The 111,267-nt window shown below is 73.0% G+C and carries 105 protein-coding genes and 2 pseudogenes (1 of these 107 only partly in view); 56 read left to right on the top strand and 51 right to left on the bottom strand.

The window, feature by feature from the left end; genetic code table 11:
• From ABZ948_RS00535 to ABZ948_RS00505, 7 genes are all read right to left on the bottom strand, one after another.
• Positions 1 to 1,085: the 5' portion of a cytochrome P450 gene (locus tag ABZ948_RS00535; protein WP_359755937.1), read on the bottom strand. 319 nt of this gene lie to the left of the window's left edge; the window shows 1,085 of its 1,404 coding nt (coding positions 1-1,085); its start codon is at positions 1,083 to 1,085; the stop codon falls past the left edge of the window.
• A gap of 131 nt (positions 1,086 to 1,216) precedes the next feature.
• Positions 1,217 to 2,323: an NAD(P)/FAD-dependent oxidoreductase gene (locus tag ABZ948_RS00530; protein ID WP_359755936.1), complete on the bottom strand. Its 1,107-nt coding sequence runs from the start codon at positions 2,321 to 2,323 to the stop codon at positions 1,217 to 1,219.
• Between the two features lie 167 nt (positions 2,324 to 2,490).
• Entirely contained in the window at positions 2,491 to 3,654 is a 1,164-nt protein-coding gene (locus tag ABZ948_RS00525; protein WP_359755934.1) for a substrate-binding domain-containing protein, read from the bottom strand.
• Between the two features lie 45 nt (positions 3,655 to 3,699).
• Positions 3,700 to 4,791, bottom strand: coding sequence for an ABC transporter permease (locus tag ABZ948_RS00520; RefSeq protein WP_359755933.1), 1,092 nt, complete (start codon positions 4,789 to 4,791; stop codon positions 3,700 to 3,702).
• Positions 4,788 to 6,338, bottom strand: coding sequence for a sugar ABC transporter ATP-binding protein (locus ABZ948_RS00515; RefSeq protein WP_359755931.1), 1,551 nt, complete (start codon positions 6,336 to 6,338; stop codon positions 4,788 to 4,790). Before ABZ948_RS00515 ends, ABZ948_RS00520 begins: the two co-directional genes overlap by 4 nt.
• A 66-nt stretch (positions 6,339 to 6,404) precedes the next feature.
• The gene (locus ABZ948_RS00510) at positions 6,405 to 9,662 is read right to left on the bottom strand and encodes a SpoIIE family protein phosphatase (RefSeq protein WP_435857434.1); all 3,258 of its coding nucleotides are present in this window, start codon (positions 9,660 to 9,662) and stop codon (positions 6,405 to 6,407) included.
• A 165-nt stretch (positions 9,663 to 9,827) separates the two neighbouring features.
• Positions 9,828 to 10,250, bottom strand: coding sequence for a secondary thiamine-phosphate synthase enzyme YjbQ (locus tag ABZ948_RS00505; RefSeq protein ID WP_037761876.1), 423 nt, complete (start codon positions 10,248 to 10,250; stop codon positions 9,828 to 9,830).
• A 122-nt stretch (positions 10,251 to 10,372) separates the two neighbouring features.
• On the opposite strand from ABZ948_RS00505, the gene ABZ948_RS00500 reads away from it, so the two are divergent.
• The 5 genes from ABZ948_RS00500 (at position 10,373) to ABZ948_RS00480 (ending at position 14,387) form a co-directional block, all read left to right on the top strand.
• Complete coding sequence (locus tag ABZ948_RS00500) at positions 10,373 to 10,456, top strand: putative leader peptide (RefSeq protein ID WP_313884353.1); 84 nt, start codon at positions 10,373 to 10,375, stop codon at positions 10,454 to 10,456.
• Positions 10,457 to 10,609: 153 nt separating this feature from the next.
• Complete coding sequence (locus ABZ948_RS00495; RefSeq protein WP_359755926.1) at positions 10,610 to 11,479, top strand: ABC transporter permease; 870 nt, start codon at positions 10,610 to 10,612, stop codon at positions 11,477 to 11,479.
• A complete protein-coding gene (locus ABZ948_RS00490; protein ID WP_359755924.1) occupies positions 11,452 to 12,192 on the top strand; it encodes an ABC transporter ATP-binding protein in 741 nt (246 codons plus the stop codon). Before ABZ948_RS00495 ends, ABZ948_RS00490 begins: the two co-directional genes overlap by 28 nt.
• Before the next feature lie 50 nt (positions 12,193 to 12,242).
• Positions 12,243 to 13,271, top strand: coding sequence for an ABC transporter substrate-binding protein (locus tag ABZ948_RS00485; protein ID WP_359755923.1), 1,029 nt, complete (start codon positions 12,243 to 12,245; stop codon positions 13,269 to 13,271).
• A 39-nt stretch (positions 13,272 to 13,310) separates the two neighbouring features.
• A complete protein-coding gene (locus ABZ948_RS00480) occupies positions 13,311 to 14,387 on the top strand; it encodes an NAD(P)-binding domain-containing protein (protein WP_359755921.1) in 1,077 nt (358 codons plus the stop codon).
• A gap of 17 nt (positions 14,388 to 14,404) precedes the next feature.
• Here the strand turns inward: ABZ948_RS00480 and mltG are convergent, their stop codons facing one another.
• Both mltG and ABZ948_RS00470 read right to left on the bottom strand, forming a co-directional pair.
• Positions 14,405 to 15,244, bottom strand: coding sequence for an endolytic transglycosylase MltG (gene mltG, locus ABZ948_RS00475; protein WP_359755919.1), 840 nt, complete (start codon positions 15,242 to 15,244; stop codon positions 14,405 to 14,407).
• A gap of 43 nt (positions 15,245 to 15,287) precedes the next feature.
• Entirely contained in the window at positions 15,288 to 17,090 is a 1,803-nt protein-coding gene (locus ABZ948_RS00470; RefSeq protein WP_359755917.1) for an ABC transporter ATP-binding protein, read from the bottom strand.
• A gap of 87 nt (positions 17,091 to 17,177) precedes the next feature.
• Between ABZ948_RS00470 and ABZ948_RS00465 the strand changes: the two genes are divergently transcribed.
• Complete coding sequence (locus ABZ948_RS00465; RefSeq protein WP_359755916.1) at positions 17,178 to 17,627, top strand: MarR family winged helix-turn-helix transcriptional regulator; 450 nt, start codon at positions 17,178 to 17,180, stop codon at positions 17,625 to 17,627.
• A gap of 76 nt (positions 17,628 to 17,703) precedes the next feature.
• Here ABZ948_RS00465 and ABZ948_RS00460 read toward each other — a convergent pair whose 3' ends face one another.
• Both ABZ948_RS00460 and ABZ948_RS00455 read right to left on the bottom strand, forming a co-directional pair.
• On the bottom strand, positions 17,704 to 19,116 hold the full coding sequence (locus ABZ948_RS00460) for a cation:dicarboxylate symporter family transporter (protein WP_359755915.1): 1,413 nt from the start codon (positions 19,114 to 19,116) through the stop codon (positions 17,704 to 17,706).
• 175 nt (positions 19,117 to 19,291) lie between these two features.
• The gene (locus ABZ948_RS00455; protein ID WP_359755913.1) at positions 19,292 to 20,875 is read right to left on the bottom strand and encodes a peptide-N4-asparagine amidase; all 1,584 of its coding nucleotides are present in this window, start codon (positions 20,873 to 20,875) and stop codon (positions 19,292 to 19,294) included.
• Between the two features lie 199 nt (positions 20,876 to 21,074).
• Between ABZ948_RS00455 and ABZ948_RS00450 the strand changes: the two genes are divergently transcribed.
• The 4 genes from ABZ948_RS00450 to ABZ948_RS00435 all read left to right on the top strand — a co-directional run bounded on the left by ABZ948_RS00450 (position 21,075) and on the right by ABZ948_RS00435 (position 25,752).
• Positions 21,075 to 22,880, top strand: a complete 1,806-nt coding sequence (locus ABZ948_RS00450) for an ABC transporter transmembrane domain-containing protein (RefSeq protein WP_359755912.1) — start codon at positions 21,075 to 21,077, stop codon at positions 22,878 to 22,880.
• Positions 22,877 to 24,658: an ABC transporter ATP-binding protein gene (locus ABZ948_RS00445; RefSeq protein WP_359755910.1), complete on the top strand. Its 1,782-nt coding sequence runs from the start codon at positions 22,877 to 22,879 to the stop codon at positions 24,656 to 24,658. The genes ABZ948_RS00450 and ABZ948_RS00445 overlap by 4 nt, the downstream gene beginning before the upstream one ends.
• Before the next feature lie 329 nt (positions 24,659 to 24,987).
• Entirely contained in the window at positions 24,988 to 25,458 is a 471-nt protein-coding gene (locus ABZ948_RS00440) for a DUF5709 domain-containing protein (protein WP_359755908.1), read from the top strand.
• Between the two features lie 48 nt (positions 25,459 to 25,506).
• Positions 25,507 to 25,752, top strand: coding sequence for a type B 50S ribosomal protein L31 (locus ABZ948_RS00435; protein ID WP_031114907.1), 246 nt, complete (start codon positions 25,507 to 25,509; stop codon positions 25,750 to 25,752).
• Positions 25,753 to 25,780: 28 nt separating this feature from the next.
• On the opposite strand, the gene ABZ948_RS00430 is transcribed toward ABZ948_RS00435, so the two are convergent.
• Positions 25,781 to 26,575 (bottom strand): metal-dependent hydrolase, encoded by a 795-nt coding sequence (locus ABZ948_RS00430; RefSeq protein ID WP_359755907.1) that lies wholly within the window; start codon positions 26,573 to 26,575, stop codon positions 25,781 to 25,783.
• 145 nt (positions 26,576 to 26,720) lie between these two features.
• Here ABZ948_RS00430 and ABZ948_RS00425 point away from each other — a divergent pair, with 145 nt between their 5' ends.
• On the top strand, positions 26,721 to 29,234 hold the full coding sequence (locus tag ABZ948_RS00425; RefSeq protein ID WP_359755906.1) for a DEAD/DEAH box helicase: 2,514 nt from the start codon (positions 26,721 to 26,723) through the stop codon (positions 29,232 to 29,234).
• 37 nt (positions 29,235 to 29,271) lie between these two features.
• Positions 29,272 to 30,144 (top strand): acyl-CoA thioesterase, encoded by an 873-nt coding sequence (locus ABZ948_RS00420; RefSeq protein ID WP_359755904.1) that lies wholly within the window; start codon positions 29,272 to 29,274, stop codon positions 30,142 to 30,144.
• Positions 30,145 to 30,213: 69 nt separating this feature from the next.
• On the opposite strand, the gene ABZ948_RS00415 is transcribed toward ABZ948_RS00420, so the two are convergent.
• Positions 30,214 to 30,846, bottom strand: coding sequence for a TetR/AcrR family transcriptional regulator (locus ABZ948_RS00415; protein WP_359755903.1), 633 nt, complete (start codon positions 30,844 to 30,846; stop codon positions 30,214 to 30,216).
• A gap of 144 nt (positions 30,847 to 30,990) precedes the next feature.
• On the opposite strand from ABZ948_RS00415, the gene ABZ948_RS00410 reads away from it, so the two are divergent.
• The 5 genes from ABZ948_RS00410 to ABZ948_RS00390 all read left to right on the top strand — a co-directional run bounded on the left by ABZ948_RS00410 (position 30,991) and on the right by ABZ948_RS00390 (position 36,468).
• A complete protein-coding gene (locus tag ABZ948_RS00410) occupies positions 30,991 to 31,929 on the top strand; it encodes an alpha/beta fold hydrolase (protein WP_359755902.1) in 939 nt (312 codons plus the stop codon).
• Positions 31,930 to 32,127: 198 nt separating this feature from the next.
• Positions 32,128 to 32,703: a dihydrofolate reductase family protein gene (locus ABZ948_RS00405; RefSeq protein WP_359755900.1), complete on the top strand. Its 576-nt coding sequence runs from the start codon at positions 32,128 to 32,130 to the stop codon at positions 32,701 to 32,703.
• A 70-nt stretch (positions 32,704 to 32,773) separates the two neighbouring features.
• Positions 32,774 to 34,672: an SMI1/KNR4 family protein gene (locus ABZ948_RS00400; RefSeq protein WP_359755898.1), complete on the top strand. Its 1,899-nt coding sequence runs from the start codon at positions 32,774 to 32,776 to the stop codon at positions 34,670 to 34,672.
• 134 nt (positions 34,673 to 34,806) lie between these two features.
• Positions 34,807 to 35,703, top strand: a complete 897-nt coding sequence (locus ABZ948_RS00395) for a DMT family transporter (protein WP_359756108.1) — start codon at positions 34,807 to 34,809, stop codon at positions 35,701 to 35,703.
• Positions 35,704 to 35,718: 15 nt separating this feature from the next.
• The gene (locus ABZ948_RS00390; protein WP_359755896.1) at positions 35,719 to 36,468 is read left to right on the top strand and encodes an SDR family oxidoreductase; all 750 of its coding nucleotides are present in this window, start codon (positions 35,719 to 35,721) and stop codon (positions 36,466 to 36,468) included.
• Between the two features lie 70 nt (positions 36,469 to 36,538).
• Here ABZ948_RS00390 and ABZ948_RS00385 read toward each other — a convergent pair whose 3' ends face one another.
• The 4 genes from ABZ948_RS00385 to ABZ948_RS00370 form a co-directional block, all read right to left on the bottom strand.
• A complete protein-coding gene (locus ABZ948_RS00385; RefSeq protein WP_359755895.1) occupies positions 36,539 to 37,324 on the bottom strand; it encodes an Fpg/Nei family DNA glycosylase in 786 nt (261 codons plus the stop codon).
• Positions 37,325 to 37,334: 10 nt separating this feature from the next.
• On the bottom strand, positions 37,335 to 37,706 hold the full coding sequence (locus tag ABZ948_RS00380; RefSeq protein WP_359755894.1) for a VOC family protein: 372 nt from the start codon (positions 37,704 to 37,706) through the stop codon (positions 37,335 to 37,337).
• 239 nt (positions 37,707 to 37,945) lie between these two features.
• Entirely contained in the window at positions 37,946 to 38,935 is a 990-nt protein-coding gene (locus ABZ948_RS00375; RefSeq protein WP_359755893.1) for a DUF6397 family protein, read from the bottom strand.
• 153 nt (positions 38,936 to 39,088) lie between these two features.
• Positions 39,089 to 39,502 carry a roadblock/LC7 domain-containing protein gene (locus ABZ948_RS00370; protein WP_114250638.1) on the bottom strand — a complete coding sequence of 138 codons (414 nt, stop codon included), beginning with the start codon at positions 39,500 to 39,502 and terminating at the stop codon, positions 39,089 to 39,091.
• 104 nt (positions 39,503 to 39,606) lie between these two features.
• Between ABZ948_RS00370 and ABZ948_RS00365 the strand changes: the two genes are divergently transcribed.
• Positions 39,607 to 40,035: a PPOX class F420-dependent oxidoreductase gene (locus ABZ948_RS00365; protein ID WP_359755891.1), complete on the top strand. Its 429-nt coding sequence runs from the start codon at positions 39,607 to 39,609 to the stop codon at positions 40,033 to 40,035.
• A 114-nt stretch (positions 40,036 to 40,149) separates the two neighbouring features.
• Here the strand turns inward: ABZ948_RS00365 and ABZ948_RS00360 are convergent, their stop codons facing one another.
• From ABZ948_RS00360 to ABZ948_RS00340, 5 genes are all read right to left on the bottom strand, one after another.
• Positions 40,150 to 40,755, bottom strand: coding sequence for a GTP-binding protein (locus ABZ948_RS00360; RefSeq protein WP_359755889.1), 606 nt, complete (start codon positions 40,753 to 40,755; stop codon positions 40,150 to 40,152).
• Between the two features lie 86 nt (positions 40,756 to 40,841).
• Positions 40,842 to 41,252, bottom strand: a complete 411-nt coding sequence (locus tag ABZ948_RS00355) for a DUF742 domain-containing protein (RefSeq protein WP_359755887.1) — start codon at positions 41,250 to 41,252, stop codon at positions 40,842 to 40,844.
• A gap of 22 nt (positions 41,253 to 41,274) precedes the next feature.
• Positions 41,275 to 41,712, bottom strand: a complete 438-nt coding sequence (locus tag ABZ948_RS00350; protein ID WP_359755886.1) for a roadblock/LC7 domain-containing protein — start codon at positions 41,710 to 41,712, stop codon at positions 41,275 to 41,277.
• Positions 41,709 to 44,264 (bottom strand): sensor histidine kinase, encoded by a 2,556-nt coding sequence (locus ABZ948_RS00345; RefSeq protein ID WP_359755885.1) that lies wholly within the window; start codon positions 44,262 to 44,264, stop codon positions 41,709 to 41,711. The genes ABZ948_RS00350 and ABZ948_RS00345 overlap by 4 nt, the downstream gene beginning before the upstream one ends.
• 167 nt (positions 44,265 to 44,431) lie before the next feature.
• The gene (locus ABZ948_RS00340; protein ID WP_359755883.1) at positions 44,432 to 45,205 is read right to left on the bottom strand and encodes an MHYT domain-containing protein; all 774 of its coding nucleotides are present in this window, start codon (positions 45,203 to 45,205) and stop codon (positions 44,432 to 44,434) included.
• A 152-nt stretch (positions 45,206 to 45,357) separates the two neighbouring features.
• On the opposite strand from ABZ948_RS00340, the gene ABZ948_RS00335 reads away from it, so the two are divergent.
• Positions 45,358 to 45,957: a class I SAM-dependent methyltransferase gene (locus ABZ948_RS00335; RefSeq protein ID WP_359755882.1), complete on the top strand. Its 600-nt coding sequence runs from the start codon at positions 45,358 to 45,360 to the stop codon at positions 45,955 to 45,957.
• A 9-nt stretch (positions 45,958 to 45,966) separates the two neighbouring features.
• On the opposite strand, the gene ABZ948_RS00330 is transcribed toward ABZ948_RS00335, so the two are convergent.
• On the bottom strand, positions 45,967 to 46,869 hold the full coding sequence (locus tag ABZ948_RS00330) for an oxygenase MpaB family protein (protein WP_359755880.1): 903 nt from the start codon (positions 46,867 to 46,869) through the stop codon (positions 45,967 to 45,969).
• 100 nt (positions 46,870 to 46,969) lie between these two features.
• Here ABZ948_RS00330 and ABZ948_RS00325 point away from each other — a divergent pair, with 100 nt between their 5' ends.
• Both ABZ948_RS00325 and ABZ948_RS00320 read left to right on the top strand, forming a co-directional pair.
• Positions 46,970 to 47,266, top strand: a complete 297-nt coding sequence (locus ABZ948_RS00325) for a hypothetical protein (RefSeq protein WP_359755878.1) — start codon at positions 46,970 to 46,972, stop codon at positions 47,264 to 47,266.
• A gap of 134 nt (positions 47,267 to 47,400) precedes the next feature.
• Complete coding sequence (locus tag ABZ948_RS00320) at positions 47,401 to 48,300, top strand: hypothetical protein (RefSeq protein WP_359755876.1); 900 nt, start codon at positions 47,401 to 47,403, stop codon at positions 48,298 to 48,300.
• Between the two features lie 72 nt (positions 48,301 to 48,372).
• On the opposite strand, the gene ABZ948_RS00315 is transcribed toward ABZ948_RS00320, so the two are convergent.
• Positions 48,373 to 48,555 (bottom strand): tail-anchor membrane protein, encoded by a 183-nt coding sequence (locus tag ABZ948_RS00315; protein WP_114250647.1) that lies wholly within the window; start codon positions 48,553 to 48,555, stop codon positions 48,373 to 48,375.
• Between the two features lie 289 nt (positions 48,556 to 48,844).
• Here ABZ948_RS00315 and ABZ948_RS00310 point away from each other — a divergent pair, with 289 nt between their 5' ends.
• Positions 48,845 to 51,796, top strand: coding sequence for an SCO1167/SCO6262 family helicase (locus ABZ948_RS00310; protein WP_359755874.1), 2,952 nt, complete (start codon positions 48,845 to 48,847; stop codon positions 51,794 to 51,796).
• Positions 51,793 to 53,061 carry an SWIM zinc finger family protein gene (locus ABZ948_RS00305; RefSeq protein ID WP_359755872.1) on the top strand — a complete coding sequence of 423 codons (1,269 nt, stop codon included), beginning with the start codon at positions 51,793 to 51,795 and terminating at the stop codon, positions 53,059 to 53,061. The genes ABZ948_RS00310 and ABZ948_RS00305 overlap by 4 nt, the downstream gene beginning before the upstream one ends.
• On the opposite strand, the gene ABZ948_RS00300 is transcribed toward ABZ948_RS00305, so the two are convergent.
• Together ABZ948_RS00300 and xylA are read right to left on the bottom strand one after the other, a co-directional pair.
• The gene (locus ABZ948_RS00300) at positions 53,050 to 53,400 is read right to left on the bottom strand and encodes a hypothetical protein (protein WP_359755870.1); all 351 of its coding nucleotides are present in this window, start codon (positions 53,398 to 53,400) and stop codon (positions 53,050 to 53,052) included. The two genes, ABZ948_RS00305 and ABZ948_RS00300, sit on opposite strands and share 12 nt — an antisense overlap.
• 298 nt (positions 53,401 to 53,698) lie before the next feature.
• Complete coding sequence (gene xylA / locus ABZ948_RS00295) at positions 53,699 to 54,865, bottom strand: xylose isomerase (protein WP_359755869.1); 1,167 nt, start codon at positions 54,863 to 54,865, stop codon at positions 53,699 to 53,701.
• A gap of 130 nt (positions 54,866 to 54,995) precedes the next feature.
• Here xylA and xylB point away from each other — a divergent pair, with 130 nt between their 5' ends.
• The 6 genes from xylB to ABZ948_RS00265 all read left to right on the top strand — a co-directional run bounded on the left by xylB (position 54,996) and on the right by ABZ948_RS00265 (position 61,848).
• Positions 54,996 to 56,441, top strand: coding sequence for a xylulokinase (gene xylB, locus ABZ948_RS00290; protein ID WP_359755868.1), 1,446 nt, complete (start codon positions 54,996 to 54,998; stop codon positions 56,439 to 56,441).
• A 243-nt stretch (positions 56,442 to 56,684) separates the two neighbouring features.
• Positions 56,685 to 57,920: an ROK family protein gene (locus tag ABZ948_RS00285; RefSeq protein ID WP_359755866.1), complete on the top strand. Its 1,236-nt coding sequence runs from the start codon at positions 56,685 to 56,687 to the stop codon at positions 57,918 to 57,920.
• Between the two features lie 294 nt (positions 57,921 to 58,214).
• Positions 58,215 to 58,817 carry an N-acetylmuramoyl-L-alanine amidase gene (locus ABZ948_RS00280; protein WP_359755865.1) on the top strand — a complete coding sequence of 201 codons (603 nt, stop codon included), beginning with the start codon at positions 58,215 to 58,217 and terminating at the stop codon, positions 58,815 to 58,817.
• Between the two features lie 94 nt (positions 58,818 to 58,911).
• Positions 58,912 to 59,307 carry a luciferase domain-containing protein gene (locus ABZ948_RS00275; protein WP_359755863.1) on the top strand — a complete coding sequence of 132 codons (396 nt, stop codon included), beginning with the start codon at positions 58,912 to 58,914 and terminating at the stop codon, positions 59,305 to 59,307.
• Positions 59,308 to 59,310: 3 nt separating this feature from the next.
• The gene (locus tag ABZ948_RS00270) at positions 59,311 to 60,483 is read left to right on the top strand and encodes a bifunctional class I SAM-dependent methyltransferase/NUDIX hydrolase (protein ID WP_359755861.1); all 1,173 of its coding nucleotides are present in this window, start codon (positions 59,311 to 59,313) and stop codon (positions 60,481 to 60,483) included.
• A gap of 123 nt (positions 60,484 to 60,606) precedes the next feature.
• Positions 60,607 to 61,848 carry a phosphodiester glycosidase family protein gene (locus tag ABZ948_RS00265; RefSeq protein ID WP_359755859.1) on the top strand — a complete coding sequence of 414 codons (1,242 nt, stop codon included), beginning with the start codon at positions 60,607 to 60,609 and terminating at the stop codon, positions 61,846 to 61,848.
• 3 nt (positions 61,849 to 61,851) lie between these two features.
• On the opposite strand, the gene ABZ948_RS00260 is transcribed toward ABZ948_RS00265, so the two are convergent.
• From ABZ948_RS00260 to ABZ948_RS00235, 6 genes are all read right to left on the bottom strand, one after another.
• Positions 61,852 to 62,046 (bottom strand): hypothetical protein, encoded by a 195-nt coding sequence (locus tag ABZ948_RS00260; protein WP_359755857.1) that lies wholly within the window; start codon positions 62,044 to 62,046, stop codon positions 61,852 to 61,854.
• Between the two features lie 122 nt (positions 62,047 to 62,168).
• Positions 62,169 to 63,032, bottom strand: a complete 864-nt coding sequence (locus tag ABZ948_RS00255; protein ID WP_359755856.1) for a phosphatidylinositol-specific phospholipase C/glycerophosphodiester phosphodiesterase family protein — start codon at positions 63,030 to 63,032, stop codon at positions 62,169 to 62,171.
• Between the two features lie 206 nt (positions 63,033 to 63,238).
• Positions 63,239 to 64,339 (bottom strand): acyl-CoA dehydrogenase family protein, encoded by a 1,101-nt coding sequence (locus ABZ948_RS00250; RefSeq protein ID WP_359755854.1) that lies wholly within the window; start codon positions 64,337 to 64,339, stop codon positions 63,239 to 63,241.
• On the bottom strand, positions 64,318 to 65,535 hold the full coding sequence (locus tag ABZ948_RS00245; protein WP_359755852.1) for an acyl-CoA dehydrogenase family protein: 1,218 nt from the start codon (positions 65,533 to 65,535) through the stop codon (positions 64,318 to 64,320). Before ABZ948_RS00245 ends, ABZ948_RS00250 begins: the two co-directional genes overlap by 22 nt.
• Positions 65,532 to 66,497, bottom strand: coding sequence for an NADPH:quinone oxidoreductase family protein (locus ABZ948_RS00240; protein WP_359755850.1), 966 nt, complete (start codon positions 66,495 to 66,497; stop codon positions 65,532 to 65,534). Before ABZ948_RS00240 ends, ABZ948_RS00245 begins: the two co-directional genes overlap by 4 nt.
• Positions 66,498 to 66,616: 119 nt before the next feature.
• Positions 66,617 to 67,189, bottom strand: a complete 573-nt coding sequence (locus tag ABZ948_RS00235; RefSeq protein WP_359755848.1) for a helix-turn-helix domain-containing protein — start codon at positions 67,187 to 67,189, stop codon at positions 66,617 to 66,619.
• 78 nt (positions 67,190 to 67,267) lie between these two features.
• Between ABZ948_RS00235 and ABZ948_RS00230 the strand changes: the two genes are divergently transcribed.
• From ABZ948_RS00230 to ABZ948_RS00210, 5 genes are all read left to right on the top strand, one after another.
• Positions 67,268 to 68,197, top strand: a complete 930-nt coding sequence (locus ABZ948_RS00230) for an NAD(P)/FAD-dependent oxidoreductase (protein WP_359755846.1) — start codon at positions 67,268 to 67,270, stop codon at positions 68,195 to 68,197.
• A gap of 51 nt (positions 68,198 to 68,248) precedes the next feature.
• On the top strand, positions 68,249 to 69,787 hold the full coding sequence (locus tag ABZ948_RS00225; protein ID WP_359755845.1) for an ATP-dependent DNA ligase: 1,539 nt from the start codon (positions 68,249 to 68,251) through the stop codon (positions 69,785 to 69,787).
• Positions 69,784 to 70,242 carry an NUDIX hydrolase gene (locus ABZ948_RS00220; protein ID WP_359755843.1) on the top strand — a complete coding sequence of 153 codons (459 nt, stop codon included), beginning with the start codon at positions 69,784 to 69,786 and terminating at the stop codon, positions 70,240 to 70,242. Before ABZ948_RS00225 ends, ABZ948_RS00220 begins: the two co-directional genes overlap by 4 nt.
• Before the next feature lie 76 nt (positions 70,243 to 70,318).
• Positions 70,319 to 71,704 carry an NADP-dependent succinic semialdehyde dehydrogenase gene (locus ABZ948_RS00215; protein ID WP_359755842.1) on the top strand — a complete coding sequence of 462 codons (1,386 nt, stop codon included), beginning with the start codon at positions 70,319 to 70,321 and terminating at the stop codon, positions 71,702 to 71,704.
• A 25-nt stretch (positions 71,705 to 71,729) separates the two neighbouring features.
• The gene (locus ABZ948_RS00210; protein ID WP_062931336.1) at positions 71,730 to 71,966 is read left to right on the top strand and encodes a DUF6213 family protein; all 237 of its coding nucleotides are present in this window, start codon (positions 71,730 to 71,732) and stop codon (positions 71,964 to 71,966) included.
• A 49-nt stretch (positions 71,967 to 72,015) separates the two neighbouring features.
• Here the strand turns inward: ABZ948_RS00210 and ABZ948_RS00205 are convergent, their stop codons facing one another.
• On the bottom strand, positions 72,016 to 72,672 hold the full coding sequence (locus ABZ948_RS00205; protein WP_359755841.1) for a TenA family protein: 657 nt from the start codon (positions 72,670 to 72,672) through the stop codon (positions 72,016 to 72,018).
• A 171-nt stretch (positions 72,673 to 72,843) separates the two neighbouring features.
• Between ABZ948_RS00205 and ABZ948_RS00200 the strand changes: the two are divergent.
• The 3 genes and pseudogenes from ABZ948_RS00200 to ABZ948_RS00190 all read left to right on the top strand — a co-directional run.
• Positions 72,844 to 73,911 (top strand): annotated as a pseudogene (locus ABZ948_RS00200) (type III polyketide synthase); the annotation flags it as partial.
• A gap of 1 nt (position 73,912) precedes the next feature.
• A complete protein-coding gene (locus tag ABZ948_RS00195) occupies positions 73,913 to 75,127 on the top strand; it encodes a cytochrome P450 (protein WP_359755839.1) in 1,215 nt (404 codons plus the stop codon).
• Positions 75,128 to 75,134: 7 nt separating this feature from the next.
• Positions 75,135 to 75,656 carry a cupin domain-containing protein gene (locus tag ABZ948_RS00190; RefSeq protein ID WP_359755838.1) on the top strand — a complete coding sequence of 174 codons (522 nt, stop codon included), beginning with the start codon at positions 75,135 to 75,137 and terminating at the stop codon, positions 75,654 to 75,656.
• Positions 75,657 to 75,690: 34 nt separating this feature from the next.
• On the opposite strand, the gene ABZ948_RS00185 is transcribed toward ABZ948_RS00190, so the two are convergent.
• Together ABZ948_RS00185 and ABZ948_RS00180 are read right to left on the bottom strand one after the other, a co-directional pair.
• Positions 75,691 to 76,302, bottom strand: coding sequence for a DUF4352 domain-containing protein (locus ABZ948_RS00185; protein WP_359755836.1), 612 nt, complete (start codon positions 76,300 to 76,302; stop codon positions 75,691 to 75,693).
• 189 nt (positions 76,303 to 76,491) lie between these two features.
• Positions 76,492 to 77,718: an acyl-CoA dehydrogenase family protein gene (locus ABZ948_RS00180; protein ID WP_359755835.1), complete on the bottom strand. Its 1,227-nt coding sequence runs from the start codon at positions 77,716 to 77,718 to the stop codon at positions 76,492 to 76,494.
• Between the two features lie 172 nt (positions 77,719 to 77,890).
• Between ABZ948_RS00180 and ABZ948_RS00175 the strand changes: the two genes are divergently transcribed.
• Entirely contained in the window at positions 77,891 to 78,535 is a 645-nt protein-coding gene (locus ABZ948_RS00175; RefSeq protein ID WP_359755833.1) for a TetR/AcrR family transcriptional regulator, read from the top strand.
• A gap of 60 nt (positions 78,536 to 78,595) precedes the next feature.
• Here ABZ948_RS00175 and def read toward each other — a convergent pair whose 3' ends face one another.
• Positions 78,596 to 79,141: a peptide deformylase gene (gene def / locus ABZ948_RS00170; protein WP_359755832.1), complete on the bottom strand. Its 546-nt coding sequence runs from the start codon at positions 79,139 to 79,141 to the stop codon at positions 78,596 to 78,598.
• Between the two features lie 158 nt (positions 79,142 to 79,299).
• Here def and ABZ948_RS00165 point away from each other — a divergent pair, with 158 nt between their 5' ends.
• The 7 genes from ABZ948_RS00165 (at position 79,300) to ABZ948_RS00135 (ending at position 87,198) form a co-directional block, all read left to right on the top strand.
• Complete coding sequence (locus tag ABZ948_RS00165) at positions 79,300 to 80,538, top strand: MurT ligase domain-containing protein (RefSeq protein WP_359755831.1); 1,239 nt, start codon at positions 79,300 to 79,302, stop codon at positions 80,536 to 80,538.
• Positions 80,539 to 80,561: 23 nt separating this feature from the next.
• The gene (locus ABZ948_RS00160; protein WP_031114960.1) at positions 80,562 to 81,290 is read left to right on the top strand and encodes a type 1 glutamine amidotransferase; all 729 of its coding nucleotides are present in this window, start codon (positions 80,562 to 80,564) and stop codon (positions 81,288 to 81,290) included.
• Between the two features lie 202 nt (positions 81,291 to 81,492).
• Positions 81,493 to 82,518: a 6-phosphofructokinase gene (locus tag ABZ948_RS00155; protein WP_359755830.1), complete on the top strand. Its 1,026-nt coding sequence runs from the start codon at positions 81,493 to 81,495 to the stop codon at positions 82,516 to 82,518.
• Between the two features lie 155 nt (positions 82,519 to 82,673).
• Positions 82,674 to 83,624 carry a cytochrome c oxidase assembly protein gene (locus ABZ948_RS00150; RefSeq protein WP_359755828.1) on the top strand — a complete coding sequence of 317 codons (951 nt, stop codon included), beginning with the start codon at positions 82,674 to 82,676 and terminating at the stop codon, positions 83,622 to 83,624.
• A gap of 122 nt (positions 83,625 to 83,746) precedes the next feature.
• On the top strand, positions 83,747 to 85,174 hold the full coding sequence (locus tag ABZ948_RS00145) for a DUF6777 domain-containing protein (protein WP_359755827.1): 1,428 nt from the start codon (positions 83,747 to 83,749) through the stop codon (positions 85,172 to 85,174).
• 28 nt (positions 85,175 to 85,202) lie between these two features.
• Positions 85,203 to 87,005 (top strand): serine/threonine-protein kinase, encoded by a 1,803-nt coding sequence (locus ABZ948_RS00140; protein WP_359755825.1) that lies wholly within the window; start codon positions 85,203 to 85,205, stop codon positions 87,003 to 87,005.
• Positions 87,006 to 87,018: 13 nt separating this feature from the next.
• Complete coding sequence (locus tag ABZ948_RS00135) at positions 87,019 to 87,198, top strand: hypothetical protein (protein ID WP_359755823.1); 180 nt, start codon at positions 87,019 to 87,021, stop codon at positions 87,196 to 87,198.
• 4 nt (positions 87,199 to 87,202) lie between these two features.
• On the opposite strand, the gene ABZ948_RS00130 is transcribed toward ABZ948_RS00135, so the two are convergent.
• From ABZ948_RS00130 to ABZ948_RS00115, 4 genes are read right to left on the bottom strand one after another with little or no spacing between them, the layout of a single operon-like run.
• On the bottom strand, positions 87,203 to 88,417 hold the full coding sequence (locus tag ABZ948_RS00130; RefSeq protein WP_359755822.1) for a sensor histidine kinase: 1,215 nt from the start codon (positions 88,415 to 88,417) through the stop codon (positions 87,203 to 87,205).
• Entirely contained in the window at positions 88,414 to 90,129 is a 1,716-nt protein-coding gene (locus tag ABZ948_RS00125) for a sodium/solute symporter (protein WP_359755821.1), read from the bottom strand. The genes ABZ948_RS00130 and ABZ948_RS00125 overlap by 4 nt, the downstream gene beginning before the upstream one ends.
• Before the next feature lie 10 nt (positions 90,130 to 90,139).
• The gene (locus tag ABZ948_RS00120; RefSeq protein WP_190050907.1) at positions 90,140 to 90,499 is read right to left on the bottom strand and encodes a hypothetical protein; all 360 of its coding nucleotides are present in this window, start codon (positions 90,497 to 90,499) and stop codon (positions 90,140 to 90,142) included.
• 2 nt (positions 90,500 to 90,501) lie between these two features.
• A complete protein-coding gene (locus tag ABZ948_RS00115) occupies positions 90,502 to 91,251 on the bottom strand; it encodes a LytR/AlgR family response regulator transcription factor (RefSeq protein ID WP_114250682.1) in 750 nt (249 codons plus the stop codon).
• A 45-nt stretch (positions 91,252 to 91,296) separates the two neighbouring features.
• On the opposite strand from ABZ948_RS00115, the gene ABZ948_RS00110 reads away from it, so the two are divergent.
• From ABZ948_RS00110 to ABZ948_RS00090, 5 genes are all read left to right on the top strand, one after another.
• Entirely contained in the window at positions 91,297 to 91,782 is a 486-nt protein-coding gene (locus ABZ948_RS00110; protein ID WP_359755818.1) for an Lrp/AsnC family transcriptional regulator, read from the top strand.
• Between the two features lie 156 nt (positions 91,783 to 91,938).
• Positions 91,939 to 92,769: a dimethylargininase gene (gene ddaH, locus ABZ948_RS00105; protein ID WP_359755816.1), complete on the top strand. Its 831-nt coding sequence runs from the start codon at positions 91,939 to 91,941 to the stop codon at positions 92,767 to 92,769.
• Complete coding sequence (rocD, locus tag ABZ948_RS00100; protein ID WP_359755815.1) at positions 92,766 to 94,028, top strand: ornithine--oxo-acid transaminase; 1,263 nt, start codon at positions 92,766 to 92,768, stop codon at positions 94,026 to 94,028. Before ddaH ends, rocD begins: the two co-directional genes overlap by 4 nt.
• Positions 94,029 to 94,168: 140 nt before the next feature.
• Entirely contained in the window at positions 94,169 to 96,652 is a 2,484-nt protein-coding gene (locus ABZ948_RS00095) for a SpoIIE family protein phosphatase (RefSeq protein ID WP_359755814.1), read from the top strand.
• 67 nt (positions 96,653 to 96,719) lie between these two features.
• Positions 96,720 to 97,967, top strand: a complete 1,248-nt coding sequence (locus ABZ948_RS00090; protein ID WP_359755812.1) for a PP2C family protein-serine/threonine phosphatase — start codon at positions 96,720 to 96,722, stop codon at positions 97,965 to 97,967.
• Between the two features lies 1 nt (position 97,968).
• Here the strand turns inward: ABZ948_RS00090 and ABZ948_RS00085 are convergent, their stop codons facing one another.
• Complete coding sequence (locus ABZ948_RS00085) at positions 97,969 to 98,424, bottom strand: RpiB/LacA/LacB family sugar-phosphate isomerase (protein ID WP_359755811.1); 456 nt, start codon at positions 98,422 to 98,424, stop codon at positions 97,969 to 97,971.
• Positions 98,425 to 98,693: 269 nt separating this feature from the next.
• On the opposite strand from ABZ948_RS00085, the gene ABZ948_RS00080 reads away from it, so the two are divergent.
• Both ABZ948_RS00080 and ABZ948_RS00075 read left to right on the top strand, forming a co-directional pair.
• Positions 98,694 to 99,413: a lysophospholipid acyltransferase family protein gene (locus tag ABZ948_RS00080; RefSeq protein WP_359755810.1), complete on the top strand. Its 720-nt coding sequence runs from the start codon at positions 98,694 to 98,696 to the stop codon at positions 99,411 to 99,413.
• Positions 99,414 to 99,471: 58 nt separating this feature from the next.
• On the top strand, positions 99,472 to 100,506 hold the full coding sequence (locus tag ABZ948_RS00075) for an NAD-dependent epimerase/dehydratase family protein (protein WP_359755809.1): 1,035 nt from the start codon (positions 99,472 to 99,474) through the stop codon (positions 100,504 to 100,506).
• 52 nt (positions 100,507 to 100,558) lie between these two features.
• On the opposite strand, the gene ABZ948_RS00070 is transcribed toward ABZ948_RS00075, so the two are convergent.
• From ABZ948_RS00070 to ABZ948_RS00035, 8 genes are all read right to left on the bottom strand, one after another.
• Entirely contained in the window at positions 100,559 to 102,160 is a 1,602-nt protein-coding gene (locus ABZ948_RS00070; RefSeq protein ID WP_359755807.1) for an alpha/beta hydrolase, read from the bottom strand.
• A gap of 129 nt (positions 102,161 to 102,289) precedes the next feature.
• Positions 102,290 to 103,057, bottom strand: a complete 768-nt coding sequence (locus ABZ948_RS00065) for an urease accessory protein UreD (RefSeq protein ID WP_359755805.1) — start codon at positions 103,055 to 103,057, stop codon at positions 102,290 to 102,292.
• Positions 103,054 to 103,737, bottom strand: coding sequence for an urease accessory protein UreG (ureG, locus tag ABZ948_RS00060; RefSeq protein ID WP_359755803.1), 684 nt, complete (start codon positions 103,735 to 103,737; stop codon positions 103,054 to 103,056). Before ureG ends, ABZ948_RS00065 begins: the two co-directional genes overlap by 4 nt.
• Positions 103,738 to 103,794: 57 nt before the next feature.
• Positions 103,795 to 104,469, bottom strand: coding sequence for an urease accessory protein UreF (locus ABZ948_RS00055; RefSeq protein WP_359755801.1), 675 nt, complete (start codon positions 104,467 to 104,469; stop codon positions 103,795 to 103,797).
• Between the two features lie 13 nt (positions 104,470 to 104,482).
• Complete coding sequence (locus tag ABZ948_RS00050; RefSeq protein ID WP_359755799.1) at positions 104,483 to 106,204, bottom strand: urease subunit alpha; 1,722 nt, start codon at positions 106,202 to 106,204, stop codon at positions 104,483 to 104,485.
• Positions 106,197 to 106,508: an urease subunit beta gene (locus tag ABZ948_RS00045; protein ID WP_359755797.1), complete on the bottom strand. Its 312-nt coding sequence runs from the start codon at positions 106,506 to 106,508 to the stop codon at positions 106,197 to 106,199. The genes ABZ948_RS00050 and ABZ948_RS00045 overlap by 8 nt, the downstream gene beginning before the upstream one ends.
• A gap of 10 nt (positions 106,509 to 106,518) precedes the next feature.
• Entirely contained in the window at positions 106,519 to 106,821 is a 303-nt protein-coding gene (locus ABZ948_RS00040; protein WP_031114989.1) for an urease subunit gamma, read from the bottom strand.
• Positions 106,822 to 106,951: 130 nt separating this feature from the next.
• On the bottom strand, positions 106,952 to 107,581 hold the full coding sequence (locus tag ABZ948_RS00035; protein WP_359755796.1) for a TetR/AcrR family transcriptional regulator: 630 nt from the start codon (positions 107,579 to 107,581) through the stop codon (positions 106,952 to 106,954).
• A 109-nt stretch (positions 107,582 to 107,690) separates the two neighbouring features.
• Here ABZ948_RS00035 and ABZ948_RS00030 point away from each other — a divergent pair, with 109 nt between their 5' ends.
• Entirely contained in the window at positions 107,691 to 108,686 is a 996-nt protein-coding gene (locus tag ABZ948_RS00030) for an ABC transporter permease (RefSeq protein ID WP_359755794.1), read from the top strand.
• 116 nt (positions 108,687 to 108,802) lie between these two features.
• On the opposite strand, the gene ABZ948_RS00025 is transcribed toward ABZ948_RS00030, so the two are convergent.
• Positions 108,803 to 109,093 carry a type II toxin-antitoxin system Phd/YefM family antitoxin gene (locus tag ABZ948_RS00025; protein WP_359755793.1) on the bottom strand — a complete coding sequence of 97 codons (291 nt, stop codon included), beginning with the start codon at positions 109,091 to 109,093 and terminating at the stop codon, positions 108,803 to 108,805.
• A gap of 92 nt (positions 109,094 to 109,185) precedes the next feature.
• On the opposite strand from ABZ948_RS00025, the gene ABZ948_RS00020 reads away from it, so the two are divergent.
• From ABZ948_RS00020 to ABZ948_RS00010, 3 genes are all read left to right on the top strand, one after another.
• Positions 109,186 to 109,821 carry an ATP-dependent Clp protease proteolytic subunit gene (locus ABZ948_RS00020; protein ID WP_359755791.1) on the top strand — a complete coding sequence of 212 codons (636 nt, stop codon included), beginning with the start codon at positions 109,186 to 109,188 and terminating at the stop codon, positions 109,819 to 109,821.
• Positions 109,822 to 109,828: 7 nt separating this feature from the next.
• Positions 109,829 to 110,137, top strand: a complete 309-nt coding sequence (locus ABZ948_RS00015; protein WP_031114994.1) for a hypothetical protein — start codon at positions 109,829 to 109,831, stop codon at positions 110,135 to 110,137.
• Positions 110,138 to 110,689: 552 nt separating this feature from the next.
• Positions 110,690 to 111,163, top strand: a complete 474-nt coding sequence (locus ABZ948_RS00010) for a C40 family peptidase (RefSeq protein WP_359755790.1) — start codon at positions 110,690 to 110,692, stop codon at positions 111,161 to 111,163.
• A 16-nt stretch (positions 111,164 to 111,179) separates the two neighbouring features.
• On the opposite strand, the pseudogene ABZ948_RS00005 reads toward ABZ948_RS00010, so the two are convergent.
• Positions 111,180 to 111,267, bottom strand: a pseudogene (locus ABZ948_RS00005) (DUF3566 domain-containing protein); the annotation flags it as partial.

Genomic DNA, 111,267 nt, shown 5'->3' with positions numbered 1-111,267 from the left:
CAGGACAGGTGCGCCCGGGTGCTGATGGTGGTGCCGGAGGCGACGTGGTCGGCGAAGAGCGGGTCGGCGTGCGCGGCGGCGGAGGAGACCCACACCGGGTCTCCGGCGTGGATCGTGTAGTTGCCGAGCGGGGTGTCCCGGGCGGCGAAGCGCGGCACGAAGTTCACCAGCGGCGGCTTGCGCATGACGACGCGGTTCATGCTCTCCCGGACCATGCCGGCGGAGAGGCTGGCGCGTACGCTGCCCTCGCCCGAGATGACCTCCACGACGGTGTTGGAGATGAGGATGCCGACGTGGTCGGAGGTCATGCCGAGCAGCATGAACAGCTCGCGGGCCAGGTGGTCGAGCGACAGGTCCGGGTGCGCGGCCAGCAGGTAGGAGGGGAAGTCGTCGCCGGGCTTCTCCAGCTTCAGGGCGGCGAGTTCGGCCAGGGTGGCCAGCAGGCGCTCCAGCGCGGCCTCGGCGTCCGGGCCCGCGTCGAGCACGCGCCACATGTCCATCAGCGCGTCGTCGCCCTGCGAGCCGGGGAAGCCGAGCAGGTGGCTGGCCACCATCAGCGGCAGCGGCCGGGAGAACTGCGCGGACAGGTCGGCCACGCCGGTCCTGCCGCCCTCGCCGACCAGCGTGATCAGTTCGTCGGCGTAGGCGGCGACGGCGGACTTCAGGCGCTTGGCCTGGGGGTGGCGCGGGTCCTGGAACGGCTTGAGGGCCACGTCCCAGGCGGTGCGCAGCGGCCGGTAGCCGGGGCCGCCCTGGATCAGGATGTGGTTGACCTCCAGGGACGGTCCGAGCGGCCAGTCGGCGGGCACCCGGCCCTCCGAGCGGGCCCGCCAGTTCTCCAGTCCCTTGGGCCAGCCGTCGTCGTCCTGGAGGACCTGCAGCGCCTCGCGGTAACCGAGGACGAGCCAGGCGGGCACTCCCAGCAGGTCGACCGGCGCGACCGGGCCGTGCTGCTGCCGCAGCCGCTCGTACACGAGCGCGGGCCGCGTCTCGTAGTCGCGGGTCAGCAGCGGTTCGGGACTGAGCGACTCCAGCCGCGTGTCGTCCAGGTCCACGGATCCGCCGTCACCCCACTGGGATTCCATCGTCTTGCCACCCTCCGACACGCCCTGTACCGGCACACCATCAGTCGGTAGCCGGAAACGGTGGGGACCCTACCCCAGGCGGAACCCGTGGGTAACGAGGGGGGTGGGTGACGGCGCGACGCGGTCGCGGATCAGGCGGCGCTGTAGCCGAGTTGACGCCGCATGTAGGGCGTCATGAGGGTCTTGGCCTTGGCCAGGGTGGTGGTGCGGCTGCCGAGGACCGCGGACTCGCCGCCCGGCACGGGCAGCATGGTCAGCCCGTCGGTCGCGCCGAACGGCACGATGAGCGGGGTGCGGTGGATCGGGCGGTAGAGGCGCGGCTCCTTGCGGTGCCTGCCGGAACTCTGCAGGTAGGCGCGGATGTTGTGGGCGGCGAGGTCCGCCTGGGCGAGGGCGGCGGGGGTGATCTTGAGTTCGGTGGCGTCGTTGACGTCGCCGACGGCGAACACGTCGGGCTTGCCGTCGACCCGGAGCATGCGGTCGACCTTCACGTGTCCGGCGGAGTTGAGCCAGTCGCCGTGTCCGGCCAGGCGGAGCCAGAGGGTGTTGGGGGTGGTGCCGGTCGCCCAGAAGGACAGGTCGGCCTCGATGACGGTGCCGCGGGCGTCGCGGTAGGTGCCGAAGTCGTTGCCGGGGGACATGAAGGAGTCGAGCCGGACCTCCACGTCGTGGGACTCCAGCCAGGCGAGTGCCCTGCGGCCCGGCCGCTCGCTGCCCGTGGAGTCGAGCAGGGCCGTCCCGGCGTGGGCGAGCGTGACCCGGGCGTCGGGGCGGGCGAGGCGGATCTCGGCGCTGAGTTCGACGCCGCCGGGGCCGCCGCCGACGACGAGGACGTGCTCGGCGGTGGCGATGTTGCGCTGGTGCTCGGCGAAGGACTTGGCCGCTTCCTCGGTGGTGGTGCCGGAGAAGCGGGCCGGTTCGGGGTAGTCGGCGCCGGTGGCGATCACGACCACGTCGTACGGCAGCCGTTCGCCGGTGGCGAGGGCGACCTGCCGCTCGGCGGTGTCGATGCGGACGGCCTTGCCGGCGACCACGCGGCCGTGGTGCAGCAGCCGGTCGTACGGGATGAAGGGCGTGTGCGTCCACTCGGGCCGTACTCCGGCGCGCAGGGAGGCGATGCGGTGGAAGAAGACCTCCTTGCGGTCCACCAGGGTGACCCGGGCGGTGCCGTCCAGCCGCTTCGCCAGCCGGACGCCGGCGTAGCCGCCGCCGATCACCACTACGTCGCCGTCGAACACACCGAGTCTCCTGTGCCTGGTGGGGGGTGCGAGTGCCGCCACGGACGGGCCCCGCTCGGATCGACCCCGGCGGCCACTCGACTGAAGGTGACAGTAGCGCTTGAAACTTAAAGGGATCCCGAGGTTCCGTGCATGTTCCGTGAAGAGATCGGCACGTTGACCGGCCGTCACTTCCCCCAGATCTTCCGGTAGGCCTCCCGGTAGCCCGCCGGGTCCCAGGCCGTGGCGCCGGCGCTGTTGTCGGCGGTGGCGATGTGCACGGGTGCCACGTACCCGCTGGCGGGGCGGCCCGAGAAGGCGCGGTTGAACTCGTCGACGATCTGCCAGCCCTGGAGGGAGAGCGGCTCGGGCACGGTGGCGGCCTGGTACTGCCCGCTGTTGATGCGCTGGAACGCGGACGGGTCGCCGTCGCCGGCGCCGATGTTGAAGGGCGGGCCCGAGCCCTTCTCGCCCGCCGCGCGGAAGGCGGGAGCGGCGTCGGCGAAGTACAGGTCGTTGATGGCGACTGAGTGGGTCCACCGGTCCCGGAACCGGGAGAGCAGGGAGGAGATCTCGCGCGGGGTGCGGCTGCTCGCGTCCGGGATCGGGATGTTCTCCACCGAGAGCAGCCGCACTCCCTGACAGCTCGTCAGTTCCTGCTCGATGAGGTCGGACTTGTTCTTGGCGAAGGGGATCGAGGCGTCGGTGATGAGCACCACCCCGGCGCGGCCGTCCGAGTCGGAGATGACCCACTGCGCGCTGATGCGGGCGACGTCCTCGACGCGGGTGGTGACGTTGGTGAAGAGGTCGGGCTGCCGGCTGGGGCCGGGCTCGGGGACGGCGTGCCAGCCGATGAGCGGGATGCGCTGCGCGTTGGCCCGCGCGGCCTGTTGCGCCGTCGAGTCGGGGTCGAAGCCGCCGATGACGATGCCCGAGGGCTTCAGGGCCACGGCCTCGCTCATCGCGGCCTGGATGCCGGCCGGGGTGCCCCCGCCGTCGATCACCCGGACGTTCCAGCCGATGGCCCGCGCGGCCTCCCGCACGCCCCTCGCGGCGCCCGCGACACCGGGGTTGGTCATGGTCTGGGCCACGTAGACGATGGTCTTGCCGGACACCGCCTCCGGGCCGCCGGTGGGTCCGCCCCAGGGGATGTCCGCCCGCTCCGCCCGCGCGACGGCGTCCTGGGCCCGGGCGTGCACGTCGGGGCAGCCGTTCCGGCCGGTCGCCGTCTCGTCCGGGCCGTCCGACGAGCCGCGTTCGCAGCCGAGGAGGGCGGTGGCCGCCGCCAGCAGGGCGCAGCAGGCGAGCCGCGCGGCGCGGACTCCGGGGGCGGCCTTGCGGGTGCGGTGCACGGGAGCTCCTGTGGGGGGATCGACGCGGCGGGGCGTGGCGAGGGATCAGGGGGGTGGGCCGGCCGGGCCGCCCTCCGCCGCCGTGGCGGACGGCGGCGGGGGTGGTGCGGCCGGGGCGTCGCGGGCCGCGGCACCGCCGCGCAGCCTGCGGCGGGCGGCGTATCCGGCCAGGCCGACGGCGATGAGCAGGGTGCCGCCGTGGAACAGCGGGACCGTCCAGAAGTCGGCGCCCAGTTGGGCGATGCCGGTGAGGCCGACGGCGAGGACGACGACGGCGACGACGGTGCCGAGGGCGTTGGGCCGGCCGGGTCTGATCGCCGTGGCGCCGAGGAGGGCGCCGACGAAGGCGGGCAGCAGGTAGTCGAGTCCGACGCTCGGGTTGCCGATCTGCTGCTGCGCGGCGAGCAGCACCCCGGCGAAGCCGACGATCAGCCCGGAGGCGGCGAACGCGTAGACGGTGCAGGTGCGGGTCGGGATGCCGACGAGGTCGGCCGCGCGGGGGTTGGAGCCGACGACGTAGAGGTACCGGCCGAGCGGCAGCCGCTCCAGCACCAGCCAGAGGACCGCCGCGAGGGCCAGTACGTAGAAGGCGGGGACCGGCAGGCCGAGGAACGTGGAGTCGTAGAGGTCGGTGAAGGCGGGCGGGAGTCCTCGCGGGCCGGGGACGATCCGGCCGCCGTCGGTGATCCAGCCGGTCACGGCGTACATCATGCTGCCGGTCCCGAGGGTCGCGATGAAGGAGTCGATCCGGCCGAACTCGACGATGACGCCGTTGAGGACACCCGCCACCAGTCCTCCGGCGATCACGGTGAGGCAGGCGAGCGGCCAGGGCCAGCCCTCGTGCACCACGAGCTGCATCACCATCACGTGGGCGAGGCCGAGGCCGTAGCCGATCGACAGGTCGAACGCGCCGGTGACGATGGGGACCATGGCGGCGAGCGCCAGTACGGCCGGGATCGACTGGTTGGACAGGATGGAGTCGACGGTGTCCAGGGTGGGGAAGGTGTCCGGCAGGGCGAGGGAGAAGACCAGCCAGAGCAGGGCGGTGAGGACGAGCAGGCCGTAGGCGCCGATGTGGTGCCCGCCCGGGCGGCGCGGACGGCCGGGGCGGCTTCGCGGCCGGGGCGGCGGCGTCATGGACGCGGGGCGGTGGACGGGGGCAGGGCCGAGGCCGCCCGGGTGAGTCCGGCGACGGTGAGGGCGGGGCCGCTCAGCTCGGCCGTCACGGCCCCGCGCACGAAGACCAGGGTGCGCCGGCACACGCTCACGACCTCCTCGAAGTCGGTGGACAGCAGCAGGACCGCGAGGCCCGCCTCCAGCGCCTCCCGGAGCAGGCGGTGGATCGCGGCCTTGGCGCCGACGTCCACGCCCGCGGTCGGCTCCTCCAGGATCAGCAGCCGCAGGTCCGCCCGGAGCCAGCGGCCGATCATGACCTTCTGCTGGTTCCCGCCGGAGAGCGTGGCGACGGGGGCCTCGGTGTCGCGGGGGCGCACCGAGAAGCGGTCGATCAGGGCGGCGGCCCGGGCGCGTTCGCGGCGCGGGCCGATCCAGCGGGGCGCGGGTCCGCCCCCCGCGCGGGGGTTGGCGAGGAGGTTCTCCCGCACGGTCAGCTCGGCGAGGCAGCCCTCCCGCAGCCGGTCGCCGGGCACGAAGCCGACGCCGCGGGCGACGGCCTCCGCGACCGTGCGGGGGTGGTACGGCCGTCCGTGGAGCTGGGCCCGTCCGCCCAGGAGGGGGCCGGCGCCGGCCAGGGCGCGGCCGAGGTCGGTGTGCCCGGCGTCCGAGAGGCCGACCAGGCCGAGGACCTCCCCGGCGGCGAGTTCCAGGCCGACCGGTCCGGTCCGGGCGGTGCGGACGCCGTCGAGGGTCAGGACGGCCGGTGCGCGGGCCGGGACTCCGGCGGGGCGGTGGGCGGCCGGTTCCTCCTCCTCTCCGACGATGTCGCGGACCAGGCGGGCGGGGCTGTGGCCGGCGAGCCGGCCGTGGCTGACGAGCCGGCCGTCGCGCAGGACGGCGAAGGTGTCGGCGACCTGGTACACCTCGTCGAGGCGGTGGCTGACGTAGAGGACGGCGTGGCCGCGGGCGCGCAGGTCGTGCAGGACGCGGAAGAGCCGGGCGCTGTCCGCGGCGGGCAGGCGGGCGGTCGGCTCGTCGAGGACGATGAGCCGTGCGCGTGCCGCCAGGGCCCGGGCGATCGCGACCAGGGAGCGGTCGGCGGGGGCGAGCGCGGAGACCGGCGCGTCGGGGTCGAGGTGCCCTGCGACGATCCGCAGGGCGCCGACGCAGTCCTCACGGGTGCGCCGCCAGGAGATCAGCCCGGACCGGCGCGCGTACCCGGTGGTGAGGGCGATGTTCTCGGCGACCGTCATCCAGTCCACGAGGCCGAGGTCCTGGTGGATGAAGGACATGCTCCGGGAGGTGGCGGGGCTGCCCAGGGGGTGCCCGGCGACCGTGATCTGGCCCGCGTCGGCCTGGTGGACGCCGGCGAGGATCTTGATGAGTGTGGACTTCCCGGCGCCGTTGGGCCCGAGGAGGGCGAGGACGCTGCCGGCGTGGACGTCGAGATCGACCCCGGTCAGCGCGACGGTGCCGCCGAACCGCTTGCCCAGCCCCCGGACACGGACCAGGGGCTCCGGGCCGAAGGGCGAGGCCGCCTTCGCTGGGGTGTCGGGAGCGTCGCGCACCCGAACAAATTACAGCATTTCGGGCATCTTTCAGGTGCGGTGTGCCCGCGCTGCGGCGGCCGGATGTCAGGCCGCGTCGAGCCCGCACTCGGCCCAGATGACCTTGCCCTCGGGGAGGTAGCGCGTGCCCCAGCTCTGCGAGAGCTGCGCGACCAGGAACAGGCCACGGCCGCCCTCGTCGGTGCTGGCCGCCCGGCGCAGGTGGGGGGCGGTGTTGCTGGCGTCGGAGACCTCGCAGATCAGGGTGCGGCCGTACAGCAGCCGCACCCGGATGGGGCCGGCCCCGTGCCGCATGGCGTTGGTGATCAGCTCGCTGAGGATCAGCTCCGCGGCGAACGCGGTCTCGTCGAGCCCCCAGTCGGCCAGGCGCCGCATGGCGGAGGCCCGGACCTCGCCGACGAGCGCCGGGTCGGCGGACAGCTCCCAGGTGGCGATCCGCTCGGGGTCGAGGGCGTGGACGCGGGCGACGAGCAGGGCGATGTCGTCGTGCGGGTGGGCGGGCGCCACGGTGTCCAGGACCGCCTGGCAGGTCTCCTCCGGGGCGCGCTCGGGATGGGCCAGGGCCGCGCGCAGCTGCTCCAGGACGACGTCGACGTCGCGGTGCCGGTCCTCGATGAGGCCGTCGGTGTAGAGGACCAGCTGGCTGCCCTCGGGGAGGTCGACCTCCACGGTGTCGAAGGGCAGTCCCCCGAGGCCGAGCGGGGGCCCGGCCGGCAGGTCGGGGTAGGTCACGGTGCCGTCCGGGTGGACGAGCGCGGGCGGCGGGTGCCCGGCCCGGGCCATCAGGCACTGCTGCGCGGCCGGGTCGTAGACGGCGTACAGGCAGGTCGCGCCGATGACGCCGGCGCCCTTGCCGTCGGGGTCCTCCCGGTCCAGGCGTCCGACGAGGTTGTCCAGGTGGGTGAGGACCTCGTCCGGGGGGAAGTCCAGCTCGGCGAAGCTGCGTGCGGCGGTGCGCAGGCGGCCCATGGTGGCCGCGGAGAGCATGCCGTGGCCGACGACGTCGCCGACGAGGAGCCCGACCCGGGCGCCGGACAGGGGGATGACGTCGTACCAGTCGCCGCCCACGTCCGATTCGGCGGGCAGGTACCGGTGGGCGACCTCGACGGCGTCCTGGTCGGGCAGGCCGTGCGGGAGCAGGCGGCGCTGGAGGGCCAAGACCATGGTGCGTTCGTGGGTGTAGCGCCGGGCGTTGTCGATGGACAGGGCGGCGCGGGTGGCGAGCTCCTGGGCCAGCGAGCGGTCGTCGTCCCCGAAGGAGCCCCCGGCGCGGTAGAAGCTGGCGATGCCCAGGACGACACCGCGGGCGAGCAGGGGCACGGCGATGAGGGAGTGGACGTGGGACAGCAGGCGCGCGGTGTGCTCGGGGTCCTGGGCGAGCCAGCCGGCGGCGGCCTCCAGGTCCGGCTCCAGCACCGCCTCGCCGCTGGTCAGGCAGCGCAGCTGCGGCGCGGTCGGGCCGAAGTCCATGCGCTTGCCGGCCGGGGTGAAGGGCAGGCCCTCGCGAATGCCGTGGACGACCGTGCGGCGCAGGTCGGCGAGGGGGTCGGCGGATTCCTCGCCGCGCAGGACGGCGTCGGGCAGGTCGATGGTGACGAAGTCGGCGAGGCGCGGGACGGCCGTCTCGGCCAGTTCCTCGGCGGTGCGGCGGACGTCCAGGGTGGTGCCGATGCGGGCGCTGGCCTCGGACAGCAGCTCCAGGCGCCGGCGCGCGGCCAGGGCGTAGGCCCCGACGTGCGGCTCCCCCACCATCAGCAGCCCCCTGGCCGGGAACGGCGAGCCGGCACGCTCCTCCCCCACGTCCCGGCCTCCGTCGGGGGTGGGGATCCCGCCCGGCCGGGCGGCGCCCCGGTCGCCCCCGGGGGTGACGGTCTGCTGCGGCCGGGCGGGGTCCCCGCCGCCGTCGGGGGCGACGGTCTCGTCCGGCTCGACGGTTCCCGCGCCGTCGGGGGTGACGGCCTCGTCCGGCTCGACGGCTCCCGCGCCGTCGGGGGTGACGGCCTCGTCCGGCTCGACGGCTCCCGCACCGTCGGGGGTGACGGCCTCGTCCGGCTCGACGGCTCCCGCGCCGTCGGGGGTGACGGTCTCGTCCGGCTCGGCGATCCCCCCGCCCGGTCCGTCCGGGAAGACGGCCGCACCCGGCTCGGCGGTGCCCCGGCCCGGGGCGGCTGTCCCGGACTCCGCCGGCCCGGCGGTACCCCGGTCCCTGTCGGCCCTGGGGCTGTCGCCCCGCTCGGCCGGCCCCCGCACGCCGTCGGCCGCGATCGCCACGCCGGGTTCGGGGGCCAGGTGCCCGGGTGGCAGGGTGAGCGACGGCCGTGCGGGCAGCGGGGCCGCCGAGAGGGCGGCCAGGTCCGGCACAGTGTCCGTCTGATGGGGCAGGACGAGGGGCGCTCCCGCCGGGGCGCCGGGCAGCAGGGCCTCCACGGCGAAGCCCCGCACCCCGGAGGCGCTCGTCATCGGACGGCTCACGAGCGTCACCCGCCGGCCGTCGGGCAGGGTCACGTCGACGGCGGCCCGCTGCGCGCGGGAGATCAGCTCGGCGGCCTTCTCCAGCAGGATCGCCCGGTCACGCGGGTGGAACGCGTCCGCCGTCGCCTCCCTCGCGACGCCGCGGCGCAGCCCGGCGGCTTCCGCACCGCCGGCCGCGTACGCCCGCAGCAGGGCGCGCTCGTGCGCGGAGCTCTGCCCGAGCAGCCGTCGCTCGATGACCTCGGCCGCCCTGCGGATGGTGGCGCCCAGCCCGGGCTGCTCGAAGCCGCGCGGGTAGCCGAAGCACAGGACGCCCTCGATGCGCCCGCTGAGCGGGTCCCGGACGGGCAGCGCGACGCAGGCGTTCTGCTGGGAGCGCTCCGCGAAGTGCTCGGCGCCGTAGACGCGGATGAGCTGCCGCTCGGCGAGGGCCAGGCCGATGCCGTTGGTGCCCGCGACCTGCTCCGCGAAGACGAAACCGGGGACGACCTGGATCGCCGGGAGGCGCCGGGCCATCGACGGGTCCCCGAAGCGGCGCAGCAGCACCGTTCCGTTCGCGTCGGCGACCGAGATGTTGACCTGGCTGCCGGAGAACGTGGCCTGCAGCCGGTCCAGCACGGGCACGGCCGCGCGGACGATGCGGCCGCCCGGGTCGAAGTCGTCCCGGTAGGGCAGGTCGGCCCCGTCCGGCGACAGCCCCAGGGACCGGCAGCGCCGCCACGAGTTCAGGATGGACGCCCGCACGCCCTCCTCGACCGGCTCGCCCTGGAGGAACCGCGCGCGAAGACGGGCGGGCCCCGTGCCCTCAGTCGCACGACCCGCCGGCTGGGGTTCCTCGCCGGACCGAACCACGCTCCGCCTCACTTGTCCCCGCGACCATCCGGTGCTCGGAAGAATTCCTGCTTGTCGGAGGAAAATCTTGCATTGATGAGGATACGGGCATTACGGGCACGCGTCACGGTGTGCCGGAGCGCCCGGGGACCGGCGGCCGGGCGGGCCGGACCGGGCGGACCGCGCTCACCCCAGGAAACTCAGCCGCACCTTGCGATCCGGGTTGTCCCTGTTGGTGTCCACCAGGCACACCGACTGCCACGTCCCGAGCTCCAGGCGGCCGCCCAGCACCGGCAGGGTCGCGTGGGGCGGCACCAGGGCCGGCAGGACGTGGTCGCGGCCGTGGCCGGGGCTGCCGTGCCGGTGCTGCCAGCGGTCGTCGGCGGGCAGCAGCGTGTGCAGCGCGGCCAGCAGGTCGTCGTCGCTGCCGGCGCCGGTCTCCAGCACGGCGATCCCGGCCGTCGCGTGCGGCACGAAGACGTTGAGCAGGCCGTCGCGGCCGGCGGCCGCCTCGCGCAGGAAGGACTCGCAGTCGCCGGTGATGTCGACGACCCTCTCCGTGGAACCGGTGGTGACGTTCAGGACTCGGGTGGTGAAGGCATCTGACATGCCCTCCATCCTGACGCACCCGCCGGGTTCGACGGGGATGCGCCGGACCGTGTACGGACACCGAGTCCACTGGCCGAGACGCCCGTTGACCGTGTGCATGCCGGCTGGCTAGGTTCGGGCGCATGTTGCGTTCAGCCCTGCTCACCACGCGCGGTCACATCGACCTGCTGCGGGTGGCCTCCGCCGCGTGTCGCCGCGGCCGCTGACGCCCTTCCCCCGCTTCACCTCTTTCGCCTTCTCTTCCTCGCCCCCGTCGCGCCTGCCCGCTGATCGGTCCTGATCCGGCCCTCGGCGCGGCGCCGGCGAGGCGTGGAGGTGTGCCCTCACCCCGGCCCTCGCTCTTCTCCCGTGGAGCCCCCATGAGCATCAGTCATGCGCCGCCCACTTCCTCCCCACCCGACATGTCGCCCGTGTCGGGCGCGGATCTCGACCTCCAGCCCCTGGTGCCCGCCTCCTCCCGCCGCGCCCGCGTCCCCCGCTGGCTGCGCCGTACCACCGGCCCGGTCCTGCTGCTGGCACTGTGGCAACTCCTCAGCAGCACCGGGGCGTTGCCCCCGGACGTGCTGGCCTCGCCCGGCCGGATCGCCCGGGTCGCCGGGGACATGGTGGCCGACGGCTCGCTGCCCGCGGCCATGGGCACCTCATTGCAGCGGGTCGCCGCCGGACTGCTGCTGGGCCTCGTCGTGGGGACGGGACTCGCCCTGGTCTCCGGGCTGTTCCGGATCGGCGAGGACCTCGTCGACGCGCCCGTGCAGATGCTGCGGACCGTGCCGTTCGTGGGTCTCATCCCCCTGTTCATCATCTGGTTCGGCATCGGCGAGGCCCCCAAGGTCGCCATCATCACGCTCGGCGTGACCTTCCCGCTCTACCTCAACGTCTACGCCGGGATCCGGGGCGTGGACGCCCAGTTGATCGAGGCCGGGGAGTCCCTCGGGTTGTCGCGGTGGGGGCTCGTGCGGCACGTCGTGCTGCCGGGTGCCCTGCCCGGCGCGATGACCGGCCTGCGCTACTCGCTCGGCATCGCCTGGCTCGCGCTGGTCTTCGCCGAGCAGGTCAACGCCGACTCCGGCATCGGGTTCCTCATGGTGCAGGCCCGGGACTTCCTGCGGACCGACGTGATCGTGGTCTGCCTGGTCGTCTACGCCTTCCTCGGCCTGCTCGCCGACTTCATCGTCCGCTCTCTCGAAAAGGTGCTGCTGCAATGGCGACCGACGTTCACCGGCCGGTGACCCCCCAGGCGGTCCATGTCCAGGGGCTGACCCGCTCCTTCGACGGCCGGGCCGTCATCGACGACCTGCGACTGGACGTACGGCCGGGCGAGTTCGTGGCCCTGCTCGGCCGCAGCGGCTGCGGCAAGTCGACGCTGCTGCGGATCCTCGCCGGTCTCGACCGCGACATCGAGGGCACCGTGCTGGTGCCGCGCCGCAAGGCCGTCGCCTTCCAGGCCCCGCGGCTGATGCCGTGGAAGAAGGTGTGGCGCAACGTCCTGCTGGGCCTGCCCGGCAAGCCCGATCGCGGCGTCGCCGAGCGGGCCCTGGACGAGGTCGGCCTCGGCCACCGCTCGGACGCCTGGCCCAAGACCCTCTCCGGCGGCGAGGCCCAGCGCGCCTCGCTGGCCCGCGCGCTGGTGCGCGAGCCCGATCTGCTGCTGCTCGACGAGCCGTTCGGCGCGCTCGACGCGCTCACCCGCATCAAGGCCCAGCGGCTCGTGGGCGAGCTGTGGCAGCGCCGGGGCTGCGCGGTGCTCCTCGTCACCCATGACGTGGAGGAGGCCGTGCTGCTCGCCGACCGCGTCCTGGTGATGGACGGCGGTGTCATCGCCCACGAGCAGCGCGTCGACCTGGACCGCCCCCGCGACATCACCGACCCGAGCTTCGCCGCCCTGCGCGCCGGACTCCTCGAACGCCTGGGCGTCGAGGCCACGGCCGCCGAAGCCGCCTGACCTCCCCCCTGACGACCCTCGAACTCACGACCCACACGAACGGAACCGCCATGCGACGACGCCTCGTCCCCGCCGCCCTGCTCCTCCCCCTCGCCCTGCTGCTCACCGCCTGCGGCGGGAACTCGGCCGCCAGTACGCCGGACGGCGGCACCGACGGCCAAGGCCCGGTGACGATCGAGGTCGGTGACCAGAAGGGCGGTTCGGAGGCCATCCTGCGGGCCGCCGGGGAACTGAAGAACCTGGACTACAAGATCAAGTGGTCGACGTTCACCTCGGGGCCGCCCCTGCTGGAGGCCGTCAACGCCGGCGCCGTCGACATCGGAGGCGTCGGCAACACCCCGCCGGTCTTCGCGGCCGGGGCGGGTTCGAAGATCAAGGTCGTGGCCGCCTGGCACGGCACGTCCAAGGGCGACACCATCCTCGTCCCGAACGACTCGACCCTGAAGAGCCCCGGGCAGCTCAGGGGCAGGTCGGTCGCCGTCGCGCAGGGCTCCTCCGCGCACTTCCAGCTGGTCGCGTCCCTGAAGAAGGCCGGGCTGAGCCTGAGCGACGTCAAGGTCAAGTACCTCCAGCCGGCCGATGCGCTGGCGGCGTTCACCTCCGGCAAGGTCGACGCGTGGGCGGTGTGGGACCCGTACACCTCGCAGGTGCTCAAGGCCGGGCAGGGCCGCGTCCTGACCGACGGCGACGGCGTGACCAACGGGCTCACCTTCCAGGTCGCCGCCCCGGCCGCGCTGAAGGACGCCAAGAAGGCCGCGGCCGTCAAGGACTACCTGGAGCGGCTGCGGCGCGCCTACACCTGGGTGTACGACCACGAGGAGGAGTGGGCCGAGGTCTGGGCGAAGGACACCGGGCTCCCCGAGGACGTGGCGCTGGCGGCGGTCAAGCGCACCTACACGACCCGGATAGCGGTCGCCGTCGACAAGCCGCTGATCGCCTCCGAGCAGGAGATCGCCGACACGTTCACGGCGCTGAAGCTCATCCCCCGCAAGGTCGACTTCGCCGAGTTCACCGACACCCGGTTCAACGGCGACCTGCCGCCGTCGACCTCTGCGGCACGGCCTTCGGAGGGTTCGTAGAGCGGGAAGATCCACGACCGTCGCGCGGTTGGTAGAAGTGTGAACAACACACGCGAGGTCGAGGTAGTCGTCATAGGCGCTGGTCAGGCCGGTCTGGTCAGCGCCTATCACCTGCGGCGATCCGGTTTCGAGCCGGACCGCGACTTCGTCGTGCTGGACCACTCCCCCGGTCCGGGCGGCGCGTGGCAGTTCCGCTGGCCGTCGCTGACCTACGGCAAGGTGCACGGGATGCACGCGCTGCCGGGGATGGAGCTGACGGACGCGGACCCGGCGCGGCCGTCCGCCGAGGTGATCGGCGGGTACTTCGACCGGTACGAGCGGACCTTCGGCCTGCGGGTGCGGCGGCCCGTCGACGTCCGGGCCGTGCGCGAGGGGACCGGCGGGCGGCTGCTGGTGGAGACCTCGGACGGGGTGTGGTCGACGCGGGCGCTGATCAACGCGACCGGCACCTGGGACCGGCCGTTCTGGCCGCGCTATCCGGGCCAGGAGACGTTCCGGGGGCGGCAGTTGCACACCGCGCAGTACCCCGGGCCCGAGGAGTTCGCCGGGCAGCGGGTCGTGGTGGTGGGCGGCGGCGCCTCGGGCACCCAGCACCTGCTGGAGATCGCCCCGTACGCCGCGGCCACCACATGGGTGACACGGCGTCCGCCCGTCTTCCGGGAAGGCCCGTTCGACGAGGACGCGGGCCGGGCGGCCGTCGCGCTCGTCGAGGAGCGGGTGCGGCAGGGACTGCCGCCCCGCAGCGTGGTCTCGGTGACGGGGCTGCCGCTGAACGACGCGATCCGGCAGGGCATCGAGGACGGCGTGCTGGACCGGCAGCCGATGTTCGACCGGATCACCCCGGACGGGGTCGCATGGCACGACGGCCGGCACGTCGACGCCGACGTCATCCTGTGGGCCACCGGGTTCCGGGCCGCCATCGACCACCTGGCTCCGCTGCGGCTGCGCGGGCCGGGCGGCGGCATCCGCCTGGAGGGCACGCACGCGGCCGCCGATCCCCGCGTCCACCTCGTCGGCTACGGCCCCTCGGCCAGCACGATCGGGGCGAACCGTGCGGGCCGGGCGGCCGTCCGTGACATCAGGCGGTTGCTGGACCGGGAACCGGCCGCGGCGTAGAGCACCGCCCGCGCCCCTCAGGAGCGCTCGGCCGTGCTCTTCCGATGGGCGTTGAACTCCGCCACGTTGCGGGTGTGTTCGCGGTAGTCCGCGGTGAAGCGGGTGTCGCCCGGCTTGACGGTGACGAAGTACAGCCAGTCGCCCGGGGGCGGGTTGACGGCGGCGCGCATCGCCTCCTCGCCGGGGTTGTCGATGGGCGTGGGCGGGAGTCCCATGCGCTGGTACGAGTTGTAGGGGCTGTCGATGCGCGTGTCGCTCGCCGTGGTGCGGAGCGTGGCGCGGTTCAGGGCGTAGTTGAGGGTGGAGTCCATCTGCAGCGGCATGCCGCGCTCCAGGCGGTTGAAGATCACCCGGGCCACCCTGCCCATGTCGGCGGGGGTGTCCGCCTCCGCCTGGACGATGCTCGCGATGGTGACCGCCTGGTAGACGTTCATGGCGTTGCGCTGCGCCCCCGCGGCGATGGGGGCGCCGTTGAACTTCTCGTTCGCGGTGTCGACCATCAGGGCCAGGAGCTTCTCCGGCGTGGCCTTCTCCTGGAGCGGATAGGTCGCCGGGAAGAGGTAGCCCTCGGGGTTGCCCTCGGCGTCGTTCGGCAGTTTCAGCATGGCCTTCGCGAGGGCCTTCTTCGTGCTGCCGGCGGGCAGGGCGAGGGCCTTGTCGACGGCGGCGTAGACCTGGCTCGCGCGCCAGCCCTCGGGGATCACCAGGGTCGTGGGCCGGCTGTCCTCCTCGGGCGCCAGCGTCAGCAGCGGCACCGCCACGGCGGTGCCGACCACGACGGCTCCGGTCGCGACGAGGGCGATACGGCCGCGGCGCGTCAGTCGAATCGTGCTCCGTGGCGGAGTGTTGTTCTGCATGCGGGCACGGTAACCCGCATATCGTCATAAACCCGGCATATTTTCATCTTGTCGGTTCCAGTTGCGCGTCCCGGCGTACGAGCGCCGCGTACCGGCCGTCCCGCTCCAGCAGTTCCTCGTGCGTGCCGCGTTCGACCGCCCGCCCCGCGTCGAGGACCACGATCTGGTCGGCGCCGCGCACGGTGGAGAGCCGGTGGGCGATGGTGATCGTGGTGCGGTTCGCCGACAGCGCGTCGATGGCGTCCTGGACCGCGGCCTCGGTGCGGGTGTCCAGCGCGCTGGTGGCCTCGTCGAGGATGAGGACCGGCGGGTCGCGCAGGATCGTGCGGGCGATGGCCAGGCGCTGCTTCTCGCCGCCGGAGAAGCGGTGGCCGCGCTCGCCGACGACGGTGTCGTAGCCGTCGGGCAGGGACGCGATGTGGTCGTGGATCTGCGCCGCCTTCGCCGCCTGGTACAGCTCCTCGTCGGTGGCGTCGGGCTTGGCGAAGCGCAGGTTGTCGGCGACGGAGGCGTGGAAGAGGTACGTCTCCTGCGAGACGACACCGATCGCGCGGGCCAGGGTGTCGAAGTCGAGGTCGCGGACGTCGACCCCGTCGAGGGTGACGCGGCCGCCGGTGACGTCGTAGAGCCGGGGCACCAGGTAGCCGAGCGTGGACTTGCCGGCGCCGGTGGGGCCGACGACGGCGAGGCTGCCGCCGGCCGGGACGGTGAGGTCGACGGCGTCGAGCACGGGGCCGCCCTCGCTGTCGTAGTCGAAGGAGACGTCCTCGAAGCGGACCTCGCCCCTGACCTGTTCGAGGCGGACGGGGTCCGGGCGCTCGGTGATGTCGACCGGCAGGTCGAGGTACTCGAAGATGCGCTGGAACAGGGCGAGCGAGGTCTGGATCTGCACACCGGTCGACAGCAGGCTGACGGCCGGGCGGAACAGGCCCTGCTGGAGCGAGACGAAGGCGACGATCGTGCCGATGGAGACCTCGGGCCCGCCCAGTTGGAGGGCCATGCCGGCGGTCCAGTAGATGACGGCGGGCAGGGCGGCCATGACGATCGTGATGACGGCCATGCGCCACCGGCCGGCCATGTTGGACCGCACCTCCAGGTCGACCAGTTCCTCGGACTCGTCGGCGAAGGACTTCGTCAGCGAGTCGGAGCGGCCCATCGTGCGGCCGAGCAGGATGCCGCTGACGGAGAGCGACTCGGTGACCGTGGCGGCCATGGCGGCCATCTGCTTCTGGCGCTGGGTGGTGATCTTCCGCCGTTCGTTGCCGACGCGGCGGCTGATCCACACGAACACCGGCAGCAACAGCAGGGAGACGACGGTCAGGCGCCAGTCGAGGGCCAGCATCGCGACGATCGTGGCGACCACGCTGGTGACGTTGGAGACCAGGGAGGTCGCGGTGGAGGTGACGGTGGCCTGCATGCCGCCGATGTCGTTGGCGATACGGGACTGGACCTCGCCCGTGCGCGTGCGCGTGAAGAACGCGAGGGACATGCGCTGGAGCCGGCCGTAGACGGCCGTGCGCAGGTCGTGCATGACGCGCTGGCCGACCGTCGTGGAGATGAGCGTCTGCAGGACGCCGAAGACGCTGGTGAGGACCGCGCTGAGGATCATGCCGAGGGCGAGCAGGCTGAGCAGGCCCGTGCGCCCCTCGGGGATCGCGACGTCGAGGATCTCCTTCAGCAGGAAGGGCGTGGCGACCGAGACCAGCGAGGAGGCGCCGACCAGCAGGCCGACGATGGCGAGGCGGCCCCGGTAGGGGCGGAAGAGCCGGAGGATGCGGCGGACCTGCCGGGGCTGTTCCTTCGCGCCGGCGGGCGGGGTCCAGGGGGATTCGTGGTCGGGGTGCATGGGCTCCTTCGCGGGGGTGCGGCGGGTCGGATCGCAGCTCATTGTTACCTATACTCACAATGAACTGCATCCTGATATTGTTCCCGCATGACCGCCCCCGATACCGACGGCCTGCTCGCCGAGCAGTTGCTCCGGCTCACCCGCCGGGTGCAGCGCATCCAGAAGCGCCATCTGGAGCAACGCGAGCTGGGCATCACGCCGGCCCAGTCCCGGCTGCTGCGCACCCTGGCGCACTGGGGCTCGCCGCCGCGCATGGCGGATCTGGCCGAGCGCCTCGAGGTGGTGCCCCGGGCCGTGACGACCCTGGTCGACGCCCTGGAGGCGAGCGGCAAGGTGCGGCGGGTACCGGATCCGGCGAACCGGCGCGTGATCCGCATCGAGCTCACGGACGACGGCCGGGGCGCGCTGCGCGAGCTGCGGGCGGCGCGCAGGTCGGCCGCGGAGGAGATCCTCGCGCCGCTGACGGAGGATCAGCGCGAGGCGCTCGGGGGGCTGCTGGACACCTTGATCGACGGGACGCCGGTGCGTTCCTGCTGACGTCCCGGGGACGCACGACGGGCCGCGGCCGCCGCTCCCTGTGATGGAGCGGCGGCCGCGGCCCGTTCGTTTTCGGTCAACCGACTTCGGGAGCGGGCTCCTTGGGCTTCTGGGCGGGGATGCCCGGCGCCGGGGTCTCGGCCATGGTCGGCTCGACCGCCGGAGTGTCGTCGCCGTCGCCGTCCTGGGACGGGTCCGTCTCCTCGCCGTCGAGCGTCTTCTTCGCCCGGGCGATGTCCAGCGCCCCCTCCCAGCGGGACACGGCGAAGACGGCCACGCAGTTGCCCAGCAGGTTCGTGACGACCCGCATCGAGTCCATGATGCGGTCCACGCCGAGGAGCAGGGCGACGGCGCCGGCCGGAATGGCGCCCAGGGACGAGGCCGTCGCGGCCAGGGCGAGGAACGCCGAGCCGGGGATGCCCGCCATGCCCTTGCTGGTCAGCATCAGCACCAGCACCACGGTGACCTGCTGCCCCAGGGTCAGGTCGACGCCCACCGCCTGGGCGATGAACAGGGTGCCGATGGACAGGTAGAGCGAGGCGCCGTCGAGGTTGAACGAGTAGCCGGTGGGCAGCACCAGGCCCACGGCGTCGTCGCGGGCGCCCGCCCGGCGCAGCTTCTGCATCACGCGCGGCATGACGGACTCAGTGGAGGCGGTGCCGAGCGCGAGCAGCATCTCCTCGCGGATGTAGCGCAGGAACTTCCACAGGCTGAGCCCGGTCACCAACCGCAGCGCGACGGCGAGCAGCGCGATGAACAGCGCGGCCGCGACGTAGCAGAGCACGATGAGCTTGGCGTACGTCTTCATCACGCCCAGCCCGTAGTTGCCGACGAGGTGGGCCATGGCGCCGAAGACCGCGAGCGGGGCGAGGCGCATGACGAAGCCGACGACCGCGAAGATGATCTCCTGGGCCTGCTCGATCGCGGGCAGGACCTTCGGCACCTTGGTGTGCCCGAGGTGGAGCAGGGCCGCGCCCACCAGGCAGGCCAGGATGAGCACCTGGAGCAGCTCGTTGTCGGCGAAGGCGCCGATGAAGCTCTGCGGCAGGGCGTTCAGGACGAACTCGGTCGTCGAGGGCAGATGGCCGCCGCCCGTGGTCTCGTTCACCGCGGAGGCGTCGAGCGACGAGGGGTCGACGTTCATGCCCTTGCCGGGGCCGACGACGTTGGCGGCGACGAGGCCGATGACCAGGGCGGCCGTGGAGGCGACCTCGAACCAGATCAGGGCCTTGACCCCGATCCGGCCGAACGCCTTCAGGTCACCGGCCTTGGCGATGCCGACGACGACCACGCAGAACACCAGCGGCGAGATCACCGTCTTGATGAGCCGGGTGAAACCGTCGCCGAGCGGCTGGAGAGCCGTGGCCGTCTCCGGCCACAGCTTCCCGACGACGATTCCGAGGACGAGCGCGCACAGGACCTGCGCGAACAGTGAGGTACGCAGCGTGCGTGCGACGCGTCGCGGCAGGGACGGTACGGAGGGTGGCACGGGGCCTCCTTGGGGGACGGACTACACAGAAGCCGGAGGGGACTTCTGCGATACGGAAAGCGGCTTCCGTGACCGATCACTCTGGAGGCTGTCTTGATCGCGCACAAGACCGCAAGGTTTCAGCCATGTAAAAGCGACCTAAGTGACGCATGTCACATGCGTCACACGGGTCGCCTCAACAACGGTTGCGGTCCGCCGTGAGCACCCCCTGCACGGTGGTCAGCGTGCGGTCGTGGCAGCCGTGCGAGCCGTACAGCCGGTACCGCTCGCTGCTGGTGCCGACCGCGTGCCGCTGGTCGCGCGGGACGTTGGCCGTGTAGGTGGCGTCGCCCGTGTAGGTGTCGTCGAGGCGCGACCAGGCCGTGCGCCGGCCGTCGCGCAGGACGACGGTGGTGGCGCGGTCGCCGAGGGTCAGGACCGTGCGCAGCCGGTCGCCCGCGCCGAGGGTGGTCGTGCCGTCCATCGTGTAGGTGCGGTGCGTGCGGGTGCTGCGGCCGTCGACGGTCACCGACTCGTCGTCGGTCCAGGTGGCCTTCAGTCCGTCGCGCGTCTCGCCGTCGGTCCAGTGGTGCTCCGAGGTGTGGCCGAGGGAACGGCTGACGGTGGTGGTGACCCGGCCGTGCGAGGTGTCGACGTATCCGGCGACGGTCAGCCGGTGGGCGCCCTCGGTCGCCACCCGGTGCTCGGAACCCGGAGTGTATACGGAGGAGTTGGCCAGGTCGCCGGCCTTGTGGACCGTGAGTGCGCCGGTGACCCGGTCGCGCCGTTCGTCCTGCCAGACCAGGACGTTCACGGGCGTGCTCCAGCCGGTCTGCCCCTCGGGCACGCCGACGACCGAGACCTCGACGCGGTGCGGGCGGCCGTCGTTGAGGAGGCCGGCGAAGGGGGTGAGGTCGTAGGTGATCGGCTTGATGTCGAAGGCGCGGGGGCCCGGGATCACGTACCAGAGGAACGGGTTGGACCAGCCGCCGGTCCACACCGTCGGGAACGGCGTGGCGATGCCCGCGAGGCGGCCGTCCACGCGGATCTGCACCTCGCGGTAGGGACCCTGACCGGCCTTGCAGGAGTACGGCGCCGGGTCGGGCACCGTCATGTACCAGTACTCCTCACAGCCGCCGCCGGAGCCGGTGGCGTACACCTCGGCGACGATGCGTTCGCTGTTGCGCGGGGCGGTGAGGGCCGAGTCGCCGTCGAGGGTGAGGACCCGGTCGGGGCTTCCGCCGTCGGGGCGGCCCTGATGGAACGTCAGCGTGACCGTGACGTCGAGGACGCCCGTGTAGGTGTCGTCGACGACGTTCCCGATGAGCATCTCGACGTCCCGGCTCTCGCGGAAGGTGTCGCTGTAGCGCGTGACGTCCTTCTCCACGGACCACTCGATGCCGTCGGGCGAGGGCTGCGGCGTCGAGGTGCGAAAGACCTCCACCCCGCCGACGTGGAGGTAGCCGAGCCGGTCGTACTGGCGGCCCTTGACCTTGCCGTCGAGCCGCAGCACCACCTTGCTCCAGCGGTCACCGCAGCCGTCGGGCGGGGTGTACGTGCCGCGGTAGGGGGTGAAGTCGCGGAACTGCGCCCGGGCGAGGGTGACTCGGCAGGACTTCCCGGACGGCCGCTCGACGGGCGGGGCCGCCGTGACCGGGTCGTGCCAGTCGGTGCCGAACTCTGCGGGGACGTCGGCCGCGTGGGCGGAACCGGTGCCGAGGAGGGTGCTCGCCAGGAGGGTCGCTCCGGCAAGCATGGACATGACGATCCGTCTCTTCATGGGCGGTGTTCTACGGGGAGTCCGCCGCCCGCGCAATGAGCACCGGCCCGCCTGGGCAGCCTCTTCCCACCCGTGTCGGCCGGTTCCCGTCGGTGGACGGAAAACCTGTTGCCTCCGACCACGTGGCGACGCGAACCTGTCACGGTTTGTTGCCTTCGGCCCTCACCCCCATCCCCCTGACACGAGCCACTGGGACGTCATGCAGATTCAAGACCTTCCGTACCCCGACCCGGGCGTGCCGGACGCGCGATCGGGTCCCCGATTCCTGTGGTGGCTCTTCCGCAACCAACTGGGCGGGCAGCTCAAGTCGCTGGCCTGGGGGCTGCTGCACTTCGCCTCCGTCGCCGCGCTGCCGTTCTGCGTCGGTGTCGCCGTGCAGGCCGTCGTCGACCGCTCCGGTGAGCGCCTCGCCCTGGCGGGCGGCCTGCTGGCGCTGGCCTGCGCCGGCAACGCGGTCGGCGACACCTTCCTGCACCGCACCGCCGTCACCAACTGGATCACGGCCGCCGCCCGCGTCCAGCAGCTCCTCGCCCGCAAGGCCGCCCAGTTGGGCTCGGCACTGACCCGGCGGGTCGCGGCCGGGGAGGTCGTGGCCGTCTCCACGGGTGACGTCGAGAAGATCGGCTGGTTCGTGGAGGCCCTGTCCCGGTTCACCGCGGCCGTGGTGACCGTCGTGCTGGTCTGCACCGGCCTGCTCGTCTACCAGCCCGCGCTCGGCGTGGTCGTCGCCGTGGGCCTGCCCGTGCTGGCGCTCGCCGTGCTGCCCCTGCTGCCCCGCGCCACCCGGCGCGCCGACGTCCAGCGCGAGAAGGCCGGACGGGCCACCGAACTCGCGTCGGACACCGTCGCGGGGCTGCGCGTGCTGCGCGGCATCGGCGGCGAGGAACTCTTCCTCGACCGCTACCGGCGCGCCTCCCAGGAGGTCCGGCACGCGGCCGTGCGCAGCGCCCGGATGTGGTCCACGATCACCGCGATCCAGGTCCTGCTGCCCGGACTGCTGCTCATCGCGGTCGTCTGGTACGGCGTGCACCTGGCGCGCCAGGGCCGGATCACCGTCGGCGAACTGGTCACCGTCTACAGCTCGGTGATGGTCCTGACCTACCCGCTGCGGCACTTCGAGGAGATCGCCATGGCGTACTCCTTCTCCCGGCCCTCCGCCAAGCGGGCCGCGGGCGTGCTGTCGCTGGAGCGGGCCACGGACACCGCGGGATCGCGCGCGGCCGGTGTCCCGTCCGGTGACCTGTACGACCCGGCGTCCGGGCTGCTCGCGCCGGCCGGCCGGCTGACCGCCGTGGTGTGCGGCGACCCGGACGCGGCGGGCCGGCTGGCCGAACGGCTGGGCGGGCACCCGTCGCAGGAGGGCACCTCGGTGCTGCTGGGCGGCGTGCCGCTCGACGAACTCCCGCTGGACAGTGCCCGTACGGCCGTCCTCGTCCAGGACAAGGACCCCGTGCTGCTCTCGGGCACGCTGCGCGAACTGCTCGACGTGCCCGCGTCGGGGGAGGTCGAGCCACGCCGGGCCCTGGCCGCCGCGCAGTGCGACGACGTGCTGGCCGCGCTGGTGCAGGGGTCGGTGGACGCGACCGACCCCATGGACGCCCGGATCACCGAACGCGGCCGGTCCCTGTCCGGCGGTCAGCGGCAGCGGCTCGCGCTCGCCCGGTCGCTGATCACCGACCCGGAGGTGCTCGTGCTGGACGAGCCGACCTCCGCCGTCGACTCGCACACCGAGGCCCGGATCGCCCAGGGTGTGCGGGAGTTGCGCGCCGGGCGCACGACCGTGGTGTTCACCTCCTCCCCACTGCTGCTGGACCGTTCCGACCGGGTCGTGTTCCTGCACGAGGGCGAGGTCGTCGCGGTCGGCGCCCACCGGGAGCTGGTGCACTCCGAGCCCCGCTACCGGGCGGTGGTCACGCGCGAGACGGACGACGAGGCCGCGCTGAACGGCTCCGTCAACCTGGACGACGTACTGCACGAACTGGAAGAGATCGAGGAGAAGGCATGATCGGCGTAGCGCCACCGGCGTACGACCCGGCGGCCCCGACCACGGCGAGCACCCTGCCCGTGGGGGCTCCCGCGACCGTCCGCGCCTACGTGGCCGAACTGCTGCGCCGGCACCGCCGGGCGTTCCTGCTGCTGGTCGCCGTCAACACGGTCGCCGTCGTCGCCTCGATGGCCGGCCCGTGGCTGCTGGGCGGACTGGTGGAGCGGGTGTCCGACGGAGCGCGGGACCTGCGGCTGGAGCTGACCGCGGGGCTGTTCGTGGCCGCGCTGGCCGTCCAGGCCCTGTTCGTCCGTCAGGTGCGGCTGCGCGGGGCGATGCTGGGCGAGCGGATGCTGGCCGACCTGCGCGAGGACTTCCTCGTCCGGTCGGTCGGGCTGCCGCCCGGCGTGCTGGAGCGGGCCGGGACCGGCGACCTGCTGTCCCGGATCACCACGGACATCGACCGGCTGGGCAACGCGATGCGCGAGGCCGTGCCGCAGCTGTCCATCGGCGTGGTGTGGGTGGTCCTGCTGATGGGCGGGCTGGTCGTCACGGCGCCGCCGCTGGCGCTCGCCGTGCTGCTCGCCCTGCCGCTGCTGATCGTCGGCTGCCGCTGGTACTTCCGGCGGGCTCCCTCGGCCTACCGCTCGGAGTCCGCCGGGTACGCCGCCGTGGCCGCCGCGCTCGCCGAGACGGTGGACGCCGGGCGCACGGTCGAGGCCCACCGCCTCTCCGACCGCCGCATCGCGCTGTCGGAGCGCCGCATCCGGGAGTGGACCGCCTGGGAGCGGTACACGCTCTGGCTGCGGTCGGTGCTCTTCCCGGTCATCAACACCACCCATGTGACGGTGCTCGCCTCGGTCCTGATGATCGGCGGTGTATTCGCCCTGCACGGGTGGATCGACGTCGGTCAGCTCACGACCGGCGCGCTGATCGCCCAGATGCTCGTCGACCCGGTGGGCATGATCCTGCGCTGGTACGACGAGCTGCAGGTGGCGCAGGTGTCACTGGCCCGGCTCGTCGGGGTCCGGGACATCGAGCCGGACCGGGGTGACGCCGAGCTGGCCCCCGACGGGCGCCACGTGCACGCCGACCGGGTGCACTTCGGCTATCTGGAAGGCGTGGACGTCCTGCGCAAGGTGTCCCTGGAGGTCGCGCCCGGCACCCGGCTGGCCCTGGTCGGCCCCTCGGGCGCGGGCAAGTCCACGCTGGGCCGGCTGCTCGCCGGGATCTACGCGCCCCGGGACGGCCGGATCACCCTGGGCGACGCCGAGCTGTCCCGGATGCCCGCGGAGCGCGTCCGCGAGCACGTGGCCCTGGTCAACCAGGAGCACCACGTCTTCGTGGGCTCCCTGCGCGACAACCTCCTGCTCGCCCGGACGGATGCCGGGGACGCCGAGCTGTGGGCGGCGCTGGGCGCGGTCGACGCGGACGGCTGGGCCCGCGCCCTCGACGACGGCCTGGACACCGAGGTCGGCTCGGGCGGTCTCGCGCTCACCCCGGCGCAGGCGCAGCAGATCGCGCTGGCCCGCCTGGTGCTCGCCGACCCGCACACGCTCGTCCTGGACGAGGCGACGTCCCTGCTCGACCCGCGTGCCGCCCGCCACCTGGAGCGCTCCCTGGCCCGGGTCCTGGACGGCCGCACCGTCGTCGCCATCGCCCACCGCCTGCACACCGCGCACGACGCGGACGTCATCGCCGTGGTCGAGAACGGCCGGATCAGCGAGCTGGGCAGCCACCAGGAGCTGGTCGCGGCGGACGGGGCGTACGCGGCGCTGTGGAGGTCGTGGCACGGCTGAGAGGCCGGCCGGGGCGGCTCCGGCGGCGGGCCGGTGCGGAGCCGCCCCCGGGCGTGGGCGCGGGGAGCCCTTGCCCGGTGGGAGCCTGGCGTCGTCGCGCCTGCGCCGCGCCCGGGCCGGAGCGGCGCGCGGACAGCGCGTGGCCGCGCGCGTCCCTGTCGTGGCGTTGCGCGGTGGTGAGGCTCGGTGGAAGGCTGGAGTCAGGCACCGGCTCGGGGAACGCCCGGAAACCACGAGGTTCGGCGACGGGCGGCGCCAGTGCTCCGTGCGGCGGCGGCCCGGCGCGGGTCCCGGTGAGACGGGCCCGTCCCCACCCCCTGGAGGTACCCGTGAACAGCTCCGACGGCTGGGGCGACGACGTCTACCAGCCGGACCAAGACGAGCAGAGGGAGGACACGGGGCTGCTCGACGCCGAGGACACCCTGGAGTACGACGGCGTCGACGATCCCCTGGACCGGGGCTGGTCCCCTCCCGAGCGGCCCTGGGCCGTCGAGCACCGCGGTGTGACGGCGGCCGAGCGCCTGCGGGGCGAGACCCTGGACCAGCGGCTCTCCGAGGAGCTGCCGGATCCCGTCGCGTCCGACGGCGACGGCCTCGGGGACTGCCAGGGCACGGACGGGGAACTCCTGGACAACGAGGTGGGCGCCGCCCGCTCCGGCCGCCTGGTGGCGCCCGACGAGGGCACGCACGAGGACGAGGAGCCCGCGCTGGTCGCCATGGACGTGGGCATCGACGGCGCGGCCGCGTCGGCCGAGGAGGCCGCCGTGCACATCGTCGACGAGGACACCCTGCCCGGCTGACACCACCGGTTGATCGCAGAACCGACCCGAGCCGTCCGAGGAGCATCCATGCAGCAGGACAAGCACCCCGACTACCACCCCGTCGTCTTCCGCGACCGCGCCGCCGGTTACGCCTTCTTGACCCGGTCGACCGCGACCAGCGACCAGACCATCGAATGGGACGACGGCGAGACCTACCCGGTGGTGGACGTGGAGATCTCCTCGGAGAGCCACCCCTTCTACACGGGCAAGGCCCGCACGGTGGACTCGGAGGGCCGGGTCGCGGCGTTCGAGCGGCGCTACGGCAGCGGCTGAGCCCTGTCGCCGGGATCCCGCCCGGCGCTCAGATCACGTTGAGCGCCGCCGCGCAGCCCACCCCGCCGAGCAGCATGAACGCCGGCATCAGCACCTTGAGCTCGACCCAGCTGCCCGCCCGGAACCGCAGGGCCTTCGGCGGCCCGACCGGGTACCAGCGCTTCCGCCCGACCGGGATGGGCCACAGGATCGGGCAGCCGGAGACGGTCAGCGCGTCCCCGATGTCGTGCACGATCGCGCCCAGTACGACCGGCAGCCCCAGCCACAGGTACTCCTGGCCCGGCGCCGTGAACAGCCAGTCCGCGCCGTTGCCCGGCTGGTCCAGCATGCCGGCGAGGATCCACGACGTGGTCGCGGCCAGCAGCCAGACCAGGACGTCGGCGCTGGAGCCGCGGGTCGCCCGCCACAGCAGGCCCTCGATGGCCAGGACCATGTGTACGAAGAGGATCGCGAGCACGCCCCAGCGGTCGCTGGTGATCGCCACGACCGAGGTGCCCGCGCCGATCAGGACCGCCCACAGCCAGGTGTGCGTGAGCGTGCGGTGCCCGCCGGAGCGGCGCGGGTCGCCCTGCTTCTTCGTGGCCTTGTAGACGGCGTACGACAGCTTGTCCACGATCTCGCACAGCCAGCGCGACAGCGGACCGAAGGCCCGGGAGATGGTGGCCGCCTTGTGGTCGAGGTCCGGGGCAAGGGCGGCTCCGGCGCAGATCAGGGCGCCGACGAGGAGGACCGGCCAGGGCATCGGGTGCCCGGCGGCGGCCGCGGCCGCACCGACGCCGAGCCAGGCGGCGGCGCCCGACAGTGAGTGTGCTGGTCCCATCATGGCCGTTGCCCGCCCCATTCCTCGTGTGCCGCTGTCCAGTTGACCGGGTGCGCTGACGCGTCGTCGGCGCCCCAGCGTAGCGTTCGTGATCTTCGGGCCCGCAGCCGATTCCCGCATCGGGCACCGGGCCAGGCAAGATGGGGGCGTGACCCTCATCGATCAGCTGCCGCGGACCGCCGACCCCGACGCCCTGTACGAAGCCTTCGAGTCGTGGGCCGGCGAGCGGGGTCTCACGCTCTACCCCCACCAGGAGGAGGCGCTGATCGAGGTGGTCTCCGGCGCGAACGTGATCGTGTCGACGCCCACCGGCTCCGGCAAGAGCATGATCGCGGCGGGCGCGCACTTCGCGGCCCTGGCCCGCGACGAGGTCACCTTCTACACGGCTCCGATCAAGGCGCTGGTGTCGGAGAAGTTCTTCGAGCTGTGCAAGATCTTCGGCACGGAGAACGTGGGCATGCTCACCGGCGACGCGTCGGTCAACGCCGACGCCCCGGTCATCTGCTGCACCGCCGAGGTCCTCGCGTCGATCGCGCTGCGCGACGGCAAGGACGCGGACGTCGGCCAGGTCGTGATGGACGAGTTCCACTTCTACGCCGAGGGCGACCGCGGCTGGGCCTGGCAGATCCCGATCCTGGAGCTGCCGCAGGCGCAGTTCGTGCTGATGTCGGCGACGCTCGGTGACGTCTCCTTCTTCGAGAAGGACCTCACCCGCCGCACGGGCCGCCCGACGGCGGTGGTCCGCTCGGCGACCCGCCCGGTGCCGCTGTCCTACGAGTACCGGTACACGCCGCTCACGGAGACACTGACCGACCTGCTCCAGGCCCGGCAGGCGCCCGTCTACATCGTGCACTTCACGCAGGCGCAGGCCGTGGAGCGGGCGCAGGCGCTGATGAGCATCAACATGTGCTCCAAGGAGGAGAAGGAGCAGATCGCCGACCTGATCGGCAACTTCCGCTTCACCACCAAGTTCGGCCGCAACCTGTCCCGTTACGTCCGGCACGGCATCGGCGTCCACCACGCCGGCATGCTGCCCAAGTACCGCCGCCTGGTGGAGAAGCTCGCGCAGGCCGGTCTGCTGAAGGTCATCTGCGGCACGGACACGCTCGGCGTCGGCGTCAACGTCCCCATCCGCACGGTGCTGTTCACGGCCCTCACCAAGTACGACGGCACGCGCGTGCGCACCCTGCGGGCCCGGGAGTTCCACCAGATCGCGGGCCGTGCCGGCCGGGCCGGTTTCGACACGGAGGGCTTCGTCGTCGCGCAGGCCCCCGAGCACGTCGTGGAGAACGAGAAGGCCCTCGCCAAGGCCGGCGACGACCCCAAGAAGCGCCGCAAGGTCGTCCGCAAGAAGGCCCCGGAGGGGTTCGTCGCCTGGTCGGAGCAGACCTTCGAGAAGCTCATCGACTCCGAACCGGAGCCGTTGACCTCCCGGTTCCGGGTGACGCACACGATGCTGCTGTCGGTGATCGCCCGCCCCGGCAACGCCTTCGAGGCGATGCGCCGGCTGCTGGAGGACAACCACGAGCCGCGCAAGCAGCAGCTGCGGCACATCCGCCGGGCCATCGCCATCTACCGCTCGCTGCTGGACGGCGGCATCGTCGAGAAGCTCGACGAGCCCGACGCGACCGGCCGCATCGTCCGGCTCACGGTCGACCTCCAGCAGGACTTCGCGCTCAACCAGCCGCTGTCCACGTTCGCGCTGGCCGCGTTCGAGCTGCTCGACCCGGAGTCGCCGTCGTACGCGCTCGACATGGTGTCCGTCGTGGAGTCCACCCTGGACGACCCGCGGCAGATCCTCGCCGCCCAGCAGAACAAGGCGCGCGGCGAGGCCGTGGCCCAGATGAAGGCCGACGGCGTCGAGTACGAGGAGCGCATGGAGCGCCTCCAGGACATCACGTACCCGAAGCCCCTGGAGGAGCTGCTCTTCCACGCGTACAACACGTACCGCAAGAGCCACCCCTGGGTCGGCGACCACCCGCTGTCGCCGAAGTCGGTCATCCGGGACATGTACGAACGGGCGCTGTCCTTCACGGAGTTGGTGTCCCACTACGAGCTGGCCCGCACCGAGGGCATCGTGCTGCGCTATCTCGCCAGCGCCTACAAGGCCCTCGACCACACCGTCCCGGACGACCTGAAGTCCGAGGACCTCCAGGACCTGATCGAGTGGCTGGGCGAGATGGTGCGCCAGGTCGACTCCAGCCTGCTGGACGAGTGGGAGCAACTGGCCAACCCGGAGGAGATGACCGCCGAGGAGGCCCAGGAGAAGGCCGACGAGGTCAAGCCGGTCACGGCCAACGCGCGTGCCTTCCGCGTCCTGGTCCGCAACGCCATGTTCCGCCGCGTCGAACTGGCCGCCCTCGACCAGGTCGAGGAGCTGGGCGAGATGGACGCGGAGTCCGGCTGGGACGCCGACGCGTGGGGCGAGGCGATGGACAAGTACTGGGACGAGTACGACGACCTCGGCACCGGCCCCGACGCCCGCGGCCCCAAGCTGCTGCTCATCGAGCAGGAGCCGGAGAACGCCCTGTGGCGCGTCCGGCAGATCTTCCACGACCCGAACGGCGACCACGACTGGGGCATCAGCGCGGAGGTGGACCTCACCGCCTCCGACGCGGAGGGCCGTGCGGTCGTGCGCGTCACCGACGTCGGCCAGCTGTGACGGGCCGGGCCACAGCGAGCACAGGAGGATCCCAGCGATGACGACGAACCCGGCCGAGAGGCTCGTGGACCTGCTCGATCTGGAGCAGATCGAGGTCAACATCTTCCGCGGCCGCAGCCCGCAGGAGTCCCTGCAGCGGGTCTTCGGCGGGCAGGTGGCGGGCCAGGCCCTGGTCGCCGCCGGCCGCACCACGGAGGGCGACCGCCCGGTGCACTCGCTGCACGCGTACTTCCTGCGTCCGGGCATCCCGGGCGTGCCGATCGTCTACCAGGTCGAGCGCGTGCGCGACGGCCGGTCGTTCACGACCCGCCGGGTGACGGCCGTGCAGCAGGGCCGCACGATCTTCAACCTCACCGCTTCCTTCCACAAGCCGGAGGAGGGCAGCTTCGAGCACCAGCTGCCGCCGGCCCGCTACGTCCCGAACCCGGAGTCGCTCCCGACCGTCACGGACGAGATCCGGGAGCATCTGGGCGCCCTGCCCGAGCAGTTGGAGCGGATGGCCCGCCGCCAGCCCTTCGACATCCGCTACGTGGACCGGCTGCGCTGGAGCCCGGAGGACGTCGAGGACGCCGAGCCGCGCAGCGCCGTGTGGATGCGCGCGGTCGGGCCGCTCGGCGACGACCCGCTCGTCCACACCTGCGCCCTCACCTACGCCAGCGACATGACCCTGCTGGACGCCGTCCGCATCCCGGTCGAGCCGCTGTGGGGCCCGCGGGGCTTCGACATGGCGTCCCTGGACCACGCGATGTGGTTCCACCGCCCGTTCCGCGCGGACGACTGGCTGCTGTACGACCAGGAGTCGCCCATCGCGGTCGGCGGCCGTGGTCTGGCCCGGGGCAGGATCTACGACCGTGACGGCCGGCTGGTCGTGTCGGTCGTACAGGAGGGGCTCTTCCGGAAGCTCGGCTGACCCGGCCCTTCGGCACTGCGGCGGGCCGACGGGGTTTCCGGCGCGGCCCTCAGGCGGTGTCGGCGGGGTTCACTCCGCGGGCTGCTCTGCGGGCTGCTCCGCGGGCTGGAAGATCAGGTCCAGGTGGTGGGCGAGCACGCCGGTGGCCGATTCGGCACCGCGCTGGCCGACCAGGACGCTGGTGCCGAGTCCGGCGGACAGGGACAGCAGTCCGGCCGCCGCCGCACGGGGGTCCACGCCGGGCCGCAGCCGCCCCCGTTCCGCCGCCTGCCGGAGCAGTCCGGCCACGGTGTCCTCGGCACTGTCCGGGTCCTTGATGAACGGCTGGGCCGCGAGCGCCTCGTCGGTCACGGCCAGGACCGCGTACGAGGTGTACAGGTGGTGGAAGGTCCGGCTCTCGGCATCGACCGGCAGGGCCGCCGCCAGGAGTGCCTCGATCACCGCGCGCTCCCCCGGATCGGCCCCGGCGGCCGCCACCCGGGCGGCCACCCGTCGCGCGAACCGCTCGGTGAGATGTCGCAGCCCGAAGAGCAGCAGCTTCTCCTTGGACTCGAAGTAGTACTGCACCAGCCGGAGCGACACGCCCGCCTCCGCCGCCACGTCGCGCATCCCCACCGCGTGCAGACCCAGCCGCCCGGCGGCCCGGACGAGTGCCTCCGCGATCTCGGTGCGCCGCTCCGCATGGTCCACGCGTCTGGGCATCCGTCGTCTCTCCGCTCCGATCGGCAGTGCGCGGGCCCTCCGGCCCCTTGATGACTCCCCTTGGTTGAGCCCCTTTGATGATACAGCCGTACCATCATCGTGGTACGGTCGTACCACAAAGATGGACCGTTCCGGGAGGTAGCCGTGTCCCCGTCCGCAACAGCCCCCCGCCAGGCCGATGTCGGCCGCTTCGTCAGCGACGCCCGGCGCGACCAGTACTTCGCCGCCTGCGACGCGGTGTACGCGCTCGGCGCGCCCGCCTCCTGGGAGCAGGACGTGGAGACGTCCTTCGCGACCACGCACGTCTACCGCTACGACCCCGCCGACCCCGCCGCCCGCGACCGCACCCCCGTCGTGCTCGTGCACGGCGCGGGCAGCTGCTCCGCCATGTGGTACCCGAACACCGCCGACCTCAGCGGTGAGCGGCCCGTCTACGCGCTCGACACCCCGGGCGACCCCGGCCGCAGCGTCCAGCGCGCCCCCATCCACCAGCCCGAGCGGGCCGCCCAGTGGCTCGACGAGACCCTGGCCGCCCTCGGACTCGACCGGGTCCACCTCGTCGGCAGCTCCTACGGCGGCTGGCTCGTCCTGAATCAGGCGCACCGCAGGCCCGAGCGCCTCGCCTCGGTCACGCTGCTCGATCCGGGCGGCCTGGAGAAGGTGGGGCTGCGCTTCTTCGTCTGGATCTTCGCGAGCCTGTTCGCCACTTTCGCCCCCAAGGCGCTGCGGCCTCGCCTCGCGGCCTGGCTGGAGCAGCCGGTGCTCGTGGTGCCGGAACTGCGCGCCATGGTCAGGAGCGGAGTCCGCGCACACCGCATACGCCGCCCGGCGCCCCTGCCCTTGTCCGACGCCGAACTGGCGGGCATCACCACGCCGTTGTACCTGCTCATGGGCAGGCGCAGCCTGCTCGTACACCCCCAGCGGCAGCTGGAGCGCGTCCCGCGGCTCATCCCGGGCGCCCGGGCCGAGATCATGTCCGGCACCGGCCACGGGCCCCAGATCGACCATGCCGAGCGGAGCAACCGCTTGATGCTGGACTTCATGGACGGCGTGGAGCGCGGCGCGGCCGATGCGGTGAGGTGAGTGACCGTGGGGCGCTGGGGTGCTGGAGTGCTGGGGTGCTGAGGCGCTACGGCATTCTCCTCGTCCGGCGCGGCGATGATTTCCGGGGGCGGGCCGGGTCTATCGATGTGACGGCCGGCGAAGTCTGCCGGGGGAAAGATCGCCGGGGAAGATCGCCGCCCGTGCCCGCACCGCTCGCCCGCGCTCGAGGAGAACGCCATGACCGCCACCTACACCTTCGACGTCTTCTCCAGCCTCGACGGCTACGGCGCCGCCCGCGCCGACTGGACGGGCTACTGGGGCAAGCAGGGCCCCGAGCTGCTCGAACACCGCCTGGCCCTGTACGGCACGGAGCAGCGGATGGTCTTCGGGGCGAACACGTACCGGGCGTTCGCCGGCATGCTGGCGTCCAGCACCGAGGAGTCCGACGTGCGCGACCCCTGGGTGACCCGGATGCGGAACCTGCCGGCCACAGTGGTGTCGACGACGCTGGAAGGCCCCCTCGACTGGCCCGACGCGACCGTCGTGAGCGGTGACGCCGTCGACGTCGTCGCCCGGCTGAAGGACGAGTCCGACGTGCCGTTGCGCTCCCACGGCAGCCTGTCGATGAACCGGGCGCTGATGGCCGCCGGGCTGGTCGACCGCCTGCAGGTGACGCTCTTCCCCGTCATCACCGGCCGGACCGGCCTGGACCCGGTCTTCCAGGGTGCGGCCGACTTCGACCTGGAACTGGTGGAGAACCGGACGCTCGACGGTCACATCCAGGAGCTCGTCTACCGGCCCACCCTCCACTGACCCGTACGGAGGGGAAGAGGGCCGCGGATCGCGGGGGCCACTGTCAGTGGCGGGTGGCAGCATCGGTGGCATGACGGACACCACGGCATTCGACTGGCGTTCCTTCCTGCTCAAGTGGAGCGCGGAATGGGCGGATTCGCTGCCGGACGACGGCACGCGGAGCGAGGACGACGAGGCTGCGTGGCAGGCGCGCTGGCTGGGGTTCCCGGCCGCGTCCGAGGAGCGGATCGCTGCCATGGAAGAGCGCCTCGGCCGGCGGATGCCCCCGTCGTACCGGGAGTTCCTCAAGGTCAGCGACGGGTGGCGGCACGCGGGCGGCTTCGTATGGCTGCTGGCGGGGACGGAGGACGCCCGCTGGCATGACAACGCGTCGGGCCTCGCCGACCTGATGGAGGAGTACCTGGACGAGGACGCCGGGCCCGAGGAGCGGCGCGAGGCGGACCTCTGGCGGCGCGGGCTGCAGCTCGACGTCGAGTCCGACGTCACCCACGTCCTCATGGACCCCGAGGACGTGGACGAGGACGGCGAGTGGGCCGTGTACACCTGGGCGAGCTGGCGGGCCGAGCCACCCGAGCGGCACGCGAACTTCCTCGCGTTCATGCGGGACATGCACCGCGAGTTCCACAGCCTCGGCACGCACCGGAGCGACGGGGGGCCTGAGTTCGCCAACGACACGACGCGAAAGCTCGACGCCCAGGTCGCACAGGCCCGGCTGGAGGCCCTGCGCGGCGACTGGGAAGGGGCAGCGAGGGCGCTGGACGAGGCCAAGGAGTACGGCAGACCGCGGGCCGCCGGGCTGGGCGACCAGATACGCCGTCTGCTCGGCGAGACCTACATGGTGTACTTCGACGGGCTGGTGACGGACCCGCAGTACGCCCCCGAGCTGCTGCCGCCGCTGGTCGCCGAGCACGCGGCCCACTCGTACCGGGACGACTCCACGCTGCGCTTCCATCTGCGGGGCGCCGACGACGACTTGGTGTCCCTCGCCTACGCGACGCTGGACCAGGTGCGGAACGGCATGTACCGGTACGCGCCGGCCGGGCCGTTCGGGGAAGCGGTGGAGCGGGCGCGGGAGCTGGCCCGGTGGGGGGACTCGGACGGGGCGTGGCGGACACTGGTCGATGCCCTGCCCCTGTGGGAACCGCTGGGGCCGGACCACTTGGCGCCGATGGGATGGGTGGCCGACCCGGTGCTGGGGCCGCTGCTGACTCCGGAGCGGGGCCGGGATTTGCTGTCCACGCCGAGGGGCGGGCAGGAGGGTGCGGCACCGCGCCCGGTGGCCGGGCTCGACCCGGGCGATCTGGCGTGGCTCGCGGAGCCGGACCCGGGCCACAACCGCACGTCCTACCGGTTCGTCCTGGTGGAGGGGGTGGAGCCGGAGGAGCTGCCCGCACGCCTCGCCGACGGTGACGGCGCCGCGCTGGACGAACCCATGACCCTCTGGGAGGCACGCCGCAGATCGCTGCGGAACCGGCAGGAGTTCTCCTCCTTCGACGACAGGGCTCTCATGGCGGTGGGCCGGGCCGGCGCCGGCTGGAGCTTCGCCTTCGACGGCGATCCCGCCCCGTTCAGCCACCGGCGGTTCGTCTCCCCCGCCGCGGCGGCCGCCGGGGCGGGCACCCGCGCGGTGGTGGTGTGGAGCGGCCTGCGGCCACGGCACGGGGAGCCGTTCTTCCACCTGTCGGTGGCGCGAGACGGTGTCGAGCAGTACGCGTTCACGCACGCGGACGGAGAGACCCGGCGCACCGGGGAGATACCGCGGGCCCTGGATCCGGGCCGGTTCTTCGGCGACGCCCCGGAGGAGGGCGCCGAGGCGGAGCGGTCGCTGCTGGAAGCGGTGGCCGGGGAATTCGGTGTGTCGCTGCCGCGCCATGCCATCGTCCACGGGCGGCTGCACACGTTCACGACCCGTTCCTGGACACGCCCGCCGCAGGACGGCGAGACGTACTCGGTGATCCGGATCTGGTAGGCACCTTTTCCGACCCCCGCGCCTTCACCGAGGTGCTCGACGGCTCCGATCGCGCCCGTGCCCCGGTCCGGCGACCATGGCAGAAGGAGGCCCAGCCGGCGTCACACGCCCGCCGATCCGGGGAGGTGACCACGCTGCACACCGTGCTCCCCGTCGTGTTCGCGGTCTGCGCGGCCTTCAGCAACGCCGTGGCGACGGTCCTGCAGCGCAAGGCGGCACTCACCGTGCCGCGCTCGGAGGGCTTCCGGGCCGGGCTGATGCTCGATCTGCTGCGCCGGCCGGTGTGGCTGGCCGGGATCCTCGCGGTGATCGGCGCCGCCGTATGCCAGGCGCTGGCGCTGGCGACCGGGCCGCTGACGATCGTGCAGCCGCTGTTCGTGCTGGAGCTGCCGCTGACCCTCGTCGTCGCCTCGCTGCTGATGCACCGGCGTCTGCCGGGCACGGGCTGGCTGGCCGTGACGGCGGTGGTGGCGGGGCTGGCGATCGCGCTCGCCGCCGCGTCACCGACCGGCAACCGCACCCATGTGGAGCTGGACCGCTGGATCCCCGCGCTCGCCGTGTGCGCCGGGGCGGTGGTGGGCCTCGCCCTGGCCGCCGTCCGCCGCCCGGAGGGCCGGGCCCGGGCGGCGTGCCTGGGTGCCGCGACCGCGATCAGCTACGCGGTGACGGCGGCACTGATGAAGGCCGCCACCCACATCCTCGACGACCAGGGGATCGTGGGTTTCCTCACCGCCTGGCAGACGTACGCGTTCGCCGCGACCGGCGTGTGCGCGCTGTTCCTGCTGGAGAACGCGATGCAGGCCGGCCCGCTGGTCGCCTCGCAGCCCGCGCTCAGCCTCGGCGACGCGCTGGTGAGCCTCGCCCTCGGCATCCTCCTGTACGAGGAGACCGTCCGCTCCGGCTGGTGGCTGCTGCCCCAGCTGTTCGGTGTGGCGCTGATCGCCGCGGGCGTCTTCGCGCTGGCGCGGATCCCGCTCACCCGGTCGCTGGTGGCACCGGACGAGGAGCGCCAGACGGCGGAAGCGCCCTGAGCCAAGGAGGTCACGATGGGACGTCTCGACGAGCAGGTGGCGATCGTCACCGGCGGGGCCGGGGGCATCGGAACCGCGGTGGCCCATGCCCTCGCGGCCGAGGGTGCCGACGTCGTGGTCGCCGACATCCGGGACGCCGAGGGATCGGAGCCGGCCTCGCGGCTCGGCGGCCGGGCCCGCTTCGTCCATCTGGACGTCACCAGCGAGGACGACTGGCAGCGGACCCTGGCCGAGACCGAGCGGGACCTCGGACCGGTGTCGGTCCTCGCGAACATCGCGGGGATCATCGACTGGGGCCCGATGGAGGAACAGAGCCCCGAGTCCTTCCGCCGGGTTGTCGACGTGAACCTCACGGGCGCCTGGCTGGGCATGCGCGCGACGGCACCGTCGCTGCGCCGGGCCGGCGGCGGCGTCATCGTCAACATGTCCTCCCTGTCCGGGCTGACCGCCTACGCCGGTGTCGGCGCGTACGCGGCCAGCAAGTGGGGGCTGCGCGGACTGACCAAGACCGCCGCGCTGGAACTGGCGCCCGACCGGATCCGGGTCTGCTCCGTGCACCCCGGAGCCATCCGCACCCCTCTGACGGCCGGCTTCGGCGACGCGTACACCGCGGGGCAGCCGATCCCCCGGTTCGGCGAGCCCGAGGAGGTCGCCCGCATGGTGCTCTTCATCGTCGCCGACGCCACGTTCTCGACAGGCTGCGAGTTCGTCCTGGACGGCGGCGTCCTCGCCGGACCGCCGGCCGTCCTGAACCCGGACGACTGACGAGACCCTGGACCCGATCACGACGCCCCATGCGAGACGCCCCGCCGGATGACGACCGGCCGCGGCCGGATCAGTCGTCCGGCTGGCACCGCGGGCACCACACCGTGCCGCGGCCCGCCATCCGGGACCGGCGCAGCCCCGTGCCGCAGCGCGGGCACCTCGGGTCGCGGTCGTCGCGATGGCCGGTGAGCCACGAGTCACGCGGCGGGACGCAGCCCGCGGAGACGGAGGTGCGCAGGGTACGGCGCATCTCGCTGTACAGGCGACGGCGGTCGGTCCGGGCGAGATCACGCGCCGGACGGTCGGGGCGCAGCCGGGCCCGCCACAGGATCTCGTCGGCGAGCAGGTTGCCGAGACCGGCGAGGACGGACTGGTCGGTGAGTGCCGTTTTCAGCGCCCCGCGCCGCGCCGAGAGCACCACCTCGAACTCCTCTCGGTCCACGGCCAGCGCGTCCGGCCCCTGCCGCTCCAGCAGCCGGTCGACGTCGGCCTCGTCGTGGGCCAGCCACAGCCCCTGGAGTTTGCGCTGGTCACGGAAGCGCAGCTGACGTCCGCCGCCCAGGGTGAACAGGACCCGGTCATGCGCCTCCACGGGATCGTCCGAACGGCCGCAGACCAGTCGGCCGGTCATGCCGAAGTGCAGCACGAGGGTGGGGCCGCCGGTGCGGGCGAGCAGCCACTTGCCGTGCCGCTCCGGCGTGCCGAACCGCCGCCCCTCCAGCGCGTCCCGCAGTCGCCGGGCGTCGACGCCGTGCAGGACGCCCGCGTCCCGCACGTCCACGCTCCGGATGACCCGGCCCTTCGCGCAGGACTCGAGCACCTGACGGAACCCCTCGACATCGGGCAGCTCGGGCATGGCGGGCGCGTCAGGGCTCCTGGAGGACGGAGAGCACGTTCCCGGCCGGGTCGGTGAACCACGCGATCAGCGGGCCACCACCGCGGAAGATGCCCTTCTCGTCCACCTTGAACTGGTCGTAGCGCTCGAATCGCACCCCTCTCCTGCTCAGCTCGTCGACCGCGGCCTCGATGTCGTCGACGGGGAAGTTCAGGACGGTGTACGTCGCCGGGGCGTGGTCCTCCTTGGGGTAGACCAGGATGTTCCGGTCGCCCGCGATGTGCAGGAACAGCATGCCGTGGTCCTCGGACACCCGCAGTCCCAGCGTGTCGCCGTAGAAGCTCCTGGCCGCGTCGATGTCGTCCACGGAGAAGCCGCTGTACGCCTTCGTCGTACCGAACATGATCGCCTCCCGGAAGATGGTCTCCTCTATGTCGGACCGGGACGCGTCCGGAAACTCATCGCCGCGTGGGGCCCCTGCCCTCGGCCCGGGGCGCCTGAACAGGGCGGCGGCATGGGGACACGGGGCGTCCCGCCCGGTTCACGTGACCGTGTACCGCGTCCGCGGGGAAGTAGGCGGTGGGCGGTGGGGCTGGAGCCGGTGGTCCGCCGACAGGCCCGCGGGCCATCGGACGGCCGGGTTCAGCCCGCAGGTCGCCGGGTTCTGCGGCTCAGCCAGCCCAGCAGGCCGTGGGAGCGAGCGTGCTCCCGGGGTGCGGGCCGGTCCGTCGGCGGAACGGGGCGTGCTGCCGGGGGCTCCGGTGCCGGGCGTGGCGTCGGGGCCGGCGCCTGCTGCGGGGTCGGGCGTGGCGCCGGTCGTGGTGCCGGCACTGGTGCCGGTCGTGGTGCCGGTACTGGTACCGGTCGCCGGCTGCGCGCCGTCTCCAGTGTGTGGGCCAGGTCCGCGCGGAACCAGGCCACTTCGTCCGGCTCGCTCGCCGTCATGAGCGTCTCGGCCAGGTCGGCTGCGGGCGACCCGGGTGCGCCGTGTGCCGGGAGCCGGGGGCGGCAGCGGTCCAGGTGGGCGCGCTCGTGGGGGTCCGCGACGACGTCCGCCACGTCGGCGGGGTCGAGGAAGCAGGCGACGGCCGCCGCACGCGCCCAGGGGTCGTCGCCCGCCTGCCGCGTCAGGAATCCGACCTGGCGACCCCGCCAGTTGCGGGGCCGCCGGTCCAGCCCGGCCTTCTGCCCTTCCCGGATCTCCGGGGGCGTGCGGGGGCCGGTCAGCAGCGGGACGTTGCTCTGCTCGGCCGCGAACTGCTCCAGTTCCTCGGCGAGATACAGCCAGACGACGGTCCGGTACCGGTTGAGGTAATAGCGGACCGGAACGAGCAGGCCGTGGCGAGCCAGGGTCGTGAACCTGGTGGGTGTCACGTCCATGAGCTCGGCGCCCTCAGTGGTGCCGACCGTCGCGACGCGCCGGCGCAGATCGTCCGGGAAGGCGTCCGCGGCACACAGCCGCTCGATCTCGGCGCGGGTGACGCGACGCCCTCCGCCGCCTTCGTCGGGAACGGTCCGGATGAGCCCGAGGTTCACCGCCAGGTCGAACTCGCCCCGTTTGAGGCCGAGTTCGCGGGCGGCCCGGCTCGGGGCGCAGGAAAGCCGGTCGGGTTGGGTGCTGGTGCCTGACATGGTCGGTCTCCCCCGTGGAGTCAGCGGCTCGCGCCGTGTGCGGTCGCCGTATGCGGTCGTCGTATGCGGTCGCCGTGTGAAAAACCGTAGCCGCTTCGGCGGATCGCGTGGCGAGCCTGTGGATAACTCCGCAGGGGATGACGAACGCGCAGGTCAGACGTCTGTGATGGGTTTCCGTTCGGGCTGTCGCGCATCCACGTCGAGATGCTCTCCGACCCGGTTGACCAGCAACGTCATCTCGTACGCGATCTGCCCGATGTCGGCCTCGGCGCCGCTGAGGACGCACAGACAGCTTCCCGTGCCCGCCGCGGTGACGAAGAGCACCGCGTCGTCGAACTCGATCATCGTCTGGCGTACGCTGCCCGCCCCGAAGTGCCGACCCGAGCCCTTTGCCAGGCTGTGCAGCCCGGACGACACGGCCGCGAGGTGCTCCGCGTCCTCGCGGCGCAGTCCCGTACTCGCGCCCGTCACCAGGCCGTCGTTGGACAGCACCAGCGCGTGCCGTACCTCGTGGACTCGCTCGGTCAGGTCGTCCAGCAGCCAGTCGAGCCCCTGGTTGTGCGCCATGATCCGATCTCCCCGTTTTCTCCCCGTGCGATTCTCCTCCTGGCCGGAGGATCTCCACGCCAGCCTTCCCCACGACCGCTGTCGGGGCAAGGAGGATGGGAGCCATGGCAGAGAAGATGACCGACGCGCAATGGCGGGAGTTCGTTTCGCACGGCACCCGCACCGGAAAGCTCTCCACCGTACGGGCCGACGGCAGCCCGCACGTGACGCCGATCTGGTTCGTGCTGGACGGCGACGAGCTGGTGTTCAACACCGGCAAGGACAGCGTGAAGGGGCGCAACATCGCCCGGGACGGCCGGGTCGCCCTGTGCGTGGACGACGACCGGCCGCCGTACTCCTTCGTGGTGCTGCGGGGTCGCGCCCGCGTCTCGGAGGACCTCGACGAGATACGGCGGTGGGCCACCCGCATAGGCGCCCGGTACATGGGCGAGGACCGCGCCGAGGAGTTCGGCGCCCGCAACGGCGTTCCGGGTGAACTCCTCGTCCGCGTCAGCATCGACAAGGTGCTGGCGGAACGGGACGTCGCGGACTGACCACGCAGGCGCGGCAGGCGCGGCGGGCCTTCGATCGTCGGCCAGCGGCCATCGGTCGTCGGCCATCGGCCATCGGCCATTGGTCGTCGCCGGAAGGGCGTCGGGCGCCCCCGGTCAGCCGACCGAGTCGAGAAGCCGGGCGGTGTGCATCCGCCCGGCGTATTCGACGAGCCGGATCAGGACCTCTTTCCCCGAGTCGCGGTCCCGGGCGTCGCACAGCACCACGGGCGTGCCCTGGTCGAGGTCGAGGGCGCGCGAGACGTCGGGGGCGCCGTGCCGCCGGGCGCCCGCGAAGCAGTTGACGGCGACCACGAACGGGATGCGCCGGTGCTCGAAGTAGTCGACCGCCGGGAAGCAGTCCTCAAGCCGGCGCGTGTCCGCGAGGACCACGGCACCGAGCGCTCCCTGCGACAACTCGTCCCACAGGAACCAGAACCGGTCCTGCCCCGGTGTGCCGAACAGGTACAGGGAGAGGCCGGACCGGATGGTGATGCGACCGAAGTCCATGGCGACGGTCGTGGTGGTCTTGTGGTCCACTCCGTCGGTGTCGTCCACCGACTGGCCTGCCTCGCTGAGCAGTTCCTCGGTGCGCAGTGGCCGGATCTCACTGACCGCTCCCACCAGGGTGGTCTTGCCCACGCCGAATCCGCCGGCGACCAGAATCTTCAGCGCCAGCGCGGCGGTCTCGCCGTCCGGGGCGTCGGAGTGCTCGGAGATCATTGATCACTTCTCTCGGGAGGCCCGTCAACGGGTAGCGCCAGTCGGTGGGTTGGGTGAGGTGAGCGAATGGGGTGGTGTGCGTTCATCTACAGGGCTCTCAGTCCCTCGATCACCTCGCGCAGGATGCGTTCGTCGGGCAGCTGCGCGGGCGGTACGGGGCGGCTGACGGTGACGCAGCCGAGTTCCAGCAGGTCGCCGAGGAGGACCCTGATCACCCCCACGGGCAGGTCCGCCCCCGCGGCGAGTTCGGCGACCGACTGGGTCTCCGTGCGGCACAGGCCGATCAGAGTCCGGTGCTCCGGGCCGAGCAGGGCCTCGTCCGCGCCGGGGCCGCCCGGGTCCAGCGTGACCAGCGCGATGAGGTCGAACCGCACGCCCGTGGGGCCGGGTTGGGTGCGTCCGCCCGTCATGGCGTAGGGACGCACGAGGGGGCCGGCCTCGTGGTCGTACCACTGGCTGCCCTGCTGGCGCGGGGCACCCGTCATGTCCTCGGTCATCTGCGCGGACCGCCCTCTCGGCTCATCCGGCGGCGGGGGGCCGCGCGCCGACGCGGGGCGCCGTGCCGAGGTGCTCGCCGACGCGCTTGACCAGGCGTGCCATCTCGTACGCCACCAGTCCGATGTCCGCGGTCACGGCGGTGAGCAGGGCGAGGCAGGAGCCGTCGCCCGCGGCGGCGACGAACAGGAAGCCCTCGTCCATCTCCACCATGGTCTGGCGGACGCCGCCTGCGCCGAAGTGCCGTCCCGCTCCCTTGGCGAGGCTGTGGAAGCCCGAGGCGACCGCGGCCAGGTGCTCGGCGTCCTCGCGGCGCAGGTCGCTCGAGGCGCCCACGGCGAGGCCGTCGTTGGACAGCACCACGGCGTGCCGTATCTCGCTCACGCGGAGCACCATGTCGTCCAGCAGCCAGTCGAGTTCGCCGGAGTGCCGGGCGGCATGTGTGCTCGGGTCCTGGATCATGCGGGGTCTCCTTCGCTGCTGTCGCTGCCCGCCGCGGGGCCGGGCGTGGTTCCGCGGCCGGGTTGCCTGCCGCCACCGCGCGCCCAGCCGTCTCGGTAGGCCGCCATGCGGTCCCGTACGAGTTCGGGGGTGCGGTCGTCGTCCCTGTGCGCCGGCGTGGGTGGCGGCTCCTCGGGCCGTCCGTCGCGCAGTTGGGGAGCGAGACTGGCCTGCCGTACGCGACGGGGGAGGTCGTCGGAGCCTTCGGGCTGCTCCTGGGGGCGGTGCAGTCGCAAGGTGGCGACTCCTGGGGGTGGGGTGTGACTCGCGGTCTCCGCGTGGCCGGGGGTCTCCGCGCGGCCGGAGGCCTCGGCGGCGGCCGGTACGGGAGCCACGAGGGCGCGCCGGTCGGCCGGTGCGGTGACGGTGTCCTGGAGGGGGGCGTCGTCGGGCACGCGCGCGTAGGCGCGTTCCCCGGGGTGCCGTGCGTGAGCCGCCTCGTCGAGGGCGCGTTCTGGCGCGCCGGTGTGCAGCAGGGCGGTGGGCAGCAGGACGACCGCCGTGGTGCCGCCGTACGGGGAGGTCTTCAGGTGAACCTTGACGTCGTGGCGGGCGGCGAGCCTGCTGACCACGAACAGGCCGAGCCGGTCGCTGTCGAACAGGTCGAGCGCCTCGGACTGCGCGATGCGGCGGTTGGCCTCGGCGAGGGTCTCCTTGCCCATGCCGAGGCCGCGGTCCTCGACCTCGACGGCGTAGCCGTTGCCGACGGGTTCGCCGGTGATCCGCACGCGCGTGTGGGGCGGCGAGAACTGGGCGGCGTTCTCGATGATCTCCGCCAGGAGGTGGGTCAGGTCGGCGACGGCCGTGCCGATGACGGCCGCCTCGGGGAGCTGTCGTACCTCCACGCGCGCGTAGTCCTCCACCTCGGAGACGGCCGCGCGGACCACGTTCGTCAGGGAGACGGGCATGCGCCAGGCCCGCCCGGGGGCCGCTCCGGAGAGGATGATCAGGCTCTCCGCGTGGCGGCGCATGCGGGTGGTGAGGTGGTCGAGGCGGAAGAGGTCGCTCAGTTCGTCCGGGTCGTCGGAGCGGCGTTCCATGCTGTCGAGGAGACTCAGCTGCCGGTGGACGAGGATCTGGCTGCGGCGGGCGAGGTTCACGAAGACACCGGAGATGCCGCTGGCGAGTTCGGCGCGTTCCACGGCGGCCCGCAGCGCGGCGCGGTGCACCGTGCCGAGGGCCTCGGCGACCTGCGCGGTCTCGTCCTCGGCGGGCGGTCCGGGCGGGGCCTCGGCGCGGACGTCGATCTCCTCCCCCGCGCGCAGTTTCCGCATGGCCGCGGGGAGTTTGCGCCGGGCGATCTCCAGGGCGCTGTTGCGCAGGCTCACCAGCTCCACCACGAGGCCGCGTCCGATGCGTACGGAGATGACGAGCGAGGCGGCGACGGCGGCGAGGCCGAGCAGGACGGCGGCGCCGGCCGGGGTGAGCAGTCCGCGGGTGAAGGGGTCGGCCCGCTCCGCGACGCCGCGTGCCGCGTCGTCCTCGATGCCGCGCATGCCATGCTGCACGCGCGTGTGCGCCGTGTTCCAGGTGTGCTCGGGTGCCGCCTCGACGGCCTTCGCGCCCGGCCCGCCGGCGAGGATCCTGTCCTCGGCGTCGCCCAGGCCGACGTAGGCGCTGCTCTCGGAGAGGGCGTCCCAGGCGGAGCGTTCGGTGCCGCGCAGGTCCGCGACGGCCGACTCGGTGAGGGTGCGGCGCAGTTCGACGGCGCCGGTGAAGATCCGGAGCCGCTCCCCGTTCAGGGCGCCGTCCAGGCGGGCGCTCGCCAGCACCGCGTCCTCCCGGGACAGCGCCTCTCCGGCGCGGGCGAATTCGAGCAGCACGCGCGCGTCGGAGCCGAGGTCGGCGTCCTGGATGCCGGTGAGGGCGGCGCCGGCACCGAAGGCCGCCGAGATGGTCCGGGTGTAACGGCTGTACGTCTCGGACCAGTCCACGCGCCGGTCCCGTACGGCGGTCCGCAGCGGCCGCAGTCGCTCGGCACCGGTGACGAACTCCTCCAGCCGGCGGGCGACTCCGGCGGGCAGTTCCTCGCTGTCGGCGACGGTGTTGTCCTTGCCGAGCCGCAGTTTCGCGACGGCCTGGTCGGTGCGCCGGGCGAGTTCGGCCAGCTCGTCCGCGCGGACGGCGGACGGGTCGGTGGCGTGGCGTACCGCGGCCGCGCGTTCGGCCTGGAGGGCGGCGACCGCCGCGGAGACCGGGGCACGGACCGCGGCGTCCACACGTTGGACCTGCCGGAGCCGGGAGACGTCCTGGGCGGTGGTGACGGTGGCGTACGCCCACAGAGCCAGGAGCGAGACGACGGGCACCATCAGCAGGCAGACGATCTTGGCGCGCACGGTGCGGGGGCGGATGCGCCAGCGCTCCGCGCGCGGGGGTATGCCGTCGGACGCGGTGCCCGGGCGTGCCTCGGGGCCCTCGTCGGCGGGTGGCCCGGCGTGCGCGCGGCGACCGCGCGCGGGAGGGGGCGGCGGCGCGTCGGCGCCGGTCGCAGGGGTCCTGAGGGGTGTACGCATGGACTCCTCGCTCGGGAGTGGTTCGACGGAATGCCACCCAGGCTTCGGGGCGAGCCACCCTGGCTTCGGGGCGAGCCGTCGGGGCTACGGGGCGAGCCACCCTGGCTTCGGGGCGAGCCGTCGGGGCTACGGGGCGGGCCGCCCGGGCGGCCGGGGAGCGGCCGCGGCTAGTGGGCGGGAGTCTCGACCGGCCGCTGGGCCGAGGCGGACGCCTCGCGCTCCCCCGCCGTCGGTGACAGTGCGACGAAGGCCGAGGTCAGGAAGAGGTAGGACCCGAGGCCGACGGCGAGGGGGAAGATGAACTGCATCGCCGTGGCCCCGGGCAGGATCTGGCCGGAGGGCGTGACGCTCACGCTCACCGCGAACATGCCGGTGTAGTGCATGCTGCTGACCGCCGCGCCCATGATCAGCGAGGCGAGGGTGACGGCGACGGGCGACTTGATGTTGAGCGCCGCCCACAGGGCCGCCGTCGCGGCGACGACGGCGATCAGGACGGAGAGCCCGACGAGCACCGGGTCGTAGCTCACGTCGCCGTGCAGGCGGACGGCCGCCATGCCCAGGTAGTGCATGCTCGCGACGCCGAGGCCGGTGGTGAGCCCGCCGAGCAGCAGGGCCCGGCCGCGGTCGCGGCTGTAGCCGACGGCGAAGACGCCGGCGCAGACGACGACCATGGCGACGAGCAGGCTCAGGAGGGTGAGCGGCACGTCGTAGCGGATGTCGGTGCCGGTGACGCTGAAACCGAGCATGGCCACGAAGTGCATGGTCCAGATGCCGGTGCCGATCGCCGACGCGGCGGTGACGAGCCAGTTGCGGCGCGAGCGTCCGGTGGCGGCGAGCGCGCGGACGGTGCAGCGCAGCCCGAGGGCGGCGCCTATGCAGGCCATCGCGTACGACAGCGCGGGGGTCAGCCACCCCAGGGCGGCGTGGTCCAGGTGTCCCATGGCCCCGGGACGCTAGACCCGCCAGGGGCGCGTGAAGGGGGCGCATTTCGAAAGGTGTTGGAATATGACGCAGAGATGTACCGGAACGATCGGGTCACGCTCGAACGTGTGCACTGAGGCGTCATCCGTGCCGGTGAGGAATCATGCGGTACATGAGCGACGAGCAGACGCGTGTCCAGGAGTTCTTCACCGCCCGCGCCGCCGACTGGGACACCCGGTTCCCCGACGACGGCCCGGCCTACGCCGCCGCCGTCGCGGAGCTCGGGCTGCGTGCGGGCGACCGTGTGCTCGACGCGGGGTGCGGCACCGGTCGCGCCCTGCCGCCGCTGCGGGGCGCCGTGGGGCCGTCCGGAGTGGTCGTCGGGGCCGATCTGACCCCGGCCATGCTCCGCGAGGCCGTACGGGCCGGACGGGACCGTGACGGGGCGTTGCTGCTCGCTGACGTCGCCGCGCTGCCCCTGCGTCCGCGGTCGCTGGACGCCGTGTTCGGAGCGGGCCTCATCTCGCATCTGCCGAGCCCGGCCGAGAACCTGCGGGAGCTGGCGCGTGTGGTGCGTCCCGGTGGTGCGCTGGCGTTGTTCCACCCCATCGGCAGGGCGGCGCTGGCGGCTCGCCACGGCCGCCCGCTCACCCCGGACGACCTGCGCGCCGAACCCAACCTGCGTCCGCTGCTGGCCGGTTCCGGGTGGCGTCTGACGTCGTACACCGACGAGGACGCCCGCTTCCTGGCGCTCGCCGTCCGCGAGGACTGAGACGGCGCGTCACCGGGCCTCGGAGCCGGGCACCTCCACGTGCCGCACGGGGCAGCCGCGGACGCCGGGAACGGGGCGCGTGCCCAGGTCGGCGATCCGGTAGCCGTTCGGGTAGCCCTTGATCTCCCAGTTCTGCCGGGCGAAGTGCGGGGCGCTCCGGGGCGGCAGCAGACGGACGGCACGCCCCCGCAGCCGTACCGCGCGGCGCACCCACGCGCGCGTGGCGGCGCTCGGCGGGGTGTAGCGGAAGGCGCGCAGGAGCGGTTCGTCGAGCAGCGCGAGGATCGCGGTGCGCAGCAGGGGCGCGAGCGGGCGCGGGTACCAGGAGACCATGAGGTCGAGCGTGGCGTCCGAGACGCGGCGGGCGTCCTCGTCCCAGGCGAAGTGGGCCGCCTCGTAGCTGTCGAGGCAGGTCTCGAACTCCTCGTACGTCTCGGGGATGTCCTTGATGCCCATGTGCCGGCCCAGCGTGCGGTAGTGGACGACACTGGCGACGACCTCGTGGCTCGACATCCTGCGCCAGCCGTAGGCGTCGATCCACCGCCTGGGCATCACGACGAACGTGCAGAGCACGTAGCGCATGTCCGCGTCGCTGATGTCGTAGCTGCGGTGCATCTGGTTGATGCGGCGGATCGCGGTCCTGCCCTGCTCGCTGCCGAAGCCGTGCTCGACGATGGTGTCCAGGAGCAGCGAGGTGTCGTCGTAGCGCTTCTGCGTGTGATCCGTGAGTTCCGCCGTCTCGGCGAGCAGCCGGCCGATGGCCGGAACGGCGTAGGTGCGGTACAGGGCCAGCTCCAGGGAACGGGCGAAGTCCCATGGGAACTCGTACGCCGCGCTCAGCCGGTAGATCTCCGAGGCGTCCCGGTACGGGTCCATCCGACGGATTTGTCCCAGCCGTTCGAAGCGCTTCAAGGTACGCTCCCCCTTCTGCCGCCGAAGGTCCAACTCTACGTTGGTGAGCGGGAGATGAACGGCGTGCGGGGAAAACGCACAGGGGGAAGGCGGTCAGCACATGTGGAACAAGGTCCGCAAGGCCGGGGGCAGAGTCGCTCACGCCCTGCGCGCGGAGGCGAAGCCCGACGGGGACAAACGTCCACACAATCTTTTCGAGGCCGCGGCCGTCTACGTCACGGCCTGTGCCGAGGACGACCAGGAGCGGGCCGACGAGGCGTCCGGCTGGGTGTCGCCGGAGGCGCTGTCGTTCGGGGTGAACGAGCTGGCCTGCCGGGCCGTCATCGCGCTCGCGCGGGAACGGGGCGAGTCCCCGGACACCGTGGCCCGTGAACTGCTGGGCCTGCCGACGGCGTGAGGTGCCCGGCCCGGACGGCCGATTCGCCCCGTCCGCCGGAAAACTGCAGCTCCGGTGCGCCTGCGAGGTCGTGACAAGCGGCTTCCGGGCGCACTAGGGTGCGCGCCGTTGGACCAACGGATGGGGAGGCTGGGATGGCCGGGACGGACGAGGACGCCGTCGCCGCCGCGGACGATGCGCTCTATGTGCTCACGGCGGTGCTGCTGACGCCGGCGAAGTTCCCGAGCGTGCTGGGCGACGACTACCCGGAGGCGTGCGCGGCGCTCGGCCTCGCGCCGCTCGCCGACGGGTACGGGCTGGTGCTCGGCCAGGACGGCGAGGGCGCCCGGTGGACCGTGGTCATCGACGACGTCTCCCTGGTGGCCGTCGCGATCGCGTCCTGGGACTGCGGCATGGAGTACGAGCTGTCGCCCGACGAGCGCACGGTCGTCGCGGCACTGCCCGGCTGGCCCCTCGCGGTCGCCGTCGCGGCACCCGGGGTGCCCGCGCCGCACGATCCCGGCCCGGAGGCCGACGACCGGCCCCCGCTGGCTCCGCCGGACACCACCGTCTGGGGGCCGGCCCAGCGGCGCCTGGGCGCCGACGAGATCGCGCTGCAGTGGGCGATGTGGCGGGAGCAGGTGGACGACACGGCGTTCGCGGCTCCGGGGTCCTCCGGAACAGCGGGTGACGGGGACGACGGCGGGGCGGCCGACGGTCCGGAGCAGACCGGGGAGAACGGGCGTACCGGGGGGAACGGCCAGCCCGGGGATAACGGGCAGCCCGGCCACAGCGGCATCCGGCGCGTCCTCGCGGAGGCCCGCACCTATGTCGACTCGCCGCCGCCGCTGGGCCGGGTCCGGTCGTCCTTCGCGCCGGGGGACGCGCGGACCCTGCGGGCCGACGGTCCCGGCTGGTCACTCGTGGCCAGGACCGACGACATCGCCTTCGTGCTGCTCGATGAGGAACCCGGCGAGGTCCTGCCGGTGGGCCGGGGGCCGGAGCTGCCGGGTCTCCTCGAGGCACTCGACAAGATGGCCGTACGCCCGAACTGACCGGCGAGCCGAACTGACCGGCGAGGCGGGCCGGCCGGCCGGCCACACTGTCGGTACGTCGGTACGGGCCGGTCAGCGACCGAGCTCCTTGCGGGTGGCGCGGCGCAGCCTGCGCCGCTGTGAGGGGTCCAGCGTGAGGTACGCGGCGGCCGGGACTCCCAGGATGATCAGCAGCGCGGCCCACCAGGGCAGCCAGATCAGCAGGATGAGCCCGACCGCCACACCGCCCGCGGCGATCTTGGCGTTCTTCGACATGACTGTCGCCTCCTTCGCGGCCATTGCCGCTCTCTGTCCCGAAAACGGACCCGCGCGTGCGACGGTTCCGGACCGCGACCCTGAGACATCCCCGAGGTGCGACCCCGACGCACCCCTGAGACCTCCATGGTGACCCAGCTCACAGCTCAGCCATACCCGTCTGCGCCGAAAGTGCTGTACCCTCGGCCACTCCGTTCCGCTAGTCAAATTTGAGGAATCAGTCATAGTCGAGCATCCGACTCCCCCGGCACCTTCCTCCGAGTTCTCCGAACTGGCCTGTTGCCACGCCGTGTTCCTGCCCGGCGACCCCGCCCGCACCGGCACCGTCGCGTTCTGGCGACCCGACGGCACACCGCCCGAGGCCGTGGCGCCGGCGACCGTCGCGGACCTGACCGTCGTCGTACCCGGCGACGACGGCGTCGAGCCGGAGACCGTATCCGCCGTCCTGCTGCCCGTCCGCGCGGCCCTGCCGGTCCTCACGCGTGCGCGTGCCGGTGGGCAGGGGCACCGGTCCACCGTGTTCTGGGGCGCGGCGGCCCTGCACGCCCTGCACCTCGTGGCGCGCGGACTGCTGCTCCCGGGGCTGTCCCCGGGTGACCACGACGCCTGGCGCGCGGGTCCGCTGCGCGCCCAGGACGTCGAAGCCGTACGCCGCCTCGCCGCCGCGATGCCGCCCGAGGCGCACGCCGTGCCGTCGGCCGCCGCCGGGGCGCTGCGCTTGCCCGACCCGGAGCAACTCCTGCGCGTCTTCCTGGACGCGGTCGCCGACACGCTGCCGCGCTCCCCCGCGGCGCCGCTGGTGACCGGCGGCCCCGCCTACGCGGCGCCCGACCCGGTGCACCTGCCGGAGCAGCGCGCGTGGGCGGCGGACGTCGCCGCGGGCCACGACGCGGGCGTGCGGCTGTCGCTGCGGATCGAGGTGCGCGGGCTGGCGGAGGCGACCAGGCCGGTGGCGGCACAGGGCCCGGCCGACGCGCACACGATCCACCCGACGGCAGACGCCACAGACTCCGGCACCACGGCGTCCGACGCCATGGACGTGACGTTCCGGGCCGTGCTCCAGGTGCACAGCGTGAGCGATGCCGCGCTCGTCGCGGACGCCGCGGACGTGTGGGCGGGCGGCACCCGCGGTGAGGCGTTCGGCCCGCGCGCGCGGATGGACGTCCTGCTCGCCCTGCGCCGTGCGGCCCGGGCCTGGCCCCCCATGACGCCGCTGCTGTCGGCGGCCGTGCCGGACGCGGTCGAACTCGCCGACGACGAGGTCACCGAACTCCTCGGCGCCGGCGCCCACGCCCTGGCGGCTGCCGGGGTCGACGTGCACTGGCCCAAGGGGCTGACCCGCGAGCTCACCACGCGCGCGGAGGTGGGGCCCGCGGAGGCCGTGCCGTCCGGCGACCGGCACGCGTCCGGGTCCGAGTACGGATCTGAAGCCGAGGCCGAGTACGGATCCGAGTCCGGCACGGCTTCCGCCGCCATGCCGTCGTTCTCGTTCCTATCCGCCGATGCGCTGCTCGCGTTCAACTGGTCCTTCGCACTGGGCGATCAGCGGCTGAGCCGTGAGGAACTGGACCGCCTCGCCGAGGCCAAACGCCCGGTGGTACGGCTGCGCGACCAGTGGGTCCTGGTCGACCCTCAGGAGGTGCGCCTGGCCCGCTCCCGGCAGGACCACAAGGTCACGCCGGTGGACGCGCTGGGCGCGGCCCTGACCGGCTGGGCGGAGGTGGACGGCCACCGGGTCGAGGTACGGCCCACCGGATGGCTGGCGGCCCTGCGGAAGAGGCTCGAGGACCCGGAGGGTCAGCAGCCCGTGGAACAGCCGGCCGCCCTCGCGGCCACCCTGCGGGACTACCAGCGGCGGGGCCTGAACTGGCTCGCGGGGATGACGTCGCTGGGCCTCGGCTGCTGTCTCGCCGACGACATGGGGCTCGGCAAGACGATCACGCTGATCGCCCTGCACCTGCACCGGCAGACCGACGCCCGGTCCGCCGGGCCCACCCTGGTGGTCTGCCCGACCTCCCTGATGGGCAACTGGCAGCGGGAGATCGAGCGGTTCGCGCCGGGCACCCCCGTGCGGCGCTTCCACGGCGCGCGACGGAGCCTGGACGACCTGGCCGACGGGGAGTTCGTGCTCACCACCTACGGCACGATGCGCCTGGACGCGTCCCGGCTGGCCGGCGTGGAGTGGGGCCTGCTCGTGACCGACGAGGCCCAGCACGTGAAGAACCCGCACTCCTCGACCGCCCGGGAGCTGCGTTCCATCGGGGCACGCGCGCGCGTGGCGCTCACCGGCACCCCGGTGGAGAACAACCTGTCGGAGCTGTGGGCGATCCTCGACTGGACCACCCCGGGGCTGCTGGGCCGGCTCGGCACCTTCCGCCGGCGGTACGCGGAGGCCGTCGAGGGCGGACAGGACCCGGCCGCCGCCGACCGGCTGTCCCGGCTGGTCCGGCCGTTCCTGCTGCGCCGCCGCAAGTCGGACCCGGGGATCGCGCCCGAGCTGCCGCCGAAGACGGAGACGGATCACGCCGTGTCGCTCACCCAGGAGCAGGCGGGCCTGTACGAGGCCGTGGTGCGCGAGGCGCTCGCGGAGATCGCCGGGGCGGACAGCATGGCGCGGCGGGGCCTGATCGTGAAGCTGCTGACCGCTCTCAAGCAGATCTGCAACCACCCCGCGCAGTACCTCAAGGAGGAGCGGCCGGTGATCGCCGGACGCTCCGGGAAGCTGGAGCTGCTGGACGAACTGCTCGACACGATCCTCGCGGAGCGGGCGGGCGTACTGGTCTTCACGCAGTACGTGCAGATGGCCCGCCTGCTCGAACGGCACCTGGCCGTGCGCGGCACGCCCACGCAGTTCCTGCACGGCGGGACGCCCGTCGCCGAGCGCGAGGCCATGGTGCGGCGCTTCCAGGACGGTGACGTGCCGGTGTTCCTGCTGTCCCTGAAGGCGGCGGGCACCGGCCTGAACCTCACCCGGGCCGAGCACGTCGTGCACTACGACCGCTGGTGGAACCCGGCGGTGGAGGCCCAGGCGACCGACCGCGCCTACCGCATCGGGCAGACCCGGCCCGTGCAGGTGCACCGGATCATCGCCGAGGGAACCATCGAGGACCGCATCGCCGAACTGCTCGCCCGCAAGCGGGAGCTGGCGGACGCGGTCCTGGGCTCGGGCGAGGCGGCGCTCACGGAGCTGACGGACGCGGAGCTGGCGGATCTGGTCGAACTGCGAGGGGGCCTGCGATGACTCGGCACGACGAAGGCAGGGAGCGGACGTTCGCCGCGCTGCCGCCCGCGCGCGGGCGGGGCTTCGCCCAGACCTGGTGGGGCCAGGCCTGGCTGAAGGCGCTGGAGGACACGGCGCTGGACTCGGCACAGCTCAAGGCGGGCCGTCGGCTCGCGCAGGCGGGAGCGGTCGGCGCGGTGTCGGTGCGCCCGGGCCGGCTCACGGCCGTCGTGCAGGACCGCGACCGCACGCCCCACCGGGCCGACGTCCTGCTGTCGGAGCTGACGGCGGAGCAGTGGGACCGGCTCCTGGACATGGCCGTGGAGCGGGCCGGTCACGTGGCGGCGCTGCTGGACCGGGAGATGCCGCCGCACCTGGTCGAGGACGCGGCGGCCGCGGGCGTCGAACTGCTGCCGGGCCTGGGCGATCTGGAGCCGGAGTGCGGCTGCGGGGCCTGGGACCACTGCGGGCACACGGCGGCACTCTGCTACCAGGTGGCACGGCTGCTGGACCAGGACCCGTTCGTCCTGCTGCTGATGCGCGGGCGTGACGAGGACACCGTGCTGGGCGACCTGCAGTCGCGCAGCGGGGCCTGTGCCGGCGAGTCCGCGGAGCCGGAGGGGGTGGACGCGGCGGAGGCCTACGCGGCCGGTGACATCCTGCCCCCGCTGCCGGCCCTGCCCGAACTCCCCGGAGAGCCGGGCCGGCCGCCGTCCCTGGACACGGAGACACCGCCCGCGGCGGGCCTCGATCCGGCCGCGCTGGAGTTCCTGGCCGCCCGGACCGCCGTACAGGCCCACCGCCTGCTCGCGGAGGCGCTGCGGGGCTCCGGCGGCGTCGAGCCGACGGTGGCGCAGGACGCGGTACGACTGGCCGCGGGCGACCCCCCGGAGGAGGTCGCGGGCCGTCTCGCCGACGGGTCGGGGCGCGGCCGGGAGGGGCTGGCGGCGGCGGTGCGCGCCTGGCGGCTCGGGGGCACGGACGCGCTGTCCGTCCTCGACGAGCAGTGGCGGGTCGAGGGCGAGGCGCTCGCACGCGCGCGTGCCGCCCTGGAGTCGGCCTGGGACGCGGACGAGCGGCCCGGGCTCCGGGCACGGGGCAACCGGTGGACGGTCGTCGGCGCACCGGTCCAGCTCCGGCTCGGCCGGGACGGCCGGTGGTGGCCGTACCACAGGGAACGTGGCCGGTGGCTGCCCTCGGGAGGCGCGGCCCAGGATCCGGCGACGGCCCTGACGTCCGCGCAGCTCGCCGTCGGGGACGAATCCGCGCTGCCCTCAGGGCAGTAGCTCGTCGGCGTCCAGGGACGGGAGGAGGGATTCGAAGCCGCTCGGCAGATCGCTCGGCAGGTCGCTCGGCAGCCGGGTCGGGAAGCCCGACGGCAGCCGGGTCGGCAGGTCGCTCGGCAAGCTGGACGGCAGTTCGGTGGGAATGCCGAAGGAGGGCGCGGGGGTGCGGTTCGCGCTCTCGCCGGGCCGCTCCTCGTCCGCCGGGTCGTCCCGCCCCGAGGCCATCAGCACCACGACGGACACGGCCGCGGCGGCCACGAGCACGGCGAGCAGGATGAGCAGCGGATTCCGGCGCCGGGGAGGCCCGGGCGGATGGGGTGGTACGGGCGGCAGGGCCATACCGACCAGGGTCGCCGCCTTCCGTCGGAGGCGGCAGGGGCGCACGGAGGTTGATACGGGCTCATGGCACGGACCGCACGATTCCGGAGCATGACGGTCCCGCCGGCCGGCCACCATGACCGGCCGACCGGAGCATGACGGGACCGCCGGCCGACCACTATGACCGGCCGACCGGAGCAAGACGGGACCGCCGACCAACCATCAAGACCGGCCGACGGTCCCGCACGCGCGCCTGGGCTCACGACTCCGGGACGGGCCACGCCCGGCCCGACCGGACGGGCCCACCCGCGCGCGTGTCTCAGCCCCGCGCCCCCAGGAGATGGTCCATCGCCAGCTGGTCCAGGCGCTCGAAGGCCATGCCGCGCGCCGCGGCCGCCTCGACGTCGAACGCCTCGAAGGCGGAGCGGTCGGCGAGCAGGGCCTGGAGGCCGTCCGCGGCGGTGGGCTGCGCCAGCTCGTCCAGGCGGGCCGCGCGCAGGGCCTCCTGGACCTCCGGGTCGGCGCGGAACGCCGCGGCGCGCTCCTTGAGGATCAGGTAGTTGCGCATGCACCCGGCCGCCGAGGCCCACACGCCGTCGAGGTCCTCGGTCCGCGGCGGCTTGAAGTCGAAGTGCCGCGGACCGGCGTAGCCGGCCGACTCCAGCAGGTCGACCAGCCAGAACGCGGCGCGCAGGTCACCGGCGCCGAAGCGCAGGTCCTGGTCGTACTTGATGCCGGACTGGCCGTTGAGGTCGATGTGGAACAGCTTGCCCGCCCACAGGGCCTGTGCGATGCCGTGCGGGAAGTTCAGCCCGGCCATCTGCTCGTGCCCCACCTCGGGGTTCACGCCGTACAGCTCCGGACGCTCCAGGCGCTCGATGAACGCCAGGGCGTGGCCGACGGTCGGCAGCAGGATGTCGCCGCGCGGCTCGTTCGGCTTGGGCTCGATGGCGAAGCGCAGGTCGTAGCCCTGGGAGGTGACGTACTCGCCGAGCAGGTCGAAGGCCTCCTTCATCCGGTCCAGGGCCGCGCGGACGTCCTTGGCGGCGCCCGACTCGGCACCCTCCCGGCCGCCCCAGGCCACGTACACCTGGGCGCCGAGCTCGACGGCGAGGTCGATGTTGCGGATGGTCTTGCGCAGCGCGTAGCGGCGCACGTCGCGGTCGTTGGCGGTGAACGCGCCGTCCTTGAAGACCGGGTGCGTGAAGAGGTTGGTCGTGGCCATCGGGACCTTCATGCCCGTGGCGTCCAGCGCCTGCCGGAAGCGCTTGATGTGGGCCTCGCGCTCGGTGTCGCTCGAGCCGAACGGGATCAGGTCGTCGTCGTGGAAGGTGACGCCGTGGGCGCCGAGCTCGGCCAGGCGCTGCACCGTCTCGACCGGGTCGAGGGCACGCCGCGTGGCGTCGCCGAAGGGATCCCGTCCCTGCCAGCCGACGGTCCACAGGCCGAACGTGAACCTGTCCTCGGGGGTGGGCTGGAAGCTCATGCCGCGGCTCCTTGCTCGCTGAGGCTATTTCGTCATGCCGATTTACAAATTAGTATGCGAGCACCTCTCTGGGAAGAGACAAGGTGCCTCCGAACGGAGACACGTGCCGCGCGCAGTAGGGAGAAGCCCGATGTCAGCAGCCGAGGGTCCGCTCGTCGTCGGCGTGGATTCGTCCACCCAGTCCACGAAGGCGCTGGTCGTCGACGTGGCCACCGGCCGGGTCGTCGCGAGCGGCCAGGCGCCGCACAGCGTCTCCTCCGGGGCCGGCCGCGAGAGTGATCCGCGCCAGTGGTGGGACGCGCTGTGCGAGGCCCTGCGCCAGTGCGGTGACGCGGCGCACGAGGCCGCCGCGGTGTCGGTCGGCGGCCAGCAGCACGGCCTGGTCACCCTGGACGACCGGGGCGAGCCGGTCCGCCCGGCGCTGCTCTGGAACGACGTGCGCTCGGCGCCGCAGGCACGCCGGCTGACCGAGGACCTGGGCGGGGCGAAGTTCTGGGCCGAGCGCACGGGCAGCGTCCCCGCCGCATCCTTCACCGTCACCAAGTGGGCCTGGCTGGCCGAGCACGAGCCGGAGGCGGTCCGCGCCACGAAGGCCGTGCGCCTCCCCCACGACTACCTCACCGAGCGGCTCACCGGTCAGGGCACGACCGACCGCGGCGACGCCTCCGGGACGGGCTGGTGGGCTTCGGGCACGGAGGCGTACGACGAGGAGATCCTGGCGCACGTGGGGCTCGACCCGGCCCTGCTGCCCCGCGTGGTCCGGCCCGGCGAGGTGGCGGGCACGGTGCGCGACAGCCATGACCTGCCCTTCTCCAAGGGCACCCTGGTCGCGCCGGGCACCGGCGACAACGCCGCGGCGGCGCTGGGCCTGGGCCTGCGCCCCGGCATGCCGGTGATGAGCCTCGGCACCTCGGGCACGGTGTACGCGGTGTCGCAGCGGCGGCCCGCCGATCCGAGCGGCACGGTGGCGGGCTTCGCCGACGCCCGCGGCGACTGGCTGCCGCTGGCGTGCACCCTGAACTGCACGCTCGCCGTCGACCGGGTGGCGACGCTGCTGGGCCTGGACCGCGAGGCCGTGGAGCCCGGCACGGCCGTCACGCTGCTGCCCTACCTGGACGGCGAGCGCACCCCGAACCTGCCGAACGCCTCGGGCCTGCTGCACGGCCTGCGGCACGACACCACCGCCGGGCAGCTGCTCCAGGCCGCCTACGACGGCGCCGTCCACTCCCTGCTGGGCGCGCTCGACCTGGTCCTGGACGCGGACGCCGACCCCTCGGCACCCCTGCTGCTGATCGGCGGCGGCGCCCGCGGCACGGCCTGGCAGCAGACCGTCCGGAGGCTGTCGGGACGTCCGGTGCGGGTGCCCGAGGCGAAGGAGCTGGTGGCGCTCGGCGCCGCCGCGCAGGCCGCCGGGCTGCTGACCGGGGAGGACCCGGCGGCGGTCGCGCGCCGCTGGGACACGGCGGCCGGGCCGGTGCTCGACGCCGTCGAGCGGGACGAGGAGGCGCTGGCCAGGATCGCCGGGGTACGCTCCGACGCGGCTGCGCTGCTGGAGCGGGGGACGGCCGGGAGCTGACGCGAGTGCACCGTGAACGGCCCGGAGCCGACACGCCGATCCCGTGCTCGGACGGACGCCGATCCCGTGCTCGGACGGCCCCGAGGAGGCGCGGAGTCGGCTCGGACGGCCCCGTGGAGGCCCGCGGAGCCGACTCGGACGACCTCGTGGAGGCCCGCGGAGCCGACTCGGACGACCCCGGGGAGGCGCGTCGACGGGCCTCCTCCGAACCACCCCGGACCCAGCCCGGAGGCTGACGCAGGCATGACCGCACCGCCGCACGAGACCCACCCCGCCGGACCGGGGCGTGGGCCGCACGCGGGCGGCCCGCGCCGGGCGACGCCCGACACCCAGCAGGGCATGCGCCGCCGCAACCTCGCCCGCGTGCTGCACACCGTCCGCGCCGAGGGACCGCTGTCCCGGGCCGCCGTCGCCTCCCGCATCGGCCTGACCCGGGCGGCGGTGTCGACGCTGGTCGACGAACTCGTCCGGGCGGGGCTGATCGAGGAGCTGGGGCCCGAACGGCCCGGCCGGGTGGGTCGCCCCGGTTCCGCGCTGGCCGTCAGTGCGCGCGGCCCGGCCGGCATCGGCGCGGAGGTGGGCGTCGACCACCTGGCGGTCTGCGCCGTCGATCTGCGGGGCACCACGCGGGCGCGGGCGGTACGGCAGGGCGTGAACCGCGGCCGCTCCCCCGAGCCCGTGCTCGCGGAACTCACCGAACTGATCCGCGCGGTCGTCGCCGAGGCGGAGGGCGAGGGCCTGTGGCCGGCCGGGCTCGCCGTGGCGGTGCCGGGTCTGGTGGCGCGTGACTCCCGGACCGTCGTCCGGGCCCCGAACCTCGACTGGCACGACACGGACCTCGGTGCCCTGCTGCCGACGGAGTTCCCGCTGACGGTGGACAACGAGGCCAACTTCGGCGCGCTCGCCGAACTCTGGCTCGGCGACGGCACGCCGGGCGACTTCCTGCACGTGTCGGCGGAGATCGGCATCGGTGCGGCGGTCGTGGTGGACGGCGGGCTGCTGCGCGGAACACGCGGTTTCGCGGGCGAGTTGGGGCACGTGCCGGTCCAGCCCGACGGGCCGCGGTGCGCGTGCGGCGGGCGCGGGTGCCTGGAGCAGTACGCCGGTGAGGAGGCGGTGCTGCGCGCGGCCGGACTGGAGCCGGACGAGGACCGCGTGGGCCTGCTCGCGGGGCGCGCGGCGGACGGCGACGAGGACGTGCGCCGGGCCCTGCGCGACGCGGGCACCGCGCTCGGTGTCGCCCTGACCGGGGCGGTCAACCTGCTCGACCCGGAGAGCGTGGTGCTGGGCGGGGAGCTGTCCGGCCTGGCGCCGTGGCTGCTGCCCGCGCTGCGCGAGGAGTTGGCGCGGCGGACCGCGGGCCCGGTCTGCCCGGTGTCCGTGTCCCGGCTGGGCCCGGAGGGCCCGCTGCTGGGGGCGGCGCACTCGGTGGTGCGAGCGGTCCTGGACGACCCGACGGCCGTCGCCGAGCGAGCCTGAGGTCGCCGAGCGAGCCTGAGGTCGCCGAGCAAGGCTGAGGTCGCCGAGCGGACCTGAGAGGGGCCTTCACCGACCCGCCGCTCGCGCCACCCCTCACACCGGGACCGCCTGAATCACCCGGCCGAGTGAGCGAGTTGTCCACATTCCGCGGCCCGTCCACCGCGACGCGGCACGTCCCGACGGCCTGCCTGCGGGCGCCGTAACTTGATCCACGCGAGCCGCGACCACAACGGCCGCCGCGCTCCGCAGTTGAGCACGTGACACCTGCCCGTGGACACCGGAAGGCCCCCACTCATGCAACGGACACGATCTTTCCCCAGCAGGCGAGGCATCCTCATGGGCGCCGCCGCCCTCACGGCCGTCCCGTACGCCCTGCTCCCGGACGCCCGGGCCGCCGCCAGGCCACAGGCCGTCGACCATCCGGGGGCCGCCTGGCACCCGGCGAGCCGCGCCAACTACACGCCGTCGAACCGCCCCCGTGCCCATCCAGTGCGGTACGTGGTCATCCACGTCGCGCAGACGACCTACTCCGGCACCCTGTCCGTCTTCCGGAACCGCAGGACGAAGGTGTCGGCCCACTACGTGGTGCGCTCGTCCGACGGAAAGGTGGCGCAGTGCGTGCGCGAGTCGGACATCGCGTGGCACGCGGGGAACTGGGAGTACAACACCCGCAGCATCGGCATCGAGCATGAGGGCTGGGTGGACCGGCCCAAGTACTTCACCGACGCCATGTACGAGCGGTCGGCCCGGCTCACGGCGGCGATCTGCGCCAGGTACGACATCCCCCGCGACCGGGCGCACATCATCGGCCACCACGAGGTGCCGGGCAGCGACCACACCGACCCGGGCCGTCACTGGGACTGGAGGCGTTACCTCAGACTGGTCAACTCCTACTGAAACGCGGGCCGATGCCCACCGCAGGCACCTCACGTCCCGGTTACGAATCACTCAACCTCTGGTTGCGGAACGGTAAGCAGGCGACGATGGGACCATGACTCTGGCCCAGCGCGCCCTGGAGCGCCTGCAGGCCTGGCCCGATCTGACGGCGGGCCCGGCGAGTTGCGGTACCGGACGGGCGCTCCGTTCCGTCCGCGACGAGATCGTCCACTTCCACTCTCCGCGGGACGTGGACCTCCATCTCACCCGCCGGGCCATCCAGCGCTTCCACTACGACCTCTCCGGTTCGAGCGCGATCCGCCTGGTTCCCGGATCGTGCTGGGTGACGGTCCACCTCGACTGCGAGGCGGACGTCGACCTGCTGCTCACTCTGGTGAGCAGCGCCCTCAAGGCCCACCAGGCCCGGCCCCCCGCCGACGAGCCACGCACCGTCGGGTGCAACTTCCACCGCGTCACGGTGCTGCCGCGCGACACGGCGGCGGGCGGCTGAGCCTTGGCGGACGAACCGGAGGCCGTCAACGCGGCGGCCTGGGCCGCCTACGGCGCACACCATCTGCGACGCGGCACGGCGCTGCCGGAAGGGGCCGGGATCGACTGGGGGTTCGAGGGTGCCGGGCCGGGGGCCGAGGTGCTCGGGGAGTTGTCGGGCCGGCGGGTGCTGGATCTCGGGTGCGGTACGGCCCGGCACGCCGCGCATCTGGCCCGGGCCCACGGCGCGCTGGTGGACGCGGTCGACGCCTCGGCCGGCCAGTACGAACGGGCCCGTGCCCGTTACGGCTCGCTGCCCGGGCTGCGGCTGGTCCTGGCCGACGCGGTGGAGCACCTGCGCTCCGCGGAGCCCTACGACGTCGTCTACTCCGTCAACGCCGTCCCGTACCTCGACCCGCACCGGCTGCTGCCCGCCCTCGCCGGGGCGCTCCGGCCGGGCGGCAGGCTCTGCTTCACCGTCCTGCACACCAACTCACGTGGTGACGGGCCGTCGGACCGGGTCGCCGCCCGGCCCGAGATCCTGCGGCTGGCGGGTGGTGGTGAGGTCACCGTCCGCATGTGGGTCCTCACGCCGGAGCTCTGGACGGAGCTGCTCTCCGAGCATGGGCTGCGCGTGGAACGCGTCGATGTCCTCGATTCGCCGCAGGACGGCAACCACGCGTCCTACCGGCTCTTCCAGGCGACCCAGCCCGTCCGCGTCTCCTCCCGGCCGCGCGTCGGGAAGCCGCCACCGGCGCACGCGGCGCTCGGGGTGGGCGCCATTCTGTACGGGCCGCGCGGGCTGCTGCTCGGCCGGCACCGGCGCGGGACGTGGGAGCTGCCCGGCGGGACGGTGGAGCCCGGTGAGTCGCTGCGGGAGACGGTCGTGCGCGAGCTCGGCGAGGAGACGGGAATCGTGGCACGGCCGCAGGACGTCCGGCTGCTGGGGACCCTCCTGGACGACGCGGGCGGTGTCGTCCGGGTGACCGTGGCGGCCCGGGTCACCGCCTGGCGGGGCGAGCCGTCGGACCAGCCCGGGGAGAGCGTGGGCCGCTGGCGCTGGTTCGCCCTGGACCGGCTGCCGGACCAGCTGTTCGTGTGCAGCGCCCAGGCCCTCACCGCCTGGCGGCCCGGCCTGCCGATCGACCACACGCCCGCGCACTACACGCCGTACGCCACCGGAACGGACGACGGCTGAAGCACCCGGAGGGGTGCGTTTTTTCAGCCGTTCCCGCGTAGTCGGCGCCGAGGCCCCCTGCCGGCCCCCGGGGTCTGGTGCACTGCCCCTGACATCGGGACGGTTGACGAGACATCAGGGGGCATGGTGACAGGTCGTCACACACGGCGGGGAGCGGGCAGAGCGGTACTGGCCTTCCTCGCGGCGTTCGGAGCACTGGCCGGTGCGGGCCTGGCGGGGGCGGCACCGGCCGGCGCCGTCCAGAAGGGCGTCCGGGTCGCGCCGGGCGTCACGTACCAGGAATTCGACATCAAGGCGGCCAAGGGGGTGACGCACGCGCACGTGCTGAGCGTCGACCTGGCTCATCCGAACGTGCGGGTCGAGCTGCTGTATCCCGGGGCGGTGGCCTCGCGCGCGCAGGTCTCGCGGATGGCCGACGCGCAGGGGGCGGTCGCCGGGGTCAACGGCGACTTCTTCAACATCAGCGAGACGCAGCACCCGGGCGTGGAGGCGACCGGCGCGAGTGTGGGCCCGGCGATCGCGGCCGGGCGGTCGCTCAAGGCGGCCGTGCCGAACGGCCAGCGTTTCGGGCCGGCGCTGCCGCCCGGCACGTCCACCGAGGACGTGTTCGGTGTCGGCACCGACGGGCGGGCCCGGCTGGACCGGCTGGCCCTGGAGGGCTCGGTGCGCACGTCCGAGACGCAACTGCCGCTCGGCGGGCTCAACCAGTACGCGCTGCCGGTGGGTTCCGTCGGCGCGTTCACCTCCGACTGGGGCGGCGCCTCCCGGGTGCGCGCCACGTGCGGCACGGACACGGACCGCGCGGCGCCGTGCAGCACGGACACCTACGAGGTGACGGTCCGCGACGGCAAGGTGGTGTCGGCCGCCGACACCCCGGGCAGCGGTCCGATCGCCGCGGGGACGACCGTGCTGGTCGGACGGGAGGCGGGCGCCCAGCAGCTGCGGAAGTTCTCCACCGGTGAGTCGGTCGAGGTCGAGCACGCTCTCGTGGCGGCCACCGGCGGCACCCCGTACCGCCTCGCCCTCGGCGGCTACCCGGTCCTCACGGGCGGCCGGGCGCTGCCGGGGCTCGACGACACGACCTCGGCGGTCCGCACGGCCGTGGGGATCGCCGACGGCGGGCGGCGCGTGCTGCTGCTCGCGCTGGACGGCGCCGCCGCCTACCGCACCGGCCTGACGATCGCCGAAGTGGCGGGGACCATGCGGAAGCTGGGCTCGGACGACGCCTTCAGCCTGGACGGCGGCGGGTCGTCGACGCTGGTCGCCCGGAAGCCGGGCGCGAGCACCGTCTCCGTGCGCAACCACCCGAGCGGCGGCGCCGAACGGGCCGTCCCGAACGGCATCGGCGTGTTCTCGGGGGCCTGAGCCTCAGGGCCGCAGACCGCTCACGATCTCCGCCGTCGCCGTGAGGCCGCTGTGGATGGTCGGGGCGATGCTGGTGCTGGCCAGGTAGAAGCCGAGCAGCAGGCAGACCAGCGCGTGGGAGACCTTCAGCCCGCCGTTGCGCAGGAAGATCACCGCCAGGATCACGAGCAGCAGCACCACAGAGATGGAAATGGCCATCGTCGACTCCTCCGCCACGCCGCCTTGTCCGGTTCACGGCGTTCGGCCGCAAGTGTGGCGTAGCGGAGGGTTCGTCCGTGCGGCTGACCTGTCCGCCGAACGTGTGGTGTCCTCCCGGGGGCCTACACCGTCCGGCGGGCGTCGAGGAACGCCTCCAGGCCGGCGAGGTCGTCGGTGTTGAGGTGGTCGACGTCCGCGGCGAGCAGTTCGGACCACAGGGCGTCCCGGGCGGGTCCGGCCAGGTCCGGGGTCGCCCAGAACCTCACCTTCTGGCCTCGCCGGTGGGCGGCCGCGACGATGCCCCGCAGCTTCTGCCGCTCGGCGTCGGGGAAGGCGCCCACGCCCCGCCAGGTGAAGTTGAGCGTCCAGTTGTCGCTGATCAGCGGGATGAAGGAGGCCGGTGCCTGGCCGCCGAGGTCGGCGAGGCGGCCGTCGTAGAAGGCGCGCCGGACGGACTGGGCCTCCATGGGGGCGCGGGCCGCCCGGTCGCCGGAGATCATGGCGGTGACCGGCCCGCGGTGGACGCGGCCGTGGGCGTAGGTGGTGAACAGGTGCCGGTAGCGGCGCAGATGGCGGTCGAGTTCGCGGTACGTCGACGAGCCCTCGGTCTTGATGTCGATGAGCAGTTGCAGCGAGCCCCGGTACCCCCGGTACACGGAACCCCGGTTGGCTCGGACGCGGGCGGCGAGCGGGTCGAGGTAGAGGGACTCGAGGGTGCGGGCGGGGTCGAGGTCCTCCGGGTCGTGGGCGACGAGCAGCTGGTCGCCGACGAGGTAGATGTCGGCTTCGACGCTGCCGAAGCGGTGGTCGAGGGCGTCGAACAGCGGGCGCGGGTGCTCGTAGTCGTTGTGGGCGTGGGCGCGCCACAACGGGCGGGGCCCGTGCCGTCGTTCACCGGCCGACGCGTCGGCGGCCGGCAGGGCGGCCGCGCCCGCGAAGGCGGCGCCGAGGGTGGTGAGGGCTCTGCGACGGGTGGTGAGGGCCATGCTCTGCCTCCCTGGAAGTGCCGTACGGGAACCCTGCGAGTATGGGCTCCCGACCGGCACAAGAAGCAGGCCCGCGCGCGGAGTTGGCCGGACTGCCGCCGTGCGTTCACTTCACCCGGCCGGGGTGCACGGAAAAGCCCGCCCCAGGTGGGACGGGCTTTTCCGGGTCTTCCGCGGGCTGTCGCCGGGTGTCGGCCCGGTGTACGTCAGGGGGCTTGGAGGTCGACCAGTGCGGCCAGTGCCTCCCGGTGGGCGCCGGCGGTGCCGTAGGCGAGGGAGTCGGCCTTGGCGCGCTTGAGGTACAGGTGCGCCGAGTGCTCCCAGGTCATGCCGAGGCCGCCGTGCAGTTGCAGGGCCTCCTCGGCGGCGTGGACGGCCACCCGCGCCGCGTAGGCCTGGGCGACGGTGACGGCCACGTCGACGTCCTCGCCGGTGGCCAGGGCGTCGGCGGCGTTGCGGGCGGCCGCGCGGAGGTTGACGGACTCCAGCCACAGCTGGGCCAGCCGGTGCTTGAGCGCCTGGAAGCCGCCGACGGGCCGGTTGAACTGCTTGCGCTCCTTCAGATAGCGGACGGTCTCCGTCAACGACCGGTCGGCCAGGCCGAACTGCTCGGAGGCGAGCAGCCCGGCGCCGGCGCGCAGAGCCCTGCGGACGGCGGGCTCGGCGTCGCCGAGGAGACGGCCCGGGACCCCGTCCAGGGTGACGGTCGCGAGCGGCCGGGTCAGGTCCAGGGACGTCTGGGGCGTGACGGTCGCGGTGGTGGCATCGACCGCGTACAGGCCGCCGTCGTCGGCGGGCACGAGCAGCACGTCCGCGACGGCCGCGTCCGCGATGCCGGTGAGTTCGCCGCTCAGTACGCCGTCGTCGTGCCGGACGAGCTTGTGGGCGGCGCCCGGTGCCACGTTGAGGGCGACCGCGAGCACGCCGATCGACGTCCCGGACGCCAGCTCGCGGAGCAGGTCGTCGGTGCCGCAGGCGAGCAGTGCCTCGGTGGCGACGACCGCGCTCGTCAGGTACGGCACGGGCGCCACCGCACGGCCCAGTTCCTCAAGCACCACGGCGGCTTCCCGGTGGGTGGCGCCCTGGCCGCCCAGTTCCTCGGGCACCAGCAGGCCCGCGAGGCCCATGCCGTCGGTGAGGGTCTTCCACAGCGCCAGGTGGTGCGGGGCGCCGGACTCGGTGCGGGCGATGACGCCGGGCGCGTCGCACTGGTCGGCGAGCAGGTCGCGGACGGCGGCGCGCAGCGCCTCTTCCTCTTCCGAGTACAACAGGTCGCGCTCGTTCTTCACCGGGCCAGGTCCTTCCATGCGACGTCCTTGTCGGTGCGCGGCTCGGCGGGCAGGCCGAGGACCCGCTCGGCGACGATGTTGAGCAGGACCTCACTCGTCCCGCCCTCGATGCTGTTGCCCTTGGAACGCAGGTAGCGGTAGCCGGCCTCGCGGCCGGTGAAGTCGACCAGCTCCGGGCGCCGCATGGTCCAGTCGTCGTACAACAGGCCCTCCTCGCCGAGGAGTTCCACCTCCAGACCGCTGATCTCCTGGTTGAGGCGGGCGAAGGCGAGTTTCATGCCGGCGCCTTCGGGGCCCGGCTGGCCCGCGACGAGCTGCTGGCGCAGCCGCTCGGCGGTGAGGCGGGAGACCTCGGACTCCACCCACAGCTTCAGCAGCCGCTGGTGCAGGTCGTGGGTGCGCAGCTCGGGGCGCTCGCGCCAGGTCTTCGAGACGGGGCCGATCATGCCGCCCTCACGGGGCAGCCGCATGCCGCCGATGGCCACGCGCTCGTTGTTGAGCGTGGTCTGGGCGACCTTCCAGCCCTCGCCGACCGCGCCGAGGCGGTGTGTGTCCGGGATGCGGACGTCGGTGAGGAACACCTCGTTGAACTCGGCCTCGCCGGTGATCTGCCGCAGCGGGCGCACCTCGACGCCCGGGTCGGTCATGTCGCACACGAAGTACGTGATGCCGCGGTGCTTGGGCACGTCCGGGTCGGTGCGGGCGATGAGGATCGCCCAGCGGGCGACATGGGCGCTGGACGTCCAGACCTTCTGCCCGTTGACCACCCAGTCTCCCCCACTCTCGGCTTCGCTCGAGCGGGAGGTGCCCCCACCCTCGCGGACGGCCCGGGTGCCGAGCGCGGCGAGGTCGGATCCGGCGCCGGGCTCGCTGAACAGCTGGCACCAGACCTCCTCCCCCGTCCACAGCGGCCTGAGGAACCGCCGCTTCTGCTCCTCGGTGCCGAAGCCCAGAATGGTCGGGGCGGCCATGCCGAGGCCGATGCCGATGCGGCGCGGGTCGTTGCCGGGGGCGCCGGCCGCCTCCAGCTCGGCGTCCACGACGGCCTGCAGGGAGCGGGGCGCACCGAGTCCGCCGAGCCCCTCGGGGTAGTGCACCCAGGCGAGTCCGGCGTCGAAGCGGGCCCGGAGGAAGTCCAGGCGGTCGGTCGAGGCCGGCGGGTGCGCGGCCAGCAACTCCCGGGTGCGGCGGCGCAGTTCCTCGGCGTCGGTCATGCTGCTCCCTCCAGGACGACGGCGACCCGGCCGGTGGTACGGCCGTCCGCGACCTTCTGCACGGCGTCGGCGGCACCGCCGAGCGGCACGCGCTCGCTGACCAGCGGCTTGATGGCGCCCCGGGCGGCCAGCTCGGTGAGCCGCTCGTGGCAGTGCCGGACCAGCTTCGGGTCCTTGGTGTTGTACAGGCCCCAGTGCAGGCCCAGGATCGAGTAGTTCTTCACCAGGGCGTGGTTCAGGCCCGGGCTGGGGATCGAGCCGCTGGCGAAGCCGACGACGACGATCCGGCCTTCGAAGGCGACGACCTTGGCGGACTGGGCGTAGGCCTCGCCGCCGACGGGGTCGTAGATCACGTCGGCGCCCCGGCCGCCGGTGGCCTCCTTCACGGCGGCGACGACGTCCTCGGCGCGCCGGTCGATGACCACGTCACAGCCCAGTTCCTTGGCGACAGCCGCCTTCCCGGAGCCGCCGACGACACCGATGACGGTGGCGCCGGCGGCCTTCCCGAGCTGCACGGCCGCGCTGCCGACCCCTCCTGCGGCAGCGTGGACGAGCAGGGTCTCCCCGGCCTGCAGGGCGGCCCGCCGGTGCAGTCCGAACCAGCCGGTCTGGTAGCCGATGTGCAGGGCGGCGGCCTCCGCGTCGTCCAGGGCGTCCGGCGCGGGCAGCAGGGCGGCGGAGTCCGCGACGGCGTACTCGGCGAAGCCGCCGTGCGGCAGCGCCGGGTTGGCGATGACGCGGCGGCCGTCCTCGGTCTCGCCGCAGATCTCCACGCCCGGGGTGAACGGCAGCGGCGGCCTGACCTGGTACTGCCCCCGGCACAGCAGGGCGTCGGGGAAGTTGATGTTCGCGGCGCGCACCTTCAGCAGGACCTGGCCGTCGCCGGGCGTGGGCGGCTCGGTCTCCTCGAGCCGCATCACCTCGCTCGGCTCGCCGTTCTCGTGCACGTGCCATGCCTGCATGCGGTGCCTCCACGGGGGACTGCTTCGTCTGACCGGGGTCGGTTCGCATACTAAGCGGTCGCTTGCCGATCAGGGAACCGTCTTCGAGGGAAGAGTCCCGCCCACCGGTATCGCGTGCGTCACGACCGCTTCGGCCGCGCCCGCACGTGCATCCGCTCCCCCTGCGGCCCGAACAGGCTGAGGAACTCCACGGGCCCCTCCCCCGTCGACCCGAACCAGTGCGGCACCCGGGTGTCGAACTCGGCGGCCTCCCCGGCCGTGAGCACCACGTCGTGCTCGCCCAGCACCAGGCGCAGCTTCCCGGAGAGCACGTACAGCCACTCGTAGCCCTCGTGGGTGCGCGGGTCCGGCTCCTGCCTGCGCTGGGGTTCGAGCACCTTGTAGGCCTGGAGGCCGCCGGGCTGCCGGGTGAGCGGCCAGAGGGTGCGGCCGCCCATCACGATCGGCTTCGACCGTACCCGTGGATCGTCGGCCGGCGGCGCTCCGACCAGCTCGTCCAGTGCCACCTGGTGGGCGCGCGCGATCGGCAGCAGCAGCTCCAGGCTGGGTTTGCGCAGGCCCGACTCCAGTCGCGACAGGGTGCTGACGGAGATGCCGGTGGCCTCCGAGAGCGCCGCCAGGGTCACCTCCCGCTCCTTGCGCATCTGCCGCAGCCGGGGGCCCACGCCCGCGAGTACCTCGTCCGTCGTCATGCTCGTATTGCAGGTTCGGCAAACGCGTTTGTCAATCCCGTACCGCCGGGGCGAACCTCGGGGGCGGAGGTGGTCACCATGACCGAGAAGTACGCAGTGGTCGTCGTCGGCGGGGGCGCGGCGGGGCTGTCCGCGGCGCTGGTGCTGGGGCGGGCCCGGCACCGCACGCTCGTCGTCGACGCGGGCGAGCCGCGCAACGCCCCCGCCGCCCACATGCAGGGCTACCTGTCGCGGGACGGCATGCCGCCCGCCGAGTTCCTCGCGGCCGGCCGGGAGGAGATCGCGCGCTACGGCGTGGAGCTGGCGCGGGACCGGGTGGTGGACGTGGCGAAGGGCGAGGACTTCTCCGTGGTGCTGGCCGGTGGCCGGACCGTGCGGGCGCGGCGGCTGGTGGTCGCGACCGGGCTGAAGGACGAGCTGCCCGCCGTCCCCGGGGTCGCCGAGCGGTTCGGCCGGGACGTGCTGCACTGCCCGTTCTGCCACGGCTGGGAGGTGCGCGACCAGCCGTTCGGGGTGCTCGCGACCAGCCCGGCGAGCGTCCACCAGGCGCTGATGGTGTCGCAGTGGTCGAAGGACGTGCGGCTCTTTCTGCACACGGTCGCCGAGGAGGAGCTGTCCGACCAGGATCTGCGCCGGCTCGCCGCGGCCGGGGTGGACGTGGTGCCCGGGGAGGTCGCCGGGCTGGTGGTCGAGGACGACCGGCTCACCGGCGTCCGGCTCGCGGACGGCACGACGCACGCCCGCTCGGTGCTGTTCACCGCCCCGCGGCCGGTGCCCCAGACCGGCCTGCTGGAGCGGCTGGGGGCGGAGCTGCACGAGACGCCGTTCGGCGCGTACCCGGTGGTCGACGGGAACGGCCTGACGAGCGTGCCGGGCGTGTGGGCCGCGGGCAACGCCATCGGCTTCGCCGAGCAGGTCGTGCACGCGGCGAGCGGCGGGTACCGGGCGGCGTCGGCGATCGTCGGGGATCTGCTGATGGCGGACCTCGACGCGGCCGCCCAGGGGTAGCCGAGGTGCAGCCCAGGTGTAGAGGCATCGCCTCCGGTGCACCATGGCTGCATGCTGCTGCACCGGCTGGCCCGAGTGTCCCAGGAGGTCGCCGCCACCTCGGCGCGGTCCCGGAAGACGGCCCTGCTCGCGGAGCTCTTCCGGGACGCCGAGGCGGACGACGTGCCGATCGTCATCCCCTACCTGGCCGGACGGCTGCCGCAGGGCCGGATCGGCGTCGGCTGGAAGGTGCTGAGCCGCCCGGTCGAGCCGGCCGCCGAGCCGGGCCTGACCGTGCGGGACGTGGACGCCCGGCTGTCGGCGCTCGCCGAGGTCTCCGGCCCCGGCTCCCAGGCGGAACGCACCCGTCTGGTCGGGGAGTTGATGAGCGCCGCCACCGAGGACGAGCAGCGGTTCCTGCTCGGGCTGCTCACCGGCGAGGTACGACAGGGCGCGCTGGACGCCGTCGCGGTCGAGGGACTGGCCCGGGCGACCGGGGCGCCCTCCGCCGACGTACGGCGGGCCGTGATGCTCGCCGGCTCCCTCCAGACGGTCGCCGAGGCCCTGCTCGCGGACGGCCCCGCCTCCCTCGACCGCTTCCGCCTGACCGTCGGCCGCCCCGTCCTGCCGATGCTGGCGCACAGCGCCTCCTCGGTGGCGGAGGCGGTGGACAAGCTCGGCGCCTGCGCGGTCGAGGAGAAGCTGGACGGCATCCGTGTGCAGGTGCACCGCGACGGCGACACCGTGCGCCTCTACACCCGCACCCTCGACGACATCACCGACCGCCTGCCCGAAGTGACGGCCGCCGCGCGGGAGTTGCGGGGCGAGCGGTTCATCCTGGACGGCGAGGTGATCTCCTTCGACGAGAGCGGACGCCCCCGCTCGTTCCAGGAGACCGCAGGGCGCGTGGGCTCCCGCACGGACGTGACGACGGCCGCCCGCGCGGTCCCGGTCTCCCCCGTCTTCTTCGACGCGCTGTCCGTCGACGGCCGCGACCTGCTCGACCTGCCGTTCGCCGAGCGGCACGCGGAACTGGCCCGTCTGGTCCCCGAGCCGATGCGGGTGCGGCGCACCCTGGTGTCCGGCCCGGACGGCACGCCCACGGCGGAGGAGTTCCTCGCCGAGACCCTGAAGCGCGGTCACGAAGGTGTCGTGGCCAAGGCCCTCGACGCCCCCTACAGCGCGGGCCGGCGCGGCGCCTCCTGGCTCAAGGTCAAGCCCGTGCACACCCTCGACCTGGTCGTCCTGGCCGCCGAGTGGGGCCACGGCCGCCGCACCGGCAAGCTCTCCAACCTGCACCTCGGCGCCCGCACCGCCGACGGCGGCCTCGCCATGCTCGGCAAGACCTTCAAGGGCATGACCGACGCGATGCTCACCTGGCAGACCGAACGACTCCGGCAGCTCGCCGTCGACGACGACGGCCACGTCGTGACCGTCCGCCCGGAACTCGTGGTGGAGATCGCCTACGACGGGCTGCAGCGCTCCACCCGCTACCCGGCCGGCGTCACCCTCCGCTTCGCCCGCGTGGTCCGCTACCGCGAGGACAAGCGCCCCGAGGACGCCGACACGGTCGAGACGCTGCTGGCCGCGCACCCGGAGGTGAGCCCGTGAAGCGCAGTGCCGGGCTGCTGCTCTTCCACCACACCGACGACGGCCTCGAAGTGCTGCTCGGCCACATGGGCGGCCCGTTCTTCGCCCGCCGCGACGCCGGGGCGTGGACCCTCCCCAAGGGCGAGTACGAGCCAGACGAATCGCCCTGGGCGGCCGCCCGCCGCGAGTTCGAGGAGGAACTGGGGCTGCCTCCGCCCGACGGTGAGGCCATCGCCCTGGGCGAGGTCCAGCAGACGGGCGGCAAGATCGTCACGGCCTGGGCGGTCGAGGCGGACCTCGACCCGGCGACGATCGCGCCCGGCACGTTCCGGATGGAGTGGCCGCCGCGCTCGGGGAAGCTCCAGGAGTTCCCCGAACTGGACCGGGTGGCGTGGTTCGGCATCGACCGGGCCCGCGCGGTGATCGTCAAGGCACAGGCGGCGTTTCTCGACCGCCTGGCGGAGCACTCGCCCTGAGGAGACGCTCCCGCGTTGCGGTCCGCCCCGCCGCGCGGGAAGGTCGAGACACAGCCCGCTCCGAGGGAGGTCAGCCATGCCCATCGCAACGGTGAACCCGGCGAACGGCGAGACGCTCAAGACGTACGAGGCCATGGGCGAGGAGGAGATCGAGCGCCGGCTCCAGCTCGCGGAGGCCACGTTCCGCACGTACCGGACGACGACCTTCGCCGAGCGGGCCCGGCTGTTGCACCGGGCCGCCGACCTCCTGGAGGAGGACCAGCAGGACATCGCCCGCGTGCTGACCACCGAGATGGGCAAGCCGATCCAGCAGGCCCGGGCCGAGGCGGCGAAGTGCGCCAAGGCGATGCGCTGGTACGCCGACCACGCCGAGGAACTGCTCGCCGACGAGAAGCCCGCCGACGCCGACGTGAAGGACTCCGGCGCCTCGCGGGTGCGGGTGCGCTACCGGCCGATGGGGCCGGTGCTGGCGGTCATGCCGTGGAACTTCCCGCTGTGGCAGGTGGTCCGTTTCGCCGCGCCCGCGCTGATGGCGGGGAACGTGGGCCTGCTCAAGCACGCCTCGAACGTCCCTCAGACCGCCCTCTACCTGGAGGATCTCTTCCACCGGGCGGGCTTCACGGAGGGCTGCTTCCAGACCCTGCTGATCGGCTCCGCCGCGGTCGACGACATCCTGCGCGACGAGCGCGTCAAGGCCGCCACGCTCACCGGCAGCGAGCCGGCGGGGCGTGCGGTCGCCTCCACCGCCGGGGAGATGATCAAGAAGACGGTGCTGGAGCTGGGTGGCAGCGACCCGTTCGTCGTCATGCCCTCGGCCGATCTGGACCGGGCCGCGAAGGTCGCGGTGACCGCGCGGGTGCAGAACACCGGGCAGTCCTGCATCGCCGCGAAGCGGTTCATCGTGCACGCCGACGTCTACGACGCCTTCGCCGAGCGGTTCGCCGCGGGCATGAGGGCGCTGAAGGTCGGTGACCCGCTGGCCGAGGACACCGAGGTCGGGCCGCTCTCCAGCGAGCAGGGGCTGCGCGATCTGGAGGAACTGGTCGACGACGCGGTGCGCGGCGGGGCGGAGGTGCTGTGCGGTGGCGAACGGCCGGACGGGCCCGGCTGGTACTACGCGCCGACGGTCCTCGCCGGCATCACCCGGGAGATGCGGATCCACCGGGAGGAGGCGTTCGGGCCCGTCGCCACGCTGTACCGGGCGGCCGACCTGGACGAGGCCGTGCTCATCGCGAACGACTCGCCGTTCGGACTGAGTTCGAACGTGTGGACGCGGGACGAGGACGAGGTGGACCGGTTCGTCCGGGACCTGGAGGCCGGAGGGGTGTTCTTCAACGGGATGACGGCCTCGCATCCGGCGTTCCCGTTCGGCGGTGTGAAGCGGTCCGGGTACGGGCGTGAGCTGTCCGGGCACGGAATCCGCGAGTTCTGCAACATCACCACCGTTTGGCACGGTGCGTGAGTGTTGCGCGGCTACGATCCCGTCTGTGAACCGCGAAGTGACTCTGCCTCTGATCGTCGACGACCGCGGGACCCTGCAGGTGGCTGCGGCGGATGTCAGCAAGCTGTTGCGGACCGTGGGGGGTCGATGGGTGCGGCTGGTGGAGGGCGGGGAGTCGGGGCTCGACGAGGACACGGTGGCCGAGTTGGCCATCGAGCTGGCGAAGCTGGCCGATCGTATTGATGTGGCTTGTATCGCGCATAGCAGTGGGGGTGCGACGTAGCGGTGCGTCTGCGGGTGCGTTGTGGTTGATCGCGCAGTTCCCCGCGCCCCTAAGTAAGCTGCCCCAGCGTCGACCAGAAGCTCGCCTCGTAGTTCTGAAGTAGGCGGCCGTATTCGTGTGCTCGTTTCTCGTCGAGGCGCCTGGCGTCCAGCGCCGTCTGCACCGCCACTGTCGCCATCTCGTCCAGCTCCGGGGACGGCTCCGCGAAGAAGTCGAAGAAGGCGCAGGCCTCGTCGGTGAAGCCGTAGTGCTCGCGCAGCGCTGCGGCGATGGTCGCGCAATATCCGCCCCAGGCCGAGAAGTTGGCCGTCAGGGCCAGGACCACGTCCGCCGGTGCGGCGTTGAGCGCCAGCCAGGCCACGTACGCGGGGTAGGCCTGGCAGCCGGGAAGCGGCTCGTACGACGCCTCCCGCGCATCGCACGCCCGCGCGAAGGCGACCAGCCGCTCCCCGGCCAGCGCCTCGCCCTGCGCGAGGGCCGTGAAGAAGGCCGCCGCCTCGGGGTCGGTCCCCTCGGAGCGGACGGCCAGGTGCTCGAACGCACGGCGGTCCGCGGGGATCACCCAGGTCTGTTCCAGGGCGAGCGCGGCGAGGGCGGCCCGGGGTGCCGTGCCGGCGGCGATCCGGGGGACCAAAGGGTTGGCATCCGGGTCCGGGGCGAGGGTCGCCGTGGTCGTCGTCAGCAGGTCCCTGGCCGTGTGCGTCATCGCGTCCTCCGTCGTGAGGGGTCCCGGTACGAGCCTGGCACGGCGTCCCCGAGACGGAGTAGTCCGGCGCGAGATCGGCGTCCCACCGGGTGATCGTGGGTGGACCACCCCTTGAGGTGAACCACCTTCTGACCGGGGGGCGAAGGGCCTTCCGGGAGGCGAAAGCAGGCACGGTTCATGGCGACTTTGTGCAGACCCTCGGTGTCCGTTCCAGAGCACGTGATCACGATGGAGGAGACGCTGGAGCTGGCGCGTGAGCGCCACGCCGACCACCCCCAACTGCCGCTGGCCCTCCGGCTCATCGAGAACACCGGTGTGCGCACGCGGCGCATCGTGCAGCCCATCGAGGAGACCCTGAAGCATCCCGGGTTCGAGGAGCGCAACAAGCTCTACGAGGCCGAGGCCAAGGCGCGGGTGCCCGCCGTCATCCAGCGGGCGCTGGACGACGCGGAGCTGCTCACCACCGATGTGGACCTGATCATCTACGTGTCGTGCACGGGCTTCATGATGCCCTCGCTCACGGCCTGGCTGATCAACGAGATGGGCTTCGACCCGACCACCCGGCAGCTGCCGATAGCCCAGCTCGGGTGCGCGGCCGGCGGCGCGGCGATCAACCGGGCCCACGACTTCTGCACGGCCTACCCCGAGGCCAACGCGCTGATCGTGGCCTGCGAGTTCTGCTCGCTGTGCTACCAGCCCACCGACATCGGGGTCGGCTCGCTGCTGTCGAACGGCCTGTTCGGCGACGGCATCGCCGCCGTCGCGGTCCGCGGCCGGGGCGGCGAGGGCGTCAGCCTGGAGCGCAACGGCTCGTACCTGATCCCCAAGACCGAGGAGTGGATCATGTACGACGTGAAGGCCACCGGCTTCCACTTCCTGCTGGACAAGCGGGTCCCGGCCACCATGGAGCCGCTCGCCCCGGCGCTCAAGGATCTGGCCGGGGAGCACGGCTGGGACGCCTCCGACCTGGACTTCTACATAGTCCACGCGGGTGGGCCCCGCATCCTCGACGACCTCAGCACCTTCCTGCACGTCGACCCGCACGCCTTCCGCTTCAGCCGGGCCACGCTCACCGAGTACGGCAACATCGCCAGCGCCGTCGTCCTGGACGCGCTGCGCCGGCTGTTCGAGGAGGGCGGCCCGGAGCACCGGGCGCGCGGGCTGCTCGCCGGGTTCGGACCCGGTATCACCGCCGAGATGGCCCTGGGCCGCTGGCACCGCGCGGACGAGACGATGTGAGATGAGCGAAGAGACGATCACCGACACCCTGCCCCCGGTCCGGGACTGGCCGGCGCTCGACCTGTCCGGCGCGGACTTCGACCCGGTCCTGCGCGAGCTGATGGACGAGGGCCCGGTCACCCGCATCAAGCTGCCCAACGGCGAGGGCTGGGCCTGGCTGGTCACCCGCTACGACGACGTGCGGCTGGTGACCAACGACCCGCGCTTCAGCCGCGAGGCCGTGATGGACCGGCAGGTCACCCGACTGGCCCCGCACTTCATCCCGGCCCGCGGCGCGGTCGGGTTCCTGGACCCGCCGGACCACACCCGGCTGCGGCGCAGCGTCGCCGCCGCGTTCACGGCGCGCGGTGTGGAGCGGGTGCGCGAGCGGTCCCGCCGCATGCTGGCGGAGCTGGTCGAGGAGATGCTCCAGGACGGTCCGCCCGCCGATCTGACCGAGGCCGTGCTCGGCCCGTTCCCCATCGCGGTGATCTGCGAGCTGATGGGCGTCCCGGCCGCCGACCGGCAGGGCATGCACACCTGGACCCAGCTGATCCTGTCCTCCGCGCACGGCGCCGAGGTCAGCGAGAAGGCCAAGAAGGAGATGGGCGCCTACTTCGCCGATCTGATCGGCCTGCGCGAGGGCAGCACCGGCGAGGACGTCACGTCCCTGCTCGGCGCCGCCGTGGGCCGGAGCGAGGTCACCCTGGAGGAGGCGGTGGGCCTGGCGGTCCTGCTCCAGATCGGCGGTGAGGCGGTCACCAACAACAGCGGCCAGATGTTCTACGTGCTGCTGACCCGCCCCGAGCTCGCCGAGCGGCTGCGCGCCGAACCGGAGATCCGCCCCCGGGCCATCGACGAACTCCTGCGCTGGATCCCGCACCGCAACGCGGTGGGCCTCTCCCGGATCGCCCTGGAGGACGTGGAGGTCCAGGGCGTGCGGATCCGCGAGGGCGACGCGATCTACGTGTCGTACCTGGCGGCGAACCGCGACCCGGACGTCTTCCCCGACCCGGAGACCATCGACTTCTCCCGCAGCCCGAACCCGCACGTCTCGTTCGGCTTCGGCCCGCACTACTGCCCGGGCGGCATGCTGGCCCGGCTGGAGTCGGAACTCCTGGTCGACGCGCTTCTCGACGGTGTGCCGGGCCTGCGGCTCGCCGTCCCGGCCGGGGACGTGCCCTTCAAGAAGGGCGCGCTGATCCGCGGGCCCGAGGCCCTGCCCGTGACGTGGTGAGCCGGCGATGACGGCGACGGAGGGCCTGCTCGTCCCGCCGGGCCACGGCCGGGTCGTCCAGGCCCCCGCCCAGCACGTGACCTTCAAGGTGACCGGCACGCACTCGCGCACAGCCTCCACCTTCGAGGTGGTCGTGCCCCCGGGCTTCGACGTCGGCGCGCATGTGCACACCCGGAGCGAGGAGTTGTTCTACGTGCTCGAAGGCGAGCTGGATGTCCTCGCCTTCGAGCCGCGGGTGCGCACCCCCGACAACTGGCAGAAGTGGGAGTCCACTTCGGGCAACCGGGTGGTGCGGGCGACCCCGGGAACGGTGATCGTCGTGCCCCCGGGGTGCCCGCACGCGTTCGCCAACCCGACGGACACCCCGGCCAAGATGTTCTTCCAGGCGTCCCCGCCGCCCGATCACGAGCGGTACTTCGAGGAACTGCTGGAGATCCTGGCGAGCGGGGGCCCGCCGGACCACGCGGCGATCCAGGAGCTGCGGGCCCGCTACGACATCGAACAGCTGACACCTCTCAGACACCGGTGAGGACCGGCAGGCGTCGCCGAACGTCCGGCGGACGTCAGGTGAGCTTCCACTCGCCGGTCTGCTCGGCGAAGCCGGAGTCCATCGCGAACTGGACCGTGGCCACCTTCGAGGCCTTCGGCACCTCGAACACGATCCATCCCAGCGCCTTGGCACCGGGCTTGAGCCGGACGGCGGACGACATGGACGGGCCGGCGGTGACCTCGGCGAAGGTGGTCTGGAACTGCTGGCCCTGGTCGTCGGCGACCTGGGCGCCGTTCTGCGGGCTGTCCGTGTAGGCCTTGGTTCCGGTGTTGACCAGCTGGAACTGTACGGCGAGCCAGCGGTTGCCGGACTCCGGAGTGGTGAACTCGTCGCTGGACTTGGCGTTGTCTACGACCTTGACGACGGTGACGTCGAGCTTGCTGCCGTCCTCCATGCCCTTCAGGGCGAGGGTGTCGCCGGTCTCGGCGACCTCGGGTGCGGCCTCCTTCTTGGCGGCCTCCTTGGCCTCCTTGGCCTTCTGCTGCCCGCTGTCGGCCTTGGCGGAGGCCTTCGCCTTGGGCTTGTCGACGACGGAATCGCCGGAGCCCGCGCAGGCGGTGACGGTGAGTGCGCCGATGACGGCCGCCGCTGCCGCGGCGAGCCTGATGCGGCTGTTGTTGCTCATGATCCCCCCAGGGTTCTGTGACACGTATGTGAAGGACTCGCAAAGGAAGAGCATGGTTGCACGGTTCACCGAAAAAAATCAGGCGGCTGAGGCAACCCGCAAGACTGTTCTGGCGTCGGCCCCGCGTGCAGGTGAACGCGCATACGAAAAGGGCCCCCTCCGGATACCGGAGGGGGCCCGATCGCCGCGTCAGCGGATCGGCTTGCCCGACAGCGTCCGGGCGATCACCAGACGCTGGATCTCGCTGGTGCCCTCGAAGATGGTGTAGATCGCCGCGTCGCGGTGCATCCGCTCCACCGGGTACTCCCGCGTGTAGCCGTTGCCGCCGAGGATCTGGATCGCCTGGGCCGTGACCTTCTTCGCCGTCTCGCTGGCGAAGAGCTTGGACATCGAGCCCTCGGCCGCGGTGAACGGCTTGCCGTTGATCGCCATCCAGGAGGCCCGCCAGACGAGGAGCCGGGCCGCGTCGATGGAGGTGCGCATGTCCGCGAGCTGGAAGGCGACGCCCTGGTTGTCGATGATCGGCCGGCCGAACTGCTCACGCGTCACGGCGTAGTCGAGGGCGACCTCGTAGGCGGCCCGGGCGGTGCCGACCGCCATGGCGCCGACGGCCGGGCGGGAGGCCTCGAAGGTGGCCATGGCCGCGTTCTTCACGCGCTCCCCGCCCTGCCTGGCCTTCTCGCGGGCGCGGGCCAGCCGCTCGTCGAGCTTCTCCTTGCCGCCGAGGAGGCAGGAGCCGGGGACGCGCACGCTGTCGAGGATGACCTCGGCGGTGTGCGAGGCGCGGATGCCGTGCTTCTTGAACTTCTGCCCCTGGGACAGACCTTCGGTGCCCGGCGGGATGATGAAGGAGGCGTGGCCCTTGGAGCCGAGCTCGGGGTCGACGACGGCGACGACGACGTGGACGTTGGCGATGCCGCCGTTGGTCGCCCAGGTCTTGGTGCCGTTGATGACCCACTCGTCCTTGGCCTCGTCGTACACGGCCCGGGTGCGCATGGAGGCGACGTCGGAGCCGGCGTCGGGCTCGGAGGAGCAGAAGGCGGCGACCTTGACATCGTTGGCGTCCCCGTACATCTGGGGGATCCACGTGCCGATCTGTTCCTCGGTGCCGTTGGCGAGGACGCCGACGGCGGCGAGGCCGGTGCCGACGATGGACAGGGCGATGCCCGCGTCGCCCCAGAACAGCTCCTCCATCGCCATGGGGATGCCGAGGCCGGTGGGGTCGAAGTACTGCTGGGCGTAGAAGTCCAGGGAGTAGATGCCGACCTTGGCGGCCTCCTGGATGACCGGCCAGGGAGTCTCCTCACGCTCGTCCCATTCGGCGGCCGCGGGGCGGATCACATCGGCGGCGAAGCCGTGGAGCCAGTCGCGGACCTCCTTCTGTTCGTCGTTGAGCTCCATGGTGAACTCGGCCATGTCGTCCCCTCCAGCGGCACACGTGCATGTTACTTGCGGTAACACCAGTCTGTTACCGGTGGGTAGTCCGCGTCAACTCCTACCGACCGGTCGGCACCCTTTCGGTGTCCGGGGCATGCTTCAGTGTTAGTTTGCGCAGGCGTCATCGAGAGAGCACGGGTGGGGAGAGCACATGGACACCACGCAGCGGACCGACCAGCAACGGTCCGCCGACCGCCGACGGCGTGAGCTGCTGGAGGCCGCCGACCGAGTGGTGCTGCGCGACGGCCCGCAAGCCTCGATGAACGCGATCGCGGCGGAGGCCGGCATCACCAAGCCGATTCTCTACCGCCACTTCGGCGACAAGGGCGGACTTTACGCGGCCCTTGCCAAGCGGCACACGGACGCGTTGCTGGACTCGCTGCGGGCGGCGCTGGACGCGCCGGCGGACCGGCGGGAGCGGGTCGAGGCGACGCTGGACACCTACCTCGCGGCGATCGAGGCGCGGCCCCAGGTGTACCGGTTCCTGATGCACCCGGCGGAGGGGAGCCAGCCCGGGGACCCGGGGTTCGACGTCGGCAAGCACAGTGCGCCGTTGCTGCGGCGGATGGGTGAGGAGCTGGCGCAGGTCATCGAGGAGCGGCTGGACCTGGGGCCGGGCGGGCAGCAGCTCGCTCGCGTGTGGGGGCACGGGATCGTCGGCATGATGCATGCCGCCGGGGACTGGTGGCTGGGGGAACGGCCGTGTTCTCGGGCCGAGTTGGTGCGGAGCTTGGCTGATCTTTTGTGGGGGCGGCTTGCGGCTGCGGGAGATCGGGTGGGGGGTCCGGGGTTCTGACCGTCATGTGTCGTGTGCGGGCCGGTGGGGGCTGGGCGCGCAGTTCCCCGCGCCCCTGAACTACACATCCCGGTGCCAGGAAGATTTGGCCACCTGGCGCATCAGCTTGCGGTGGCGCCAACCGGTCAGGTGGTCCGCGTAGATGCGGCCCTCCAGATGGTCGCACTCGTGCTGCAGGCAGCGGGCGAAGAAGCCCGTGCCGTGGACGGTGACCGGCTCTCCGGTCACCGTGAAGCCCTCGACCACCGCGTGGTCGTAGCGTTCCGTGCCCGCTTCCAGGCCCGGGAGGGACAGGCAGCCCTCCGGGCCGCGGATCACCACCCCGTCCGTTTCGACGAGGCGAGGGTTGACCACGTGGCCGAGGTGGCGGACGTCCTCGTCGTCGGGGCAGTCGAAGACGAAGACCCGCAGCGGCTCGCCGATCTGGTTGGCGGCCAGGCCGACGCCCTGGGCGGCGTACATGGTCGCGAACAAGTCATCGACGAGCCGGGCCAGTTCGGGGCCGAAGTCGGTGACCTCCGCGCAGGGGGTGTGCAGGAGCGGGTCGCCGTGCAGCGTGAGGGGTCTCACGCGGCCGTGGGCGCCGGGGATGGAGCTGTGTCGCATGGCGGCAAGAGTAAGGTCCCTGTCGGTCCGCGCCTCCCGCACGAGTTCCCCACAGTGCCGCGGTTCGGGAGTGCTAATGGATCTCGATAGGCTGAGGTCCACACCACGTGGCCGTCAGGCTTCAGGCGCGGCGCGTACGCAAGGAGGATCGAGAACTGATGTCAGGCAACTCGGACCCGCTCTCGCCGCGGGCCAAGCTGGCCGTGACCGCGGGCAAGGCGGTCGCGGCGGCGTCCCGCGCGGCGGGACGCGGCAGCGGATCGGTCATCGGCGGCCGGGTGGCGCTCAAGCTCGACCCCGACCTCCTCGCCCGGCTCGCCCAGAACCTGGACGTGATCCTGGTCTCGGCGACCAACGGCAAGACGACGACCACCCGGCTCATCGCCGAGGCCCTGCGCGCGGCGGGTCCGGTCGTCTCCAACGCGCTCGGCGCCAACATGCCGGCCGGCATCACCTCGGCGCTCGCCGGCGGCTCGGACGCCCGGTACGGCGTCATCGAGGTCGACGAGAAGTACCTCGCCGGCGTCGCCCGGGACACCGCCCCGAAGTGCATCGCCCTGCTCAACCTCTCCCGCGACCAGCTCGACCGCGCCGCCGAGACCCGCATGCTCGCCGAGAACTGGCGGGAGGGACTCGCGGGTTCCAAGGCCGTGGTCGTGGCCAACTGCGACGACCCGCTGGTGGTGTGGGCGGCGTCGTCCTCCCCCAATGTGATCTGGGTCGCCGCCGGGCAGATGTGGAAGGACGACGCCTGGTCCTGCCCGTCCTGCGGCGGCGTCATGCAGCGCCCGGGCGACGACTGGTACTGCGGCGAGTGCGGCTTCCGCCGTCCGACGCCGAGCTGGGCCCTGTCCGGCGACCACGTCCTCGACCCGCACGGCTCGGCCTGGCCGATCCACCTCCAGCTGCCCGGCCGCGCCAACAAGGCCAACGCCGCCTCCTCGGCCGCCGTCGCCGCCGTGTTCGGGGTGCCGCCGCAGGTCGCGCTGGAGCGCATGTACCAGGTGCAGGCGGTGGCCGGGCGGTACGACGTCGTCCAGTTCCAGGGCCGCGACCTCAGGCTCCTGCTCGCGAAGAACCCGGCCGGCTGGCTGGAGACGTTCTCCCTGATCGACCCGCCGCCCTCCCCGGTCATCCTCTCCGTGAACGCGCGCTCCGCCGACGGCACCGACACCTCCTGGCTGTGGGACGTCGACTACACGCGCCTGACCGGCCACCCGATCTGCGTCATCGGCGACCGGCGGCTGGACCTCGCGGTGCGGCTGGAGGTGGCCGACCAGCACTTCCAGGTCTACGAGAACCTCGACCAGGCCGTGGCCGCGTGCCCGCCCGGGCGCATCGAGGTCATCGCCAACTACACGGCGTTCCAGGACCTGCGCCGCCGCGTCGGCAACTGAGCACGAGACGTCAGGGGACTTTTGTGAGCGACAACCAACTGCGCATCGTCTGGATCTATCCCGACCTGCTCAGCACCTACGGCGACCAGGGCAACGCCCTCGTCGTGGAGCGCCGGGCCCGGCAGCGCGGCCTGGACGTGGCCCGGCTGGACGTGCGCAGCGACCAGCCGATCCCGACGTCCGGCGACATCTACCTGATCGGCGGCGGCGAGGACCGCCCGCAGCGGCTCGCGGCCGAGCGGCTGCGCCGGGACGGCGGACTGCACCGGGCCGTGGAGAACGGCGCCATCGTGTTCTCCGTGTGCGCCGGCTACCAGATCCTCGGCCACGAGTTCATCAACGACCTCGGCCAGCGCGAGCCCGGCCTCGGCCTGCTGGACGTGGTGTCCGTGCGCGGCGAGGGCGAGCGGTGCGTCGGTGACGTGCTGGGCGACATCGACCCGCGGCTCGGCCTGCCCCCGCTGACCGGCTTCGAGAACCACCAGGGCGTCACCCACCTCGGCCCCACCGCCCGCCCCCTGGCCCGGGTCCGCCTGGGCAACGGCAACGGCACGGGCGACGGCACGGAAGGCGCGTACAACGACACCGTCTTCGGCACGTACATGCACGGGCCGGTGCTGGCGCGCAACCCGCTGATCGCGGACCTGCTGCTGAAGCTGGCGCTCGACGTCAACGCGCTGCCGCCGACCGACGACCGCTGGTACGAGGCGCTGCGCAACGAACGCATCGCGGCAGCTCAGCAGCCTGCCTGAGCAGGTCGTCGCAGCTGACCCGGGGCACGCGTCAACCTGCTGGTCAACAGCCCGTCTGACGGCACATCCGCACAGGTGAGCGGGGTCGTCCAGCAGGCGGACGCGTGCTTCGGTCCGGCCCCTCGATGCCGCTAGGGTGGCGGGGATTCCAGCCGGACAACGTGGTCCGGTCTCGGCCCACGTCGATAAGGTTTCTCGGGCTATGCGCATTGGTGTCCTCACGTCCGGCGGCGACTGCCCCGGCCTGAACGCCGTCATCCGGTCCGTCGTGCACCGCGCCGTCGTCGACCACGGCGACGAGGTCATCGGCTTCCGGGACGGCTGGAAGGGCCTCCTGGAGTGCGACTACCTCAAGCTCGACCTCGACGCGGTGGGCGGCATCCTCGCCCGCGGCGGCACGATTCTCGGCTCCTCCCGGGTCCAGCCCTCCCATCTGCGGGACGGTGTGGAGCGGGCCAGGGGCCATGTCGAGGAGCTCGGCCTCGACGCGATCATCCCCATCGGAGGCGAGGGCACGCTCAAGGCCGCGCGACTGATGTCGGACAGCGGTCTGCCCGTCGTGGGGGTGCCGAAGACCATCGACAACGACATCGCGGTCACGGACGTCACCTTCGGCTTCGACACGGCCGTGGGCGTGGCGACCGAGGCCCTCGACCGCCTGAAGACCACCGCCGAGTCCCACCAGCGGGTCCTCGTCGTCGAGGTCATGGGGCGGCACACCGGCTGGATCGCGCTGCACTCCGGCATGGCGGCCGGCGCGCACGCCATCGTCGTCCCCGAGCGGCCCTTCGACATAGAGGAGCTGACCCGGCGGGTCGGCGAGCGGTTCGAGGCCGGCAAGCGCTTCGCGATCGTGGTCGCGGCGGAGGGGGCCAAGCCCCGCCCCGGGACCATGGAGTTCGACGAGGGCGGCAAGGACATCTACGGGCACGAGCGGTTCGCGGGCATCGCGCGCCAGCTGTCCGTCGAGCTGGAGGGGCGGCTCGGGAAGGAAGCGCGGCCGGTCATCCTCGGGCATGTGCAGCGCGGTGGTACGCCGACGGCGTACGACCGGGTGCTGGCCACGCGGTTCGGGTGGCACGCGGTGGAGGCCGTGCATCGCGGGGAGTTCGGGCAGATGACCGCGTTGCGGGGCACGGACATAGTGATGGTGCCGCTGGCGGAAGCCGTGGAGACGCTGAAGACCGTGCCGGACGAGCGGTACGAAGAGGCGGAGACCGTTCTCTGAGGTCGCCGTAGTCGGCGGGTGCGGGCCGTACGTGGCTTGTCGCAGTTCCCCGCGCCCCTGGAACCTTGCCCCCGGTCACTGGTGTGGTCGGGGGCGGTTCTACTCTTGGGGGCGGACAACTTGCTGCACACCCCCACGAAACAGGAGCCGGCTACATGGATCACAGCGGGCACGGCATGACGATGGATCTGCCGCCGTTCACGCTGGGGCGAGGGCTGGAGTGGTCGGCCGACCCGTTCTTCCTCGTCGCCTGCCTGGCCGGGCTCGCACTGTACGGATGGGGTGTCGTACGGCTCGTGCGGCGCGGCGACAAGTGGCCGGTGGGACGCACCGTCGCCTTCGTCGTCGGCGTGCTGAGCATCATGCTCATGATGTGCACGCAGCTGAACGACTACGGCATGGTCATGTTCAGCGTGCACATGGTCCAGCACATGGTGATCAGCATGGTGTCGCCGATCCTGATCCTGCTCGGGGCGCCGATCACGCTGGCGCTGCGCGCGCTGCCGACGGCGGGGCGGGGCCGCAAGGGGCCGCGCGAGCTGCTGCTGATGTTCCTGCACAGCCGGTACATGCGGATCGTCACGCACCCGGCGTTCACGATCCCGCTGTTCATCGCGAGCCTGTACGGGCTGTACTTCACGCCGCTGTTCGACACGCTGATGGGCTCCAAGCCGGGGCACATCGCGATGATGGTGCACTTCCTCGCCGTCGGCCTGGTGTTCTTCTGGCCGATCATGGGCGTGGACCCGGGGCCGCACCGGCCGGGCTATCTGATGCGGATGCTGGAGCTGTTCGCGGGCATGCCGTTCCACGCGTTCTTCGGGATCGCGCTGATGATGGCGTCCGAGCCGATGGTCGAGACGTTCAAGAACCCGCCCGCCTCCCTCGGCATCGAGGCACTCGCCGACCAGAACGCGGCGGGCGGCATCGCCTGGGCGTTCAGTGAGATCCCGTCCGTGCTGGTGCTGATCGCCCTGCTGTTCCAGTGGTACGCCTCGGACCAGCGGCAGGCCCGGCGCAAGGACCGGGCCGCCGACCGCGACGGGGACAAGGAACTCGAGGCGTACAACGCCTATTTGAGCTCGCTGCACGCACGCGGGAACTGATTTCCTCCGTCTCCCCAGGCCGCTCTTTTCTCCCCCTCTGCTCTTTTTCCACAACGCGGATGAATAGCATTTTCCTTCAGTAGCATGAAGCGCGTCGGGGGGAACCGCAGGGGGGAGCGGTGATGCGGAAGATCGCTGTCCTGGTCGTCTTTCTGCTGGCGCTCGGGGGGTGTGACGCACGGGCGCCCTTGGTCGAGGTCAGGGCGGTCGCCGCGGGAGTGCCCTCCCTGGCGCCCTTCTTCGCCGAGGACAGCGGGCTCGGCCGGGACGCCCGGGTACGGTCGCGGCCGGTGCCGAGCGGGCTGCAGCAGGGGGACACGCCAGGGCTGTACGGGGGGACCGAGCAGCCGAGGATCTGTGACGTCGAGCGGTTGAAGCGGTTCCTCACCGCACCCCGGAACGCCGGGAAGGCCCGGGCGTGGGCGACCGCCCTGGAGCTCCGCACGGACCAGATCCCGGGATATCTCGACCGGCTCACTCCTGTTCTCCTGCGTCACGACACGCTCGCCCTGAATCACGACTACAGGAAGGGAAAGGCCGTTCCCTTCCGTGCCCTGCTGCAGGCGGGAATCGCCGTACTCGTCGACGAGAAGGGACTTCCGTCGGTCAAGTGTTCGTGCGGAAATCCGCTGCGGCCTTTCGAGGGCGATACGGGCCGGATTTCGGTCACCTTCGAGGACGGCAACGAGAAGTGGCGGGGTTACGACCGTTCCGAGGTGGTGGTCGTACGGCCCGCTTCCCGGGAACTGGAGCGGATCGCCCTCGTCGACGTCGAGGACGCGGAGCGGGGGATCCAGCGGCCCGTCGGCACGACGGGTGAGGCCGACTCCGGCTTCGACGCGGCGGAGCGGCGGGCCGTACCGCGTCTCGCCGGGACGACGTTCGGGGAGGCGAGCCGGCGGCTGGCCGACGCGGGGCTGGCGGTCGCGTACGGGGGTGAGGGGCTGCCGCCGGACCGGGCGCGGGTCACCGCGACCGAGCCGGGGGCGGGGGCCGAGTTGCCGTTCGGGGCGTATGTGACGGTGCGGGTGACCACTCCTCCGGCTTCCCCGGCTTCCCCGGCTCCCCCGGCTCCCCCGGCCGGCTCCGGGCCTCCGCCGAGTGCCGGGCCGACGAGCACGAGTGCCGGGCCCACCGGCGCCGGGCCCACGAGCACGGGTGCGACGACTCAGGAGCCGCCCTCGCAGCGGCCCCGTTCCAGTGCCGCGCCGTCCGGTTCCGGACCATCCTCGTCGAGCCCCGCGCCGCCCGGCTCCGGCTCCGGCTCGCCCGCCACGAGCACGCCGCCCCGGAGCAGCGCCCCGCCGAAGGTGACCGACTCACCGCCGGCCGCCACCGGCACACCGTCGAAGACCACCAGCCCACCGCCCCGCACGACCAGTCCGCCGCCGCAGACCTCCGCCCCGCCACCCCGCACGACCAGCCCACCGCCGCAGACCTCCGCCCCGCCACCCCGCACGACCAGCCCACCGCCACGGACCACGAGCGTGCCGCCGGAATCCAGCAGCGGCCCGGTGACCACCTCACCCGCACCGAGCGTCACCCTCTAGCAGCCCCGCCGACCCCGGGAGTCACGGGATGTTCTCAGGATCAGCGACGTCGGGAGCGGGCCGGGTCGTCGCCGGCCGTTATCTGCTGCTGCACCGGCTCGGCAGCGGTGGCATGGGGCATGTCTGGCTGGCCCACGACCAGGAGCTGGCCTGCGAGGTCGCGCTGAAGGAGATCGTGTTCCGGGACCCGGCGGAGGCGGGGCACGAGCGGGAGGCGCGGGTCGCGCGGGCCCGGGCGGAGGCCCGGCACGCGGCCGGGCTGCGCGGTCACCCGCACGTGGTGACGGTGCACGACGTACTGGAGCACGAGGGCCTGCCGTGGATCGTCATGGAGTACGTGACGGGCGCCGTCGACCTGCGGGAGCTGGTCGCCCGGCGCGGACCGCTCGCCCCGGCCGAGTGCGCCCGGGTCGGCCTCGCCGTGCTGGACGCGCTGACCGCCGGGCACGAGCGGGGCGTGATGCACCGGGACGTGAAGCCGGCGAACATCCTCCTCGCGCCGGACCGCACGGGCGCTCCCCACGGGCGGGTCCTGCTCACCGACTACGGCATCTCGGTGCAGCCGGACGCCGGTGAGACGCGGTACACCAAGGCGTCCGTCCTGGTCGGCACGGCCGGGTATCTGGCGCCGGAGCGCGCGTCGGGCGGTACGCCGACACCGGCCGCGGACCTGTTCTCGCTGGGCTGCACCCTGTACTTCGGTGTCGAGGGCCGCAGCCCCTTCGAGCGGGAGTCGCACCTGGCGGCGCTCACCGCGGTGGTCATGGAGGAACCGCTCCCGCCGGTGCGGGCCGGCGCGCTGGAGCCCGTGCTGCACGGACTGCTCGCCAAGGATCCGGACCTGCGGATGACCGCGCCGGAGGCGGAGGCCGCGCTGTCGGGGCTCCTCGCGTCCCGGTCGGAGGCGTACGAGCGGACCAGGACCGATCCCGGGTCGCCGTCACCCTGGGAGGCGGGGGCCGGGCCGGGCGGCCCCGGGCCCGTCGCCGCCGCGTCCGGCACGCGGCGGCGCAGGCGCTCCTCCCCCTTCCGGGCCGTCGCCGCCTGCGGTCTCGGGCTGGCCCTCGCCCTGGGCGGCGTCTGGTACGCGCTGGGCGATCGTGCGGAGGGCGGCGGGACGGGGGCGCCGTACGGAGACGCCGTCGGGCTGGGGAAACCGCTCGCGGACGGGGACTGCGTGCTCGCCGACTGGCCCGGCGGGCGCCGCTTCGCCGGCACGCCCCGGCTGACGCTGGACCCGACCTGCCGGGACAAGGCGCCCGACGGGCAGGTGCTGGCGTTCGTCGGGGCCGCCTCCGCCGAGGAGGCGCGGGAGCTGGGTCCGGCCCGGTGCGAGGAGCGGACACGGGAGCTGCGGGACCGGCTCGCCGATGTCCGCAGCCACGCCGTCGTGCCGACCGCCACCGGGTTCGAGGCGGCCGGGCGGCGGACCGCCTGCCTGGTGCTCGGCGCCCACGGGCCGCTGTACGGACCGCTCGGGGAGCGGCGTAGGTTCGGTACGCCGTTCGCCGACACCGCGACCATGCAGAGGCGCGACTGTCTGGACGTCCGTTCGAACCGGGAGGCGCGGTTGGTGCCCTGTGGCGGACGGTACGACGAGCAGGTGCTCGGGTTCACCCGGCTGGGCGCGGACGTGACGCTCGCCGAGGCGCGGACCTCGTCGGACGCGGCGTGTGCCCGGGACGTCGCGCCGCGTGACTACGGCTTCGATCCGTCCGTCCACGAAGCCGGGTCGTGGACCAGCGAGGGTCCCTGGAAATCCGGTACTCATGTCGTCGTGTGCACCGTCAGGAGGCAGAACGGGGGCACCATGGAGGGGACCGAACCATGAGGAGGGTGTTGCGATGCCCGGTTCCACGAACGGTTCCAACTCGACGAAGACCATGGGAGTGCTCACCGTCGGCGGCCTCGTCGTGGTGACGGCCTACACGGTGGCGCTCGGCAGCAACGGCTGGCTGTGGTTCGGCTGGGTCGTCCTGGGGCTGATCACCCTCGGGATGGTGGTCACCACGAAGAGCACCTGAGGGCTCACTCCCGGGTCAGCCGGCCGGCCGAGTGCACGCCCGGCTGGTACTTGGGGAGCCGGACGGTGATCTTCATGCCCGCGCCCGTGGCGGTCTCGATGACGAGGCCGTGGTCGTCGCCGTAGACCTGGCGGAGCCGGTCGTCGACGTTGGACAGGCCGATGCCGCCCGAGGGGCTGGCCTCGCGGGCGAGGATGCGGCGCAGCAGCTCGGGGTCCATGCCGGCGCCGTCGTCCTCGATGACGACGAGGGCCTCGGCGCCCGCGTCCTGGGCGGTGATCTGGATGTGGCACTTGCCCGCGGAGACGGCCTTGCCCTCCAGGCCGTGCTTGACGGCGTTCTCGACGAGCGGCTGCAGGCACAGGAAGGGCAGGGCGACGGGCAGGACCTCCGGTGCTATCTGGAGGGTGACGGAGAGGCGGTCGCCGAAGCGTGCCCGGACCAGGGCCAGGTAGTGGTCGATGGCGTGGAGTTCGTCGGCGAGGGTGGTGAAGTCGCCGTGCCGGCGGAACGAGTAGCGGGTGAAGTCGGCGAACTCCAGGAGCAGCTCGCGGGCGCGCTCGGGGTCGGTGCGGACGAAGCTGGCGATCACCGCGAGCGAGTTGAAGATGAAGTGCGGGGAGATCTGGGCGCGCAGCGCCTTGATCTCGGCCTCGATGAGGCGGGTGCGGGACCGGTCGAGGTCCGCCAGCTCCAGCTGGACCGAGACCCAGCGGGCGACCTCACCGGCGGCCCGGACCAGGACGGCGGACTCGCGGGGCGCGCAGGCGACCAGGGCACCGTGGACGCGGTCGTCGACGGTGAGCGGGGCGACGACCGCCCAGCGCACGGAGCAGTCGAGGCTGTCGCAGGTGAGTCCGAAGGCCTCGCCGCGGCCGGTGTCCAGGGCGCCGGCGAGGCGTTCCATGATCTCGGTGCGGTGGTGGGCGCCGTCGCCGTCCCAGACCAGCACCTGTTCGCGGTCCGTGAGGCAGAGGGCATCGGTGCCGAGCAGGGAGCGCAGCTTGCGGGCGGACTTGCGGGCGGTCTCCTCGGTCAGCCCGGCCCTGAGCGGGGGCGCGGCGAGGGAGGCGGTGTGCAGGGTCTCGAAGGTGGCGTGCTCCACGGGGGTGCCGAGGCCGGCGAGGCTCTTGGCCCGGGCGGTGCGCCGGCCCAGCCAGACGCCGAGGGCCAGGACCGGCAGGACGGCGACGCACAGGCCCGCCAGGAAGTCGCTCATGCCGTCACCTCCGTGCGCAGTTCCTCGGGCAGGTGGAAGCGGGCCAGGACGGCCGCCGTGCCGGGCGGGACCCGGCCGGGGGTGGCCAGGGAGACCAGGATCATGGTGAGGAAGCCCAGCGGCACCGACCACAGGGCGGGCCAGGCGAGCAGGGCGTGCAGGGCGGCGCCCTCGCCGGGGTAGCCCGCCATGGTCGCGGCGACGGCGAGCAGGGCCGAGCCGCCGCCGACCAGCATGCCCGCCGCCGCGCCGGGCGGGGTCAGCCGCCGCCACCAGATGCCGAGGACCAGCAGCGGGCAGAACGAGGACGCCGACACGGCGAAGGCGAGCCCGACCGCGTCCGCGACGGGGAGCCCGCCGACCAGGACGCTCGCCGCGAGGGGCATCGCCATCGCGAGGACCGTGCCGAGCCGGAAGTGCCTGACGCCCCGGGACGGCAGGACGTCCTGGGTGAGGACGCCCGCGACGGCCATGGTCAGGCCGGAGGCCGTGGACAGGAACGCGGCGAAGGCGCCGCCCGCGACCAGCGCGCCCAGGAGATCGCCGCCCACTCCCCCGATCATCCGGTCGGGCAGCAGCAGCACTGCCGCGTCGGGGTCGCCGGTGAGGGTGAGTTCGGGGGCGTAGAGGCGGCCCAGGGCGCCGTAGACGGGGGGCAGGAGGTAGAAGGCGCCGATCAGGCCGAGGACCGCGACGGTGGTGCGGCGGGCGGCGACGCCGTGCGGGCTGGTGTAGAAGCGGACCACGACGTGCGGCAGGCCCATGGTGCCGAGGAACGTGGCGAGGATCAGCCCGTAGGTGGCGTACAGGGGGCGTTCCGCGCGGCTCTCGGCCTGCGAGGGGGACAGGTCGCCACCGCCGCCGCGCTCGGCCGCGGGGACGGTCGCGCCCTCGGCGAAGGTGAGCCGGGTGCCGCGTTCGATGTGGTGGGTGCCGGCCGGGAGGTCGAGGCGCGTGCCGGTGTGGGCGCGACCGTCGACGGTGCCGGTGACCGTGACGGTCAGGGGGCGCTCCAGCTTCAGGTCGACGCTGTCGTCGACGCGGACCACGCGCTGTTCGCGGAAGGTGGCCGGTTCGTCGAAGGCGTGGCGCGGGGCGCCGTCGCTCTGCCAGGCGAGGATCAGGAACAGGGCGGGGACGAGCAGCGCGGTGAGCTTCAGCCAGTACTGGAAGGCCTGGACGAAGGTGATGCTGCGCATGCCGCCGGCGGCGACGGTGGCGGTGACGACGACGGCGACGATCACGCCGCCGAGCCAGTCGGGCGCCCCGGTCAGCACGGTCAGGGTGAGCCCGGCGCCTTGGAGCTGGGGCAGCAGGTACAGCCAGCCGACGCCGACGACGAAGGCCCCGGCGAGCCGCCGTACGGCCTGGGAGGCGAGGCGGGCCTCGGCGAAGTCGGGGAGCGTGTAGGCGCCGGAGCGGCGCAGCGGGGCGGCGACGAAGAGCAGCAGGACGAGGTAGCCGGCGGTGTAGCCGACCGGGTACCAGAGCATGTCGGGGCCCTGGACCAGGACGAGGCCCGCTATGCCGAGGAAGGACGCGGCGGAGAGGTACTCGCCGCTGATGGCGGCGGCGTTGAGGCGGGGGCCGACGGTGCGGGAGGCGACGTAGAAGTCGGAGGTGGTGCGGGAGATGCGCAGGCCGAAGGCGCCGACCAGGACCGTGGCGACGACGACCAGGGCGACGGCGGGGACGGCGTAGCTGGAGTTCATGGGGGTGGGTTCAGCGGTCTTCGACGAGGCGGACGAAATCGCGCTCGTTGCGCTCGGCGCGGCGGACGTACCAGCGGGCGAGCAGGACGAGGGGGACGTAGAGGCCGAAGCCGAGGACGGCCCACTCCAGGCGGCGGGCGTCGGGCATGGCGGCGAACAGCAGCGGGAGCGGGCCGACGAGCAGGCCGAGGACCGCGAAGACGGTGAGGGCGGCGCGCAGCTGGGTGCGCATCAGGGAGCGGACGTAGGTGTGGCCGAGGGTGGTCTGCTCGTCGATCTCGGTGCGCGGGCGGTAGTAGCCGGAGGCCCTTCGGGTCTGCCGGGGCGGGCCGGTGACGACGACGCGGCGTTCGGTGTGGTCCTGGGGCACCGTCACGGCCTCCTCATGAGCAGGTCGCGCAGTTCGCGCGTGTGGCGGCGGCTGACCTGGAGTTCCTCGGAGCCCACGAGGACGCTGACGGTGCCGGCGTCGAGGCGGAGCTCGCCGATGTGGCGCAGGGCGACGAGGTGGCGGCGGTGGATGCGGACGAAACCGCGCGAGCGCCAGCGCTCCTCCAGGGTGGACAGCGGGATGCGCACCAGGTGGCTGCCCTTGTCGGTGTGCAGGCGGGCGTAGTCGCCCTGGGCCTCGACGTGGGTGATGTCGTCGACGGCCACGAACCGGGTCACGCCGCCCAGCTCGACGGGTATGTGGTCCGGGTCGGGTTCGCTCACGGGTATGCGCGGGGCGGCGCCGCGCAGCTCGGCGGCCCGGCGGACGGCCTCGGCGAGGCGTTCCTTGCGGACGGGCTTGAGGACGTAGTCGACGGCCTTGAGGTCGAAGGCCTGGACGGCGAAGTCCTCGTGGGCGGTGACGAACACGACGAGCGGCGGCCGGGCGAACCCGGTGAGCAGCCGGGCCAGGTCGAGTCCGTCGAGGCCGGGCATCTGGATGTCGAGGAAGACGACGTCGATCGCCTCGGGCCCGCCGGGGCCGGATTCCAGGGCGCGGTTGATGCGGCGCAGCGCCTCGGTCGCGTCGCCGGCGCCCTCCGCGCTGCCGATCCGGGGGTCGGCCTGCAGCAGGTAGAGCAGTTCCTCGAGCGAGGGGCGTTCGTCGTCGACAGCCAGGGCGCGCAGCATGAACGTGGAGTGTAGGGGCGGAGGGCCGGTGGATACAGTGCCCGCATGAACAGCAGGTCCTCGGCGTTCGACGAACTCGACCGGAAGATCGTCACCGCGTTGATGGCGAACGCCCGGACGTCGTTCGCGGAGATCGGCACGGCGATCGGGCTGTCGGCCACGGCGGTCAAGCGGCGGGTCGACCGGCTGCGGGAGACCGGCGTGATCACCGGGTTCACGGCGACCGTCAAGCCGTCGGCCCTGGGCTGGCGCACAGAGGCCTACGTCGAGGTGTACTGCGAGGGCGCCGCCCCGCCGCGGCGGCTGGCCGACGTCGTGCGCGACTACCCGGAGATCACCGCGGCGATGACCGTGACCGGCGGCGCGGACGCGCTGCTGCACGTGCGGGCACGGGACGTGGAGCACTTCGAGGAGGTGCTGGAGCGGATCCGGCAGGAGCCGTTCATCCGGAAGACGATCAGCGTGATGGTGCTGTCCCATCTGCTGCCGGACAGTCCGGAGGCGGGAGCCAGCCACCCGGCGCCCGAGTAGGTCCCGGGCGGCGCAGCGTCCGTGCGCCGACCTGCCGGAAGACGCAGCGTTCCTGCGCGGACGCGCAACCTTTGTTTCTTGTCGGCCCCCGCCGTCACTTCCTACCGTTGTGTCAACCCCCAGTCACACACCGTGAGGAAGCGGAGGGACCCCTCTGTGCCCGACTCCCGTGTGCCGCGCCGGCGGCGCTACCTCGTCTGCGAACCCAGACACTTCGCCGTGCAGTACGCGATCAACCCCTGGATGCACCCCGACGACCCCGTCGACGTGCTCAGGGCCCTGGACCAGTGGCAGGCGCTGGTCGACACCTACCGTGCCCACGGCCATACCGTGGACACTGTGAAGCCCGTTCCCGGCCTGCCCGACATGGTCTTCGCCGCGAACGCGGCGGTCGTCGTCGACGGCCGCGTCTTCGGCTCCCTCTTCCACGCGCCCGAGCGCCGTCCCGAGTCCGTGCCGTACGAGGCGTGGTTCAAGACGGAGGGCTACGAGGTCTACCACCCCGAGTCGGTGTGCGAGGGCGAGGGCGACCTCGTGCCCGCGGGCCGCTGGATCCTGGCCGGGACGGGCTTTAGGACCACCCGGGAGGCCCACAGCGAGGTGCAGGAGTACTTCGGCGTACCGGTGATCAGCCTGACGCTGGTGGATCCGTACTTCTACCACCTGGACACGGCGCTGTTCGTCCTCGACGAGGGGCGCGACGGGAACATCGCCTACTACCCCGAGGCGTTCTCGCCGGGCAGCCGCGAGGTGCTGGCCCGGCTGTACCCGGACGCGGTGCTCGCCACCCGCGAGGACGCGATGGCGTTCGGGCTGAACTCCGTCTCCGACGGGCGTCACGTGTTCATCTCGCCGGGGGCGACGGACCTGGCCGGGCAGCTCGCCGACCGCGGTTACGTCCCCGTCCCCGTCGACCTGTCCGAGTTCCAGAAGGCCGGTGGCGGCATCAAGTGCTGCACCCAGGAGATCCGGGAGATCCGCTCATGACCGCACCCGTCCGCACCCAGGGCTCCGAGGAGCCCCCCGTCTCGCGGCAGGCCCGCGGTTCCGAGGAGCTCATCCGCGCGGAGGAGCCGGTCCTCGCGCACAACTACCACCCGCTGCCCGTGGTCGTCGCCCGCGCCGAGGGCACGTGGGTGGAGGACGTGGAGGGCCGCCGCTACCTCGACATGCTGGCCGGGTACTCGGCCCTCAACTTCGGCCACCGGCACCCGGCGCTGATCGAGGCGGCCCACCGCCAGCTCGACCGGCTGACCCTGACCTCGCGGGCCTTCCACAACGACCGGCTCGCGGAGTTCGCCGAGCGGCTGGCCGCGCTGACCGGGCAGGACATGGTGCTGCCCATGAACACCGGCGCGGAGGCGGTGGAGAGCGGTGTGAAGGTGGCCCGCAAGTGGGCCTACGACGTCAAGGGCGTCCCGGCGGACCGGGCCACGATCGTGGTGGCGGCGGACAACTTCCACGGCCGTACGACGACGATCGTCAGCTTCTCGACGGACGAGACCGCCCGGGCCGGCTTCGGGCCGTTCACACCGGGTTTCCGGGTCGTGCCGTACAACGACCTGGCCGCGCTGGAGGCGGCGGTCGACGAGACGACGGCGGCGGTGCTGATCGAGCCGATCCAGGGCGAGGCCGGGGTGATCGTCCCGGACGACGGCTACCTGGCCGGCGTGCGCGAGCTGACCCGCCGCATGGGGTGCCTGTTCATTGCCGACGAGATCCAGTCCGGGCTGGGCCGGACGGGCAGCACGCTGGCGGTCGAGCACGAGTCGGTCGTGCCGGACGTGGTGCTGCTGGGCAAGGCGCTGGGCGGCGGCATCGTGCCGGTGTCGGCGGTGGTCGGGCGCCGGGAGGTGCTCGGGGTGCTGCACCCGGGCGAGCACGGCTCGACCTTCGGCGGCAACCCGCTGGCGGCGGCGGTCGGCACGGCCGTGGTCGAGCTGCTGGAGACGGGCGAGTTCCAGCGCCGGGCGGCCGACCTGGGCGGGACCCTGCGCGAGGGGCTGACGGGTCTGGTCGGCAAGGGCGTGGTCGGGTTCCGCTCGCGCGGGCTGTGGGCGGGTGTCGACGTCGACCCGGCGCTCGGCACGGGGCGTGAGATCAGCGAGCGCCTCATGCGGGAGGGGGTCCTGGCGAAGGACACCCACGGTTCGACGATCCGCCTGGCGCCGCCGCTGACGATCACCGCCGGGGAACTCGAAGGGGCGCTCGGGGCCCTGGAGAAGGTACTCGGGCAGCGGAGCTGAGGCCCACGGGCCGGGCGGGCACCCGCCCGGCCCGCACCGCCCTCCACCGAGCGGCCCCGTCCAGGCCGCCCGCACCCGCAGGAAGGGTGAAGATTGGTGCAAGAGGTGGTAGACCACTCTCAGCGACAGAGAGGTCGGCCGTGGGCGCACACGAGGAGTACGGCGTTGGCCGGCAGCGGTTCGACGTAGCCGACGCCGCGCCCCTGTTGCTCGATCCGCAGGGCGTGGTGACGGGCTGGACCGGCGCCGCCCGGCTGCTGCTGGCGTACCCGGCGTCCGAGGCGGTCGGCAGGAAGCTGGCCGATCTGCTGACCGGCGAGGACGCGCAGCGCGTACCGGACCTGGTCGAGCGGTGCCGCAGGGACGGCGGCTGGACGGGACTGCTGACGGCCCGCCGCAGGGACGGGCAGCCGGTGCGGGTCATGGCCCGGATCACCTCGGCCGACGAGGCCCACGGCGGCTCGCGCTGGCTGGTGCTGCTGTCGGAGCTGGCGGACGCGCCCGGCTGGGACATGAGCCGTACGGTGCTGGAGCGGATGGTGTCCGACGCCCCGGTCGGGATCGCGATCGTGGACACGGACCTGCGTTTCGTGTGGTCGAACGCCGCCCTGGAGCAGTTCGGCGGCGGGCCGGCGCCGCGACGGCTCGGCCTGCGCTTCGCGGACGTCCAGCCCGGCATGGACGCCCAGGCGGTCGAGGCGCAGATGCGGCACGTGCTGGAGACCGGCGAGGCGGTGGTCGGGTACGAGCACGTGGGGCAGATCCGGTCGGCGCCGCTGCGCGAGACCGCGCACATGCTGTCCTTCACCCGGCTCGAGGACGACCGGGGCCGTCCGATAGGCGTGTACTACACGGTCGTCGACATGACCGAGCGGCACCGTGCCCGGCAGCGGCTGGCGCTGCTCGACCGGGCCGGCCAGAGCATCGGCCGCAGCCTGGACCTGGTGCGCACCGCGCAGGAGCTGGCCGACGTGGCCGTGCCGGGACTGGCCGACTTCGTCACCGTGGACCTGCTGGAGACGGTGCTCCGGGGCGCCGAGCCGGCTCCGGGGCCGCTCGCGGACACCGAACCGCCGGCGCTGCGCCGGGCCGGACACCGTTCCACGGAGGACGACCTGCCGGAGACGGCCGTCGGGATCGGCGACGGCGTGGCCTACCTGCCCGGGTCTCCCCCGGCCCGCTCCCTGGCCACGGGGCGGTCCTGGCGTGCGGAGCGGCTCGATCCGCCGGCCCGGGAGTGGGCCGCGGACGGGCCGGGCGACCGGCGGGCCGCCTTCGTGGGGCCGGGCCCGCACAGCGCGATGACCGTGCCGATCCGCTCCCGCGGGACCGCCCTGGGCGTCACCTCCTTCTTCCGCAGCGACCGCCGGGAGCCCTTCGACGAGGAGGACCTGCGCCTGGCCGAGGACCTCGTCGCCCGCGCGGCCGTCTGCGTGGACAACGCCCGCCGCTACACCCGCGAGCGTGACGCCGCGCTCGTCCTGCAGCGCAGTCTGCTCCCCCACCGGCTGCCCGAGCAGGACGCCGTCGAGGTGGCCGCCTGCTACCGGCCGGCCGACGAGCTGACCGGTCTGGGCGGCGACTGGTACGACCTCATCCCGCTGTCCGGGGCGCGCGTCGCGCTCGTCGTGGGCGAGGTGCCCGGGCACGGCATCGACGCCGCCGCGGCCATGGGGCAGTTGCGGACCGCCGTGCGGACGCTGGCCGCGCTGGACCTGACGCCCGAGGAGGTGCTGGCCCACCTCGACGACCTGGTGGCGCGGTCGGCGCGGGAGGAGGGCGTCGAGCCGGGCGCGGCGGGCCCCGGCAGCGGGCAGTCCATGGGCTCCGGGTGCCTGTACGTCGTCTACGACCCCGTCGACGGCCGGTGTGCGATGGCCGCCGCGGGCCACCCCGCGCCGGCCGTCGTGCTGCCCGACGGTTCGGTCAGTTTCGTCGACCTTCCGCAGGGGCCGCCGCTCGGCGTGGGCGGCCCGCCCTTCGAGGCGGTCGAGCTGTCCCTGGCGGAGGGCAGCACGCTGGCGCTGCACACCGACGGGCTGCTGGCCCGTGGCGAGACGACCTGGGCGGTCGACGCCGGCCGGGAGCGGCTGCGCAGGGCGCTGGAGCGGGCGGGGCCGCTCGAGTCGTGCTGCAGGGCCGTGGTGGACGCGCTGGTCCCGGCGCGCCCGTACGACGACGTGGCGCTGCTGATGGCCCGGACGAAACGTCTCGGCGCCGACCAGGTCGCGGCCTGGGACCTGCCCTGCGACCCGGCCGTCGTCGCCGAGGCCCGCCGCACGGCCACCCGGCAGCTCTCGCGCTGGGGCCTGGAGGAACTGGTCTTCACCACGGAGCTGGTGGTGAGCGAGCTGGTCACCAACGCCATGCGGTACTCGGACGGGCCCATCCGGCTCCGGCTGATCCGCGAGCGGGCCCTGGTCTGCGAGGTCTTCGACGGCGGTGCGACCGCGCCCCATCTGCGGCACCCCCGCACGACGGACGAGGGCGGGCGCGGACTGCTGCTGGTCTCCCAGCTCACCCAGCGGTGGGGCACGCGCTTCATCCCCGACGGGAAGATCATCTGGGCCGAGCAGTCCCTGACGGATCTCGCCGAGCAGTCCCTGACGGATCTCCTGGAGTGACCCCGGGTCCCACTTCGTACATACCGTGCGAAACTGGTGTGACCCCGGCAGCGGTGAGGCGGTGGCCATGGCGGATACGGCGATCGACTACCCGGCGGTGTTCCAGGCCCTGCCCGGCATGGTGGCGCTCTTGACGCCCGAGCTGGTGTACGCGGACGTCAACGAGGAGTTCGTCCGCGGCTCCGGCCGCTCCCGCGAGCAACTGGTCGGCCGCTACCTGTTCGACGTCTTCCCGGACAACCCCAACGACCCGGCCGCGACGGGCATGCGCAACCTGGAGGCCTCGCTGTACCGCGTCCTGGCCACCGGCGAGCGCGACACCATGGCCCTCCAGCGCTACGACGTCGAGGACCCCGAGCGCCCCGGGGAGTGGGAGGAACGCTACTGGAGCCCGGTGAACGCGCCGCTGCTCGGACCCGACGGGAAAGTGGTGCTGATCGTGCACCGCGTCGAGGAGGTCACGGAGCTGATCCGGGCCCGGGGCCGGGGCGGCGGGAGCCGGGCGGGCCGGAACAGCCGCGCGCGGGTGCTGGAGGCCGAGCTGTACACCCGCGCCCGTGAACTGCAGGAGCTGAACGAGCGGCTGCGCCTCGCGCACTCCCGGGAGCGGGAGGTGGCGCTGGCACTGCAGGAGGCGATGCTGCCCGCCGGCCGCCAGGTCCACCACCACCGGGCCGCCGTCCGCTACCGGCCGGCCGTGGGCGCGCTCAACGTGTGCGGGGACTGGTACGACCTGGTCGACCTGGTGGGCGGCCACCGGATCGGCGTGTCCGTGGGCGACGTGGTCGGGCACGGACTGCCGGCCGCCGGGGTCATGGGCCAGCTGCGCAGCGCGCTCAGCGCGGCCTCCCGGGTCGCCGAGGGCCCCGCGCAGGCCCTGGACGTACTGGGGCGTTACGCGAACGTGGTCGACGGCGCCGAGTCGGCGACCGCGGTGACGACGTTCGTCGACTTCGACCGGAACACCGTGACCTACAGCAGCGCCGGCCATCTCCCGCCGGTGCTGGTCCACCCCGACGGCCGCACCGAGTTCCTCGACCGGGCGACCGACACACCGCTCGACGCCCGCCCCGACCCGATCCCCCGGCCCCAGGCGGACACCGCGTTCACGCCGGGCGCCACCCTGGTGCTCTACACCGACGGCCTGGTCGAACGGCGCCGCGAGGACATCGACGTGGGCCTCGCCCGGCTCGCCGACGCCCTGCGTTGCCACCGGGACCAGGACCCGGAGACCCTCGCCGACACGGTCCTGCTGGAGCTGCTGCCGCCCGGCGGTGCCACCGACGACACGGCACTCGTCATCGTACGGCTATGAGCTACCTGCGGGTCCTGCCGTGATCGAGCAGCCGGACGCGGTCCACGTTCTGCCGGTCCTCGGCGTCCGCGCTGGGCTCGCCGCCGAACCACGCGTCGAGGATCTCCTTCAGCAGCGGCTCGGAGGTCAGGCGCAGGCTGAGCGCCAGCACGTTGGCGTCGTTCCAGCGGCGGGCCCCGTCGGCGGTGTAGGCGTCCGTGCACAGCGCCGCCCGTACGCCGGGAACCTTGTTCGCGGCGATCGACGCGCCCGTGCCGGTCCAGCAGCACACCATGGCCTGGTCGGCCGTCCCGTCGGCGACCTCCCGGGCCGCGGCCTCGGAGCAGACCGCCCACTGCGGGTCGTCCCCGGGGCGCAGCGCGCCGTGCGGGCGCACCTCGTGCCCCCGCTCGCGCAGCGCGGCCACGAGGGAGCGGGCGACGGGCTCGTCCATGTCCGAGGAAACAGAGATCCGCATAGGTCGCAGGGTACTCGGCGGGGCCCCGGCGCGCCGGTCACCCGTACGGAGCAGCACGCCGGCCTCACCGCCCTCCCCGGCCCCAGAGGCACCACCCCGCACACCCCGCCCTGACTGACCATCAGTCAATCGGCAAAGGATCTGTGCGGTACGGGTGCACGAGGTGCCCGGCGGCTCGCCCTGCACCTACACTGGCACCCCACGACATGCCGGTTGACCTGCTGGAACGCGGCGGTTGAGTCCACCGCGAGAGTCGAGGAGCGCCCGCTTTGTTCTACTACCTGCTGAAATACGTGCTGCTGGGCCCGCTGCTGAGACTGGTCTTCCGGCCTCGAATAGAGGGCCTGGAGCACGTGCCGTCGGAGGGCGCCGCCATCATCGCCGGCAACCACCTGTCGTTCTCGGACCACTTCCTGATGCCCGCGGTCCTCAAGCGGCGCATCACCTTCCTGGCGAAGGCCGAGTACTTCACGGGACCGGGCATCAAGGGCCGGCTGACGGCGTCGTTCTTCCGCAGCGCGGGGCAGATCCCGGTCGACCGCTCCGGCAAGGACGCGGGCCAGGCCGCGATCCGCGAGGGCCTCGGCGTGCTGGGCAAGGGCGAGTTGCTCGGCATCTACCCCGAGGGCACGCGCTCGCACGACGGCCGGCTCTACAAGGGCAAGGTCGGCGTCGCGGTGATGGCCCTGAAGGCCGGGGTGCCGGTGGTGCCCTGCGCGATGATCGGCACCTTCGAGGCCCAGCCGCCCGGCAAGGTCATCCCCAACATCCACCCCGTGGTGATCCGCTTCGGCAAGCCTCTCGACTTCTCCCGGTACGAGGGCATGGAGAACGAGAAGGCCGTCCTGCGCGCCATCACCGACGAGATCATGTACGCGATCCTCTCGCTGTCCGAGCAGGAGTACGTCGACCAGTACGCGGCCGTCGTGAAGGCTGAGGAGGCCGCCGCCGCGAAGGAGCGGAAGTTCCCCCGCATGCCCCTCAGTTGAGGTCTGCTGTCGGCAGAACGCCGTGACCCGGCGGGCCCCGGCGCCCTACGGTCACGGCATGAGACGTGCTGTGGTGATCGGGGCCGGCGGACAGATCGGGCGGCCGGCGGTGGCGGCGCTGGCGCGGGACGGCTGGGAGGTGACGGCCGCCTCCCGCGGCGGAGGCCGCGCCGGGGACTGGCCGGACGGGGTACGGACTGAGCGGCTGGACCGCGAGGACGACGCGGCGCTGGCCGCGCTGATCGGCGACGGCTGCGACCTGGTGGTCGACGTCGTCGCCTACGGGGCCCGGCACGCCCGGCAGTTGACGCGTCTGGCCGACCGGATCGGCTCGGCCGTGGTCGTGTCCACCGTGTCGGTCTACGAGGACGGCAAGGGCCGGGGCTTCGACACGATGGAGGAACCGGACGGCTTCCCGGAGTACCCCGTGCCGATCGGGGAGGACCAGCCGACGGTCCCGCCGGGGGACGCCACGTACAGCACCGGCAAGGCCGCCCTGGAGCGTGAACTCCTCGCGGCGGGCGACCGGTTGCCCACCACACTGCTGCGCGCCGGCGCGATCCACGGCCCCCGCAGCCCGCTCCCCCGCGAGCTGTACTTCGTGAAGCGGAACCTCGACGGCCGGCGCAGGCGCGTGGTCGCCCACCGGGGCGAGAGCCTGTTCCACACGGCGGCCGCCCGGAACATCGCCGAGCTGGTCCGGCTGGCGGCGGCCCGGCCGGGCTCGCGCGCGCTCAACGCCTGCGACCCGCGGCCGCCGACGGTGTCGGAGATCGGGGCGGCCATCGACGCGGTCATGGGCGTGGAGACGGAGACCGTCCTGGTGGACGGGCCGGCACCGGCGCCGTCCGTGGGCCGTACCCCCTGGTCGACACCGCTGCCCGTGGTGTGCGACATGTCCTCGGCCGAGCGGGAGCTGGGTTACCGGCCGGTCGTGTCGTACGCCGACAGTCTGCCGGAGACGGTCGACTGGCTCACCCGCCGGCTCTCCGCGCAGGACTGGCGGGAGGCGTTCCCCGCTCTCGCGCGGATCTACCCGGACCTCTTCGGCTACGCGGCGGAGGACGCCTGGTTCGCGGCCCAGGGGTCATGAGGAAGGGGCGGCCGGTGCTCCGGCCGCCCCTCCGCCACCGTACGGCCGACGGCTACGGCTTCGGCGTGGCGTGCGGCGCGCACGTCACGTCCGCGCCGTCCAGCTTGCCGGTCAGCAGGTAGCTGTCCACCCGGGTGTTGATGCACGGGTTCACCAGGCCGGTGACGCCGTGGGAGCCCGCGTCCTTCTCGGTGATCAGGCGGGAGCCCTTGAACCGCTTGTGCAGTTCGACGGCACCCTCGTACGGGGTGGCCGCGTCCCGCTCGGACTGCACGATCAGCACCGGCGGCAGGCCCTTGCCGGTCTTCACGTCCAGCGGCGTCTGCTGCTTGGCCGGCCAGGTGGCGCACGGCAGGTTCATCCAGGCGTTGGCCCACGTCATGAACGGGTGGTCCCGGTGCAGCCGCGTGTTGTCGCGGTCCCACCGCTGCCAGCTGGTGGGCCACTTGGCGTCGGCGCACTCGACGGCCGTGTACACGGCGTTGCCGTTCTCCGAGGAGGCGTTGCCCGCGGTGTCCGACAGGTCGGGGGCGGCGGCGTCGATCAGCGCCTGGGTGTCCCCGGCGACGTACTTGCTGAAGACCGAGGCGACCGGGGCCCACTGGGAGTCGTAGTACGGGGCGCTCTGGAAGAAGGAGATCAGCTCGGCCGGGCCGACGACGCCGCCGAGCGGGCTCTTCTTGGCGGTGGCGCGCAGCTTCAGCCACTGCTGCTGGACCTCGTCGCGGGTGTCGCCGAGGTGGTAGGTCGCGTCGTTCTTCGCGACCCAGTCCTGCCAGTCCTTCCAGCGGCCCTCGAAGGCGACGTCCTGGTCCAGGTTGGCCTGGTACCAGATCTTCTCCCGGGACGGGTTGACGACGCTGTCGACGACCATGCGGCGCACGTGGCCGGGGAAGAGGGTGCCGTAGACGGCGCCGAGGTAGGTGCCGTAGGAGACACCGAGGAAGTTGAGCTTCTTCTCGCCGAGGGCGGCGCGGATGACGTCGAGGTCGCGCGCGGTGTTCGGCGTGGTCATGTGCGGCAGCATCCAGCCGCTGCGCTCGTGGCAGCCCTCGGCGTACTCGCGGGCCAGCTTGCGCTGGGCGAGCTTGTCGGCCTCGGAGTCGGGCACCGGGTCCATCTTGGGCGCCTTGACGAACTCCTGCGGGTCGACGCAGGAGATCGGCGTCGACTTGCCGACGCCGCGCGGGTCGAAGCCCACGAAGTCGTAGGCCTTGGCGGCGTTGGCCCAGATGGGGTTCTTGCTCGTGACCCGGGCCGGGAAGCGCAGTCCGGAGCCGCCGGGGCCGCCCGGGTTGTAGATGAGGGCGCCCTGCCGCTCGGCCTTGGTGCCCGTGTTGCCGATGCGGTCGACGGCGAGCTTGATCTGCTTGCCGTACGGCTTGGCGTAATCGAGCGGCACCGTCACGTACCCGCACTGGATCGGCTTGGCCAGGTTCCAGTCGGCGGGGCAGTCCTGCCAGTCGATGCCGGCCTTCGCGGCCCTGGCTGCCGCGATGGCGGCGCCCCGGGCCTCGCGGTCCTGGCCGGGGCCGCTGCCCGCACTCGCGTTCGCCGTGGGCGCCGCGACGGCGCCGGCTATCAGCGTGGCCGTGACGAGCGCGCCGGCCGAACCGAGCGCCGCCACCCGCCTCTTCGGTCTCGTACCCCTCAAGTGGGACCTCCCCGTACGAAGTTGCGATCAGTACGGGGATCCTCTCGGCTGTGAGGTGCCTGAGAACAGGGGATGGTGACCTTCTTTGCCAATCCGATAAACGGAGAACCGCGTCTGTTCTACGGACGGTCACGCGAGGGAGGCCAAGGCCTCGTCGAGCAGCCGCCGCAGCCGGAGGGCGTCCGGCGCCACGGCGGTCACCAGCGCGGCGGGCCCGGCGAGCGGCACGAGACAGGCCCCCTCCCCCAGGGACCGGGCGGTCACCGGCTCGGCGGCGAACTCGGGCCGCACGACGACGAGTTGCCCGACGGCCCGGTGTCCCGCGAGCACGGCCGGACCGTCCCAGCCGCCCGGCGCGCCGGGACCGCACGCCAGTTCCTGGTCGAGCACCACCTGGCCGGCGACCCGCACGGTCAGCCGGCTCGTCAGCCGTCCGGGTTCCTCACCGGACCGCCCGAGCACCTGCTCCTCGCGCAGGACCAGCCGGGCGGTGGCGGCGAGTTCGACACGGGTCGTGACGTACAGATCGCTGCCCCGCGCGGAGATCAACTGCTCGGGCAGCCAGTGCAGTTCGGCTCCGTCGGCGATGTCGAGCCGAACGTCGTAGCGCGCCTCGCCCTTCGCCTGACCGGGCAGCGCGATGGTGGCGGCGGCCGATCCGACGGACAGTCGCGCCCCCTCCTCCACCCGGGCCCGCACGGTGAAGTGGTCACCGCCGAGCGGTCCGCTCATCGCGCCGACCAGCATGACCCGCGCCTCGCCGCCGCCGGACCGGGTGCGCCGCAGCGCCAGGGGCCCGTCGCTCTCCAGCACGGGCAGGGAGGTCCCGCCCCGTCCGTCGTCCCGGGCCAGGATCCTCGCGACGGACCGCACCCCGGCGGAGCCGCTCACGCTCATGCCGCCCAGGCGGCGAGCTGCGCGCGCACCCACGCGGCGACGTCGGCCACCCCGGCCTCGCTGCGCAGCGACTGGAAGACGACCGGGAGTTCCGCCCGCTGCGCCTTGGCGTCGGCTGCCATGCGGGCCAGGTCGGAGCCGACGTACGGGGCGAGGTCGGTCTTGTTGACGACGAGCAGGTCGGCGGTGGTCACACCCGGTCCGCCCTTGCGGGGGATGTCATCGCCCCCGGCCACGTCGATGACGAAGATCTGCGCGTCGACGAGCCCCTTGGAGAAGGTCGCGGTCAGGTTGTCCCCGCCGGACTCCACGAGCACCAGGTCCAGCGGCCCCACGGCGTCCTCCAGGTCCTCCACCGCTTCGAGGTTGGCGGAGATGTCGTCCCGGATCGCGGTGTGCGGGCAGGCCCCCGTCTCCACGGCGGTGATCCGCTCGGGCGGCAGCACGGCCTCCCGGAGCAGGAACTCGGCGTCCTCCCGGGTGTAGATGTCGTTGGTGACGACGGCGAGGGACAGCTCGTCCCGCAGTGCCCGGCAGAGGGCGGCGACGGTGGCGGTCTTCCCGGACCCCACGGGCCCGCCGAGACCGATGCGCAGCGCGCGGCGAGTGCCGTCGGGGCGGTGTGCGTCGGCGCCGACGGCGGCCGGTCCGTCATGGCTGTGGCTGTGGTCGAGGTGCATGTACGGCTCCTGCGTTCTTGTCCGACTGATTCGACGAGGTGGGTGACGGGCCGCCGGCTAGGAGGCGAACAGCCGGACGGGCCACTGCGCGTGCGCCTCCGCCCCGATCTCCAGCAGCGGCGCGGACGCGGCGGGCAGCGCGTCGACCCCCTCGTCGACCACCCGCCGCGCCGACTCCACCGCCCGGTCCGCGACCCGGTCCAGCTCCGGCGCCAGCCGGGCCAGCACGCCCGTCGCGTCGAAGGGGTCCAGGCTCAGCAACCGCACCGTCGCCGTGGCCGGTCCGCTGACGCTCTCGTACGCCGCGCAGTACGCCGCGTCGACCGGCCCCAGCCCCGCCGCCCGGGCCGCCAGCCCGAGCACCACCGGCTGGTGGGCGCCCTTGGGGAACTCCCGGCCCAGGGCGTCCAGCTCGGCGGACGGCCAGGTCGCCCGGGCGGCCCGCATCAGCTGCCGGCCCAGCTTGCGCGCGGCGAGCCGCAGCGCGGGCGACGGCGTACGGGCGTCCGCGGCGCGGTCCAGCGCGACGGGGTCGATGCCGAGCGCCGCGGCTGCCGCCAGGGCGGCCGCCATCAGCCCGGCCGTGTGCAGCCGTCCCCGGCAGAAGTCCGCGAGGCTCGCCGCCCCGCTGATCCGTCCGGCCTTGACCGCCGCCTCGGCTCCGCCGGAGTGCGCGTGCCCGCCGGCGGGGAAACGGCCGTCGGCCAGGACGAGAAGCGCCGCGCGCGACATCGCAACCCCGCCTTCAGAAGAGGAAGTAGCGCTGGGCCATGGGCAGCTCGGCCGCCGGTGACGCCTCGATCAGCTCCCCGTCGACGTGCACGGCGAAGCTGTCGGGATCGACCCGTACCTCGGGCCGCGCGTCGTTCTCCCGCATGTCGGCCTTGGTGACACCGCGCGTCGACTCGATCGCCGTGAACCGCTTGCCGAGGCCCAGTCGCTCCGGCAGCCCGTCCTCCAGGGCGAGCGGCGCCACGAAGTTGAGGGAGTTGGACGCCGGCGCCCGGCCGATCGCCCCGTACATCGGCCGCGGCAGGACCGGCTGCGGCGTCGGGATGGAGGCGTTGGCGTCGCCCATCTGCGCGTAGGCGATCTGCCCGCCCTTGATGACGAGCTGCGGCTTGACGCCGAAGAACGCCGGCTCCCACAGGACCAGGTCGGCCAGCTTGCCGCTCTCCACCGACCCGATCTCGCGGGCCAGGCCCTGGGCGAGCGCCGGGTTGATCGTGTACTTGGCGACGTAGCGGCGCACCCGCCGGTTGTCGGCCCGTCCGTCCCCGGGCAGCGCGCCGCGCCGCCGCTTCATCACGTGCGCGGTCTGCCAGGTCCGCATGACGACCTCGCCCACGCGCCCCATGGCCTGGGAGTCGGAGGAGATGATCGAGATCGCGCCGAGGTCGTGCAGCACGTCCTCGGCGCCGATCGTGGACGGCCGGATCCGGGACTCGGCGAAGGCCAGGTCCTCCGGCACGGCCGGGTTGAGGTGGTGGCACACCATCAGCATGTCGAGGTGTTCCTCGGCGGTGTTGACGGTGAACGGCCGGGTGGGGTTGGTGGAGCTCGGCAGCACGTGCGGCTCGGAGACCACGGTCATGATGTCCGGCGCGTGCCCGCCGCCCGCGCCCTCGGTGTGGTACGCGTGGATGCCCCGCCCGGCGATCGCGGCGAGCGTGTCACCGACGAACCCGGCCTCGTTGAGGGTGTCCGTGTGGATGGCGACCTGGATGCCCGTCTGTTCGGCGACGGTCAGCGAGGCGTCGATGACGGCCGGGGTGGAGCCCCAGTCCTCGTGCAGCTTCAGACCGAGCGCGCCGCCCCGGATCTGCGACAGCATCGCCTCGTGGGAGACGGTGTTGCCCTTGCCGAGCAGGCCGATGTTGAGCGGGTACGCCTCCATGGCCTCCAGCATCCGGGCCAGGTGCCAGGGGCCGGGCGTCACGGTGGTCGCCTTGGAGCCCTCGGCCGGGCCGGTGCCGCCGCCGACGAGGGTCGTGATGCCGGAGGACAGCGCCTCGTCGGCGATCTGCGGGCAGATGAAGTGGACGTGCGCGTCGATCGCGCCGGCCGTGAGGATCCGCCCGTTGCCGGCGATGATCTCGGTCTCGGGGCCGATGACCAGGTCGGGGTGGACGCCGTCCATGGTGTCGGGGTTGCCGGCCTTGCCGATGCCGGTGATCCGCCCGTCGCGGATGCCCACGTCGGCCTTGACGATGCCCCAGTGGTCGATGATCACCGCGCCGGTGATCACGGTGTCCGGGGTGCCCTCGGCGCGCGTGGCACGCGCCTGTCCCATGGACTCCCGGATGACCTTGCCGCCGCCGAACACGGCCTCGTCGCCGGCGCGTCCGGGCCCGCCGGAGCGGTCCTCCTCGATCTCGACCAGCAGGTCGGTGTCGGCGAGCCGGATCCGGTCGCCGGTCGTCGGGCCGAACAGGTCGGCGTACGCGGCACGCGAGATCTCAGGCATCGAGGGCACCTCCGGTCTCCCCGCGCAGGCCGGGCACGACCCGGGCGCCGCTGAGCGGAACGAGTTCGACGTCGACGGGGATCCCGGGCTCGAAGCGCACGGCCGTGCCGGCGGCGACGTTCAGCCGCTTGCCGCGCGCGGCGGCGCGGTCGAACTCCAGACCGGGGTTGGCCTCGGCGAAGTGGTAGTGGGAGCCGACCTGGACGGGGCGGTCGGCGGCGTTGAGGACGGTGAGCCGGGTGACGTCGCGGCCCTCGTTGTAGGCAATCGGGTCCTCGGCGAAGAGGATCTCTCCGGGGATCATCGGGGCCCTCTCAGACGATCGGCTCGTGGACGGTGACGAGCTTGGTGCCGTCCGGGAAGGTGGCCTCGACCTGCACGTCGTGGATCATCTCGGGGACGCCCTCCATGACGTCGTCCCGGGTGAGCAGCTTGCGTCCGGAGGCCATGAGTTCGGCGACGGTCCTGCCGTCCCGGGCGCCTTCGAGGATGTGCGACGTGATGAGGGCGACCGCCTCGGGGTGGTTGAGCCTGAGCCCACGGGCCCGGCGCTTCTCGGCCACGTCGGCCGCCACGTGGATCAGCAGCCTCTCTTGCTCGTGCGGGGTCAGTTGCACGTCCCACCTCACAGTCCTCGCTCCGGACCGTGCGGGGCCCGGTTGCCGCGGCCCCCGGGGAAAACCCCTGGTGGCGTGGCGGCAGGCTAGTTGGACCGGGTTTCAGGCACGTTAACCGAGCGGTGATCCCTCAGGCACCGGCGCGCGGGTCCCGCATGCGCATCAGCGCCCGCACTCCGTCCCGGAGGGTCTGCGAGGGCAGTTCCCCGAAGACGGCCATCTGGGCGGCGAACCCCTGTGCGAGGGCGATCATCACACGCGCCATGGCGTCGGCGTCGACGTCCTCGGGGATCAGATCGGCGGCCCGGTAGCCCTCCACCACCTTCGCCCAGCCCGCGCGGACCCGGTCGTAGCCGGAGTGGATGACGGCGGCCAGGTCGTCGTTGCGCAGGGTCTCCGTCCAGGCCTGGAGCATGAGGCGGGGGAAGATCCACTCGCCGTCCTGCACGACGCCGGGCCTGACCTCCTTCAGGGTGGCGAGGAGCCTGGGGATCATCTCGTCGGGCAGCGGCGGCGGGCTCTGCTCGGCCGCGCTCTCGAAGACGCCGCCCACCACCTCCAGCACCTCGCCGACGATCGCCCCGATCAGCTCGTCCTTGCCGCTGAAGTACCGGTAGACCGCGCCGGCGGAGAGGCCGACCTCCTTCAGCACGTCCTGCATGGACGTGGCGTGGAAGCCGTTGCGGGCGAAGCAGAGCGCGGCGCCGTCGAGGATCTGGCGGCGGCGGGCGTCGAGATGTTCCTGGGACACGCGAGCCATGATCCCCAAAGTAAAACGAATATTCATTCTTGACAAGGAGTCCCGGCCGGAGCACGGTGGGAGCAGAGCAAAAACGAACGATCCTTCTTTTTAGCGATCCGGAGACCTCATGCCTTCCACCAGCGCCCGCCACGTGATCGCGGTCGTCGTGCTCGTCCCCGTCCTCGCGGCCCTGGCCCTGTGGGCCTTCGCCTGGCCGGCCGCCCGCACCGCACCCCGCGACCTGCCCCTGGGCATCGCCGGACCGCCCGCGGCGACGGCCCAGGTCGAGCGGCAACTGGAGCGGCACGAGGGCGCGTTCGAGATCCACCGCTACGCCGACGAGGCCGCCGCCCGGGACGCCGTCGAGGACCGGAGCGTGTACGGGGCGGTCGTGGTCACGCCCCAGGGCCCCGAACTGCTCACCGCGTCCGCCGCGGGCCCGGCCGTCGCACAGTTCCTCCAGCAGGCCGTCGCCCAGCAGGCCTCCGCAGGGGGCACCCAGGTCAGGACCGTCGACGTCGTCCCCGCGCCGGCGAGCGATCCGCGCGGCGCGGCACTGAACGCCGCCGTGCTGCCGCTCGCCCTGGCCGGCATCGCCGCCGGCGCCGTGGTCACGCGGCTGCGGCTGCGCGGCGTCCGGGCCGTGACCGCGCTGCTCGGTGCGTCCGCCCTGGTGGGCATGGTCGCGGCCGGGATCGCGGACAGCTGGCTCGGGGTGCTCACGGGTGACTGGTGGGCGGAGGCGGCGGTGCTCGGCCTGTCCGCGCTGGCCGTCAGCGGCACCGTCGCCGGACTCGCCGCCCTGGCGGGCACCGCCGGGATGGGGATCGCGGCGGTCGTGGTGATGCTGCTCGGCAACCCCTTCTCCGGCGCGCCGTCGGCACCGCAGATGCTGCCGGAACCGGCCGGCGCGATCGGCCAGTGGCTGCCGCCGGGCGCGGGGACGAGCCTGCTGCGCTCGGTGGCCTACTTCGACGGCGCGGCGGCGACCGGCCCCGCCCTGACCTTGACCTGGTGGGCGGTACTGGGGCTGGGCGCCGTACTGCTCGGCGGTTCGCTCCGGGCGCGCGGGGAGAGCGGCAGCCGCACGGCCGACACGCGCGGCCTCGCGACCGTCGGCTGAGCCGCCGGACCGCGCAGAACGACCGCGCACCCCCGCTGTAGCGGACGGGGGTGCGCGGTCTTTTCGTCTGTTTGCCCCGGACTCCGAGGGCCGGGCCTCCGAATGCCCGCCCCGGACTACGCCGGGCCGCCGGCCCTGCGGTGCTCCGCCGCGATGCCGAACCGCTGCTGTTCGCGAGGAGCGGACGCGACCTCCCGGACCGTCGAGACGGCGCTGATCACCTGCTCCTCGGCGGGCTCCGCCGACTCCGCGAGTTCCTCGAGTCGCCGCAGGTCATCGGCCGAGACGAGGGCGACGAGGGGCTTGCCGTGCCGGGTGACGACGACGCGTTCGCCGGCGTACACCACGCGGTTGATCAGGTCGGCGAGTTCAGCCCTGGCTTGCGTCACCGGAATCTCGTAGGCCATACCCCCATCATAACGTCACGTACGTCCTGTACATTTTTTACAGAGACAGCCGTCCGCCGGGAGACGGCTCTACCCGCGAGGAGGGGTTCGCCATGACCCGACCGTCCGCCCGTTACGTCCTGCCCGAGTTCACCGAACGCACGAGCTCCGGGCACCGGACGATGGACCCGTACTCCAAGCTGCTGGAGGGGCGGATCGTCTTCCTCGGGGCGCCGGTGGACGAGACGTCGGCGAACGACGTGATGGCCCAGTTCATGTACCTGGAGCACCAGGCCCCGGATCGCGACATCGCGCTCTACATCAACTCCCCCGGCGGCTCGTTCCACGCGATGACGGCCATCTACGACACGATGCGCTACGTCACCTGCGACGTGGAGACGATCTGCCTCGGCCAAGCCGGCGCGGCCGCCTCGGTGCTGCTGGCCGCCGGTACCCCCGGCAAGCGATCCGTGCTGCCCGGCGCGCGTCTGGTGATCCATCAGCCGTCGCTGCCCGAGCCGATCCGCGGCCAGGCCAGCGATCTGGCGATCCAGGCCGACGAACTGACGCGCATCCGGACGCGCATGGAGGAGCTGCTCGCACGGCACACGGGCCGCACCCGGGAGCAGGTCGGCGCGGACATCGAGCGGGACAAGATCCTCACCGCCCAGGAGGCGGTGGAGTACGGCCTGGTGGACCGGATCCTCCCCAACCGCGAGGCCACCCTGGTCGCGCCGACCGGACGGTGAGGCTCCGGTGCTGCCGCCCGAACTGCCGCCGCTGCCCGCACTGACTCGCGCCGAGGCGGAGTTGATCGACCGTTACCTCGACGTCGTCGACCTGCTCGGCCGGATCAACCCGGCCCTGCACGGCGACACCTACCGCGGACTGCGCGCCGCCCAGGCCCTGGTCGGCAAGGCGACCGCGCTGCGTGACGCGTTGACCCTGATGCACCAGCGGGGCGAGACGGAACTGCACGCCGGCACGCTGGCCCGGGCGCTGCGGGTGCTGGACGGCGAGCGGCGCACGGCCAGGCTCACGCTGCCGCCCGAGTCCGTCAGTTGACCCGGATCCGACGGCCCGGACGCCCGTTCCGACGACGGGGCGTCCGGGCTTGAGTCGAAACGGACCAAACGACGTACCCCTGTTCGGAGTAGACAGGGATCCTTTTTTTGGGCCCCCACGGTTGCGCAACGCGCGTAGCCGTGGGGCGGAATGGGACATTCCATGCCTGGTCCGGCGGTCCGCGGAGCGGTTGACGGTGGCTCGAACACAGACGTGTCCACCCGAACGGGTGAGTGGTGAGTAACAACACAAATCCCCGGTTCCGTTGGGATTTCCGGACAACCATGAGCCAAGATCCCTGTCTGACGACAAGCCCCCGCCACAGCGGCGGGGCGATCCGGGCGGACGCCGAGTCCTGCCGCCGCCCGGATGACCGGTCGACAGAAGTGGATCGGCAGGAGTGGAGGACCCAAGCACGACGGGTCGCCGGGACGGTCACGCCATGACCGGGCCCGAGCAGCCCTTGGGGTGAAGCCGCGTCAGCGGCCGGGCAACTTCGCCAGCCCGAATCCGACAGGTCATCCTTCACAGGCGGCTGACGAAGGGTTGCGCATGACTGCGCTCAATCGTGTCCCGTCGCTCATGGTCCGGGCCGGTACGGCCTCGGCCCTCACCATCGCCGCGGTGGGCGGCTCCATCGTGGCCCCCGGCCTCTCCTCGGAGGCGGCGGCGGCCACGCATGCGACGAAGGCACTCCAGATCGCGGCCTCGAAGAAGGGTTCGCCCTACAAGTACGGGGCCACCGGGCCGCACCGGTTCGACTGCTCAGGGCTCACGCTGTACTCGTTCAAGAAGGCCGGCAAGAAGCTGCCCCGCACGGCCGCCCAGCAGTACAACAAGACCCACCACATCTCCGCCAAGAACCGCAAGGCGGGGGACCTGGTGTTCTTCCACTCGGGCAAGAACGTGTACCACGTCGGTATCTACGCGGGTAAGAACAAGCTCTGGCACGCCCCGAAGACCGGGGACGTGGTGCGGCTGCAGAAGATCTGGACCAAGAGCGTCTGGTACGGGCGCGTGAAGTAGGCGCCCGGCGTGCGGCCACGGCCGCCGCCACGATCGTGCAGATGCCGAGCGCGATGGAGTGCAGGAAGCTGACCTTCATCACCGACCACGGGTCGGCCTTCGCC

This window comes from Streptomyces olindensis (assembly GCF_040645895.1).
In the GTDB taxonomy this organism is placed as follows: domain Bacteria; phylum Actinomycetota; class Actinomycetes; order Streptomycetales; family Streptomycetaceae; genus Streptomyces; species Streptomyces olindensis.
This window is presented reverse-complemented; position numbering and strand designations above follow the sequence as displayed.

Bases quoted from the DNA above. Each gene is read 5' to 3' on its own strand.
- ABZ948_RS00450 (WP_359755912.1), top strand. From the start codon at position 21,075: ATGCAGATTCAAGACCTTCCGTACCCCGACCCGGGCGTGCCGGACGCG.
- ABZ948_RS00175 (WP_359755833.1), top strand. From the start codon at position 77,891: ATGGACACCACGCAGCGGACCGACCAGCAACGGTCCGCCGACCGCCGA.
- ABZ948_RS00465 (WP_359755916.1), top strand. From the start codon at position 17,178: ATGACCGCCCCCGATACCGACGGCCTGCTCGCCGAGCAGTTGCTCCGG.
- ABZ948_RS00195 (WP_359755839.1), top strand. From the start codon at position 73,913: ATGAGCGAAGAGACGATCACCGACACCCTGCCCCCGGTCCGGGACTGG.
- rocD (WP_359755815.1), top strand. From the start codon at position 92,766: ATGACCGCACCCGTCCGCACCCAGGGCTCCGAGGAGCCCCCCGTCTCG.
- ABZ948_RS00225 (WP_359755845.1), top strand. From the start codon at position 68,249: ATGCTGCTGCACCGGCTGGCCCGAGTGTCCCAGGAGGTCGCCGCCACC.
- ABZ948_RS00260 (WP_359755857.1), bottom strand. From the start codon at position 62,046: ATGGCCATTTCCATCTCTGTGGTGCTGCTGCTCGTGATCCTGGCGGTG.
- ABZ948_RS00495 (WP_359755926.1), top strand. From the start codon at position 10,610: ATGAGCATCAGTCATGCGCCGCCCACTTCCTCCCCACCCGACATGTCG.
- ABZ948_RS00030 (WP_359755794.1), top strand. From the start codon at position 107,691: ATGCCTTCCACCAGCGCCCGCCACGTGATCGCGGTCGTCGTGCTCGTC.
- def (WP_359755832.1), bottom strand. From the start codon at position 79,141: ATGCGACACAGCTCCATCCCCGGCGCCCACGGCCGCGTGAGACCCCTC.
- ABZ948_RS00445 (WP_359755910.1), top strand. From the start codon at position 22,877: ATGATCGGCGTAGCGCCACCGGCGTACGACCCGGCGGCCCCGACCACG.
- ABZ948_RS00345 (WP_359755885.1), bottom strand. From the start codon at position 44,264: ATGCGTACACCCCTCAGGACCCCTGCGACCGGCGCCGACGCGCCGCCG.
- ABZ948_RS00305 (WP_359755872.1), top strand. From the start codon at position 51,793: ATGACTCGGCACGACGAAGGCAGGGAGCGGACGTTCGCCGCGCTGCCG.
- ureG (WP_359755803.1), bottom strand. From the start codon at position 103,737: ATGCACCTCGACCACAGCCACAGCCATGACGGACCGGCCGCCGTCGGC.
- ABZ948_RS00230 (WP_359755846.1), top strand. From the start codon at position 67,268: ATGACCGAGAAGTACGCAGTGGTCGTCGTCGGCGGGGGCGCGGCGGGG.
- xylA (WP_359755869.1), bottom strand. From the start codon at position 54,865: ATGAGCTTCCAGCCCACCCCCGAGGACAGGTTCACGTTCGGCCTGTGG.
- ABZ948_RS00035 (WP_359755796.1), bottom strand. From the start codon at position 107,581: ATGGCTCGCGTGTCCCAGGAACATCTCGACGCCCGCCGCCGCCAGATC.
- ABZ948_RS00250 (WP_359755854.1), bottom strand. From the start codon at position 64,339: ATGGAAGGACCTGGCCCGGTGAAGAACGAGCGCGACCTGTTGTACTCG.
- ABZ948_RS00265 (WP_359755859.1), top strand. From the start codon at position 60,607: ATGGTGACAGGTCGTCACACACGGCGGGGAGCGGGCAGAGCGGTACTG.
- ABZ948_RS00300 (WP_359755870.1), bottom strand. From the start codon at position 53,400: ATGGCCCTGCCGCCCGTACCACCCCATCCGCCCGGGCCTCCCCGGCGC.
- ABZ948_RS00165 (WP_359755831.1), top strand. From the start codon at position 79,300: ATGTCAGGCAACTCGGACCCGCTCTCGCCGCGGGCCAAGCTGGCCGTG.
- ABZ948_RS00190 (WP_359755838.1), top strand. From the start codon at position 75,135: ATGACGGCGACGGAGGGCCTGCTCGTCCCGCCGGGCCACGGCCGGGTC.
- ABZ948_RS00505 (WP_037761876.1), bottom strand. From the start codon at position 10,250: ATGTCAGATGCCTTCACCACCCGAGTCCTGAACGTCACCACCGGTTCC.
- ABZ948_RS00010 (WP_359755790.1), top strand. From the start codon at position 110,690: ATGACTGCGCTCAATCGTGTCCCGTCGCTCATGGTCCGGGCCGGTACG.
- ABZ948_RS00350 (WP_359755886.1), bottom strand. From the start codon at position 41,712: ATGATCCAGGACCCGAGCACACATGCCGCCCGGCACTCCGGCGAACTC.
- ABZ948_RS00150 (WP_359755828.1), top strand. From the start codon at position 82,674: ATGGATCACAGCGGGCACGGCATGACGATGGATCTGCCGCCGTTCACG.
- ABZ948_RS00125 (WP_359755821.1), bottom strand. From the start codon at position 90,129: ATGAACTCCAGCTACGCCGTCCCCGCCGTCGCCCTGGTCGTCGTCGCC.
- ABZ948_RS00025 (WP_359755793.1), bottom strand. From the start codon at position 109,093: ATGGCCTACGAGATTCCGGTGACGCAAGCCAGGGCTGAACTCGCCGAC.
- mltG (WP_359755919.1), bottom strand. From the start codon at position 15,244: ATGCAGAACAACACTCCGCCACGGAGCACGATTCGACTGACGCGCCGC.
- ABZ948_RS00155 (WP_359755830.1), top strand. From the start codon at position 81,493: ATGCGCATTGGTGTCCTCACGTCCGGCGGCGACTGCCCCGGCCTGAAC.
- ABZ948_RS00435 (WP_031114907.1), top strand. From the start codon at position 25,507: ATGCAGCAGGACAAGCACCCCGACTACCACCCCGTCGTCTTCCGCGAC.
- xylB (WP_359755868.1), top strand. From the start codon at position 54,996: ATGTCAGCAGCCGAGGGTCCGCTCGTCGTCGGCGTGGATTCGTCCACC.
- ABZ948_RS00485 (WP_359755923.1), top strand. From the start codon at position 12,243: ATGCGACGACGCCTCGTCCCCGCCGCCCTGCTCCTCCCCCTCGCCCTG.
- ABZ948_RS00500 (WP_313884353.1), top strand. From the start codon at position 10,373: ATGTTGCGTTCAGCCCTGCTCACCACGCGCGGTCACATCGACCTGCTG.
- ABZ948_RS00145 (WP_359755827.1), top strand. From the start codon at position 83,747: ATGCGGAAGATCGCTGTCCTGGTCGTCTTTCTGCTGGCGCTCGGGGGG.
- ABZ948_RS00360 (WP_359755889.1), bottom strand. From the start codon at position 40,755: ATGATCTCCGAGCACTCCGACGCCCCGGACGGCGAGACCGCCGCGCTG.
- ABZ948_RS00115 (WP_114250682.1), bottom strand. From the start codon at position 91,251: ATGCTGCGCGCCCTGGCTGTCGACGACGAACGCCCCTCGCTCGAGGAA.
- ABZ948_RS00055 (WP_359755801.1), bottom strand. From the start codon at position 104,469: ATGTCGCGCGCGGCGCTTCTCGTCCTGGCCGACGGCCGTTTCCCCGCC.
- ABZ948_RS00065 (WP_359755805.1), bottom strand. From the start codon at position 103,057: ATGAGCGTGAGCGGCTCCGCCGGGGTGCGGTCCGTCGCGAGGATCCTG.
- ABZ948_RS00325 (WP_359755878.1), top strand. From the start codon at position 46,970: ATGTGGAACAAGGTCCGCAAGGCCGGGGGCAGAGTCGCTCACGCCCTG.
- ABZ948_RS00320 (WP_359755876.1), top strand. From the start codon at position 47,401: ATGGCCGGGACGGACGAGGACGCCGTCGCCGCCGCGGACGATGCGCTC.
- ABZ948_RS00400 (WP_359755898.1), top strand. From the start codon at position 32,774: ATGACGGACACCACGGCATTCGACTGGCGTTCCTTCCTGCTCAAGTGG.
- ABZ948_RS00255 (WP_359755856.1), bottom strand. From the start codon at position 63,032: ATGGCCCTCACCACCCGTCGCAGAGCCCTCACCACCCTCGGCGCCGCC.
- ABZ948_RS00415 (WP_359755903.1), bottom strand. From the start codon at position 30,846: ATGCCCAGACGCGTGGACCATGCGGAGCGGCGCACCGAGATCGCGGAG.
- ABZ948_RS00490 (WP_359755924.1), top strand. From the start codon at position 11,452: ATGGCGACCGACGTTCACCGGCCGGTGACCCCCCAGGCGGTCCATGTC.
- ABZ948_RS00275 (WP_359755863.1), top strand. From the start codon at position 58,912: ATGACTCTGGCCCAGCGCGCCCTGGAGCGCCTGCAGGCCTGGCCCGAT.
- ABZ948_RS00420 (WP_359755904.1), top strand. From the start codon at position 29,272: ATGACGACGAACCCGGCCGAGAGGCTCGTGGACCTGCTCGATCTGGAG.
- ABZ948_RS00285 (WP_359755866.1), top strand. From the start codon at position 56,685: ATGACCGCACCGCCGCACGAGACCCACCCCGCCGGACCGGGGCGTGGG.
- ABZ948_RS00075 (WP_359755809.1), top strand. From the start codon at position 99,472: ATGAGACGTGCTGTGGTGATCGGGGCCGGCGGACAGATCGGGCGGCCG.
- ABZ948_RS00180 (WP_359755835.1), bottom strand. From the start codon at position 77,718: ATGGCCGAGTTCACCATGGAGCTCAACGACGAACAGAAGGAGGTCCGC.
- ABZ948_RS00130 (WP_359755822.1), bottom strand. From the start codon at position 88,417: ATGAGCGACTTCCTGGCGGGCCTGTGCGTCGCCGTCCTGCCGGTCCTG.
- ABZ948_RS00335 (WP_359755882.1), top strand. From the start codon at position 45,358: ATGAGCGACGAGCAGACGCGTGTCCAGGAGTTCTTCACCGCCCGCGCC.
- ABZ948_RS00235 (WP_359755848.1), bottom strand. From the start codon at position 67,189: ATGACGACGGACGAGGTACTCGCGGGCGTGGGCCCCCGGCTGCGGCAG.
- ABZ948_RS00355 (WP_359755887.1), bottom strand. From the start codon at position 41,252: ATGACCGAGGACATGACGGGTGCCCCGCGCCAGCAGGGCAGCCAGTGG.
- ABZ948_RS00455 (WP_359755913.1), bottom strand. From the start codon at position 20,875: ATGAAGAGACGGATCGTCATGTCCATGCTTGCCGGAGCGACCCTCCTG.
- ABZ948_RS00110 (WP_359755818.1), top strand. From the start codon at position 91,297: ATGAACAGCAGGTCCTCGGCGTTCGACGAACTCGACCGGAAGATCGTC.
- ABZ948_RS00205 (WP_359755841.1), bottom strand. From the start codon at position 72,672: ATGACGCACACGGCCAGGGACCTGCTGACGACGACCACGGCGACCCTC.
- ABZ948_RS00340 (WP_359755883.1), bottom strand. From the start codon at position 45,205: ATGGGACACCTGGACCACGCCGCCCTGGGGTGGCTGACCCCCGCGCTG.
- ABZ948_RS00370 (WP_114250638.1), bottom strand. From the start codon at position 39,502: ATGGCGCACAACCAGGGGCTCGACTGGCTGCTGGACGACCTGACCGAG.
- ABZ948_RS00365 (WP_359755891.1), top strand. From the start codon at position 39,607: ATGGCAGAGAAGATGACCGACGCGCAATGGCGGGAGTTCGTTTCGCAC.
- ABZ948_RS00090 (WP_359755812.1), top strand. From the start codon at position 96,720: ATGGCGGATACGGCGATCGACTACCCGGCGGTGTTCCAGGCCCTGCCC.
- ABZ948_RS00140 (WP_359755825.1), top strand. From the start codon at position 85,203: ATGTTCTCAGGATCAGCGACGTCGGGAGCGGGCCGGGTCGTCGCCGGC.
- ABZ948_RS00245 (WP_359755852.1), bottom strand. From the start codon at position 65,535: ATGACCGACGCCGAGGAACTGCGCCGCCGCACCCGGGAGTTGCTGGCC.
- ABZ948_RS00085 (WP_359755811.1), bottom strand. From the start codon at position 98,424: ATGCGGATCTCTGTTTCCTCGGACATGGACGAGCCCGTCGCCCGCTCC.
- ABZ948_RS00470 (WP_359755917.1), bottom strand. From the start codon at position 17,090: ATGCACCCCGACCACGAATCCCCCTGGACCCCGCCCGCCGGCGCGAAG.
- ABZ948_RS00185 (WP_359755836.1), bottom strand. From the start codon at position 76,302: ATGAGCAACAACAGCCGCATCAGGCTCGCCGCGGCAGCGGCGGCCGTC.
- ABZ948_RS00050 (WP_359755799.1), bottom strand. From the start codon at position 106,204: ATGCCTGAGATCTCGCGTGCCGCGTACGCCGACCTGTTCGGCCCGACG.
- ABZ948_RS00375 (WP_359755893.1), bottom strand. From the start codon at position 38,935: ATGTCAGGCACCAGCACCCAACCCGACCGGCTTTCCTGCGCCCCGAGC.
- ABZ948_RS00380 (WP_359755894.1), bottom strand. From the start codon at position 37,706: ATGTTCGGTACGACGAAGGCGTACAGCGGCTTCTCCGTGGACGACATC.
- ABZ948_RS00280 (WP_359755865.1), top strand. From the start codon at position 58,215: ATGCAACGGACACGATCTTTCCCCAGCAGGCGAGGCATCCTCATGGGC.
- ABZ948_RS00385 (WP_359755895.1), bottom strand. From the start codon at position 37,324: ATGCCCGAGCTGCCCGATGTCGAGGGGTTCCGTCAGGTGCTCGAGTCC.
- ABZ948_RS00045 (WP_359755797.1), bottom strand. From the start codon at position 106,508: ATGATCCCCGGAGAGATCCTCTTCGCCGAGGACCCGATTGCCTACAAC.
- ABZ948_RS00020 (WP_359755791.1), top strand. From the start codon at position 109,186: ATGACCCGACCGTCCGCCCGTTACGTCCTGCCCGAGTTCACCGAACGC.
- ABZ948_RS00240 (WP_359755850.1), bottom strand. From the start codon at position 66,497: ATGCAGGCATGGCACGTGCACGAGAACGGCGAGCCGAGCGAGGTGATG.
- ABZ948_RS00520 (WP_359755933.1), bottom strand. From the start codon at position 4,791: ATGACGCCGCCGCCCCGGCCGCGAAGCCGCCCCGGCCGTCCGCGCCGC.
- ABZ948_RS00405 (WP_359755900.1), top strand. From the start codon at position 32,128: ATGACCGCCACCTACACCTTCGACGTCTTCTCCAGCCTCGACGGCTAC.
- ABZ948_RS00135 (WP_359755823.1), top strand. From the start codon at position 87,019: ATGCCCGGTTCCACGAACGGTTCCAACTCGACGAAGACCATGGGAGTG.
- ABZ948_RS00430 (WP_359755907.1), bottom strand. From the start codon at position 26,575: ATGATGGGACCAGCACACTCACTGTCGGGCGCCGCCGCCTGGCTCGGC.
- ABZ948_RS00390 (WP_359755896.1), top strand. From the start codon at position 35,719: ATGGGACGTCTCGACGAGCAGGTGGCGATCGTCACCGGCGGGGCCGGG.
- ABZ948_RS00315 (WP_114250647.1), bottom strand. From the start codon at position 48,555: ATGTCGAAGAACGCCAAGATCGCCGCGGGCGGTGTGGCGGTCGGGCTC.
- ABZ948_RS00215 (WP_359755842.1), top strand. From the start codon at position 70,319: ATGCCCATCGCAACGGTGAACCCGGCGAACGGCGAGACGCTCAAGACG.